A 109,975-nucleotide genomic window follows, 5' to 3' on the forward strand; every position below is an offset into this window, starting at 1 on the left:
CTTATTGCTTTTTCCCTAAAAAACCTTCCCTGAACATCGAATTTGAATTACCTTCTGTCCAGTTATCCCTTTGTGCTTAACCCGAACTCACGTTATTTATGTTGTGGGTGATGTTCTTTTTCATTTACCACCAGTGTGATAGGGTTGAGTTCTGGGAAATATGCAAACATATATGCCAGTTCTAAAGCGGTTTTGTCAACAGCGATTTACTTAGAAGTTTTCCATGGTAAAAAATCATATTGTCAACAACCTAGATGATTATACGATGCTTACTGTAAGGGTACAGACCCTTTCCCAGCAGTTGTAAAGCCATTGAACTGTCTATTTGGGTGAAAGAGTTTATTATCTGCTCGTTTCCAAGCCATAGTTGCCCCTTCTGTGTTTAGACATGATCTTCGGCTGGCTGCTAAACTTGTCCTATCTATAAATAGCCTGTATTAACGGTATTTGACAGGGAGAATTCATCCTCATACAACAAAACCGTGTAAGACGGACTTTTCGGATTTTTTTCAATTGTCGTTGAATTCCCCCCGTTTTTTTGTAAGCTTCAGGATAAAAGCCCTTTGCTTTTTGGGAGCTGAACCCTAGCCGCTTGACTATATTATAAATCCGGGCATTTTTGAATTTAACTCCTAACCTTTTACCGACCCCGTCAATGAGCAAGGGGCGGCTCGGGTTTCGGTATTGTGGCAGCAGCTGGCAGGGAAATAATTCAGGAGCAGATCCGACAACACTTTGTGCTGTGCGAATATGCATAAAAATATTCGAAGCGGTGGTGATTATAGATGATTTCAAAAAGTGAAATGACAATCATCATGGTGGAAACGCCATGACTGGCGAAGCTGATTCTACTGAATCTCTTCCAGCTGACTTTTTCCAGCTCGTTTGCCCGATAATATTGGATGTAAGCATATGCGGTGGTCAGAGCACTGGCGAAGACCAGTATGGTCATGAAGTGGCCAAGGTTACCGATAAAGGTATTGATCATGGATTTTTTATTCTAACTGCCTCGACTCACATTCCTGCTGACTGCACTTCAGTTTCTTGGTATTTTGAAGGGCATTTCATCAGGATTTTATCGGCAATAAATATTTCATCATTCTTGTAAGAACCGATTACCACCACGGATTCTGAGCGGGTGAAATCTGCAGGTACGGGTTCATTGTAAAAAACTTCCTGCTCTACGCCTTCATGGTCCACAAGCATAAATGTAAAGGAAACTTTGTCCTCCCGCACGTTTAAGCCGGTCACCTCGCCACTCGAATCCTTTTTCAGCTGGCCTACTACGTGGATTGCCTTGTCCTCACCCTTATGCTTCATCTCTTTAGCAGTGGTAAAACTTTCGTAGCTACTCGCGTCACCGATAGAAGTCATGATAATGGCTATTGCAGCTGCAATAATGCATAATCCTAAAAGATGTCCTTTTTTCATTTGTACTGAAGTTTAGGAATTAGGAATGAAGAGCTTTTTCAAGTTTGCTGATCTTACGGTCAATACTGATAAGATAAACGGTGATTCCTGCGAAAATAATCACAATGATTCCTACAACAATATAGATTTTGCCATTTGACCTCATTACATCAGCCATATCTACACTGTTATTCGAGTAATCTGATTCAGTTACAGGTATTTTATCTTGTGCCAAAGCAGAAAGACTGAAAACCAAAAGAGCAATAGTCAATAATTTTTTCATTAATCAGGAATTTAGAATTCGGTCCTCAGTAGTTCTCTTCACCCTACGCATTCTTACGCGCATAGTTGCGATCCAAGTGCCTAAAAGCATCCATCCTATAATAGCCGGATAGAAAACCAATTTTAATTTAGAATCAATATCATAGGCGTTAAAACCAGGATTGCCCCCGTTGCCAGGGTGCAAGCTGTCAGTCATTCGGGGCAAAATATAGACAAGGGGTATATAAACTGCGAAAGCAAAAATATTGTAAATGGCACCAATTCTGCCTCTTTGCTGTGTGTCAGTTAGTGAGTTGCGTAGGATGAGGTAAGCGAAATACATGAGCATAGCAATAGCTGCAGCATTTTGTTTGGGATCCCCACTCCAATAGGCTCCCCATGCAAATTTTGCCCAAAGCATTCCTGTAAATATTCCAAGTATCCCAAAAAGAATTCCTACGTTGGCAAATTCAATCGCTATGTCGTCATTCTTTAAATTATTCCCATTTAAGTACTTAATACTATAAATAACAGAAATGAGCAAGGCTATTAGCATTCCAAACCACATGGTGACATGGAAATAAAGAGCACGTATAGTTTCGTTCAGAATTGGAAGTCGAGGTACATCCATAAGCAAGCCTGCGATTAGCGTGTACAGCAGCAGGGCAATTGCAAGAATTTTCCACCAGGATTGGCGCATAGGGTGTTTTTGCTAATTCAATCGCAAAAATAAGGCATAAGTTTCTGAAAACGGCGCTTTTTGTAAGTTCTTTTAACCGCAGGAGGGTGCAGAGATTTAGCACGGAGTTCACAGAGAAAGAAATCCCTATGCTGAATATATTACAAACCTATGGGAAAAAGGGTTAGTGATAATGAAAAATGTAGATGGATGATCGTATCAGGAAAGTTAAATGGATTGATTTCAGTTACTTTTCCATCTCTCATTACTATTAAGGAACGATTTTGACCTTTAAAAATCACTATTTTTCTAAAAGCCTCTTCTATTACTATTTAAGAGTTTTTCAAAGTGAGTGTGGAGAGGTCCAGATTTTGGGTTTACCGATTTAGTCTTGTCCGAAATGAAGGTTGGTCAATTTTTTTTACAATTATCTAATAGGCTTTATTAGATCACTCTTCACCTAACATTCAAAAATACCAAGGAGCTATATCAGAAAGGATTATCCAATCTCTAGATGCTTGGTAAATGCCGAGAAGTTCAATCTTAAATTGATTTTGCCCATCAGATATTACAAAGAATAAATTTTGAACTTCTATTTCTCCAATTTTAGATGTAGTTGACTTCCTGATTTCAACATTGCCTACTTTCAGAATTTTGTTTTTTTGCAATTTCTCATAGACAAAGTCAAATGAACTAGAGATATCTATTTCTAGTATTTCAATTGTGCTAGTGACAGCCTCAAAAAAGCCCTCACACTCTCCTTTACTTATTTTTTCTGCCATTGTTCCATAGGAAAATTCTAGCAAATCCTCCTTAGTTGGGATAAACCTTTTAACAAATTCACTTTTGTTATTAGTCACAAGCAATTCACAGATTTCTTTACAAAATTTTTCATAATGAATTGTTTGTTGAGCAAGAGATAGATTTAGGCTACTAATTATTAGTATTATTCCGAAGGATAGTAGGTTTTTCATTGATATCTGTTTAGGCATGCTAACTTCTCCACAAATAAGGGAACAGAATATATCCGGTCACGGCGACAATCGCATTGATTGCCAGAAGTGTCAATAGCTTATCCATGCTTACACTCCAATCGAGCCCGTCCATGGCGTTTTTGGAAATGCGGATGGCCATCAGCAAAATCGGGATGATCACCGGGAAACTCAAAATCGCCATCAGGGTGGCGTTGTTCCCTGCTTTGGAAGCAATGCCGCTGACCATGGTCAAGCTGGCAGAAAAACCCATGGCTCCGAGAACCAGGTTGAGTAGGAACAAGCCTTGGTCTTGGACAGGATTGCCAAGAATCACAGAAAAAACCACATAGCCCAATAGTGCTAAAATCAGCGTAAGACCGGTATTGTAAATGATTTTCGATAATATGATTGCCTCAGGAGAAGCAATCATGTAATAATAGAGTTGACGTCCTTGATGCTCTTGTACAAAGCTTTTTGCCACTGCATTCACTGCCGAGAAAAGAATTATAATCCAGTATAAGGCATTCCAAGTAGGTGCGGTGATATTCCCTTGCTTGGCCCCCACACTCAAATAGGTGATAAAAACTGCAGAAACCACATAAAGCAAAATCCCATTAAGCGCGAATTTCTGTCTCCACTCCAGCGTGACTTCTTTACTGATCAGAACTGAGATTTCTTTCCACATGGGTCAAAGATAAGAGGATTGTAAAAGCTTGTCCGCCGTGGTGGATTGGAAGATTGAAAAATCCAGGTAATCACGAAAACTGATGCGAAGTCACCCTGAGGGGAGTCGAAGGGCCATAGTCAGGATCGCTTTTTTCGAATTGTTAGGAGATCTATGAGTATGGAGAATTTCAAATCTTTAATTCAAACTGCCAAAATGGCACCTAAACTGCTTTGGAACAACAGTTGCAATCCTGTGCCCGACAAACCATGTGTTTAACTAAACTAATTTATAGCCATGCAGGAAAAAGGCACGATCTCGATCCATACCGAGAACATTTTCCCGATTATCAAGAAGTTTCTCTATTCTGATAACGAGATTTTTCTAAGAGAACTTGTTTCCAATGCTGTCGATGCGACTCAAAAAATCAAGCGCTTAGCGACATTAGGTCAGTATACAGGCGAACTTGGTGACACCACTGTTGAAGTGAGCTTCGACGAGAAAAAGAAAACCATCACCATCTCTGACCGGGGACTTGGCATGACTGCTGAGGAGATCAAAAAATTCATCAATCAGGTTGCTTTTTCAGGAGCTGAGGAGTTTGTGGAGAAATTCAAGGATGCCAAAGATGCCAATGAGATCATCGGTAAGTTTGGTTTGGGTTTTTACTCAGCTTTTATGGTCGCCGATACGGTGGAGATCAATACACTTTCTTACCAAGAGGGCGCTGAGCCAGCCAAATGGACTTGTGACGGTTCTACTTCTTTCGAAATTTCCGAAGGAACACGAACAGAGCGTGGAACCGACATAATACTTCATATCAACAAGGATTCTGAAGAGTTTCTGGACAAGTGGAAGCTTCAGGGAATTCTTGACAAATACGCAAAATTCCTTCCTGTTCCGATCAAATTTGGTACTAAAACCGAATCCGCAGAAGATGGTGTGGATGACAAGGGTGAGAAGAAATGGAAGTCAATAGAAGTTGACAATTTAATCAATACTACTGCACCTATCTGGACGAAATCTCCAAGCGATCTAACAGATGAAGATTACCTGAAGTTCTACAAGGAGCTCTATCCAATGTCTGAGGATCCGCTTTTCTGGATTCATCTGAATGTGGATTATCCGTTCAACTTGACTGGAGTTTTGTATTTCCCAAAAGTGAAAAACGAATTTGAGCTTCAACGCAACAAGATCAAATTATTCAGCCGTCAGGTATTTATCACCGACGAGGTGAAGGACATCGTGCCTGAGTTCTTGATGCTGCTTCATGGGGTGATTGATTCTCCGGATATTCCTCTGAACGTGTCAAGAAGCTTCTTGCAGGCGGATGGAAATGTGAAGAAAATCAATTCTTATATCACCAAGAAAGTAGCGGACAAGCTTGCAGAGCTTTACAAAAAAGATAGAAAAGCCTACGAAGATAAATGGGATGATATCGGACTTTTCGTGAAATACGGAATGATCTCTGAGGAGAAATTCTATGAAAAAGGAAAAGACTTCGCTTTGCTGAAAAACACCAAAGGAGAGTTCTTCACCATAGAAGAATATCAGTCCAAGGTGAAACCGAATCAGACAGATAAGAATGAGCAGGCGGTCATCTTGTATGCAACAGATTTGGATAAGCAAGATGGCTTTATTCAGTCCGCCAATAAGAAGGATTACGATGTGTTGGTGATGGATTCTCCTATTGACAGCCATTTTATCCAAAATCTGGAATCCAAGTTGGAGAAAACACAACTGAAGCGGGTGGATGCTGACGTGGCTGAGAAGTTGATCCAAAAAGAGGAAACTTACGCCAACTTGCTGACTGAAGATCAAAGTAAGGAAGTGAAGGAAGTCTTCGATAAGGCGATCAACAACAAGATGTATACGGTAGAAGTAGAAGGCTTAAGCCCAGAGGAGCTTCCGGTGACGATCACCATGGAGGAATTTATGCGTCGAATGAAAGAAATGGCCGCTACAGGGGGCGGAGGAATGGGCTTCTACGGCTCACTTCCCGATGCCTATAAAGTAGCTATCAACGGAAATCACCCGGTAGTGGATAAAGTCTTGAAAGCAGAAACCGAAGAAGAAAAGACCAAGCTTGCCAAGCAGGCATTTGATCTGGCGCTTCTTTCCCAAGGCTTGCTAACAGGCAAGGATTTGACAGCCTTTGTAAAGAGAAGTGTGGAATTGCTGTAATGAGTACTTAACCCTTGAGGCGTCACTCTGAAGGATTTCGAAGGGGTACTTCGAGGGTTTCTTAAGTTAAAATCTAAGGTAACTGGTATCATTTCGGGTAATTAGAAAGTGAAAATACCTAAAGTAATTTTGAAAATAATTTGTAGTCAATTTTTATGTTTTAATATTCCAAGAGTTTAAATTAGCACATGTTTTATTTAATAATAATCTAAATCTTCTGAATGTTATTTGTTTTTATATCTTTGGCATAATGTGCATGAAATATAATCCTTTCGGTATATTTCTCACGTCAATTTCAATTTTATTGCCATCGATAATGCTGTCTTTATTGTATAATGCACCAACAACAACAGAAATTATTTCGCCAAGATGATTCTGTGAATATATTTTTATTTCTGAAGGTAGGTTTGTCTTATATCTGTGTTTAGTAGCTCCAATGTGAGCGTTTCACTTGCTGGATTTGAATAGATACTTAGCTGGCTTCCACTGGCAGATATGTAGAAGTAATAAGGTGAAGATGATGCACATGAATTGGTTGCAACAAGGGAAATTACCGCTCCAGAAGTTGTAGTGACATAACAATCGTCAATATTAGGGATCAGGGCAGTTGAACCTGAAACTAATGAATAATTGCTCGAATATCCATTGGTGCAGTATAGGATAATTGCCACATACTTGACCATTCATCAAACAACCAATAATTAGGATTACTGACAATTGCGGAACCAAGATCGAAATTTTGGGTTTTTCAAGTTGCAGAACTACTGGAACAAGGAGTTGAAACCGTGACTTGAACCCACCCCACTCCATTATTAGCCCCATTTCTCTGACCATATTTTGGTTTGTTCCGGAATCGGAAATAATAGAAAGTATGCTGCTCGTTGTCCATGTGTAGGTGGCTCCTGAAATGCTCACTGCTGAAAAAGTTCTTGAGTCTGAACACAAGGCTGAGGTAGAGCCACTAATTGCGGTAGATACAAAGTGATTTAAAATCGTGTTATCCAAGGGGGGCACTCCAGTTATATTCAACAAGAGGGCCGGCTGTCCATTTAGAAATCCACTGTCCTCGTGTGGATGTAGTTATAGCCGAATGATCTGCAAAACCCCAAGACACCTTCCCAGGATACATTTCATTACAAACTTGCACATAACTTCCGCCGGTCATATAGACATCCTCGTCTGTATTTACATCTCGCGATATCCACCTTACAGGGCCTCCTTCTGACATATTCCATAGAAATTTGGTAGGATAGGGGACGGCAGGAATAATCATGATGTCTATTTTTGCCAATGAATTCTATCAAAGTTAGTCCTTTGACTCGATGGATCCATGAGTTTGTTGCATAAAACTATTCGCCTACACTTTATTTTTTTTCCTAGTCTAATCTCTCCCAGGACGTGAGTGTACTTATATTGTTATAGGCTACTCCCCCCGATTCGAACCCTGTCCAGAGGGACATTGGTTTTCACCGATTTAGCAGGCTCTGTTTAGTCAGACTACACGATTCACGCTTGGAATTATTAACCAATTGATTTAGAGGGGTACATGAAGGAATGGATAGTTATTCAGTCTTATCTGAATGCATTGATATAAAACTACTGTGGCGCTGTGGCTGATTGTCCTCCCCAGGTTACTGCTTAGCTATCTCAATTGCCTTTTCCAAAAACTCGTCCTTTCCGGTTCTTACTCCGGCTACGGTTCGCTCCACATACACATCAGGCAGGAAACCTATGCCGTGAAGTTGGGATCCGTCATGCTTCAACACCCGCATGCCTGTAAAGGAGATGGTGTAATCCCCGGGCAGAGTAAAGCTGTTGACATTGCCGTTGGTACCGGAACTGGGCTGTCCGACTATAGTTGCCAGTTGATATCCTTCTATAAATCCCAGATAGCTTTCAGCGTAACTGACAGCCCGACCGTCGGTAATGAATATGACTTTTTTGTCGCCCAGATAGGGTTGTTTTGGTTCAAGGGACCAACCAAAGTCGGTATAGCCTACTTTCTTTTCCCGGTCGGGGTACAGGATATGATCCACCTGCATCCACTTCCGACTGTCCTTCCCGGCAATCAGGTGGTTGATCAGGTCATGGTTGTTGTTTGGGTAACCACGGACATCGGCTATTATTGCCCTGCTTTTTTCCAATTGGGGCATAAGCCGGTTGATTGTGTCCATGGGCAATGCGTCCAGATTGAGATAGACAATTCCGTCCTCTAGAAACCTATATCCATCTTGTGAAGACTTTATCGAATCTTTCTGGGCATAGTAGTTCAGTTTTCTTCTAAGCTCTACAGTCTTTCCCGCTACCGTGATATCCAGGGTAGTATTTAGCTTTCCCGTTATCATCAGAATCGGCGCAATGTAGTCAAACCATCCCTGAGTGGCAGCGGATGTCAGGGGTTTTAGGCTTTCGTATATCTGTTGTGGTGATGTTCCGTTGACCTGCTCAATCGTCTCTCCCGGTTTAAAATCCAGCGTAGGATCATATACCTCGGTGATGACCAGTTGCTGCTCTATCCAAGCTACATCGATGGGTGGTGCAAAATAAGGACTTTCAGAACTTCTGACACTGACGTGGTTGTCTTTTAAAGCAGAAGTGAGGCGCTTCAGATCATCCATATGGCCATCTAAGTCACCGGTATATGTTCTTCTTAGACTTGCATTCAGTTCTTTTTCCCATTCTATATCCATCTCGTCGAAATAAGGATAAAAATGCTGAAAGACATTCCAGGCATTGATCAGGTTGCCACAGCGGAAGGAGAGGGCAGAGGCATCCGTTGCGGTAGTTTCCTCTCCTGCTGACATGAACTCTTCAATGTCCACCCTGCTTTTAGGATAGGTCTGTCCGCCTTTGCTGTAAAGTACCAGTGGCATGGTGATCCATAACCCGTTCCCGATCTGGCTTGTCCAGAGATCGGTTTCCTTGGGCAAACCTTTGAAGAGAGGTGGTGCGGAGGTGTATTCCTTTGTGGGGTTCTTGCCGTTTTCTTTCGAGTCTTGGTTTTCGTCTACAGGATTACGGTCATCGGCAGTCAATTGGAGGGAGTTTATCCTGACACTTCGGTAGAGTGGGTTGCCTTCATTCATGTCCTTGGAAACACCTAAATGCTGCCAGTACACAGGCAGGTAATCCTGATCATCGGCTGGTTTTACTTTTATTGGATGTTCAGTGGCCGGTTTATCCAAAGAGAAGGTTACCGTCGGGGCAATCGGCTCAAAGATCCGCTGCATGGTCTGCAGCAGCTCTTCCTTGTTTTGACACTCCAGAACTTGCGCGCTTCCATAAACGGAAAACCATCCCCAGTCCACCTGATCTGCTTCTGTGCTGGGATGGAAGTATTTTACATAGCCATATGCTTTGGCAAAGGAAATCAGATTGTCTATCTCCTGATTGGTCTGAGCGTGGCAGGAGAGTATGAAGGATACCATAATGAGATAACAAAAAAGCGATTTACGGATAAAATTCATTGTGCATAAAAATTAGGTTCTATTCTAAATCTGCGATATGGACATTCAATATATCGAAAAAAGTTAGATTAGTTGATGAAAGTGGGTTAAGCTTAGATGTTTACCCTATTTTGGTCATTCTTATGGCTGGGATTTTATTCCAATCTCCGGGAGAGAATTTATTTTTCAATCCTTAATGGTAGTGATGCAGCGTGGGATAAGACTGCTTACTTCCGTACTATCCAATTTTGATACATACAGAGCGGTTATAGTAAAAGGTTTATTGATCTATAGATATTTTGATGTAGAAGACTAATTAAGAGCTAATGATTTTTTGCCCATGAATTCCTCCAAAGTTAGTCCTTGGGCTCGATGCGTCCATGAGCTTCCGGCATAAAGCCGCTTGCTGCGCTGTGCTATTTATTCCTTTTCCTCATGGCCTTATCTCTCCTAAGGCCTGTGTGGGTGTCCTAATTCATTGTTCACCAAAACGAAAAGAAATTATGGATGCTTTAGAAGGAAAAATTGATTTGTTTGAAGTGGCTGAGATCAAGCTGAGCTACAGTGCAAAAGTGAAAGCCTCGATGCGGCCATCTGTCTGTGGCTCCCGACAGGTGTATGAAGTGCTTTCCAAAACCTGGGATCGGGAGAGGCTTGAGTTTGTAGAGGATTTCAAGGTGATGCTGCTTTCCAGAGCCAATCGGGTGCTGGGGATAGTAACCATCAGTTCAGGAGGAACAGCAGGGACTGTGGTGGATGTCAAACTGGTTTTTGCGGCTGCGATCAAGTCTAACAGCCATTCCATAATTCTTTCGCATAATCATCCGTCCGGCAATCTGATGCCATCAGAACAGGATAAACGATTGACCCGTCGAATCAAGGAAGCCGGAAAGATCCTGGATATCCCGGTATTGGATCACCTGATTTTGACAGCTGAAGGGTATTATTCCTTTGCGGATGATTGGAAGCTTTAGGGCACTATTCTAATCTATAAATTAGGATTATAGATTAGAATATGATGAGGCACAAGCTGCAGTCTTTTGATAAAGATTTAAATTATGACTAAAATAATAGAGCAACTATTTAAGTTGACACCACGTGCAATCCACTTACTCAGAAATAAGTATTCATATAAGAAAATTGAATATTCCGAAGTGAAAAGGGCCTCTTTAATTAATGGGCGCTGGGATTTGTAACCAAATAGAAAATACAATGGCCACATATTTTTACCCCACGGAAAAGCCGTGTTCGGATAAATAAAGTCTCCCAACTACCGTTCAGAGTTAGTGTTGGCCGTTCGTGACGACACGAACGATGGCACATATTCAAATCCATGGGATATATATTCCCGGAGAGGATATTTATGCGCTTGGGCTGACCAACTGCGCGATTGCATTTCCCCCGCAACTCATACTCAAAATTGCTGAATTGGTTTTAATGGTTTTAAAATCCAATTCTGAATGATAGGTGTAGTGGCTTGCTGCTACATTATTTGTTCTTTCAAAAGCCTACACCAGCATCAAGAGCCTGATTATTTCAAACCCTTTCAATAGCTTCCATTGCATCACGGCTATTAAGGCGTGCAAAGCAATTAGATTCTTACTGATTTGCTGATTTTCACCGATATTCAATTCCCTGATCACTTTTCTGGCATGGTCATACCCGGCATATTCAAATGCCTTCAACACCTTAATGGCATTTTCAGCGGCTGATTTTTGTCTTTTTTTCGGTTCGAAGCCTAATTGTATTATCATTGCTTCTGCTACAGCCCAGGTGGACCATGGATTTTGGCCTGTGATCAGGTTTCCATCTGTAATGACGTTTTCCAGATACATGGCGCCTTCGGAAAACGATGCGCCATTTTCTATGAGTTTATCCTGCAACAGGAACGGGAAAACCACTCTGGCGTTTTTGATCAGGAATAGTTCTTCACGGTTTGTAAATGAACTTACTGTTCTACCTTTTAGATAGGGTGTGCCATCAGCCAATTTCACATTAACAAAAGCTGCCGGTCCATGGCAAACGGCACCGATTATCTTCCCTTGTTCATTGCTTATCCTTATCGCTTCTTGGATGTACTTGTTTTCAGGGAAATCAAACATGGTACCTTTTCCACCAACGAAATAGATGGCCACATATTCATCCATACGGACACTGTCCATGGGTAGGGTATCTTTTATTTTTCGTTGGGCCAGTGTATCGTTCAGAAAGGCGTAATCATAGACTTCCATATCTTCATCATCCCGCACCATAGGAGGTTCTCCTCCCAGTGGACTTGCCACGTCCACCTCAAATCCATTGGCAACAAATACATAATAGGCTTGTGACAGTTCGGTAAGTTCGTACCCGGTTTTCTTGCCTGTGCTTTCAAAGGATGCTGTACTCGTTACCACGGCCAAAATTCTTCCTCTTTTTGCTGCCGGATTGTCTGTTAAATAGGGCAACGATCCGGGCATTGCATTCTTGATTTCTGAAGATGGGGCTGAGGATGAAAGCTGGCTTACAAACCACCATCCGAATCCGCCCAATATTACTATGAACCCTGCCCCCACTATCAGTGACCACTTTACGAACTTCTTGATTTTTGACATCAGTATATTTTTTTGTGTAAAGAATATACTCTCATCACTTCCAATCTTCCGAAATGATCATTTCGGAAGAGCAACTGATCATTTTATCGCATGTTGCGAAATGCCAAAGGGGTTAGGCCGGTCTGTTTTTTAAAAGCGGCATTGAAACTGGAGATACTGTTGAACCCGGATTCCAAAGCAATCGAAGAAATAGTATAATGCTCAAATTTTGAATCCCGTAGGAGTTTTGTACTTTCTTCGATACGATATTGGTTAATGAAGGCATTGAAATTTTTACCACTCTTTTGGTTGATGACCATGGAAATAATCTGGGGACTTTGGTGAAATTGATCTCCCAGAAATTTGAGGTTCAATTCGGGGTTTTTATATGCCTTTTCTTCCACCATCAACCTTTGGATTTTAAGGTAGATCTCCTCGGCAAGATTTTCCGGGATTTGTGTGGACTTGTATTTTTCATGATCTACCTTATCTATAAAACGATTTTTGATCACCACAAAGCTGATGGAGTAGGCCACAACCGAATAAAGAACAGGTCCAACAATGTATGGCATGGTATCATCAAAGAGATTTAGTAGGTAAACGCACCAAATAGCCACAAGCCCGAAAAAGATTAGTCTTAGTAGCTGGAAGTTGGTAGCCTGAGGTGTGGAAGATATAGTTGCAGTCCTATAGCTGTAGATAATGTAGCTGATATAGTGACCGTAGTACAGGCCATAAGCCAATAAAAAAAACCAGATTGGAAATGACTTTGTGTGACTTTTTTCTATCCAAAAACCAAAGCTTATCGCTATAAGGGCAGGAATAAAATGTAGGAAATGGTTTCTGTTTAGAGTAAATGAACGAAGGGTTAACGATTTTGATAACAGGTAAAACAAGGGGCCAATGAGCATCATGGTCCCTAGACCTATAAAAATAACCTTAATGTGCAGCTCCTGTGCAAACTCCAGCAAAACTGATTTTCCAACTCTAAACGATAATACGATTAGAAGAAACCCGAGTAAGTGATTCGAAAGACTACTGCCTCTTCTATATAAAAAGAGAAATGCAGCGAGCAGAAGTCCATGGATCACCCCCAAACCGCTGATAATTACAAGTCCGATATGTCCTGCAGTTAGGTCTTCCATTGTTACTTTTATAAGTCTATTTGTTCATTGCCGTCCCAGCTCTCTAAGTATTTTGGCCCTTCAAAACTACAGTTTAAAATTATAGATGGATTGATCCGGATATGGAAAGACAAAAATTTATTTTTTTGCCCATGAATTCCTCCAAAGTTAGTCCTTGGGCTCGATGCGTCCATAAGCTTCCGGCATAAAGCCGCTTGCTGCGCTGCGCTATTTATTCCTTTTCCTCATGGCCTTATCTCTCCTAAGGCCTGTGTGGGTGTCCTAATTCATTGTTCACCAAAACGAAAAGAAATTATGGATGCTTTAGAAGGAAAAATTGATTTGTTTGAAGTGGCTGAGATCAAACTGAGCTACAGTGCAAAAGTGAAAGCTTCGATGCGGCCATGTGTCTGTGGCTCCCGACAGGTGTATGAAGTGCTTTCCAAAACCTGGGATCGGGAGAGGCTTGAGTTTGTAGAGGATTTCAAGGTGATGTTGCTTTCCAGAGCCAATCGGGTTCTGGGGATAGTAACCATCAGCTCAGGAGGTACGGCAGGCACTGTGGTGGATGTCAAGCTGGTTTTTGCGGCTGCGATCAAGTCAAACAGCCATTCCATAATTCTTTCGCATAATCATCCGTCCGGGAATCTGATGCCATCAGAACAGGATAAACGATTGACCAAACGTATTAAGGAAGCCGGAAAGATCCTGGATATCCTGGTACTGGATCACCTGATTTTGACAGCTGAAGGGTATTATTCCTTTGCAGATGATTGGGAGCTTTAGGGCTCTTTTTTTTGAGATCTTTACTCTTTCAGTGTACAACTTTTTCTCTTACAGAAGCTTATATTCTTCATTCAAAAATATTTTTCTTGACCTGAAAATATTTTCAAATAAAGTAAAATGGACTACATGGGATTTAATTATCTGTCTCAGTCATCTTGTAAAATCCAATTCATTTGCAATACCCTGTACAAGGTATTTTTTATGTGAAAACTATTGATTTGTATTGCGAGAAATTTGGACTCCGGGCGATTAATCATATGAAAAAAAATCTTTTGCTTCTGCCTGTCTCCGGAGTTTTTTCTTCAGTGCATTTTGCTCATTCGCCATATTATCCTTGTGCAAAAATCTATCAGGCCAACGGGCATCTGAAAAATATTCCCACGGAAAAGGAGGGGTTGGGAAATGGGGAGAACCTTTTTGAAATGACTGTTAAACTACCTGGAAAAGTCAAAGAACTGACAGCTTCTGCGGTACAACAGAAAGAACACATTAAAATTTTGAAAGCTCGGTTGGAAATTCAGCCCTAACCAAGCTCCGAAAGTATTCAATAGTTTTAAAGAAAGTATCCAACAGTTTTAATTAACATAATATGATAAAACAATCTACTATTCTAGGCTTTGCCTTTTCGGCTTTACTAATGTTTTCCAACAAGGCATCCGGACAGACCACCACATTTGATTATATGCATTCAAATGTCGGTTCCCAGAAAACAATCAGCTGGAATACCTCGAGCTTCGGTTCAGGTTTTGGGCATAGATTGATCAGTCTTGACCCTGGGGGATCCACCACATTAAACCTTCAGGCAAGGCATAATTCAGCCACATGGAAAGATGCTCTGGTGATTAATTCTCTCGGAAATGTGGGTATTAACACTAAAACCCCCACTTATACTTTGTCTGTCAACGGAGTCATTGGAGCACGTGAAGTCAACGTTACCACCACCGGTTGGGCTGATTATGTGTTCCGGTCTGAATATAAGCTGATTCCTTTATCGGAACTGGAAGCTTTTATCCGGAAGAACGGGCATCTTCCAGGCGTTCCCAAGGAAGCGGAGGTAATGGAGAACGGGATCAATTTGGCAGAGATGAATGTGAAGTTGCTTGAGAAGGTAGAGGAATTGACGCTCTACGTAATCCAATTAAAATCGGAATTGGATAAGTATGGTGATTTGCAAGAAAGACTGAAGAAGTTAGAACACAGTGTTTTGGATTGATAAATCGGTTTGTGCAAAGATCAGGAATACAATATAAAAGGTGGTTTTAATCTTAGTCAGTCAAATTTAAATAGTTGGGCTTTAACCAAATCCATTCAATGTTAACAGTGAAATTATTTATTGGAAATAGCAGATGTTCTCTTTAACAGGATGAAGACTTCCGTTTTTGTTTTACTATTTATTGTAGCTGCCTCCGGTATGGGGTTTTCACAATCTTATAATAAGCTAATTGACCATAAAATCAATGATCGGACTGCTATGGATAGTTTAGTGCCCTTTGATTCTTTATACAAGATGAAAGTTACACTAGCCGATTCTGTAAAATCCAAGTCTGATAGATTTGAGAATTTTCCGGATAGTTTGGGGGGTAAAAGTAGGATTATATTTGATTCTGTTCCATTGGCAAAAATGGATGGATTACAACGCCCTGTCATAAAACTTCCTGAGGTTGATGCCCAAGAGTTGGATAGTCAAAGTTTTCTTCAAGGCTCATTGGATGGAATACAAAGTAAATTCCTTGATATTCAATATGTTGATCAAATTAAAGCACAAATAAGCGGAATAGATTCCAAAGCCAGTACTATCTCTACACGGTTGGATTCCCTAAAATCTTTTGAGGAAATCGACACTGTACTTTTTGATTACGCGAATTCCTACATGGAAGGAATTGAGAAAAAATTAGAAGGTAAAGATGAACTTTCCGCTATCGAAGAAAACCTTGATGTCCAAAAGGGTTTTACTTCTGCTGTAACTGAAGGGGGGATAGGTTTGGACACTTCTACCTTACCGGAAATTAATCCAAAACAAATTCAGCAGGATTATTTTAAGAATTTTCAAAAGTTAGAAGAAGCTCAGGGGTCCCTTGACAGAAATAAAAGAAAGTACAGTGAATTGAAAAATTCAGAACTTAAGGAAGATGGAGTTAAACGCCACAGTTTAAAGGATACGCCATTTTTTCAGCGTTTTGAAATTGGAATGCTGGGTGATTTGACCTCATTCAAGCCATTTGACTTTCAGACATTGATTGGATATCGTATAGATGGGCGATGGACTCTGGGCCTGGGTGGATTGTGTAGTACCGGTGTGGGTAAATCGATTGATCCGAACTGGAAAGGCAATAAGGTTTATGGGCAATATTGGATAAAGAAGGCTCTTTTCCTTCAATCGGAATATCAGCGTTTTTTTGCCGGTCATTCAACGCCTGAGTTTAGCGGCTCACCCAAATCAAGAGCTTTAGCAGGCATGGGGACTGAAGTGCCGTTAGTTCTGAATACCAAATTAAGATCTACAGTATTGTACAGGATCAACAATAACGGTGATAGAGTGGCCAAGTCCTTTGACTCACCTTGGCAGGCAACAATTGGAATCGTATATATAAAAAAGTAACACCTCAATTATATGAAGAGAATTTTATTCTTAATGCAGGTCCTGTTATGGACCACAAATGCCATTGGGCAAGGTTACATAGGTCCTTCACCGAATGCTACAGCAGTGATGCGTCAGGCAAATATTGGAGTTAACCATTACACGGGATCTCTTAGTACTTCTATTCCATTAGCCACCTTATCGGGCAGGGAATTGAGTGTTTCTGCTGCACTTAGTTATAATGGTTCAGGCCATAGGGTTCAGGACATAGCCTCTTCGGAAGGGCTTGGTTGGTCTTTGGATGCTGGGGGAATGATTACCCGTGTTGTTCGTGGAATACCGGATGATTTGCAAAATGGATTTTGTACTCCCAATAAATCCGATACTGAGCCTGACTTATTTATTTTTTCATTTATGGGCAGAACAGGCAAATTTGTCCTTGACAAAAATGGGAATGCGGTACTTTATCCTTATCAGGACTTAAGGATTAAAGCGGGAATTTGCTCCAACAATAACTCCTGGGAAATAATAGATGAAAATGGTATAACTTATCATTTTGGATTGAATTCAAGTGCAAAAGAAACTACATACTATACACCTATAGTTTCGGGTGTGGGTACCAAAAACTTTATATCTACTTGGCATCTATCAAAAGTTGTTTCACAGAATAGCACAGAGGAGTTGCTTTTTAGTTATATAAACTCTATATTTAGTTACAGGAGTTTGTTGTATACCCAAAATGGAAGCTGGTGCTCAGATACAAGCATTAAGCATGAAGGCATGAATATGACAGTCCACTCTAAATTACTGTCTTCTATAACTTCTAGTGGTGGAGGGATGCATTTTACATATAATAATACCCGTGAAGATTTGTCTGGAGCGAAATCATTGGAGGAAGTAAGAGTAGTTAATACTTCCGGTGATCAGATTTCTAAATTTAGATTTGAATACGGCTATTTTAAGAGTTCAGGATGCACAGACCCCCTATGTAAAAGGCTTAAATTAGAAAGGGTTTATGATTTGTCTCCAACGCCTCTCTTTACTTTTAATTACAATGAAGTTAATAATCTTCCCTCCAGAGAATCCAAAAATTTTGATTATTTGGGGTATTTTAATGGGAATACAGTTGACTCTTGGTTTCCGGCTGTGCCAAATGCAGGACTATCAGGAGCTTCTAGATCGCCAAACGCCACTCTTACGCAAGCGAATATGTTGACAAATATTATAAATAGGGGAGGGGCGAGTACCGCTATTCTATATGAAGGAAATGTTGTCAGATATAATAATCAAAATACTTCTGTTCCAGGTTTGCGAATAAAGCAAGTAGTATATAGTGATTTGAATGCTAGCCCTAAAACCGTGACTTATAACTACCTACAAGAAGGGTCAACTACCTCTTCTAGCGGATTACTTTTTAGAACATTTTCTTCTTACATTCCATCTCCTACTAACATAAATGTTGTGATCAAAAGATTTTCACATTCTTATGTTGATCTATTAGATGTCAATGGTAGTAATTTGGGTTATTCAAGAGTTACGGAGTCTGTTTCGGGAGGAGGTAAGACAGTCTATAATTTTACTAATTATGATACCAGGCCTGATGGAGGTACCAATGGAGATCCCGATGCTGATTTGCTTTTTTTTACCTCAGTAACCTCTTTTTTTTGGGAGCGGGGAAACCCGTCAATCACTGAAGTTTTTGATGAAGGCGGTAAGCTGCTGTCAAGGGAAATTTTCGAGTATAATTATGATCATCCCGTCAAGCAAGAAGTCTCTGGAGATAAGAGGATTCCAATAGAGTGCCCGGGAGGAACATATGCACCAACTAATTTTCTTTACAAGATTATATCCAAGCCATTTACTGTTAAGGAGAAAATTTCGGAAGTATATGATCAGGAAGATTCAAATAATTTAAGGAAAACCACTAATGTAACAAAATTTGAATACGATCCGGTTACGTATCAACTGATTCGAACAACGGCATATAATCCGGTTGTTTCTAATGAAAAATATGTGGCAATTAATAAGTATGTGACAAATAGTGCTTACCAGAACACCTCACTAACGAATTGTATTACTAACTATAATCAATGCACTTCTAACTGTTCTCCAACTGATACTAATTGCCTGCAAAACTGTAACCTAACATTTAACAACTGTATCGGTCAATTTACATCTGATGCAAGAGTTATTGCAATTCAGACACTAAAGGCCAGGCATATTCAAAATGCAGTAGTGGAAGAGCAAACTTGGTTTGAGCAAGGAACTGAAAAATATCTGACTAGCGCTTCTCTCAATCTCCATAAAATGGTTGGATCGAACGGGAATTGGGTGGTGCCCGCATCAGCATGGGTGGGAGAAAAGGTAACGGGCACCTTTACAGGAAGTTCTATTAATGCATCAAGTCAGTTTATTCAACCTGCATCATATAAGCTTGCGCATACATATCAATCATATGACAATACCACCGGAAGATTAACTCAGGAAATTGGCAGAGACGGTACGGTCACAAACTTCACATGGGCTCATAACGGAACTCTTCCCGGATCTGTCATTCTCAATCAGGGCACATCCCAATTTTCTACCAGTTATACTTATAAACCTCTGGTTGGCGCGCTCAAAGTAACTGATCCCAACGGGCGGTCTACCAATACAGAATATGATTTTCAGGGACGCGTAAGATTGGTCAAGGATCACAATAATAATATAAGAACCCGCACCCGATACCATTATAAAGGTGAAAGTGCGGGAGTGAAAATTATTGCTAACCCACCTCAGATAATCAGGGGCCAGACTGCTAGTTTTTCTCTGGGTGATATAGCAAATCCTACAGGAGGTACACCTGAGTATAGCTGGGATATGGGCAATGGTACTGTATACCAAGATAATAGACTTCAGGCTAGTCAGGTTTATAATCAGCCTGGAATCTACAAGATTCAAGTGGTTATGGAAACCAATGAATTTAAACCCTATACTGCCACCTACAACCTGTTGGTGCACAATCCACTTCAGGCGAGCCTTTGCGCCAATGGACCCCAGACAATTGATGTTTGCGGTCAAAATGCACCATATTACGGTTCATGTACCACTACCAATAATCAACCGTCTAGTCCTACTGAATTTAAAGTTTCTGTTCCAACTAATGCAGGATGTGTTGGGACTTACACCTATGTTTGGCACTTTAAATTGTTTTCTTCTACAAGCTGGATTTCTATGAGTAGTAGCACTGATTCGGTTGTGTTTCCTTATCATGCGGGAGGGCAGGCAGAATATCAAATTCGATGTGTAGTAACTGACAGTTGCGGTAACTCAGTCACTGCTATGAGCTTTATGAGTTATGAAAAGAGCAATCCTAACTGTCAATAAGGAATTGCAGTTCAGCAACAAACTAACGGTAACAATTGATTTAACTTTTCACTTTCAAGTACAATGAAAAAGCTATTTTCTTTTATATTCTGTATTTTCTTTTGGATTAATGCCTGGTCTCAACAATCAACTGTGGTTGGGACTGTTCAGAAAACGCAGTATGAGAACACTTCTTATTTGACCACCGGCACAGTTACCTTAAAATCCGGGTTTCGGGTGAATGCAACGCAACACGGGAACTTCTACGTCAAAGCAATAGGCCGGCAACCTGAAGCTCCTTCAGAAGGGCAAAACTTTGTTCGTGAAGAAACAATTTACAAATCTGGGATAACTACAGATGATCAGGTTTTAGGGTTAAGTTCATCTGATAAGAGTACTGCGTTTAATTACAGCGATGGAAGGGGAAGATCTTTACAAGCTATAGCCAAGCAGGCCAGCCCTACTTTCCGGGACTTAATTAGTCCGTACTTTTACGATAGTAAAGGAAGGCACTCTAGATCCCACCTGCCTTTCCGTGCAGTTTCTGCCAACGGAGGATTCCGCCCTTCAGCATTGACAGAACAATCCACGTTCTATGCAACTCCTCCTGTAGGAATCCCTGCGGATACCAGACCCTATGGAGAGACTGTGTTTGAGGATTCCCCTTTAGAAAGGGTGGTTTCTTCTAAACAACCCGGTTCAGCCTATTCGGCTACTTCAACTTCTTCTTTGTTAAAAGTTAATCTGGCGAATAGTGTAAGAAAATGGACATTGGTCAATGGAATTCCCAGATCAACCACAACATACCCTGCAGGCACTCTTACAATCACTGAATCCATTGATGAAAAAGGTTTTACAAATAGAGTATATACTGATTTCTCAGGTAAGAAAATCCTATCACAGTCCCAGCTTACAGCCAGCACCTGGTTGGATACCTATTTTGTGTATAATGGATTTGGTGAACTGCTATATGTGATTCCTCCCGAAGCATCTACCACCTATTCTCCTACCCAGACATATGCCGATCTTTGGTGTTTTCAGTATGAGTATGACAATTTGGGAAGAAGCATTGGTAGCAAAACTCCGGGAGCTGAATGGCTGTACGTGATTTATGACCGGTGGGATAGACCTGTCCTTACACAGGATGGTGAGCAAAGAATAAAAACCACACCTGAATGGACATACCACAAGTATGATATTCATAACAGACCTGTAATTACAGGGGTGTTAAGCACAGACAGTACACGGGCAGCTCTTACAACTGCCGTTGCCAATTCTACCGTTCGTGATGAAGTTAGAAACACTACTGCCGTCGGGCATTCTTTAAACAAAACCTATCCGACCAATGCTGCGGAATCCGGTGTGCTGTCCATAGTCTACTATGACGATTATGGTTTCCTAAGCAATTCGGGATGGTCTCCCGATAATTCTTTATACAGCTACTCTGCTCAAAGTGGATATGCCGGTACTCGTTTGACTTCAGTCAAGGGAGAGGTTACAGGATCGAAAAGTAGAACCCAAGGTAATTCAGTCCAGTGGACTTATAGTGTTTCGTATTATGACACTGAGTATAGGGTTCTTCAGACAGTGAGTTCTCACCTGATGGGAGGTACCGTAAAGACAGTGAACCAGTATGCATTTTCTGGAGAGGTTCAAAAAGCAATTAATATTTATGTTCACAGTAGTGGTACTACACAGGTAGCGAGGAGATATACTTACGATCATGCCGGAAGACCACTTAAGGTTTATCATAAGGTAAACAGCAATGAGGAAGTAATGTTGGCTGATTATACCTACACAGAACTTGGCAATGTTCTGGAATCCAAGCATCATAGCAGAAATAACGGAAATAGTTGGCTCTATAGACAGTCAGGAGAATCCACTATTCAGGGACGGGCGAAAAAGGTTCAGTATTATTATTCCAACGGGACATCTGTTTTCTCTCAGGAATTGGCCTACGAAAACTCCTTGGGAACCGGAAATGTCGCTAGACATGATGGCATAATTTCAGGAGCTACCTGGAAGCATTACAGCACTGCTCCGGAACAAAGTTACAATTATACCTATGATGTTCCTAAAAGACTCACCGCCTCTGCTTATAAACAAAAGGCCAATGGAAGCTCAACATGGTCTGCCAATAACTTCTGGAATGAAAGTGGAATAATTTATGACAAGAATGGAAATATTAAGTCCCTAACTAGAAATGGTGCAAAGTCCGGATCAGCCCAGCAGATAGACAATCTGACCTATACTTATAGCGGTAATCTTTTGACATCCGTTTCTGAAGGTTCCACATCTTCTTACAAAGGCGAGGGGTTCTCGGACGGCAATCTCACGGGAGTGGATTATGAATACAACAAGAATGGGTTTCTTAAGGTGGACCGAAATAAGGGAATCACCGCTATAACTTATACAAGACATGATCTCCCCCAGCAGGTGACTATCGGAGGCAACACTATCCGCTATACTTATTCCCCTAGTGGCAATCTTTTGACAGTGCAGTATTCATCTCCTTCCAAAACCATCCAATACGTAGGGGAGCTCGTTTTTGAGAATGGTACGTTGACTGATATCAAGCACGAGTTTGGGAGGGTAAGGGCAAATGAAGGATACAGATATCAGTACTACCTTTCTGATTATTTAGGCAATACACGGGTGGTCTTGCAGGAAGATCCTGCTGTTTTTACTTCTACTGCCGGGTTTGAGACACTTGCCATGGATCAGGAGGCTCAAGAGTTTATCGGGTATGAAGAGGCAGTCAGGATTCAATCACGGGAGTTTAATCATACTTCAGGTCTGGAATCTTCTTTTGCAACCCGCCTCAGCGGAGGATATGGAGGAAATCAGGGATTGGCCAAAGCGATCAGCGTGCTACCGGGAGACACTGTCCGCATGGAGGTTTTTGGCAAATATGTAGATCTCAAAGAGGCTAAATCCAATCCTGCCATTATGACCGTACTGATGGGATTAGCCGGAGGTGCCGGTTTGGTTGAGGGTTTGGATGGAAGCATGCTCCCGCAGGCGAAGACTCTTCAGGGAAATCAGGGGCTGTCCACCTTGATGTCAGGTAAAGAGAACAGGGGAGATGCACCTCCCGCGTATCTTAATTACCTGTTTTTTGATGGTGAAATGAACTATCAATATGGCGGTTTTGTGCAAATGAGCGAAGCGGCATGGGAAGATGGTACAAACCGTGCCCACGAAAGGCTGTATCAGGAGGTGGTAGCAGAACAACCCGGATATTTCTATATTTACCTCTCCAATGACAGTCCCCAGGGGATGGAGTCTGAGGCGTTCTTTGATGATTTCAGTATTCAGACTTCAGAAAGCTATATTGTCCAGACGATAGACTACTATCCTTACGGACTCATGTCGGTAAACAATGTGAGAACTGGAGATAAGCCGACAAAAGAACTATTTCAGGGAAAGACGTATGATGAATTGACCAAGTGGTACGATTTTCATGCACGTCAATATGATCCTGCTTTAGGAAGGTGGTTTGGGCTGGATCCGAAAGCTGGAGTAATGCCTTATAATTCTCCTTTTTCGGCTATGATGAACAATCCTGGCATGTTTGCAGATCCTGATGGGGAATGTCCAATATGCGTAGGTATTTTAGTAGGGGCTTTAATTGGAGCAGGAAGTTCTGCTGCAATCTATACATCTACATATTATGCATCAGGTAATGGAGGGAGTGGTCAATTTTGGAATGGATTTGGTAAGGCAGTAGGGATGGGAGCTGTTACTGGTGCAATAGGCGGAGGTATAGGCGCTGCATTTGCGAATAGTGCTTTTGCTCAATCCGTTGGTTTTAGCGTGCTAAATAATACAGGCAGTACAATTGCCGGAAACTTAGTGATGGGCAATGATATTTCGGTTGGAACAGTATTAGGCGGGATAGGGGGTGGTTTTGCAGGGATGGGACTTCCTCAGTTTTCAGGAGTTAAAGGTGGTGTTTTGGCAAACATTGGAGCTGAAATAGGTTATGGGGCAGTTAGAGGTGCTGGTACAGGTGCTGTAACAGGCGGAATAGCCGCAGGGATTGATGGCAAAAATATTGGTAAAGGCATTGTACAGGGAGCATTTTCGGGTGCAATAGGAGGTGCGACTTTAGCAGGTTTAAACATTGCTTCAATGGGGCCTTCATTATATTCTGGTTCTAATGAAAAACATGCTCCCGTTTTTAGAAGTGGAGGGCTACTTACCCTTCATTTACAAAAAGGAGAGGGTATTACCTTGGGACGAAACCTTATCGTTAAAGAAATTGGAAATTTGGTTGTCGATGCTCCGTTACGTATTCATGAATACACTCATTTCCTTCAACAAAGAGAACTGGGATTTGGAAACTTTTACGCAAGAATTTTAGGAGAATATTACCAAGCAGGATTGGGTGATGGAAAATGGTATGGAACTTATGATACTCCTGGCCATCTGGAATATAAATCGAGCGTTGTAGAATCCTTTTTCAGATATCAGATCCAAAAACACTTGACCAGATAAAATATGTCAATAAGATTATGTTGTATTTTAATGTTTGTACTAATGTCATGTGATTCGTTTTACAATCATATTACTTTAGTCAATAAAAAATCGGATTCAGTAGTTGTTTTGAAATTGGATGATGATAATTCGTATCTATCTGTTTCCTGTAAATTGTTAGATTCAAAATCGAGTATAAGGCCAAGCCATGTGATATTTACTACACACATTGTATCTCGAGGCTCTAATATTCATTTTGAATCAAACGATTCATTGATCTATTTCTGCAACTCAAATGGTGATGCTTCTTCTGGAATAGTAACAACTAATAAGGATTTAACCAACGAAAAAACAATTGCATCAATGAAGAACAAAGTTGAAGTTATTGGAATGATTAATCATTTTAATATTAAAGTTGGAGAGAATATTAGGTTTGGACTAAAGCTGCCTCCAATTATAATCGATGGAAATAAAATAAATATTGAAATGATTGAGTTCGGGTTGCAATAGCATTTCTTAATGTGATTTAGTACTTGCATAGTGCAAGTTGAAGATGGTCGGGGATTAGAACAAATCATTTACATTCTGTTTATGTAGGGTGAACTGAACATTGGTAATATTAAGTTTAAGCAAGTCTATTAGAATTAATATGAATTTTAACCCAATTTTCAGTAAGGAAAAAGAGTTTTTGTTTTCTATTCATGAAACCCCCAGTTTTAAAATTAAGGAACTTGGTGGGGGGCTTAATTTTGATGTGTCAAATGTTTATGACTATGAAATGATTAAAAAAGTTTCCCTTACGGTTATGCGGAAAAATGCAAGGTCAGACAGGGAATTCCTACTTTGGGTGCATTTTATAGGATACCATATCAAGCTTAAATATGATGCAAAGTGGGCATTGGTTAAATTCACACTACCCAATGGGGAAAACACATTGGCTCATTTTTATCCGATTTTAATTGATAAGGAAAATACCTTATGGAAGGTTGGAGAGTTCTGTTTAGAAGCATATTATTATGGAAAGATACTTTTAGGTGATAGTTTTTTGACCTATTACAAGCTGCATATTGAAAGAGCGCTTTATAAAGCCAAATTATCTGATCTTCATCTCGAAGAAGGTAGACTGATTTTGTTAGATTAACTATGGATATTATTGTCTTTAGTCGGCTTGTATTATTTGACTTTAATTCGGCCTGTATGCTCGACAAGGAATTGAATAGAATTTTTCAATAACCTTCCTATTGATGAAGGTATTGAGCGGGTACTTAATGAAAATGGGGAAGTTCAAGATTTTGAAATTGAAAAATTGCTTTTTCAGGTATTTGAATCTGTACCGTTTTATTTTGACCTCGTCCACCACGTGCAAGCAGGATTTTTTTAATACAAGTCTTCTTCTGACCCTAAGATTTCCTCTGGGCACATCTACCTCATCGCCTTCAATTTCACACCCATATCCCGTAGCATATGCAGGATCACAGTGGCATCCTTGTCCAAATCCTGATTCATCAGCAGACGGATGGATTTGGATAAGGCGATTATTTCTTTGCCTTTCCGCAGGCGGTCATAAGGAATGGGGTAAGGAGTGGAAAACCTGATTTTATCTAGTTTCTCCTCCGCCTTTTTCTCCAGCTGTTTAAGTTCACTGCATATCTCTGCCCAGTTGTACATGCGTTTGTTGAAATGAATCAGTATGCAATATTGATTGACTTCGTGTCAGTCCAAAGCAGGAAACTTTAACAGGCCAATTTTTGAACCAAACTGTCATTATTATTTTGAAAATTGGACTGTTGTGTAAAATCGCTAATTTAAATGTATAGAGGTTTCCCGCTGGAACTGTGGTATTTGCATGGCCCCGATTCAGACCTCATTCCAATAATTTGCTAATTTTGAAGTTAACTTATCCACCCCGGTAATAATTGCCCTAATTGAAGATCACCTGACCTTTTATGAAATCGAGCCTGCCTACCGGACAGGCAGGAATTCTCCCGAAGGTCGGGACGGGCATCCCGTTTCCTTCGTCACAGGACAAGTTATGACCATTGAAAAACAATTATAATCATATGAAACTGAAGAAAGTAATAGAGAATGCCCTGAACATGCTGGAGAAAGCTGACAATGGTATAGTGCTCATGAATATGTATAATGAGGTAGTGCATCCTGCCGATGCTGCCTTCAGAGGTGAGACGGTTCACCCATACAATGCCAAGGCCTTTATAGAAGAATCTCTAAGTCAGAACGGACTGGATCTTAAGGACAAAGATCTAAGAATGAAACTGCTGAAGCTGATCCTGATTCTGGAAGAAACAGAGGCCAACAAGAGCAGAAAGAAAAAACTGGATGATGTGCTAGCCGGATATAATATGGAGAGTTTTGGTAAGATTATGTAAAGGGGAAAGAGTGATTCGGTTGATTTTTCCGTTTCCGGGAGGGTAATCGGACGCCTGAAATATTCAGAAAAGAAATGATAATTTTAGTGGTTAATTCTATATCCACTACAGAACCATATGATAGCAGACTCACTGGCCAGACAGTTTTTGGTGATGCACAGGCATTTTTTACGGATATCGGCGATAGAGGATGAGTTGGGTATAAGCGGAAAGTGTCTTTATAAGTGGATGATAGGCCAGAGGGCGCTGCCCGATCGGTGGGAACAGCCGTTATACGATTACCTATATCCCATGCTGGATCCTAGGAATGAAATCCATCTAAAGACCTATTGGATTGACAGGGTAGTGGTTCTGGAGAAGCATCATTTACTGCCCCGGTATCAACATATCAAGCCCGAGATGTTGAGAAGGTTTCATTTCTCCGGGCAGTATACTACGGGTGCGGATGTGGTTTACTTCAGGTATTCCAACAAAATGCAGAGAGAAAGTAATATTTCCATCTATTCGGTCTATATCAAGAGTTCATGGTAGAAAAGTGAAAATGGAGGAGTAGGAATGAATAGGATTATCAGGCCAAGTGATAAACAACCACAATGACTGACCGGTATGCTATGCCAGCTCTTATCTCAAGTTCCGAGACTCAGAGGATACGAGAACTACACCAACTCAGACAGCTTCCTTCCAATGCAGTGCCACCACCAAAGCCGGATCCAGATGCTCAAGGAAATCTGCTGCCTGAAGTAGTTATTGTTGGCAGCATGGGGATTAAGTTGGATTACGTAGAAGAAAAATCCAAAATACAGTAACTGTAAAATGCGATAGTAAGTATATATAAGCGACTAATGTCGGATAACTCTCAAGACAAAAGTATAGCGATAGGTTTAATGGAATATTGTCATCAAGGATATGGGGGAATAACCGCAATCGTGGTTATAACGCATTGTACATCAGTAAGAAGAGCCAGACATCAATTTTAAATAAAATTTTTACTTAATATGAACCAAATGGTAGTCTTAAAGAAAACAGATAAATTGACATTTTCTTTTAGTAAAAGCTTTGATATAAAATTTCTAGCACCTATAAGTAGCTATGTGGATTGGAAACTAAGTAATGGTTATTGGGATGATTATAATGAATTATTCCATGTTGCGAAATTAGTTGACTCGCTTCTAAATAATCCTGAATTATGGTTTGATACGCATACTATAATTAAAAATAATATTGTTGTAGGTGTGCTATTAATAGTGGGAGGAAAAATAAGTAAAATGGAAAATAAATATGAGATAATCGATGAAAAACATTCTTTATTATTGAAATATTTTCATGTGGTTGAGAAAGGTAAAGGCATAGGAAGTCATTGGATTAAAAATGTTATTATTCCATATTATAAAAACCAAGGTTACAATCAGATATATGTTAATTCAAGTCATCCAAAATCATTTTCCTTTTATCGTAACTTTGGGAAGTTAATAGCAACCTATGAACAAAATAGTGATAATAAGCTGTTTAAAAGAACAGGGGAATGTTTTAAAATTGAATTAAATACCTAAAGCAAGTATTGATTCTTCTTTTAAAGCAAGACAGAAGCAGGACAAAGAAAATATTGCCAACGCAACAGGTGTTTGGTTCAATGGCGGGTGAGTGGTTAATTGAACATTCTGTCTTTTGTGATTTGTAAACATGAAGAGCCCCCGTAAAGACAGGGCTGGCAGTGTAAAGGGAGACTTTCACGCATTGCCTGTCCCGTTTTTCGGGAGTTCTGTGGGAAGGTGAAATTGGAATTGTCTGGCCTGGCCCGATTGGCTGCAAGTGTAAGACACCGCACAACATGATATGAAAGAGATTATTGAGAGATTACTAAAAATAGAAAATGGATTCAAACCGATAGAATTTGAAGCAAAAAAAATAGTTGTTTCAAAACCAATTTCAGACTCAATGAAATTAGCGGTTGAATTATTAGAAAACGAATTTTATCAGGTTCGCAGTTTAGCAGTCTTTTTATTGGGATACATATCGTCTAAAGATCCGGTAGCATTGCAGATTCTAAGGATTAAAGTGAGCAATGATAAGAGTTGGCAAGTTCAAGAGATACTTGCAAAATCATTTGACCAATATTGCATGGATACAGGATATGAAAAATCGTTGCCTGTCATTAAGGATTGGTTAAGCGACAAAATTCCTAATGTTTGTCGTGCTGTTACAGAGGGATTGAGGATTTGGACAGGCCGTCCATTCTTTAAGACTAATCCTCAAGTAGCGATACAACTGATAAGTCAGCATAAAGCGCACGAGAGCGAGTATCTTAGAAGATCTGTTGGAAACGCTCTTCGGGACATTTCTAAAAAACATAAAGCGCTTGTTGACAAGGAAATATCAACATGGGATTTATCCAATGAACTGATTCGGTTTACATATAAATTTGTGACAAAATCTAAATAGATTATGAAGAATTATGACAATTTCTTTTTTCCGTCTGTAAACAGTCAGACGTAAGTGGCAAGTATAGCGGGCGGTACAATCGACAGAAATGGGCAACTAAAATGGCAATACCGAAGGACAAGGACGAATTACTAATAGTAATTGTTGACAACTACGAAAAGTTGACAACCGAACTTTCGAATATTCCAATTGACCAAACGGAGAAAAAAGAACTTGAAGGACATTCAAAAAATAACTTGATGAGTATCAATGATCTTGTTGGTTGGGGGCAGTTGGTTTTGAAGTGGAACGACAGAAAAGATAAAGGACTTGAAGTTGACTTTCCTGAAACGGGTTTTAAATGGAATGAACTTGGACAACTTGCGCAGAAATTTTACAGGGACTACGAAAAGGATGATTTTCAAACTCTTAATGAGAAACTTGGTAGGACAACCAACGAACTATTAAAACTAGTTGAAAGCAAGACGGACAAGGAGCTATATGAAGCGACTTGGTATGATAAATGGACTTTGGGGAAAATGATACAACTAAATACTTCTTCAGCATTTAAAAATGCAAAGAACAGAATTAGAAGATGGAAAAAAGGAAAGCAACTTAAATGACTGGAAATTATATCAATGAACTGAATTTATTACCCATAATACTTTTTTTCTTACTGATTTCATTCCAAGATAAAAAGGGGGAATGAATACTGTAGCACGCCTTGTTTTCAGTATCGTTTGAATCACTCCACCACCTCATTCGAGATCAACTTCCCTGAGCGATATACTATGAGTGCGTGCCTTGTCTCCTCATTTACCCTTACTTCCACTGTGATATTTTCACCGATTTGGTTGAGCAGCTTGAGTGAAGTGGTACAGCCTTCACAGCTGCTGAAATTGAAGAAATCCAATGTATTGATCGTCCAGGATGTGCAGGCAGAATAGTCAAATCCGCCTATGCTATTGGTCTCCACTTTCAGGTAAAAATCGACTTCAATATGTAAAATATTGCTGCGTGGAGAGCTCGGAGCTCTGCAATCCCATACAATGCTTTCTTTAAGATCCGTACTGAGGTACTGGGTGGTGTTTTTCCCATAGGCACTGACTATTCGGGTGTGTTCCAGTAGAAATCCGCCTTTCCATCTTCTGGCAAATTCCATGAGCATCCCCTCATTCTTGGGAAGGTAGGAGGTATGGCTTTTTAACTCATAGGTATTCAATAGAATTCTTAAAATGCTCTTAGAGACCGGTGCATCCGCTGCCTGATTTGATTTCTCCTGACCATGTATTTGGATCAGCTCAAAACCTGAAGCTTGGTAGCTGTGGCTTGCAGGGGTATAATAAGCAGACGGAATTACTGATTCAGGATCCAGATCCAGCAGGTATTCGGCAGTTTTTTGATTAGGAGATGCAAAGAGTCCCATCCAGAACTGTCCCCGGGTTTTGCCATAGAGATAGGTGTTTTGGGATATGCCATGCTCATAGAGCCTTAGATATTCCAGCTCCTTGGCATCTATCTGGGCACCATACACCGTCAATAAACTGTCTCTTTCCGTGATCAGCGGGTCTTTGGGTTCATCGGGCTTAGGAGATTCCGAACAGGATACCAGTGCCGGTAGGGCTAGGGAAATCAGAATAATCGCAAAAATCCTTAGAAAAATCTGCATTACACAAGATAGGCAGTAAAAATTATGGAGAAATACCCTGTATACGGTATTTTTTTTATTTCCGATAATCTCCTTTCTTGCAATAATGGTTTGGCAGGAAACAAACAGCCAACCTTTATCTTATTTTTCTGGACATACCCAAGAATCCAACACATTTCTGTATCTGATAGTGAGAGTCCATTTCCAACAAAAATAACCGGAGTCCGCTGGACGGTATTGCCGAAATCCTTAATTTGGTGTCAGCAGATCCCTGAATCATGTGGACAATAGCAATATAGACGGAATAGGGGAGGGTATGCTGTATCTAAAAGTGTTACCGTTCATTAAAGGAAAGATGAAATTTATATTGTTATTATTTCTAAGCACATTAATAGCCTGCAAATCTTCAAACAAAGGAGAGCAAATGGATTCGGAATACACAATATCAACAGCTTCCGAGAGTGAACAACGTGCAAAGAGCGTGTTGCCTCTTGAGGGAAAAGAGGATGTAAGTAAAATTCTAACTTTGGAATTCAAAAGTCCAAAGATTTCCAGTGAATCAGAAGATAAGGAATATTTTGCGAACGAGAAATTCGATTGGATATTGACTATGGAATCACAGAATGGAACTTATTTCAATCGGGATTCCGTATCAAAATATTTTGACGCTAAATGGAGAGAAAACCATCAATATCCCTGGCTTTACTGTATCCCAAGAGGTGATTCCAAGTGGACTTATCTTAGTTCAAGTGAAAATAGATCAAACGAATTTTCAAGGGTGGCGCTAGCGTGGAAACTCTATGATCCTTTGGAAGATCCACCAAGTGTTTATGAGGATAGAACTTTAAAAAAATACAAGGAGTCAGTTTCTCAGATAGCTATAAAGCTTAAATCCGATACGGTTTCCGAAAACTTCACAATTGAACAAGCCACAAGAAAGTCTAAGGAACTTTCCGATTTTATATCCAACAATAATCACTACTCTGTAATTATACTAAAAGCGGAAAGTGAATTTGAAGGAAAGGAGATTTGGGATGTTATGATGTCGTTAGGATTAAAATGGGGAGACATGGATCTTTTTCATTGGAATAATGATTTTGAATATGGAGATGATCAATTAATGAGTGTATGGACAAGCACCAGCCCCGGCTATTTTTTTCCAGAAGAAATTGCTGCTGGTAAAGTTAAAACTAATGATTTGGTATTTGGCTTTAGCATTCCACGCTCTATCTCTCCAATTCAGGTGTTGGAAGTTATGAACAAAGCAACAGAATATACTCAATCACGGCTGGGAGGGAGAATTTTGAATGAAAATGGACAACCATTTGATATTGAGGAGGAAAAAGATAAAATTAATGAAGTAGTATCAGATTTAAAAAATCACTCGATAATTCCCGGAGTAGGTGATGCTTTGTATCTATTCCAATAAATAAAAACGAAATGGTAACACTATGTATGAAATCATAGCAGCGCAAGGCGACCGCACAATCCAAAGCTGCAGATTCATACATTAAGCGTTATGCACCATTTAAGACGACCCAAAGAACAAAGTGACAGCAGGAAAACGATGTGAATTTATTAAACGCTCTGCCGACTTATGGACCAATGTATGTTCCTGTAACAGACAATGAAGAACCATTCTATTCTGAAGGAGTTGCTGTTCGCTTTTACAAGACAGATGGGACTGATTGGGTAGCTAATTTCCAACCCGGATGGACAGACTTAAAAGAAATAATTGAATTTGAAAACTCGAAAAACCTGTTAGTAGTAGCTTGTGGAACTTGTTACTTAATGAACCCGTACGACACAAAGCCAATTGAAGTTTTTGGAGTTGGCTATTCAAAAATTTTCAAAGCCAGTAAAGACAGACTTGTATTGCAAGACCAAACCGACTTGACAATTATTGAAGGTGACAGTAAACATTGGCATACAGAAAGAATTTCGTGGGACGGATTCAAAGAAATTAAGGTTGATAACAATATTATAACAGGACTTTCCTATGACCCAATGTATGACGCTGCCGAATGGGTTGACTTTACTTACGACCTTGAAACAAGAACTTTAACAGGTGGAAGTTACCACAGATATGACAATAAAAAACCTTGGTGGAAAATATGGTGACAGAAAATTTTGCCTGCCCTTGTTGTGGTCACAAGACTTTTAGTGAACAACCAAATGGGACTTATGGCATTTGCCAAGTTTGCTTTTGGGAAGATGACCCAATACAACTCAAAGACCCAGATTATGAAGGTGGAGCAAATAGAGTATCTCTAAGACAAGGACAAAAGAATTTTGAAAAATATGGGGCTTGTGAAAAGGAAATGATAAAGAATGTTAGACCTCTTAAACACAACGAAAAGCGAGACAATGAATGGAAGCTAATAGACTGACAATGAAAATAAAAATGGAGCATAACAACCAGGTATTTGTGCGGCTTGTAAAGCCAAGCACGAAACCACTGTGTGTGCCTTGAATGGTGAATAAAGATCAAAATGATGATCGTTCCAACGGGTGAAATGCCTGTGCCGATGAATGCTCGCATCCTTTAAGCACGGAAGTAGTTACCCCGAAGCTAAGCAAGTAACAAGTAAGCAGTACAGCGGTGTCTTTCTCCGAGCATATGGTTCACTTTCTGTTTTTGTCTGAAAATGTGTACAGTGGGATGCGGATAATTCTGTCGATAGCCTGAAAAACACTGCATTTATTTCACTTTTCCTCCCATTTTCCCAAAAAATACCCTGTATAGGGTATGTCCTGGTATCATTTTATTCCTTTTATTGCAGATGTCTTTTAAATATTGAAAACTATCAGTTACCACAGCTGATCACCCTCTCTCTTCAGGAGAGGGCAGGGGGTGAGGTAGACTACGCCAACTTTTAGCATCCGCCCGGGCATAAATCCGGAGAACCTTTCAATTTAGTGGAAGCACTTGCTTGAATAATACAGCTCACGATCGCCTTCTCCTAAAGGAGAAGGAGGGAATGAGGCAGAACACCCATCCGGGCTTAAATCCGGAGAACCTTTCAATCTAGTGGAAGCACTAGCTTAAAAAATACCATCTCGCAATCGCCTCCTCTTCAAGGAGGAGGATGGGAGGAGGTAGGAAAGCCAATTACAAATTGTCAAGAATATTATGGGGAACTGCAAATTCCACCCAGCGCCAAATTAAACTTCAAAGGTATAGGCCAGATATTAAACCTAGGGGGTGAGGATATGACAAGTCGTAATGAATCAGCCCTCCGCATTGGGCTGATGTTGAGCTGGGCAATTTTTGACAACTGTATTGGAGCAGGAAATCCAAAATTTATTCAAAACCAATTATAATTTGACTACTTCAAGAGGGCTGGGTACGCATTAATTAACAATAAATGATGTTTGGAAACTTTAAATCAGCAGACCAATTGGCAATTCATTTTTCAGATATTGAGGGAGATGGTAAGAATTGGACTGTAAGAATATTGGTTCCGGCAATGAGGATAATATTATAGAAATTCCTCTTCCTTTCGAATACCCGAATGAATCCGATAGCCGCATTGAAGAATTTTTGATTAAAAACAATTTATTTAGTTACTTACTTGTAAATTTTGGTTGAGGGAGGTTTTTCGTTTAATCGATTAATAAAATGAATCAAATGGTTTAAAATATTTTTTTATGAAGGTTCCTGTATCAATAAGAATCTACTTTCGAGTTGACAGAAATAAATTGTCTAGAAATAATATTGGACTTCACGTTTTGGATAAATGAGATATGTTATCATTAAAGGAACATATTAATCGAATTAGACAGGAGGAATGGGATTATTACTCTGAAATTGGCGGTAAGAACTTGCAAAACCCGTTCACAGGAAAAATCGATCATTTTGAATTTCTTAGGCAGTTTTTCAGTCGTTCGGGCAAAAGTCAGGTTTTGGAGATAATGGATTTTTTACCCAATGGAAAATTGGATAATAATCGGACAAAGCATACTAATTCAATTTTTTTTCTTGGAATTTTACTCTACGAAAGAACAAATTTAAGAAGCCCGTTTTTCGAGGAAGAAAACGCCTCCGAATATCGGAGATTTCCGTTTTTGTGGTTTTTAGCCTGTCTTTTTCATGACTTTGGATTTACAATCGAGAATGACAGGAAATCCATTTATGGGATTAAGAATATAGCGGATTTAAAACGCAAATACAATATTCAAAACTGTTTATTGGATACTAATCCCCGGAATGTTAATGAAACCTTGTTCTCTTTGATCGAGCCTTATTTTGACTTTAGACTGAAGGAGCATACTGTGATTGATCATGGTATTTTTGCAGGACTCTTCTTTTACGATAGGCTGAAAAAGATCAGGGAAAATAAGTTTAATCAAAGGGATACAGACCATTTTTGGAATCAGGAATTGGAGGAACAGTATGCCCAGGTTGCCAGTGCAATTGCAACCCATAATATGTGGTTACCGGGTGAGGAGAATTTTGATCTTTACAGAAGTTATGAACTGAACAGGTTGATTGATGATTTTAAACCCGTAAAGTTTAATGATTTTCCGCTTTTGTTTTTGTTGGGGATTGTTGACACAATTGATCCGATGAAATTATATCAGCAGAAAGGTTTCTCGCCGGATGAAATTTTGAGAAGTGTTTACATTGAATTTAATGGAGAATCCATTACTGTCATGAATGGTCAAAAATCCAGATTGGATTTTAAATTATTAATTCAGAAGGCCAATACGTTGAAAGGCTGGATAAAAGCAGATGTTGAATTCAGGGATAGTGTAATTGAAATAAAATTAATTCAATAATTTTTTTGTAAAACTTTATAGAGCTCTAGCGTTATGGATGGACATGAATCAAATGAAAATGGGTTTGTAATTGAATCCATCGGGCTGTGTTTCAGTGGCGGTGGCTACAGGGCAGCATCGTTCACTTTAGGAGTACTCTCTTATTTGGATGAAATTCAGTATAGAGGGGAAAATTTGTTGAGTAAAGTAATTATTATCAGTTCTGTAAGTGGTGGTTCGATAACAGCAGGCACCTATGCTGCCTCTGCCTCCAAGAGTGAGGATTTTTCTGAATATTATAATAGGATTTACAAATTCCTTAAGGAGGATAAACTAGCTGATAAGGCACTCGAAATTTTTGCCAGTGAGAAAGAATGGGGTAATACGGATAGGTCAAGAACATTGATTAATGCTTTCTCAAAGGTTTATGAGAAAGAACTGGTGTCTGATTCGTTTGATATTTTGAAAAAAGAAAAACTGGCTAATTCAAGCCTAAAATATCTTTGTTTAAACGCTACTGAGCTTTCACGGGGAATTGCTTTCAGATTCCAGAATTTTGGTGTTTTCGGAAACTATTATTATAAAATAAACAAGAGACTCCAGAAAAAAATTAAACTAGCTGATGCAATTGCAGCTTCATCCTGTTTTCCATTAGGGTTTGAGCCTAAAGTATTTCCCCACGATTTTTTTGATGATCATAAATTTGAAGCTTTTCAGGATTATTTATCCAAAATAAATCCTGAGATAGGCATTGGACTTATGGATGGAGGAATAGTCGATAATCAAGGGATAGGCAGTGTTATTAATGCCATTAAACCAACCTCAAAAAAAAAAACCATCGATCTTTTGATTATAAATGATGTTGGAAGTGCTATTATGGAAAAATGGGTGCCTTCAGAGATCAAAAAAACCAATTCTGTTTTTAAGTTTATCTCTTCTAGTCCGGATTTTTTCAAAATTATTCCATTTGCTTTTTTGGTTAACTTGGGTTATATCCCTGTTATTTATCTTTTTTATAAGCATTGCTCCAGTCAATTTGAATTTGGAGTAAGAACTTTTGAACATTTGTTTTATTTATCCTTAATCTCATTTGGTGTACTATTGTCTTTAAGTGTTCTTTCAGGTGTTTATCTGTATTTTTCGGTAAAACTACGAAAGTGTTTCAGGAATTTTAAAGAAAAAAATCATAAAGCGTTTCCAAAAAGTCTATGGACTTTACCGAAATCCTTGAGTCAATTTCCATTGGGTGATTTGCAAAAATCCACAATGGATAGAGTAAGTTCCTTTTCACTGATTTTAAATGAGATCTTTTTAAGACAACTGAGAAGAGTGAATTTACAGTTTGTTTACAAAGACGAAAACCTTAAGAATAAACTGATAACTTCAACTGTTTACCAGCTTTCTTCTAATCGTAAGAACATGGATTTTGACTTGGGAGAGGAGAAATATCATTTATCTGTTCCAAAAACAATAAATGATGTTTCCGATATTTCGTCTGCGATGAAAACCACATTGTGGTGGAGTGCGGAGGATGTTTCTATAAATAGGTTGGATAACTTAATTGCCTGCGGGCAATTTACAACCTGTTATAATCTGATTCAGTATTTAAACAAGATTGATGTTGAGCGCAAGAATTCCGATATTTTGAAACTTGAGAAAAATTTGCGGAATGATTGGGATCAGTTTAAGTTGAATCCGCTTTTTTGTGTGAAAAATTAAGCCTTGATGTTCATTTTTAAACCATATTAATTCAATGTGACAAAGTCTGACTTAGTTCTTTTGTTTTAATGATGACTGGGGTTGGCCGAAGGAGCTAAGGTGGTGTGATCTAAATCTTATTCCCTTATGGATATTCCAGAGCATATGGATCCCTCTAATCGGAAGTTTTGGTTTTTAGGCAGACATTTTCTATTTCGGCTAACTATGATCCCATGGCCGGGAAACCTAAGTCTAGGAGTCAGATAAAACAAACGATGCTACTTCACTGCTAGGGAAAAGAGTCAAAACAATCACCCGCATTTCAGATCTGGTACTGGACCGGATGACCCACTTTCTACTTCTAGCTGAAAAAGGGTGCAGTGAGATACAGAAAATTCTGCTGACCGACCAAAAAACACAGCATTTATTTCACTTTTTCTTTCATTTTCATGAAACATACCCTGTACAGGGTATGTTTTCCTATCTTTTTATTCACTTTCTTGCCACTGCTCTTTACCATCAGAAAGCGCAGCCAACTTTTATCATCCTTCCGGGCTTAAATCCGGAGAACCTTTCAATCTAGTGGAAGCACTAGCTTGAATTATACAGCTCACGATCGCCCTCTCTCTTTAGGAGAGGGTTGGGATGTGGTAGATAAACCAATTACAAATTGGTATGGATATCTGGCTGGAATTACAAATTCCATCCAGTCATCACGAACATTGTGACTACGCTGAGAGGGGGATAGATCGGCAAAAGGAAGTCCAATTTCAAAGAGGAAGAAACCCGAAAATATAGGTTTGAGAAAAAGAGAATGACACTATGATGAAGTTGACCGGTTACATCAAAACAAAATTCTAATTCATTAAGTGCAAGGCAAAATACTAATTGCCTTGCTGCCGAGTTCCCGTTGGAGTATGCCCTTCTATTGCTCCCCTAAAAACATTATTTATAAGCCAAAAGGTGTCGTTAACTCTCCCATCTAGCATTCCTCTATCACCTTGGCCTTCGCCTCTTTTATTACGCCACATCTCCAATCTTTTAATCAGGTCATTAAAAATAAACTTGCGATTGGTTCGTAATGTATCCGAATTGTTAAAGGTTGAGAAATGTAGTCCCCAGTAAATATATAATGGCAACGTACCATCCTCTATAGCCTCCTTACTGGCGGCATGAAAAGCGTCTATAATGTTGGAATAGAAAACTTGATCATAAAAAGTTTCAGCTAAGCGTAAAGCTTTATCATTTGGCACAGAGGTGAGAGTACCGATATATCCTCGTGCCCCACCTGAAAGAAAACTTGTTGAAACGTTCATCCACGACCAACAAGTATTGTTAAAAATCAGTGGTGGATGGTTATCACTGGCCATTTGATCGAAATTAGCCAAATAATTAAAATCGGTACATTTTATAGCGTTTGCATTTGGCACCTTATGAACTCTGTATTTATTGACAACTTTTTTTCGTTCATATGCTAATCTGATTGCATCTACTATGCCTGAGTACAATTCATGAGGATATCCCTTGTCATCTAGTTCTTGGCTGCGCCAGGTCAACCCGTCAAGTTTTTTGAAATAATAAAGACTCTCAACGGAATGCATGTCCACATAAGGCGTTAAAGCGATACTTAACACAAAGTCAAACTCTACTGAATGATTCTTATCGTCTGCGCCTCGAAAGCGGACTTCGCATCGAGTACCGCTCACATTTCCGCCGTGGCTACATATATGTAGCAAGTCAAAAGGGTAGCATTCAACTGAATTTTTGAGATTATAATTTGTAGCTGCTTTGCCTGTCAGCTTTCGTATGTAGTAGTTTTTAAACTCTAGCAGGTTTATGAGTTTTTCGGTTTCTTCATCGCGAAAGAATACCGGTGAAAAAACTACAGCTGAACCAGATCTTTTATTAAGTTCATATTTAAAAGCATTATGGATAAAAAAATCTGGCTGGTATTCCAAGTTCACATAGCACACCGGGATAGTATGGACACTTAAAGAATAAGGCAGGCCTTCCGTAAAAAAGGTGGCATATTTAAATTGATCGAAATTAATCTCGCCAATTCTTGAATTAATTTTATCTCGCAAGTTATTTAGCGCGCTTTGATCACCACCATCCCAAACCTCTAGCAACTGCAACACCAGCTCCTTTTCATTTTCAGCTAATTCCTCAACAATCACCACCTTTGCCCCGATGCTTACGGCATAATTTACAGCAATTGTTGTTTCAGCTGTAGAACTGCGCTCAATTACTACTATCCCATCAAATCCTTTTTGCTGCTCATCCAACGTTTCATTTTGAGGACCTATTTGTAATAAACAATTGCGCTGTAGGGCTAAGGTTAGTCCCTCATAACATTGTTCTGCTGAATATACCAGTGGAGCCTTCTTATCATAAGCGAAGCCTCCGAGGTAACCATCTAGTTGATCCGCAGACTCGATATGCATCACATTGTAATGCATTAGGTAATCAAGATAACTGAGTTGGTTTTCCGTAAGACCAAGCAGCACCAAATTATCACAACCACCATTATGAATAATGGCATTATTGAGTAATATCGCAAAATGTTCTGCACGATGTCGCTGGATTAAATATATGTCAGGTTCAGAAACAGGAGTATTTGCCGGTATATCTACATCAGGAAACGCAAAGATTGGCAAATACCTTCCGGGCTCAAAAAAATAGGAAATGGCAGCAGCAGCAAATTCTGATTCACTTCGATTAACAACGATAATGAAATCCTTCCGAAGTTCTGGTGCATTAAATTTGACCATAATGATTCTGTAAGTTGAATAATATGAAGAAATGATACTCTAAATCTTAATAAGAGCAATAGTGAATTTGTTTTACAAACAAAGATCATTTGATTCTTACCTGCCTCTACTTGATTATATACAAGTTTCGGTAAACTCTGTCGTTTTTTATCAACACCTACACTCGCTTCTGTCCACATAGGTCTTATTGCCATTACTGTTGATATAGTAGCATCCGCCTTGCGGGCCTAAGTGCAATGATTTGCCATTGTGGTAGCATCGGTTATTTGGGGAATAATCCTCATCGTTTCCCCCACCACAGCTGAAGAGCATAAGAATCAGCGCAAAACCCAAGATTTTAATTTTCATAGTATTTAAATTTATTTCATTTTCGCTTGAATCACTCCACCACCTCATTCGAGATCAACTTCCCTGAGCGATATACTATGAGTGCGTGCCTTGTCTCCTCATTTACCCTTACTTCCACTGTGATATTTTCACCGATTTGGTTGAGCAGCTTGAGTGAAGTGGTACAGCCTTCACAGCTGCTGAGATTGAAGAAATCCAATGTATTGATCGTCCAGGATGTGCAGGCAGAATAGTCAAACCCGCCCACGCTATTCTGCCCCACTTGCAAATAAAAATCCTCATGGAAATACAAAATATTGCTGCGTGGAGAGCTCGGAGCTCTGCAATCCCATACAATGCTTTCTTTAAGATCCGTACTGAGGTACTGGGTGGTGTTTTTCCCATAGGCACTGACTATTCCGGTGTGCTCCAGTAGAAATCCGCCTTTCCATCTTCTGGCAAATTCCATGAGCATCCCCTCATTCTTGGGAAGGTAGGAGGTATGGCTTTTTAACTCATAGGTATTCAATAGAATTCTTAAAATGCTCTTAGAGACCGGTGCATCCGCTGCCTGATTTGATTTCTCCTGACCATGTATTTGGATCAGCTCAAAACCTGAAGCTTGGTAGCTGTGGCTTGCAGGGGTATAATAAGCAGACGGAATTACTGATTCAGGATCCAGATCCAGCAGGTATTCGGCAGTTTTTTGATTAGGAGATGCAAAGAGTCCCATCCAGAACTGTCCCCGGGTTTTGCCATAGAGATAGGTGTTTTGGGATATGCCATGCTCATAGAGCCTAAGATATTCCAGCTCCTTAGCATCTATCTGGGCACCATACACCGTCAATAAACTGTCTCTTTCCGTGATCAGCGGGTCTTTGGGTTCATCGGGCTTAGGAGATTCCGAACAGGATACCAGCGAAGATAGGGCAAGGGGAATCAGAAAAATCGCAAAAAGCCTTAGAAAAATCTGCATTACACAAGATAGGTAGTAAAAATTATGGAATAATACCCTATACACGGTATTTTTTTATTATCGATAATCTCCTTTCTTGCAGTAACCTTTTAGTAATTGCACTGAGAGCAGCTTGAATAACTTCTGAAATAATGATAGATGCATTTTTGTTTTAAAAAACTGGAGGAATACAGGAAGTTGTCTTGAATCTTAAAAATTAACAAAAAGTCGTTATTCTATAAATGGAAAAGTGGGAAATGATAATTGCTTACTTGCAGCTTTCTGCGGTATGGGTTCAAGTAATCATAGCTTTTATTGCGGTTTTTGCTGGTTTGAAGTATTTAGATCAACATAAAAAAAAGGTGAGGATAGAACGAAATGCATTGTGGGTAGAAAAGATTATTCAAACCTATTTTGAAATTGAGTTACTCGGACACGATGTCATTGCGGTCAATTCTTCCTTTAATACAGTTGTAGCTAAATTATATGGAAAAGAAGCTACTGATCTACCTCCTTTACTGAGAGAATCATTTGTGAAATTCACTCTAATTAAGAACGAATATATGAACAAAAAGAACCAGTTTCGAACTATGTTTTCTAGTATTGCAGTGCCAATTGACTTTTTGAGAGACGATCAAGCTGAAGAAATTCATACACAAACTATATCTCTTTTTATTTCTATATTTACTTCCATTGATATTAACTTATCTAAGTTAAGTTCATCAACAAAGTCATCCTTGAGTCATCTGGAATCTCAAGATTTTGACGATTATATACGCAAAATTTATAACGAAACAATAAGGGAGTTGCCTAGGAACTTTACTGATATTGATAATTTGTTAATCTTGAATTATCATACAAAGACGAAAGAACTTCGGGAATATCTAATCAAAAAATACATTCCCTAATCCTGTTGGATATTCCGGAGTATGCTGACCCCTCTGATCTAGGGTCTTGGTTTTTTAGCAGACATTTTCGATCACCGCTAACTATCAATTACCTAGCTGGAAAACCCAAGCCCATGAGTCAGATAAAGAAAATGACGGGTAGGAAAAGGCCCCAAACCCATCTCCCTCATCGCAGATCAAAAACAGGATCCTATACCCCGCTTTCTACTTCTAGCTGTAAATGGGTGCAGTGAGAGGTAGATAATTCTGCTGATCAACTGAAAAACACTGCATTTATTTCACATTTTCTCTCCTTTTTATGAAAAATACCCAGTACAGGGTATGTTCTGGTAACTTTTTATTCCCTTTCTTGTCACTGTTCTTTATCCCCAGAAAGCACAACCAACTTTTATAGCACCCGCCCGGGCATAAATCCGGAAACTCACTCTTCACTTACGCTAACCCGGATGTATAAGCTCTTCCATGGCTTGCTTTTTACGATTATATTCCTGTTTGCTGTCCAACTGCAGGCACAGACAGTCTTCATCACCAAGACAGGAGCGAGGTTCCATAAGGAATCCTGCCGCTACGCCAAAACAGGCTGGGCTTCGGATCTGGCAGCTGCCAAAAAGAAAGGCTTGACTGCCTGCTTGGTATGCAAGCCTTCCAGTATAGAAACGGGCGAAGCCAAACCAATTCCGCTAGCATCAGAACCAAAAACCATAGAACCAAGCAAAGAAACCAAACCAGCTCAGGCAACTTCCACTCAATGCAGTGCCACCACCAAAGCCGGATCCAGATGCTCAAGGAAATCTGCTGCCGGGAGTAGCTATTGCTGGCAGCATGATGGGTAATGATAGTTACATTAAAGATTACAAAACTATTGAAATGAAGATTTTCCTAACTCTAGTACTGTTTTCATATTCTACATATGCCTTTTCTCAGGCTCCAATAGGGCAAATTGTTGTGAAAACATCAGGTGCCAAGCTTACCGTTGCTGAGGCTCCAAATTCTGCGGAATTACTGAAATTGACTAAGGGTGATACACTGTCTCTGTTAGGTATAGTTTTTCCTTCTGGAAGTAGTTCCCACAGAATGAAAACTGAGTTCCAAGGACAGATTGGGTTTGTTTCAGAGTATTTCCTTCAACCTACTTTTACTTCTTCTGCAGGAGTATCGACGACCAAAAGCTTATTGGATGAGACAAAGAGAATCAAAAGGCTTGAGATGGATTCAATCGCAAAAGTAAAAAAGTCAATAATGTCTCAAGAAATGGCTGAATACATGGCAAAATTTGAAATTGACGAAGAAGAGCAAATAAGGATAAATGACAGTATTGCTGACGCCATGCTGGCAAATATCAAGGCCAAAAATAGAGCTGCGGTTGAAAGCGACCAGCGTTTAAGACGGGAAAAATATATTAAAAAATATGGAACTGAAGTCGGTGAAAAAATCGCCAAACGAACCATATGGATAGGAATGACGGAAGAAATGCTAATTGATAGCTGGGGTAATCCTAAGGATATAAACAGTACAGTAACACGATATAGTCATAGAAAACAGTATGTCTATTCTTCTAACCAATATGTATATGTGGAAAATGGTGTGGTGGATGCCTGGCAAGACTAATTGGTTATTTGAATTATATGATTTGGGAAGAGTTTGGGAAGAGAGTATATTTTAATTAAATGAAATATGAGCTTTATAGGAAGTTTGGCCAAAGGCTTTGTGAGATCAGCAGTGAATCAAGTTGGCAGAGATGGGGGTAAAGTAATCAGTAATAGTGTTTACCAAAACCGTCATGCTACTCCAATTAGAATAGTAGGTTCTATAAATCAGGCGTCAATAAATTCCCCGTCATCCGAATATGCAATCAATAGCCGCCAAGATTTGGTGGAAGCAAGATTTCAGCCCGAGCTCTTAGAGTCAAGTGCAGTCTTATACGTTTTTATTGCCATCGGTAGTATAATATTGCCCATAGTTGGGCCAGTTTATTGGCTATACGTTTCTTATCGAAACTTCTTTAAGAAATACACTAAGTTCTATCGTTTTTCTCAGCAACCTGTTTATGTAAGGGATAGGCGATTTAAAACAGGTCAGCGTCATGACGGCTACACAAGGGTCAAGGAGTATTCTGCTGTGGCAGCGAAGCCTACTTCTAGTGAGCGTCGGACATTTATTATTAAAGGGATAATTGCACTATTACTGGCAGTTGTAGTCACTTCATTTCATTACTCATGGTATTTCGCGGAAAGTGAACCGACAATTGAAGCAACTGTTGACGCTCAGCCAGCCATAGGCTTGGTAAAAGCTGAGCATGGATTAAATCTACGCGCCTTAGCTTCTAGCAATGGGGAAGTATTGGCATCAATTCCCAAAGACGCTACTGTTGAAATTATCACTCAAGATGGCCCTGAAGAGACCATTGGCACCAAAACAGCCAATTGGATACAGGTCAAATACGGAGAAAAGCTAGGATGGGTATGGGGTGGATTTATAGAAATTGATTCAAGTGCAGAGAATTAGAAATGGATTTCTAATCAAGGGAATTTAAGTGTAACCAACAAAAACTACAAAATGGATTTTTTTACAACTGGAGATCTGGACTACTTTGCTTCCTTAGTAGGCACCAAATTTGAAAAAGACGAGCCGTCGGCTAAAATAATCCGCCATAATTTAAGGGAGAAGGGAGTATTTGCTAAAACTGCTCATTGGGCAAAACTATGTTCTGACCACGGAAATTCTATTGAAACTTCTTTTTACTGGCAAATGTCTGGTAAAATAAGAAGGTACTCCTGGGCTAGAGTTTTTTTAAGGGGTTATGAAGATACTAAAGTGTTCTTTACCGTAGGTGTTGGTACTGGTAAGGATGAAGATGGAAAAATCACTGCAACTATCGACTATAAATTGGATTGTAGGAGAGATAAACTAGCCAAACATCAAGTTGGCTTGTTCGATAAGTTTTTAATTGATCAACTTGGAAAGTATCCATGGATTACTATTTCCGGAGCAGAAGCTGACAATTATGATTGGGACAGACTTCTACTGGATACATTGGCTTTTATGGAGGGGCATGAGGATTGGTACAAAGCCTGTGTAAACCTAATCTGGCCAAATGGAGTAGGGATTGAACCAAAGATAGCCCGCTTATGCTGGAATACGAATAACTGGAAAAAGCCTTCTGGCCCATCTGGAAAGAGTACAAGTGTTGCAAATGCTTTTGAGAAAGAGAAGGGATATGGGTATGAAGAGTGGCTATTTGATACCGATAAACAAATTGACGGATATCACTATGGCTTCATCCAAGCATTTAATAAAGGAAAACATCAAGGCAAGTCTTACGATGTTGAGCTTTACTCTTTAAAAAATGATTCGCAAAATCGGACCATGGAATACTATTGGGTTGCTCATATACCACAACTGGAAGTTCTAAATACAGAGCAAATCCAAAGGGCAATTGATATCTACAAAGATAAAGGCTGGTATGAGGAGATGCTTGCCCAGCTGAAGGAAATAGGAGTTGATGGGTTTAACTTTGATCCGATTCCAGAAGAATATATTTTCAATGTCAGGTTTAAAGTAAAAGAAGATTCATTCAAGTTGTTTGATCCTCCCATGCGGATTTTGGATCCTGTGACAGAAATAGGGAAGAATAAGCATTATGTATTACTCAATAAGGCAAACCATACTTCAATCAAACCGGAAAAAGTAGGCAAATATGAATTTAAGGAAGGTCATAATCCAACCAAGAAAGGGTCACTAAACGTTATTCCGAGTGGGAGAGAATACACGAAGAATTTGCTTCACGAAGAAATTAAAGAAACGGTCTATCAACTATTTAAGACCAAGTTTAAGGAAACGGATGTAAAAGTAGGAACTGAAGTACCGTCTGGATTTGGAAAAGAAATTGATTTGGTTGTAAAGGATGGGTCGGATGGAGATACCTTTTATGAGATAAAAACCAGTATTAACCCACTTGGCTGCATTAGGGAAGCATTAGGTCAAGTTTTGGAATATTGCTATTACCATGAAAATAGAAATGCCAATAAATTAGTGATTATTGCTCCGGGGCCTCCCAGCGAAATGCAAAAATCCTATTTAGCTCACTTAAGGCAAGAACTGGGCATTGAACTTTACTACCAACGATTTAATGTGGAAAACCAAGTTTTGGAGAAGGAATGGTAATTGTGTGGTTGTTCTGTTTTTAAGTCTAAAAATCTGACAGTCCCAGTCCCATTTTTTACAAAAGGCAACCTACCCAATCCCCAAAATCGTATCTTTAGAGACTAGACTATGATCGCTTTCGAAAATAAACCACAGATAGGACAGGGGATATACACCCTGCGCGATGCGGCTACCATCCTGCATCTGCCTTATGCTAAAGTGCATAGATATGTGACCAAGTACTGGGATGGGCAACTGGGAGAGGAGTTTCAGTCCCAGTATTCTTGGCTGATAGATGGATCTAGAGCCGTCAGTTTCCATACTGTTGTGGAACTTTATGTCATGATCCAATTGGCCGATAAAGGAGTGAAGACAGCTGAAGTGCTCAAAGCTCACAAGAAGCTAGGTGAGTTTTATGACACCCATTTCCCCTTTGCACAGAAGCAGGTACTCCAGGAAATCAAAACTGACGGCAAACTAATCTACTGGAATAATGGGGAGGATGTAATTTCTCTAAATGGCTCAGATCAATTCAACTTAGAGATTATTTCCGTTTTCTTCAAGAAGCTTGACTTTGGTGAGGAAGACGTAGTATCCAAGCTATGGCCTATGGGAAAGGAACATGCCATCGTTATAGACCCAAGTAGGAAGTTCGGCCATCCTATTATTGATGGAAAGAATATCTATCCAGAGACTATTTTTGAGCATTTTCAGGCAGGCGATCCTATTGCCTACATTGCTCATATTTATAAAATTACGGAGAAAGAAGCGGAGGATGCCATAGCATTTTGTAAGAATGCAGCATGATAATCTTCACGGATGAAAATATCCCTCCTCATTTAGCTCCTGGATTTCAGATGATCCAAGGTCCAGAATCTTTGAAAACGGGGATCCCATTAGAAGTCCAACATCTACCGGATTATTTCGGATATGGTAGCAAAGATAAAGACTGGATTCCTGAGATGGGGAAGTTAAAATCCTGTGTAATTACCAGAGACCTCCATCTCAATCGCCGCAAACATGAAATTTCACTACTGAGAGAATATAAGCTGGGAATTTTCTTTCTGAAGGCCCAGACCAAGAAATCAGGTCTTAACGTTTGGCAAATGGTGGAAATGCTGGCCCGATCTTGGCCGGAAATAGCTAAGCTTGCTGTAGAAGAAAATCGACCATTTGGGTATGAGATATTTACTAATGGGAAATTGAAGAAGATTTTTTAGAAATTGAATCATGGAGTTAAAAGAGCTTAGACAGAAAATAAAGGATGCTCCTAGTAGTGAATTATTTGCTAGTCAAGTAGTTCAGATTAACCTTCCTAGGGTAAGTATGAATAGGAAGTTTACTGGCATATCGGCATTTTATGAGTACTTGTTGAATCAAATTGCAGGATTTCAAAGTTTAGATGGAGATCTTCCAGAGGAGTTGAATACCTCAAAAAGTTATTTCCTAGATCTAAAGCGAAAGGTAATTGCATTTATTCAAAATTATTACAACGTTGAAAAAAATGGTTTTTCTTCTGTTTGGGGGAGAGAAGTGGGGAATTTTGTGTTGGCAAGTAGATCTACATTGATTTTTGAATACGACGCACCTATTACAAAATTTTTGATTGAAATCTACCAAAACAAGCCAAATTACTATCAAGGAGCACTAGGGTATTCCATAGACCAGATTGATACCAATAGACTGAGAGAAAGGAGATATCTCAACGGAGTAATTTTAGCCTATGAGTATTTTCAGAAAGGTGAAACAGAAATTGAAAAAAGAAGAATTAAGGAAAAATCTTCTCTTACTAAACTACGAAATCAGATCGATAAATACATTTCAGAAGCAGAACAGCAATTTATTGAGCTATCGAATGGGTTTGAATCCAACGTAAAAGCTACAGCAGATGAAGTTCTTACGTACAAAGAGGAGAAATCCAGATTGTATGAAGAATGGTTTGAAAGTACTTCTGCCAATTTCTTCGAGTTTGATACCGCTTCGAAAAAAAAGGTATTAGACCTAGAGACGCTTTACAGGGAAAAGTTGAAACTCGAAGCCCCGGCCAAGTACTGGAATGATAGGGCCGCTAAGCTTCGAAAAGAAGGTAATCGTTGGCTTACAAGCCTCGTAATAATCACGTTAATTGGTATAGGGTTATTTACTCTATTACTTAATTTTCTATCGAATGGAGTTCTTGAAGATATTTTCAGCGATACTGCCACAGCGATTAAATGGTCAGTGATCTTCATCACCTTTGTCTCGTTTCTGGCATTTTTGATAAAAACCTTTTCAAAGCTTACTTTCAGTACTTTTCATCTCGTCAGGGATGCGGAAGAACGGGAGCAACTTACTTTCGTATTTTTAGCGATGCAGAAAGAGCAAGCAATTGATCCGACCGAAAGACATTTAATTATGCAGTCGCTTTTCAGTAGGGCAGATACAGGATTATTAAAAGATGAAGGATCTCCAACCATGCCAGGTAATATTTTTGATAAAGTTTTAGCAGGAGGTAGTAAATAAAATACCAAAGTAAGTAATTAAATTAAGCAGGAGTGAAAATATAATATGCTATCAAAAGAAATACAGAATAAAGTTCAAAATTTATGGGATCGTCTTTGGTCGTCTGGATTCACCAACCCAATATCTGCTATAGAGCAAATTTCCTATTTGCTTTTCATGAAGAGACTTGAAACATTTAAACCAGATATAATTAAAAAGTATAAATGGAGCATTTATAGTAGTCTAAAAAATGATAAAGAATTAGTTGATAATGTAAAGGAAGTTTTTCAATTCATCAAAACCGATTTAAGTAAAGAAGATGAACCATTTGCTCAGGCTATGTCTAATGCTTCATTTGACTTAGACAATCCCAACTTACTTAGAAATGCCATTGAATTTATTGATTCTATATACGAGGATATTGAAAGCGAAATAAAAGACAAGAATCAGCACTTTCACGATATTCAAGGAGATGTTTATGAGCACCTTTTAAAACACACTTCCGAGGCGGGCAAAAATGGGCAATTCCGAACTCCCCGACATATTATTCATATGATGGCTGCATTGCTTGATCCAGATTTGGATGGTAAAATTTTGGATTTAGCATCTGGTTCGGGAGGATTTTTGGTTGGAGCTTATCAGTACCTAATCACTAAGTATTCTAAATCTGTTAAACCAGATGATGATGGTTTGATGAAAGGAACTGACGGAGGTAAACTAACCAAAAACCAAAGAAAGAAATTAGAGGAAGAGACTTTCTACGGTTTTGATATAGATCGAACTATGGTTCGGATTGGAGTCATGAATTTAATGATGCACGGCATCTCAAAACCTCATATTGTTTACTTAGACTCTCTATCTACTGCTTACGAAAAATGGGAAGCCGAACGTCTATCCGTGACTTTAGATCTGAAAGATAAAAGATCTCTTGCAAATCCAGCTTTACAAGGACAGTTTAAGTACATAATGGCAAACCCTCCGTTTACAGGAAAAATTGATAGTCCAAGAGTAAGCGAAAATTTAGATCGTATTTATCCTCCTGTATATGATGACAGGGAAGAGACTAAACGCAAAAAGCAAACTGTTCAGTCCGAGCTACTATTCTTGGAGAGGATGGTTTATATGTTAGAGGAAGGAGGCCGAGCTGCCGTTATTGTTCCGGAAGGAGTTTTGTTCAACTCTGGAAAAGCACATCAAGCAGTACGAGAAATTTTAATGACCGACTGTAATTTGGATGGTGTAATCTCTATGCCAAGTGGTGTTTTTCAGCCTTATACAGGAGTCAAGACTTCTATCCTATTATTTACAAAACGCAAATGGAAAAACGGTTCAGATAACCCTCAAAATATAGATGTCTGGTTCTATGGAATGGACTCAGATGGTTACACTTTAGATTCTAGCAGAAAAAGATTAAAAGAATCTCCTTTGCCCAAAGTAATAGACCATTGGAAGAACAGAACACAAGAAAATCAATCAGATAGAAAATTGATTCATTTTAGCATTCCTTTCGAAGAAATTAAAGACAATGGTTTTGAATTGAATTTCAACTTGTACAAGGACTTTATTTATGAATCACAGGAGTTTGAGCCCTCTGAAAAGATTCTAAAGAAGATTACTGAATTGGAATTAGATATTAACCAAGGACTTGAAGAGTTAAGAAATTTTTAATGCTATGGAGTTTGTAGAATATACTATCGGTGAACTAGCATTAGAAGTGAAAACGGGGAAAACACCACCTACCTCCAATCCAGAATATTTTGATGGAGAGATTCCTTGGATTGGACCTTCAGACTTAAAGGGACAGAAACTTGCTGAAGATTCTGAAAGAAAAATATCTAAAATCGCCTTGGAAGACAATAAGGCATTTTTATTTCAATCAGAAACAGTTCTTATTTCTACGATAGGAGATATTGGGAAAACAGCAATTGTCAAAAAGCCTGTTGCATCAAATCAACAATTGACAGGAATACTTGTAAATGAGGACATCATTCTTCCTGAATTATTTTATTACTGGGTTCGGTTGAATAAAAGGATTTTGGAAAACAAGGCCAATACCTCTGTTTTATCTATGCTTAATAACAAACTCCTTAAACGAGTTAAAGCTGTTTTTCCTAAATATATTGAGGACCAGTACAAAATTATTGGTCGACTTAATAGAATTCAAGAGCTTATTGATAAACGAGTCGATACAAATCAATTACTAGATAAATACATCCGATCCGTTTTTTTAGAGATGTTTCTTGAAAAATCAACAAAATGGGAATACATATCTTTAAAAGAATCTAATGGTGTTAAGAATAGAATTCAAGGTATAGGAAAAAAGTCCAATTCTAGCGGAAAAGGAAAACCTATGCTTCGCATGAATAACTTAACATATTCTGGCGAAACCGATCTCAATGATTTAAAATGGATAGAGTTATCGGAAAAAGAAGAAAAAACATTTTACTTAGAGAATCGCAATGTTTTATTCAACAGAACTAATAGTCCAGAATTAGTTGGAAAAATTGCGGTTTGGAATCACGGAACTGAATACACATTCGCAGGGTATTTAGTAAAAATAGAACTAGATGAAACCATTCTTAACCCATATTATCTGACAAGCTTCTTTAATTCTGATTTCGGAAAAATGGTTTTAAGAAATAAAGCACGGTTATCAGGAAACCTTGCAAACATAAGTGGGTCAAAGTTTCTTGAACAGCTTATTCTGCTTCCTCCAATTGAACTACAAGTAAAATATGAAAAAACCTATCTGAAATTTCAAGAAATCAGATTTCAACTTGAGAATCAACAAGAATTTCTACAAATACTTTTTCAAGCCTATCTGCAGGATTCTTTTAAAAATGAAGAGATAGATGAAGATGAAGTATTTGAAACACTTTTACAAAAATTTAATAAAGAAGATTTGAAGCAAGGTAACCGTTTGAAGTATTTATTGAAATGGATTGATTGTAAAGAGCCTCAATTTTCCAAGTTTGAATCATATGATATCGCTTGGGATAGATTAAGAGAATTACTTGAGGATGGAAGCATTGAACAAGTGATGGATAAAAATGAAATAAAACTCAAAGTTGTTGAATGAAGCTTCTAAAATTACATATCAATTCAGAATATGGGAGTATTAAAGAAGGTTTCAAACTTCAATTCAGAACCCCATATGAGGATCAAATCCCTGAACAAATAGATTGGTCCGATTTTCACCCCTTTTGTTTTGCAGGCCTAAATGGAAGTGGCAAATCAAATGTATTAGAAGCTCTTGCCAGTATTTTCTATCATATTGAGAGTTGTGCAAATGTCAATCAACCCGAAAACTTTCAAAACAATTTTAAACCTGAACGCTGCAAACCCAATGCCTTTGAATTGGAGTATTATCTCTGTCAGGATCAGGAATATAAAATTGAAAACTTAATCAGGGTTTTCATTAGTAAGAAAGAAAAGAATAAAAAGGAAGATGGGTTACCTGTAATGTCTTACCAACCTTTTCCATTTGACAAAGAGCCAATTCTAGTTTCAGTTGTCGCAGAAAAGTTTGCGACAGACCCCGCACCTGCGAAACGCTACTTACCAGATTTGGTAATAGGTTACTCTTCGGGTGAAAATGAAATTTTAAGCATTCCGTTTTTAAAAACTCGCCTTCTTCACTTTGACGAGTACCGAGTTGCTCTGGAAAAGAAAGCAGAATATAAAGAACCTGAAAGCAGTTTGCTATACGTTGATTACGAAATGAGCCAAGCTGTACTTTTAGCCAATTTAATCTTTCAGAAAAAAGAAGTCTTAGAGCCCTTGCACAGAGAATTGGGAATTGCAGATATTATTCGCTTCCGAATGAATCTCAACCTGCACACCCATGAAAACAAAAAAATTCTTGAACAATACAAAGAGGTTATAGATGCATTTAAGCGTTGTGCTACCGCGTGTTACGAAGAGAAAAACAAACTGACTTTAGATTTTTGGATTAATTCGGCTAGTAAAGAAGCTTTCAAAGCTAACTTTTCAAACAACCCTTTTAAACTATTTCAATCCTTTCAAATTCTTTACACATTAAACTATCGAACTGTAAAACCTGAGATAAAATCTGATGTGTACCAATCAAAAGGTTTTTATACGGATGGAAAAGTGCCAATTCCAGAACCTCAAGAAAAAGTTTTCTTTTTCCTTGATTACTATATCAAGAAAAAATATCCTGATTCCAAAGAAGTTGTTCCATTGCTTATGAAGAACCTTTCAGATGGCGAGCAGCAGTTTTTACATACTATGGGGATTTGTCTGATGCTGAAAGACAAAAGTGCTTTGTTATTATTAGATGAGCCTGAAACGCATTTTAATCCTGATTGGCGATCAAAGTTCATCCGAACTCTAAAGAAGAGTTTAGATCACTCACAAAGCAATAATCTAATGACAGATATCCTGATTACATCTCATTCACCTTTCATTATTTCAGACTGTTATCCTGATAAGGTAATTGCTTTTGAAAAGGGAAAACAACCAATAAATGCCAGAGATATGAACTTTAGAACTTATGGCACTTCTGTTGATATCATCATGGAAAACATTTTCAAAAAACGGAATACCATTGGTGATCTTTCAAGAAAAGAAATAGAAGACATCCAAAAGGAAATTGCAAACAGGAAGAAATTATCCCCAAAAGAAGTTCAAGAATATAAATTGCGTACTAACCATCTTGGTGATTCTATGGAAAAGATACTATTGTTTGCACGATTAAATGAATTAGAAGATATAGATGCTTAAGGTATATAAGTCCATATCACATGACATTTACAAAGCTCATAACTTGATTGAGTATTTGGTTAATGAAGTATGGTGTAAGGCAGATAACAAGCAATGTAAAAGCAAACTCAATAATGAACTAAAAGCCTTGTATGAAGATCAACCCTGGTTTCAAGAACAGGTCAAGGCTATTTACAAAGTTTGTAAATCACTAACAATTCAGGAAAAAGAGGATTTTAAAACTGCATTCGCTCATAATAATAGGATTGAGGAACTCTGTGATCGAACAATTGCTCCAATTGCTCTTAGTACTTTAAATAAAGCCTTAGTCAAAGTAGTAAAACCATTCTTCAAAAAATTGTATACCAATTTTTTAGGTTGGAAAGCAATTCGGGATTCTTATGGAGAAAAGAAAACATATTATGATGAGCTGAACTTGAATAATGGCTTTATTCATTGTCCTTGCTGCGGTTACGGTGACCTAAAGACAATTTACTCAAAAGGAAGATCGGCATTTGACCATTATCTTCCGCAAAAGCACTACCCGTTTTCCTCAACGAACTTTAATAATCTGGTTCCAATCTGTACAACTTGCAATTCAGATGAAAAAGGTGAAGTTGATGTGCTTAAGGAAGGTAAGCCTATATATTATCCGTTTGCTAAAAATCATCCCAATATTGATGTTTCTGTTGATGTGGACAGAAAAGTACTAAAAAAGCTAATTGAACCAACAAACGACTTAAAGAGTAAAATCACTAAATCTGAGATTAAAGTAGACTTTAATCTGCAAGATGATAAAACCAAATCATGGAATAGAATTTTTGATATTAAGACAAGGTACTTTGGCAAAGTTGCAGACAATCGTGTTAGTTGGCTTGATGATGTTAGACAAATATATAGAGATCCAGATACAACTTTAACTACTTATGAAGCTGCCTTTGATAAAGTAATTGAAACTGATTCAAATAAGTATTTGGGTTTTTTAAAAACACCATACCTAAAAAGCATGAAATCTAATAGTCACTTGATTAAAGCAATGGATGAAGTTAGTGGTAGTTCAATCATTTCCAATTAAAGCTTTAAATTACTTGACTTTGGGGGGGGTAGTTAAAACCATTTTAGTATTTACCTCCCTTCACCTCATCACTAATCAAAAACTACTATTCAGAACTAATAAGATTTTCCAATTGATGGCTGCAAAGATATTACTTAAAATAGTAAAAAGTTACGTTGTTTTTTTGCCTGGATATAATTTTTCCATTTTTTGACAATGTGCTAATGCTTTATTATCAGGAATTTCTTGGTAAAGCTTACCAAACGTTTTTAAGTCCATATCAAAAGTGTCAAGGCAGTTTAGAATAGTTGTAAAAAGAGGAAGAGATTGACACCTCATTATTGCCGTGATCGTTGCATTTCTCATTTCTATTCCAAGAGCAAGTTCTGAGAAATTATAGATGAGACCAATAGGTTTGGGGTCACCTGCTTCCTGAAGCTCCTTTTTCCTATCGTTCAAATCAGCAATTCTAGACAAGAATATAATTGAAATTTTGCCTTTTACAATCTGCTTATTGACCTTTCCCATGGCACAATCAAAAAAATCTTAAATTTTTTCTTTTACGCTATAGCGTAAAATGAATTAATTCATTAGATTAGCATTATGTTAAAATCTGATTATTAAGGAATAACCTTTTATTAACTATAGTATTTAACGGTACTGTTTTACGAGCCTCGTCACAAAATCTGACAATTTTCCGAACGAGGGTAAGTGAGACGGGCCTTAGCCTTATATTTGTGCATAGGGCGGGCTCTCTCCTTATTTCTATTGTTCGGACCTTTGCGAAAGCAGGGGTGGCTTGTCAGAGCCATGTGGCAATAGAGTTTGGAGTTTTGCTCGCCCTTACTTTTTAGTAAGTGTTTGCTGTCCATTTCTATAAGACTCGTTTTACCATTTTTCATTTCTAATGAAAACGAGCATGATTAAGTTACTTCCTTTTCTGTCGCAGACAGTATCCTGTAGGATCCACAGGTTGGGAGCGTATGCTCTGTTGGTAAGCGGGTCAGTTAGTTCTCTGCCTATTCCGATAGCTATCGGAACCTATTACATCCTTCCAGAGGTACACGGCATCGCCGCGGTAGATCGCCTGTATCCCCTGAAGCCCAAGAATCCTATTTGAGGGATTCCGGCCATCGCCGAGAAAGGGGAGGTGCACCTCCCTGAGCAGATCGGTTACTACATATACGGTACATCATATTATTCATTTTGCTGGTTCGACGGGCTCACCACAAGTGGTTGGTCGGTTGGGACGAGGTGGAAGAACTATGTCTGGTTCGGAGACGTCATTGCGCCTGTCCGCCGAAGGAGGGAGGAAAGGCACACGACGATAGGAGTGTGGCTTGACAGCCTGTCCCGATGATGAATCGGGATGGCAGTCTCGTAAGAATGTGCTCAGCACGTTGAGATTGCTTCGTCCTTCGTCCTCGCAATGACGGTAACACTTGAGACTGCTTTTCTCGCCTGTGGCGGATCGCAGTGACGGTAACACTGACTGCTGAAAACTGCGACTGAGACTGCCTACTGTGACTGAGATTGCTTCGTCGCTCTAAGGAGCTTCTCGCAATGACGGTGCTCACTTCCGTCTCCCGTCTCCCGTCTTCCAGCTTAAACACTAAAAGCACATGAAAAAAACATTACTCATCTGCTTACTGGGATACCTATGCGTACCCACAAGCACCACGACAGCACAAGTTGCTGATTCACCCGGGGCGGATTTTCTTCATAGGTCTGTGCCCCAAGTCTCCCCTGAACAAGGAGACACCCATCGGGGCGGAGAAATCCGTCCCGATACTTTGCCGGAGAAAAATGGTTTGGTTGATCACTCCGGCCAAGGGCAGAAGGGCGAAGGCTCTTCTGCTTCGGAGGGAGCATTGATCTATGGGGAGATCATCAATCCTGATTCGCTCCACTCCTTACTAGTGGAGGTAGCTCCTCTTGGATTCAATAACTCCCATCCTCAGGAAGAGTTAGAGCTATTTACCACTCATGGAACTTTCTTTGACGGCATCCTAGATCCACGGGTACAGAAGTTCCACGCGAATATTCCTGCTCTTTCAGACGTGATGTATATCAATCTAAAGCTGGATAATAGGCCTATCCTCGAGAATTATTTGATTTCCCCCGGCGACAGCATTAAAATTTCCATAGACCTACAGCGGACGATGATCGTATTCGGAGGTCCTGCAGGTGATTGGTTGGAGACGCAATACCAAGTGACAAGGGCACAAAAGCAGGAAATTTTTGATTCTCCAAGATACCTCTATGAAAATGACAGGGAAGCACTATTGGACAGAGACAATAACCGGGAACGGCTGGAACTGGCAGAAGGGCAGTTTGGAGCCAGGCTGCATATTCTGGAGCAAGGGAAAGACGGGCTGAGGAGGGACTTGGAACTGATTAAAATAGACGAGAATAAGGTTCCTGGGTTTACCGTTCTGGAGTCTAGAAAAAATCTATTGTCGCCAAAACAATACAGTTTGCTTAAATCCCAGATGCTTGGACAGTACTATGGTTCCCAGCTAAGTGCTGCCAGAAGATATGGCTATGGCATGGCAAAAATTCAAAGTGATTCTATGGCTTTGGAACTGTTCCAGAATGAAATGCCTAAGATTCTGGCAAAAGTTAAGCCTTATTTTTCAGCACTTTCCGCATCGGTTTTGACTGAAGGGTATCTTCTATTCGCTTCTGAATGGGTACAGAATCAGGCAATCATTTCTAACTCTATGTTTCAGGAGGTGGTTAAAACGGAATTCCAGGGAGAGCTAAGCGATAGACTTCTGGTTGACTACACAGTAAAGCATCTAACACGAGAGGTAGAACCCCTGGCTTTGATCGATCAGGTATTACCTCTCCTTACTACCTCCCGGTGGAGCGACAACTTGCAGGAATATAGAAATAGATTTACTCTTCATGTTCCTTTACAGACTTTTGCGTTGACTTCATTTACCGGAGATGAGTTAAAGGAAGAGGACCTCAAAGGTTCGCCTACACTGCTATACTTTTATTTTTCCTCTTGTGCTGCCAGCGAGGGCTTTTTTAAAAATTACCTCTGGCCTCTTTATGAGGAACTGGCTGAAGAAACAGGATTTAAAATAGTGGCAGTCTCAGTAGATAATGACTCACGGCTATGGAAAGAATCCATAGACACTTACTCCGATAGTTCTCTGATCAATACTAACCTCCCATCCAGACAATGGAGCGCATGGCTTGATTATTACCTGATTACAGGTTATCCCCGCACAATGCTTCTGGATGAAGATGCAAAACTACTTTCCCTGAGTCTCAAGGGCGGAAAATATGCCGATTTCCGGGATAGATTCTTAAGCCTGCTATTGAATGGATCAACTCCAAATACCTTTTCCTATCTCAATCCGAGCAACCTCATACCATGAAAATATATATACTAACCGTACTATTCCTGCTTGTTGGAATGGACATTCAGGCCAGACAAAATAATGACTCTGCTATTAAAGGTAGAGTGTTAGACGTATCCGGTGAGGCTCCCATCCCAGGGGTTAATATCCTGATTAAAGGCTATGCCATAGGCGGAGTGACTGATAGAGAAGGCAGGTTTTCCATCGAACTTCCCGTCAACCGGGCTGAACTTGTCTTTAGTTTCATCGGATACACGTCACAGACGATAGAAGTGGATATTACCAGAAATTCAGAGATCACGGTACTATTAGAGGAGGATCAGGTGAGCTTAGCAGCTGTGGAAGTATTATCTACCGGATTTCAGGAGCTTTCGGCAGAACGGGCTACGGGTTCTTTTACACATCTGGATAAGGCACTAATTAACAGGAGAGTAAGTGCCAATATCTTAGACAGGATGGAGGATCTCACACCAGGCCTGATCTTTAGCCGGGACAGACCGGATCTCGACAAAGGGGAGAGCGTTAGTATCAGGGGTAGCAGCACCTTACTCTCAGATCGTCAGCCTTTGATTGTCGTGGACAATATGGCCTATGATGGGCCTGTTGAAAATATCAATCCTAATGATGTGGAATCTATCACCGTATTGAAAGATGCCGCCGCCGCATCCATCTGGGGAGCCAAGTCCGGGAACGGAGTAATAGTCATCACTACCAAAAGAGGTGATTTTGAAAGTCCTCTACGTGTAAATTTCACAAGCAATATCACTTCAGGAAAGGCTTTTGACCCTTTTTACGTTCCTCAGATGAGCATTTCAGATTTTGTGGAAGTGGAGCAGCGTCTGTTTGGGCAAGGGTATTTTGATGGCTTTTATCAAAGTTATAACCAGGCAAAAATATCTCCTGTAGTAGAAAGCCTCTATCAATTTAAAAACGGTGAAATCACTCAAAGTGAATTGGACAACAGGTTGGATGGTTTCAAGAGCAGAGATCTGCGGACTGAATTAAAGGAGAATCTATACAGGCCATCTCTACATCAGCAATATGCGTTGAACCTATCCGGAGGCACAAAAAATTATACCTATTTTCTGGGCTTAGGATATGATCATAACAAAAATACGGAAATCAGTAGCTCCACAGAGCGAATAACGCTGAATGCACGCCAATCCTGGAAGTTGATGGACAAGCGATTCAAATTTTCTTTGGGAACTTACCTGGTACACAGTGGAAGTACCAATGGTTCGCCAGAGTTCGGTGGTTTGGAACCTTATGATCTCTTACGTGATGAAAGAGGCGAGCCGTTACCGGTATTCAGGGATTACAGTAATAGGTTCAAACAGGATATGGAGGCTACTGAGCTTCTGGATTGGACGTATTTTCCGGTCAATGAATTTGGTAAGTCCAGAATAGATAATTCAGAAATCGAATTCAGGATCAATCCTGAAATCTCCTTTGAGATTCTTAACGGATTATCCATCCAGTCCAACTATCAGTACTGGCAGTCGTACGCCGGGAATGATAGGCTTAATTCTGCTGATTCATATTTTGCCAGAGATTTGATCAATGTCTTTTCCATAGTTGGGGAAGATGGATCAGTCATCCGGAATGTACCGTTAGGCGGAATAAATGACCTATCCGGCACCCATTCTTATAGCCATACCTGGAGATCCCAACTCAACTTTGACAGAACATGGGATGATGTTCATCAACTGACAGCTTTGGCAGGTTTTGAATTAAAAGATTTCCAAAGCAATTCTCAGTCCCAGAGAGCCTATGGAGTAGATGAGATCAGCGGAATCTCAAAACCTGTGGATTATGTGAATTATTATCCGCAGTTGCATACAGGGTTCTTTTATCAGATTCCTTTTGGACAGAATTTCTCGGGTTCTACTGATAGGTTTTTGTCTGGATTTGCAAATGCGGGTTATACTTACAAAAACAGATATATACTGACTGCTTCAGCCAGAAAGGATGCTTCCAACCTCTATGGAGTGAGCACTAATGAGAGAGCTGTACCACTTTGGTCCACAGGGGTGGGGTGGATTATTTCAGAGGAGCGCTGGATGGATACCGAACTTGTTTCCTATCTGAAATTAAAAGCCAGTTATGGATATAATGGAAATACGAATCCGGCAGCGACTGCCTATACGACGGCTCAGTATTTTGATGCATCCAGCAATCGCTGGGTAGGACAACCCTGGCTTTCTGTTTTAAATCCTCCTAATCCAGAGTTACGTTGGGAACGTATCAAGATCGTCAATGTAGGTGTTGAATATGAGCTGTGGAAACAGCGTCTTAGCGGTTCACTGGAGTATTATAGTAAACGGGGAGTTGACCTCTTTGGTGTCATGCCTACTTACCCGTCATCAGGAGTTTCTACCGTGACCAAAAATTATGCGGAGACAAATGCGCATGGTATGGATTTATCGTTAAATGTCAGGGTTTTACAAGGTGACTTATTTTGGAATTCAAGCTTGTTTTATAGTTCAGTAAAAGAAAACGTCATTTCTTATGCACAAAACCCTTCTCCGGATCAGGTGGCGGGTTACTCTTCTGGTCTTGCCGGTATAGGCCCGGCTCCAGTGGAAGGATATCCTCTTTACAGCATTTTCTCTTATCCTTTTCCAGGCCTTGACCCGACAACCGGTGATCCAATGGGAATATTGGATGGAGAGTCCAGTACAGATTATGCGGCAATAATGGATCAGACATCAGTGGAAAACCTGGAATTAGCAGGCTCTGCAATTCCTACCCATTTTGGCGCATGGCGAAATACCCTAGGCTGGAATGGATTTGAATTGTCAGCAAACATTTCCTATAGATTAGGCTACTATTTCAAAAAAGAATCTGTGGAATATGATAATCTTAACAAAGGGGAGATTGGACATTCTGATTATTCGTTAAGATGGCAAAATCCTGGTGACGAGATTGTCACATCAGTTCCATCTGATCCCCTGGGGATTGATCCTAGAAGGAGTGCTTTTGATCGGATCAGTAGCCGAAGGGTTAGGAAAGGGGATCATATCCGTTTGCAGGACGTGAGGCTGGCTTACACATTTGATAAGAATAATTTTCCTGGGCTTCCATTCCAGAATATTCAACTCTATAGCTATATCGATAACATTGGACTCATCTGGAAAGCTGCCAAAGATGTGATAGATCCTGACTTCAGGAACTTTCAGGTTCCACGGACTTATTCATTCGGTCTGTCTATCAATTTCTAAACAAGATATCCGGGATAAAGGGATATGGAGTAAGAACAGGTTGTTTCTTCTCAGGCACTAACTTTTTACCCGGGTAAATGTCATTGTGTTCCGCCTGATAATTTACTGAACTATAAATTTATCAGATTGAGCATAATGTATAATTCATACAGTTGGATGATTATTCTATGTGAAAGATTATCCTTAATCGACATGGATACAGGTTATGTAGCCTTAAACAAATTTTAAACACGTGAAATCAAGCATGATTCCATAGCTAGGGGAACACACCGTGTGACGGTTTTAATACATGCGCGATTTCATGTGATCACTAAAAATCAAATTGAAATCCTATGAGAATTTCTGCATACTATTTATTTCTATTGATCGCACTACTTCTATCCTGTGAAGGGTTTTTAGATGAGAAACCCCAAAAACAGATGGTGATCCCAAATACGTTAGATGATTTTCAGGCTTTGCTGGACGCAGAGCCCAGATCAATGAATTCTGTGCCAAAGATGGGGTTTTTAAGTTCAGATGAATTGTTCATTGACAATTCTCTCTTGGGTCAGATGACACTGGAAGAACGGGGTGCATATTTATGGCAGCCTGACTTATATCTTCCCAATGATGCAGGAGTAGACTGGGCATTTTCTTACAGAAAGGTATTCTATGCCAATTTGGTTATTGAAGGCGTTAGAGATTATTCTCCGAATTCGCAGGAAGAGAAAAATAGAGCGTTACAGCTCGATGCGGCAGCAAGGTTTTACAGGGCATTTGCTCATTTTTCACTCGTACAGGAGTTTGCAGAACCTTTTAATCCCCAAAAGCCAGAAGCCCAAGGGATTCCGTTACGCAAAAATGCAGATATAAATGCTACAAGCGAAAGGGTTTCAATTGGGGAGGTTTACAATTTTGTTATAGAGGATTTGGAAGTAGCCAGGGAACTTCTCCCGAATAAGGCTGATATTCCAACGAGGGCATCTAAATGGGCCGCAGAAGCTCTTTTGAGCAGAATATATTTGTCTATTCAAAATTACGAAAAGGCAATGGAGCATTCATCGAATGCACTTGAAATTGATGATTCCTTGATGGATTACAATGATTGGGATTCTGGGTTAAGGTACAGTTTCCCCCGCTTTAATGCAGAAGTAATACATCATGCACATATGTTTACAGGAAGGTTTACATCAAGCACTCAAACTTATGTAAATCCTGAGCTTTATGACCTATACGATTCTCTGGATCTAAGGAAGGAAGTGTTTTTCAGAGCTTCTTCAACCCCTGGATTATATAATGTTTATGGTAAATATACAGGAGAGTCTACCATGTATGGAGGGATGGCAACCGATGAAGTTTTACTGGATCGTGCGGAATCAGCTGTTCGGATGGGCCAAAGAGAAATTGCCTTGACGGATTTGAATTATTTATTGATGAACCGTTACGTAAAAGGAGCATTTGAGGCTTATCAGAATTTAAACGAAAAGGAACTGTTAAAAATCATCATGGAAGAAAGGCGAAAAGAGTTGGTTTTTAGAGGAGTACGGTGGTTGGATCTGAGAAGATATAATCAAGAGACTGAATATGCAGAAACTCTAAATAGAAAATGGAATGAAGTTGATACTGAACTTCCTCCGCATTCACCTCTTTACACATTTCCTATTCCCCCAAGGGAAAATGAACTCAATGATAAGTTATAAAAGAGGGGAGGAATATCCTCCCCAATTAATTGGACTATTCTCCATGGAATATAAATGTCCCTTCTTTTACCATTGGCGCAGAAGGATTAGCTGCAGATCTGGTACAAACCAGATTTGAATCATTACACTCATAGGTATCCTCACCTGGAGTAATATTCGTTACATTTCTCCAAGTGGATCCATCAAGCCCATATTCTGGCTGAAGATCTTTAGGACCTGTAAATGCAACTGCCGCGAAGGCAGCTACAACAAACGCGATTAGGGGCAACTTGCCCTCTAGCTTCTTCATATAGTGTCCTGTTTTTTAACAAATCAAAAACAGGTGAAACCGTTTGGGTTTTCCGGAGCAAAAGCTGCGTGCTTCTTACCGGAAGTGGTTAAAATGCCTACTCTGTTTTAAGGATTTTCGGCTTCTCCCTGTGGAGGTTCATCGGCGTTGGCTTGTCTCTTAGCCCAAGCCGGTAAGAGAAATGATCCTCCGGTAATGCTATTTTTTGGGTGGGGATCTGACCAATGTCCCTGCCCGTTTTTATTTCATGTTTGATTAGCATTTAGCGCTTAATCAGGTTTATTGGGTAAATTTGTTCCATAGAAGCACAATGTTTCTATATCAATTAAAGCTTAACAACCTGTTAAAATCCCGGGGCATCCGCCTTGGGCTTTTTTATTGGGTATTGGTAAAGGCCAGCTCGCGCAAGTCTCCTGACTTGTGCGGTGGATAATGCAGTCTCATGACTGCCTTTAGTTGATAGGTAAACTTTACAATTCAAATTCTACTTGCTGCTCGACTCCCGATAAGTGTTGCGCTGTTATCGTAGGATTTCTAATCCGATAATTCACAAACTCTGCAGATCTCCTCGGGAGAAGCCTCCGTCTTATCACTATACCTCATGTCCGAGGGAAATGGCCTTGTTTCCTTATTCAACCTAGGGTTAAAACCCTAGGCTACAAATCTGCCATGCCTACGGCATTGCTTTGTTTTTACAATGTCTGGAGATACATTAATCTAAATTCTCACCATGCTGTACAGGTTAACCTTTTAACCCTTAACCTTTAATCTCCAGCTTTCAACCGCTTAACCTGTAAGGTCTCCGTGTATCTCACATTTTCTCTGTGCATCTCTGTGACTCAATCCCCACACCGCCAATCCAATAAACCCCAGATTCAACCAGAAGTGTTCTGCCCATCCCAGACTCTCCAGAATCCCCGCACAGTTGCACGGTACTCTCGGAAAAGCTCCCACCCAGATCAAGCCTACATAAGTAGTAAAGATGGAAAGGAGGAGGATGCTTGAGAGATATCCCCACCATCTCGTGACTGAAAAGAGCAGGAGCAGGGCAATCAGCAACTCTGCCATTGGTACTGTATAAGCCAGTATTTCCGCCAGTTCCGCCGGAAAGGTCTGGTTATGGAATGCTTTGTGGCTGGTATCCCAGCGGATAAGTTTGTCCAAGCCGGTATAGGTCCACAGCAGCACCAGCAGGACGGATAAAATATTGCTCAGCTTTCCGATCATAACCAGGTTCTTTCTAGTGTTTCTTAAAACTCGGTACTAAACCGGATACCGGTTTCACAGCTGTGAAAAAAAAATATTTTGTGGGACATTGTCCCAATTTTAGCCTGGCAGTTGAATAATTCCCTGATTTTCTAGGTTTTATGGAAAACATAAACTTATCTTATAGTGCTCGGTAAGTTTCTCTTTTGCAGGGAGTGCTTATTGGGAAAGCATTTATGGCGTGGCGTCATGCTGTACATCCAGAAGATATTGAGCCGCCATTTTTTTAACTTAACTGAATTTGGTTATGAAAATTGATATGGATTGGTCTCCTGTTCATCTCAAACCTCTTTTGGATTACATAAAGAAGGTATCGGAGGAGGAGTATGCATTGCTGTCTCCCTATATTGAGCTAGAAGATTCTAAGCCAGGAGAGATTCTGCTCAAATCAGGAGCAACAGAAATCGAATCAAGATTTATCATCCAGGGAATGATAGGTAAATTTTATTTAGGAAAACTGGAAAGGCTATATGTGCAAGGGGATGTTTGTGTGGAAATGGACTCATACGCCAACCAGCTTCCTAGCAGATTTGAACTCAAAGTGCTGCAACAGGCAAAATTTACCCGCTTACCCTATAAGAATGCCAATTTAATACTGGAAAAATACCCTCAGTTTGAGGATTTATCTGAAGAATTGTATCGCCTTTTGCGCTATAGGGAGGAAGAGTGGCAGGTAGTATCCACGTTGCCTTTTGAGCAGGCCAGAACAGCACTGAACAAGCATTATCCGGGATTTGAGTCCGTACTTACCCAAAAACAGCTGGCAGATCTACTGGGTGTTGACCGCAAAACTATAACAAGGCACAATAACAAAGAGTACGCAGAAGCCAAGTTGAAAAGAATAATCAGGTACTATAAAAGTAATCTGAAGTACCCTTTTGAGTCAAAAATTCATGATGAGGTGGATAAACTGGATGCACAGACATTGGTTTGGGGTTCAATCATTCACCGGATTTTCTCGGGAACAAGAGATGAGAATAAGTATAAGAAATTAAAGTTGACTTGGCTGGCGGCAAGGCTATATCCGGATGTCCGCTGGGAGAAGTTGACTTGGATAGCCCGCTTGTACGCGCTACTGTTTGCCATGGATGATTTTACTGATCAGTTAGCGGAGGGGATCAAGGCCGAAGTATGGGGAGAAATTTCCTGTGGGTTCTATGGAGTGCTTGAGGGTGATAACTGCATGATTTTACCAAAATCCATAATGGCCTACCGGAATGCTTTTTATGAACTATGGATGAAGCTGCCCAAGCTGGTCAATCATGACCAAAGCTATTTGGACTACCTGAGGGATGAGATCCAATCGTATCTAAAATCCAATACCTGGGAGGCGGAAAATAGAGACAATCAGGTTATTCCCACGATGGAAGATTACCTTATCCAGCGACCGTTTTTCTCGGGTGGGCAGCTGTCCATATCCCTGACCCCTTTGGGAATGGATTGTGATTATAGTGAGATCAAAGATGCTTTTACAAAATCAAAAGCTATAAGGGACTTAGCTGCCAAATTGATATTCATTACAAATGACCTGTTCTCATATGAGAAAGAAAAAAGACTGGGGGATTTTCATAATCTGATGATTTTGAAAATCCATCATGAACAGCTAAAGGAAGATAGAGCCCGGGAGGAAATTGTGGGATATCACCGCCAATTGCTTATGGAATTCAATAAGGAAGCGGAGGTCTTTAGAAAAAGTAAAATTTCTACTGAGCAGGAGTTACTTAAGCAGATAGAATTTAAAATTTCCGGTGCAGCGAGCTGGTCATTATACGATACTTCACGCTATCACAAATTGTTTAACGAGGAAGAATAAAATTATGGAGTGTATTGAACTAGCAAAACGGTATTTGAATAAGCTGGATATTGAGTTGGCTAAATTTCCAATTTCGGACATTAATCCTCTGGTGATGATAGAGTCTTCCTATTTCTTGGTGGATAGAACTATCCAGGAACTGAAGGAAGGGATGAAAGAGCTGGAATTCCAGGATGAGGAAGAGGAAATTGAGTTCTTCAAGGTTTACATGACAGAGTTTCTGTCCAGATCCCAATTTCTCTCTGAGCTTTTTCAAATCGAATCAGAAAGGTCTGGAATGGTGAACCAATCGGATGACTTTTTTTACTCAGATAAGATGGAAGAGGTTAAAAAGTATTTTCAACGCTATGCCGCCCTGAATAATTACCTGATCATGGGCAAGTCCTATCTGGATAGAGTTTATTTCCTTCGCGGATCAGAAGCGCCTCTGATATATCCGGATTTATTCCGCCATACCATTGATTCCAGTTTTTGCACTGTTTATACACTGCATTTTGCACGGTTAAAAGCAATGGAAAAATTGATGAATTATTTATCAAAGAAAGTCAGAGAGGTCAAAGCTGAAGTCGGAAAAACGTCGGGGTCTATTCAGCAGGCATCCCTACTTTGGACGGGTTCAAAAGTGGACTTGGTGGAACTCATCTATGCGCTTAAAACTACTTCCGTTGTCAATCACGGAAGTGTAACTGTAGCCGATCTGGCGGCAGCGTTGGGGGATTTTTTTGGCAAAGAGCTGAAAGGGTACTATAAAACATTTGAGGAAATACGTGGCAGAAGGAACAGTAAGACCTTCTTTTTGGACAGGTGTAAGAGCAGCCTGGATTCTTTTATAGCAGAATATGAAGATAATGAATGAGCAAATGATATGAATCAATGATGAGGATGCTTCTTGATTGAGAGCAGGAGGTATCCCTAAAACTAAACCAAGGAGGATATGAAAGCATTTGTTGAAACGCTTTTTGAGGAGATGGAGTTATCGCTGAAAGAGGTGGCGGAGGGGACTTCAAACGAGATACAAAAAGCGGAGAAAAGTGGAAGGGCAGTCCATGCTATTCTGCTCAGGCTTAAAAACTTTATTTCCGGGTATAAATTCGCTGACAGTCCGGAGGAAATCAGGTTCTTCAAGGAGTACAAACCCCTGTTCTATAAGGAACTGATATTCTATTCGGAGCTTACCTACATTGAATCTAGAAGACCTATTGGCAAGAAAGAACTCATTAAGGGGTATTATCATCATGTAATGGATCAGATCCAGGATTTTTTTGCGAGAAACCATCAGCTCTACATATACCATCAGTTGGACAGAAGTGATCAGGACGAACAGTTGTTCTTAAGAAGCTCCCAACCCGTTTCCCTTATCCCTGATTATTCCTTTGATTTTGACCCGGTTTTTTCTACGATCAACAGCAGTAAGCTGGCCAAAATTATGGCTTATGAAAGTCTTATTGAGTACATGCAGGAGCAGTTAATAAAATTAGAGTTAGGCCTAGGCAATAGGGGGGACAAGAATTCAAATCACGAATGGACCGATTCCAAATCTGCATTGATCGAATTGGCCTATGCGCTTCATTCCAGAGGAGCGGTGAACCATGGTAAATGCGATGTGAAAATGATCATTTCGATTCTGGAGAAAATCTTCCATGTGAAGGTGGGAAACTTCTACCGCACGTTCCAGAGCATGCGCGGAAGAAAAAAGAACAGGACCATATTTCTGGACAGCCTTAAAGACAGTCTGGTGAAGCGGATGGACGATACGGATATGGGGGATCAATAAACTTAAAAAAGCATGACTTTACAGGATTTAGCTGTTTCTATTTTGGGAGGGATGTTAGTACTGTCGGGGTTTGCGATACGGTATTGGGTTGGGAAGCGACGTTTCTACCGGAGAGGTCCGGGTGGATTACAACATTATTCGCACTATTCCAGAGCGCTTATAGTTTCTACGATTGAACGGGTTGCAAATTTTTTGAGCCTTCCAATTATACTGGTTGGAATATTCCTACTGGTATTTTGGTGGATGTATGTCAGAGAGATCGTCTTGGATAGAAATAAAGATGATGTTAAAAATAAGACAGAATACAATGCAGATCCCAAAGCCCACTTCCTTGTTCCTGCGGAAAAGGGCTTTGGCTTAAAGCAGAACTGCCCTACAGCCAAAGAAATTCATTCCCTCGCTTCCATGAATTATTTGGTGTAAGGCAGTTTTGATTGCTAAAATATTTCTACACTGTCTGTAATTTTTTAAGCCGTTGACTAAGTTCTGTAAGCCCTGCTTTTTCTAAGCTCTCAGAGATAATGGTATTCAGTTCTTCTTCGGATTGTTTTGAGATCTGAATTACGACTTTTCCTGATTCTGATTTTTGCTCCATCCCCCGTGTGATTACTTCGGTTAAGAGCAGTACTGTTTTGCGAGGGATTTTCAGATCGATCTTTACCGGGTCATGCATTCCGGGAACTGCAAGCAATGTTTCGTAGATGGTTTCAAGTGGTGGGATGGCCATAGCTTCAATGGTTTTGATTAAGTAATATGATAGGCTAAATCTACCTTGAACGACCGAAAAGGGCCTATTTAGAAATTGATCAGGATAGGCAAGTGTCCGAAGCACTTTTTATTATTGTATCACCTGAACGACCGGGATTTTGAAATGGATCTGAGGTTTTTCCTAAGCTTTCTAAACCTTCAATAAGCTAAGGGGATTTCCTGTGTCCTCCGAAATCGGCAAGATGTACGGTTGTATCACAACCGGATCTTGATGACCCGCACTCCGAAGTCGTGCGGGTTTGAATTGGGAATGCTGTGGAACTGTGAAAATGAACTGCGATGGAGCAAGAAAACAAGAGAAGCAAATGGCTGCATGTCCGGCTAACCTTTAAAGAATATAAGAGAATCCAAAAAGCATATGGGGAAACTGTCCAGGATAGTCTGAGCGATTATGCCAGAAAATTACTGCTGAAAAAGCCTGTCATCGGTAAGTACAGGGATACCGGAATGCAGGAGCTTTTGGCTGAGTTGACAGCACTGAGAAGGGACTTGCATGGGATTGCCACCAATTATAATCAGCTGGTAAAAAAGCTCAATTCATCAGCAGGAAATGAGCTGGAAGTCCACCTGCCACTGGGAAAGAATTTGCAGCAGGAGATTGGAGTTTCATTGGAATCGGTGAACCGTTTTATCAGTCAAACGGCAGCAAAATGGTTGCAATCATAAAGACAAGCTCATCCATTAGGAGGCCGTTTCACTACAATGAAAATAAGGTGGTACAGGCCGCGGCTGAGTTACTTCTGGCTCAAAATTATCCCATCAAAAATGCGGAGCAGTCTGCTGATATGCGGCTGAAATACCTGCTTAGACTGGCAAGTTTGAATTCCAGAACGGGGGTAAATGCGGTACATATTTCATTGAATTTTGCTCCGGGAGAAGAGTTTGATAAAGAGAAATTACTGCAGATTTCTAATGAATACATGAAGGGGATTGGCTTTCAAAGCCAGCCTTATCTGGTGTATAGACATACCGATGCAGGCCACCCACATCTGCATATAGTAACCACAAATATTGCGTTGGACGGGAGGCGGATTCCATTGCATAATATAGGCAGACTCAAGTCTGAACCGACCCGAAAAGCATTGGAAAAGCAGTTTGGACTGGTGCCGGCCGAGTCGCAAAAGCAAGGGCTTTTTATAGCCAAGCCTGTTTCGGTTTCCCGACTGGACTATGGCAAATCAGAAACAAAGCGTGCCATTGGAAATGTGTTGCAGCATGTGCTAAAAGGCTATAGCTACACTTCACTTGCTGAGCTGAATGCTATTCTGCAAGGCTATAGAATAGTAGCTGACAGGGGAACGGAAGAATCAAGGATTTTCAAGAACAGGGGACTGGTTTATCGGGTGTTGGATGACCAGGGAAATAAGGTTGGCGTACCGGTGAAGGCCAGTAGTTTTTATTTCAAAGCAACGCTGAATTCCATCGAGTCCAAGTTTGAATCCAATGCGTTGGTGCGCAAAAAACACTTCCAATCCATTCGCGCAGCGATTGATCTGACACTTCTAAAGTTGAGGAAAAGCAGTTTGGATGGGGTGATAGAAAGCTTAGCGAAGCAAGGGATTGTCACGGTTAAACGAGTGAATCAAGAGGGCAGGCTCTATGGGATCACCTTTGTCGACCATCGGACCAAATGCGTGTTCAACGGGAGCGTATTGGGTAAAAAATACAGTGCCAATGGACTGATGGAAAGAATTAGAATTGATCAGAATGACACTAAAATCACTCAAGCCTCAACGGAAAAAGCGCCAAAAATGCCACGGGATATTCAGGATGTTCTCCCGTCAAAAATAACTGATACTGAAAGGAGAAGTGACAATTTAGGCAGTTCTTCAAGAGGCCTGTTGGAGACAGTGATCACTCCCGAAGAGACGTATAGCCATGTGCCGTTTGAATGGAGAAAGAAGAAAAGAAGAAAGAGAAAGAGGCTGACAAAATAGAGACGGAAACAAGAGGGGATGGGAATGCAGACAGGCGAAAATGAGCAGGGATTACGCAAGATTTTGGATATGACCCGGCTGATGGGAATCGGGGTGTTGGGATTGCATTATTATTTCTATTGCTATATCCTTTTTAAGGATTGGGGGTTGGTCTCGGATCTGACGGATGGCGTGCTGAAGAATATTTCCGGTACCGGATTGTATCGTGATTTTCATACATCCAAGCTTATTGCGTTGGCGATGCTGGTGATTTCTCTCCTGGGAATCAGGGGAAGAAAGAATGAGAGAATGAACGGCAAAACGGCTTTTGTATATGGAGCTTTGGGGCTGGTTTTTTACTTTGGGAGTTACATACTAATGAAATGGCAAAGGCCGGATGAATGGGTTTCGATTGCTTATATCTCATTGACTTCCATCGGTTTTTTATGCATACTTTCGGGTGGAACCAAGCTCTCCAGGATTATTCATGATAAACTAAGCAATGATGTTTTCAATACGGAAAATGAAACATTTCCGCAGGAAGAACGGCTGATTGAGAATGGATTTTCGGTCAATCTGCCGGCACGGTACAATCTGAAAGGAATGATCAGGGACAGTTGGATCAATATCATCAATCCCTTTCGTGGTCTGATGGTTTTGGGAACACCGGGGTCGGGGAAGAGCTATTTTGTCATCCGTCATGTGATTACACAGCACATCAAAAAAGGCTTCTCGATGTTTGTGTATGACTTCAAATTCGATGATCTATCGGTCATCGTTTACAATACCTGGCTGCAAAATAAGGCTAGCTATAAAGTCGTTCCTGAGTTCTATGTGATCAATTTTGATGATCTCACCCGGAGTCATCGATGCAACCCTTTGGCACCGGAAACCATGCTGGACATTACCGATGCAGCGGAATCAGCAAGGACGATATTGATGGGGCTGAACAGAGAATGGATCAAAAAGCAGGGAGACTTTTTTGTGGAATCACCGATCAATTTTCTGACCGCCATCATCTGGTTTCTGCGAAAATACAGTGGTGGAGAATTCTGTACACTGCCGCATGTGATTGAGCTGATGCAGGCAGATTACGATGAATTGTTTACTGTTTTGCGCACAGAAAAGGATATAGATGTCCTGATCAATCCCTTTGTGAATGCTTACCTGAATGATGTGATGGAGCAGTTGGAAGGACAGATCGCCTCTGCCAAAATATCCATAGCAAGACTTTCCTCAGCACAGTTGTACTATGTGCTTTCCGGCAATGATTTTACACTGGATATCAATAACCCCGAAGAGCCAAAGCTGGTTTGCATGGGAAACAATCCCCAGAAAATCCAGATCTACGGAGCCGTACTTTCACTGTATGTAAACCGCTTGGTGAAGCTGGTGAACAAGAAAGATAAGCTAAAAAGCAGTCTGGTGTTTGATGAATATCCGACGATCTATATAAATGGAATGGACAGCCTGATTGCCACTGCACGCAGCAATAAGGTAGCAACAACCTTGGGGGTTCAGGATCTCAGTCAGCTAAGAAAGGACTATGGGAGAGAGCTTGCAGATGTGATTATGGGCATAGTCGGGAACATTGTTTCCGGGCAGGTGACCGGGGACTCGGCAAAGCAATTATCAGACAGGATAGGGAAGATTATGCAGGACAGACAAAGCCTTTCGATCAACAGTGGGGATACCTCCATCAGCAAATCAAAACAACTGGAATCTGCTGTCCCGCCTTCCACAATTTCATCACTTTCATCAGGTGAGGTTGTAGGAACGGTGGCCGATAATCCGGACTGCAAGCTGACGCTGAAAGCTTTTCATTCTGAAATAATCAACGACCATCGGGCATTGAAAAAGGAGCAGGAAAACTACGTGCCCATCCCTGAAATCCGAAAGCTGGACAACACTATTGTACAGAGAAACTACCTGCAGATCAAGCAGGATATAAAGGATATCATTCTGGCTGAAATGGATAGGCTGGTAAATGATCCTGCATTGGATCATTTGGTGATCAGGAAGGGGTGATTAGATCTAATAACCAAAACGAAATCTAGCAAAGAGTGGGCTATTCAAGAAGAATGGTATGATCTATCGGCTTAGGGATTAAGTACTTCGGCATTGAACCCTTCAGATTGCCAATAGGAGGTAACCCCATCATCGAGATATACGAAAAGTGCTTCAACACCTTTCTGGTTTTCAATCATAAGCTTTCCCTCTTTCTCACCCATTACCATGCAGGCTGTGGCCAAGGCATCTGCGGTGAGGCAATCCCGTGCTTTTACTGTTGCACTGATCAAATGATGCTGAATGGGATAGCCGGTCCGTGGATCCAGAAGATGGGACTGCCTTTTCCCTAAGCTGTCTATCCGAAAATGCCGGTAGCTGCCAGAGCTTCCCAGAGCCTCGTCTTCTAAAGCAATGATTGCATAGAGGTGATCAGCTTTGCCTTTTTCTGAAATTGGGTTTTCTATACCGATTTTCCATGGAATTCCTTTGGGGCTTAGTCCTTTGCAAAGAACCTCCCCGCCTATTTCCACTTTGAAATCCTTAATTCCCTCTTTTTCCAAGAAATCACCAACCATGTCAATACCATACCCTTCTCCCAAGAAATTAAGATCCAGCGTCACCCCATCCTTTGAAGAGGTTAACATACTGTCGTTTTGAATTATTACGGAAAAATCCGTGAACTTCAGAAGTGAGTCAACTGCAGCGCTGTCTAGCTCTTGAGGATCCGATGAACCAAATCCCCATGCTTCAATTAGCGGCATCAGGGTGGGATTAAGTGCTCCATTTGAAAGCCCGTTAAAATGTTTCGCATTTACAATCAAATCTTTTAAATACGGGGATCGAAAAACCACTTTTCCGGTCTGGTTAAATTCAGAAAGTTCTGATTCCGGCTCATATTTGCTCACTGCTTTCCCATACACATCCAGTAGATATTCAATGGCTTCCTGATGATCTTCATTGGCTTTATAGTGAATGGAATAATAGGTTCCAAATATATCGCCTTGAATTTCAGTAAATTGGATTTCGGGGGAGTTGCAGGAAAAAAGGAGCAGGAGGAGAAAGTATTGGGTTTTCATCCGTATATCATTGATTTTTAATAGTCATAACTTGTCCCGAAAATCGGGATAGCCAGTCCCGAACCTACCTGCCGTAGGAAAGCTTGATTCGGGAGAATCTTTGACGATTAAAATAACCACCCTGTGTGTTTTAATGATGATTTTAATCGTGTCGATTTCATGTGCTAAATTTAGAACTTAATTATTCCTCCATCTAACCAAACTTCTATAAAGAGGTTCGGCTGGAAAGAAACTAGCACTTATGTGTTTAGTTGTTGTAGCGGAATGAGAGATAGGATTTGTATTGGAATATTCAAAAAAGGTACACTGACTCTACTCCACAATTAGTATATGATTTTGAGAAATTAGTAATTCCTATTCAAAACACTAATCACTAATTTCTTCACAGTGTCCATTTCCTCCGGTTTGCTGGAAGCGATAAACAAGGTTAAGCTGGCCAGTGCATCATTGCTGATGATTGAACGCCCTTCCTCATTATGCAATAGCTCATTTGACTGCAAAAAAAGAAGGAAGCATGCTGCTGCAATCCGCTTATTTCCATCCACAAAGCCATGATTTTTGACAATCAGGTATAGAAGAGTAGCTGCTTTTTCCTCTAGAGTAGGGTAGAAGTCCTCTTCACCAAAACCCTTGCTAATCTGTGCAACCGCGCTTTCAAAGCTTCCGTCTTTTTCCTTTCCAAATACACCGGATTCAAAATCTGATTTCATTGCAAAAATTACTTCTTGGTAGTCAGCTAGCTCAGGATAGTTTGCCTGTCTTTTAGTTAATCCTTTTTTATCAAGGTTCTCATGATCATAATCATCCAGTAATTCAAGGCCTTTGGCAAAGTGGTTGAGCCAGTCCAGGTTTTGATCTTGTGCTTTTTGTTCAATTGCCCTGCTTAGGATTCGAATTCCGTCTTTAAGAGTCTGGACTTCCTGCTGCTTCTGAGAAAGTCTCCTCTCATTGATGGCATAACCTTGAACGAGAAAGTCTTTCAATCTTTGAGTAGCCCAGATTCTAAATTGGGTACCTTGTTTAGAATTCACCCGATACCCTACAGATAAAATGAGGTCGAGGTTATAGTACTCCATTTCACGATGAATCCTCCGTTTTCCTTCGGTTTGAACTGTTGCATTTTTTGCAACAGTTGATTCTCTTTCAAGCTCACCTTCATTGTATATATTTCTTATATGCCTAGAAATAACTGATTTGTCACGATGATAGAGTTCTGCGATTTGTTGGAGCGAAAGCCAAAACGTTTCGCCTTCAAACTTTACTTCTATCTGGGTTTGACCATTGGGACCTTGGTATATTTCGATTTGATTTTCCATTGTTGTTGTTCAATTTAAGATTCATTTACGAGTTTCAGGTGCTTCATTTAAAAAAGAAGTCAGTCCCGATTTCATTGTAATTTTTCCCTTAGAGCCTTCATGTCAAAACTTATCTTCGTATCCAGGATTTTGGCATAATGCTGCGTTTGCTTTAGGGATTTGTGGCCGAGCATTTTTGATACCGTTTCAATAGGGACTCCATTGGCTAGAGTGATTGTTGTGGCAAATGTGTGCCGTGCGATATGGAAAGTGAGCGGTTTATTGATCTCACAGACATCTGCGATTTCTTTCAGATACGAATTCATCTTTTGATTGCTCAACACAGGCAATAAATGAGTCCCGTCCTGGCATTGAGGATGGTTCCTGTACTTTTCAACCAACTCCAAAGCTTTCGGCAATAAGGGGAGTCGGGTAGGGGAATCGGTTTTTTGCCGATGGGTATAAATCCACTGTTCCCCGTCAATCCCTGTGGATATCTGGTGTCTTCCAAGGTTTTTGACATCAATGTATGCCAGACCCGTGTAGCAGCTAAAAAGGAAAATATCCCTTACATGGTTTAGCCGTTCTGTCGCGAAATGTTTTTCGGATATCTTTTGGATTTCAAGCCATGAAAGAAAGGCACGGTTGACTTCTTTTTTGACCATCTTGAACTGAACAAACGGATTTTTGATCAGCCAGCCGTTTTTTATGCAGATCAAAACAATTTTTTTGAAATTGGATAAGTACTTCACTGTAGTGTTGTGGCTACAGTTCTGTACTGATCTTAGCCAGAAAGAATATCCTGAAATAAATTCATAATCCAAGAGTTGGATGTCCATGTCATCGGATCCGTATTTCCATTTGATAAATGCGCGTGTGTGTTCCAGCGAGGTTTTGTATCGCTGCAAGGTCCCCGGGGCAAATTCTTTCCCCAGCAATGCAGCCACCTGTTCATTGTGCTCCCGGAAAATCTCCAGAATCATTTTTTTCTTGTCACCGATTCCAAGAAGGACATTTTTCAATGCTTCCGCGGTGACTTCCCTGTCCGATTCAATCAGTTGTTTTTTTGCCTGAAGTGCTTTGTAGGAAAGTGTATCCAGAAATGTGTTTAGCGTTCTGCTGTCCTCTTTGTTTCCTTCGGCTCTTCCGGCGCCGGTGTTCCATTTCGAGGGATTCCATAATCTCTTTGTGGAAATTTCTTTGGAGATCCCGTTGACGGTGATTCTGAGATAGACATACCTCTCTTTTTTTGAGTTGTTTTTGGACTGTTTCAAAAAGAAGAGCAATCCGAAGCTTTTTTCTAACATGATTTGATTAGTTAGGTTGAAGAAAATTCGGAATACAAGCTCTAAATCACAAGATGTCCACTTATTGAACATGTTGATAATCAAAATAATACGATGTTTCCAGTGCGTCTTTTTTCCCGGGCAGGTGAACTACACGAATGACGCACTGGAATTACAGGCAATTGTGAAGATTTTGGTGGTTTTTGACCATAAAAAAAGCCTGTAAAGATTTTCTTTACAGGCTTTTTTTGAATCTGATGAGTTTGATAAAGTGAAAACACGATCTGTAATCTGGTGATTATCAGGGGTTTTCATTTTAAATCCTTCTTGAATTGATTTTTTTGCTCTTTTTTCAAGAAGCTTGCCGACTTTATCGGCAAGGTACTCAGCAGAGGAAGAGGGATTCGAACCCCCGGTACCTCACGGTACAACGGTTTTCAAGACCGCCGCATTCGACCGCTCTGCCATTCCTCTAGGTCGCCCTCAGGTTTTGTGCCCGATTAGGATTGCAAAAGTAGGATAAAAGTAAACTTTTGCAAAATGGTTCCGGGCTTTTTCTGCTAACCTTCTGATTGCTTTGGAATTAATTTTAAATTATTCTGCCGTAGATGCCCCGTTTCCCATGTTTTTACTTATCCAGAAGTCAACTTCCTCCTCCAATAGGTTCAAAGGAAGGGCTCCTTGCCCAAGTATTAAGTCATGAAAAGCTTTTAAATCAAACTTGTCGCCTAAATCCCTTTCTGCTTTCGCCCGCAGTTCTTGAATCTTCAGCATGCCAATCTTATAACCGGTAGCCTGTCCCGGCATCACCAGATATCTCCTTACTTCAGATTGAATCGCTCCCGCCGAAATGGAAGAATTTTCTTCAAAATAGGCGATGGCGTCAGCTTCTGTCCATCCTTTGGAATGAAGTCCGGTATCTGTGACCAGGCGGATAGCTCTCCAAATCTCGTTAACCAATCTTCCGAAATCATAATAGGGATTCTTGTATCCTCCCATTTCCTTAGCCAATTCTTCCGAATACAAAGCCCAGCCTTCCACATAGGCATTGAAGAAGACCTGAGTCCTGAATTTGGGGATATTTTCCAGTTCCTGCTGTATGGAGATCTGCATATGATGTCCGGGGATTCCTTCATGGTAAGCTACTCCTTCCATAGTGGATTTGGGCATAGCCGACATATCCGATAGGTGTACGTAATATGTGCCATTTCTGCTTCCGTCAGGTGTTCCCGGAGAGTAATGTTGTGGAGCGCCATCTTTTTCCCGAAAAGCTTCCACGCGTTTTACATCGAGTTTAGCCTTGGGCAATAGCCCAAAATATTCAGGAGTCTTCTTGTTCATCGTGTCTAAGAAAGCAGTAGACTCGTCTAAGTAGCCCTGCCTTCCCTCGTCCGTATTAGGGAAAAAGAATTGCGGATCACTATTGACAAATTTGAAAAATGCCTTTAAATCTCCTTCAAAACCTACTTGCTCTTTTATGGCAAGCATTTCCTTTTGTATCCTCTCCACTTCCCTGAGTCCGATTTCGCGGATTTCATCAGCGGATAAATCCGTAGTAGTGGCATTTTGCAGCCTGAAAGCATAGTACTTGTCTCCATCCTTATGACGGCTAAGCCCGGTAGGTGCCTTCTCTAGGGTCGGCAACTCCTCCCTAAGCCATGCGATCAGATTTTCATATGAAGGTTTGAAAGAGTTTTGGAGCGATTCCTTGGCTTGTGATCTTAAGGCTTCACCTTCTTCTGTAGTGATTTTCTCCTCTTTCTCCAGTGTTTGGATTTTCGAAAGTGCATCATTCCAAAGCGGAGAGTCTTTGTCAGAATTATCAAAAGGTTGGCCTTGGATCAGTGCCTCAGCTTGTTTGATTACATAATCGTAGGCGAACTGTGGAGGCTTATATCCTTCTGTTGCTTGTGTCTTGGCTCTTTCCAAGAGTTGGCCCATTGCTCTTCCCAGCTCGTCATATCGGGAGATCAAGGCTTCCATATCAGCCAAGGAATCAACAGTGTGATAATTGATCAATATATTGGGCAGCGAGGTGTGTGAACCTGTCATTTGGTTGAAGGCATACCCGGAATTCCTGAATTCGTATTCCAATTTTGCCTGTTCATACTGGTATTCCCAAAGCTTCCAGGATAATTGTGCTTCATGGTCAATTTCGTCCAAGGCAAACTTTTCTTTCATTTCCGCCACACTGGCTTCCATCCAGTCTAGTTTCTTCTTTTCGCCGCTTTCACTCATGTCGTCGATTTCAGAATAATGATCTTTTCGGCCTTGAGCGGTCAATTGGATGGGACTCATCTGAAGCAATTCTTCATATTTCTGATCAAACCAGCTGTTTATTTCAGCGGTGGAATCTTTTGATTCTTCAGAGGTTGTGCAGCTGTACAGACAGATCAAACACAATAGTAAAAGAGTGTAACGTAGCTTTAAACTTATCTTCATAAAGTTGGGTTTGGATTTCTCTTAAAGTTAAAAAAAAATCGTTCACATCTCAGCAGGTAGGTAGGACCGTATTCTTACGATGGATAGAATGGAAGAGGGAAAAAGCCTTATTCTGCCAAACTCTTTTTCTCTTCCCGTACCAATTCCTCGATTTCTGGCTTTTTCCGCTTTTTGCTTTCCTCAACCAAATCCAAACTCACATTTACCTCAAAGCACACAATGATGATGATGGATGTGATCAATAGCCAAAGCATCAATGCAATCAACGTCCCTATTGAGCCATAGAGTCTGTTGTAGCTTGCAAAATTGTTTAGGTAAAAAGTGAAGCCATAGAAACCAAGCGTGATAAGTAATCCTGCCAGTTTTGCTCCTACAGAGAAGAACTTCCACTTATCATGTACTGCCGGGGCAAATCGAAAAATAAACGCCGTGGTGATGTAAAACATGAAAAGTAGAATGAGGAATTTCAGACTGGAGAACAGGAATATCATAAAGCCTGAATTGAAGACTTGCAAATCGTCAAGCCTGCGGATAATTATTCCTCCCAGTATCATTACCAAGCTGGCAGTGATCACTGTCAATGCAAGCATACACACAATGCTGACTGCGATACCTCTGCTTTGAAGAAAACCTCTATTATCCTTAGTTTGATAAACTGAATTAAAGGAATTCATCATGGACACCACTCCTTGGGTGGAGGCAAATAAGGCAAAGAAAAAACCCAGAGAGAGTAGACTTTGTCTTGGTTTGGACACGATATCCATGATCGTTCCCTCGGATTGGGTATAGATTTCTTCAGGAAGGATTTCTTGGGTGAATTTGAGAATGTTTTGGGTGGTGATGTAGGGGAAAATATCCTGCAAGTATGGAATAAGATTCAGCAGAAATAAGATCATAGGAAAAAGCGCTATCGTATAGCTGAAAGCCATAGAACCTGCACGTTCTAATATATCGTCCTTTTGCAGCTGAATCAAAAAAATCCTCCCGACATCATAAAGATTTTTGTCCGGGTCACCTAAATGGATTTTCTTGAGCTTTCTAGCTTGCCAAAGTAGCCTGACTTCTAACCTAAGGATTTTTGTTTTGATCACTTTATCCTACTTCTTGAAAATACCCTTTCAATAAAGCTAACAAATTATGCGGAGGTCTGGTCGGCTTATGGGTGTCTTTTTTGAGGAAAGTAAGTATTGTCCAGCCTTCGGTAATAAGTTCTTCCTGCTCATTAAACACCTCATATTCAAATCGAATCCGTATACCGGGTAGGGTAGGGATGTTAGTCTTGATAGTAAGTAGTTCATCGTATTTCCCCGGTTTGATGTAGCGAAAATGACTTTCCAGCACCGGCATCATAATTCCCTCTTCCTCCATTTCCCTGTACGAAAACCCCGCACTCCGCATAGCTTCTACTCTGGCTACCTCGAAGTACATCGCGTAGTTGCCATAATAGACGTAACTCATCTGATCTGTTTCAGCATATCTCACTCTTAGCTGGGTTTCGGCTGTGTACATGATCAATAGATTTTAGCGGCGTTCAGCGCGGCCTGATATTTCCTGGCGTTAGCATTGTGCTGATCCAAGGTAGCGGCAAAAGCATGGTAGCCCGAAAAATCTTCTTTCGCACAAAAGTAAAGGTAGCTGTGGTTTTCCGCATTCAGCACCGCATCCAGGGAATTGATGTCCGGAAGGTTGATGGGGCCAGGTGGAAGACCTGCATACATATAGGTATTATAAGGACTGTCTGTTTCTTTATGGACGTTTAGGACTCTTTTGAGTTCAAAGTCCCCCAAAGCAAATACTAAGGTAGGATCTGCCTGAAGAGGCATGTTTAATCGTAATCTGTTGAGATAAACACCTGCGATTCTTGGTCGTTCATCTGCTTTTTGGCTCTCTGCCTGTACAATACTTGCCAAGGTGCTCACTTCTTTTGGAGATAGACCAAGCAAGCTGGCTTTCTCTTTTCTCGTGTCCGTCCAGAAGCTGTTGTATTCCCTGTACATCCTGTCAAAAAGCGCCTCTGCACTGGTGTTCCACCAAAGTTCATAGGTGTTTGGAACAAACATGCTCATGATCGTCTCTTCGTCAAAATCAAATTTACGGATATAGACTGAGTCCTGAACAAGTGCTAGAAACTGATCTTCCGAAATCTCCATATTGGCAGTGATTTTTTCAGCCAAATCCTTTTTCGTTCTCACATTGTTGAATGTGACCCGGATTGGAGTCTGCTTTCCTGACCGGAGTAGTTTCACCAGTTCGAGATTTGTCATCTTTGGTCTGATGGTATAAAGACCCGGTTTCACGTTTTCCTGATAGTCCAAAAGTTTGGCAAGAAATCCGAAACTCAACAGGTCATTCACAACTTTGTCGTCGTAGAGTTTGGCGGAAACCGTTTTGTAGGAATCATTGCTTCCTATCTTCAACATGTAATTTTGTTCGGATTCAAGCAGCGTATTGGGGCTGAAAAAAACCTGATAGAAATAGAAACTCAGAGAGATAGTCATTACCGAAAAAGCAATGACTAGGACGAGGTAGACGTTTTTTCTTTTATCGCTTTGCATACTGGGGTCAAAAATAGGGAAAAGAGATAAGAGAATCACCAACTGAAATGTCAATAGGATTATTCGATGAAACGTCCGCCCTAGATTATTCTCAATCTCTTTCTAGAATGATAGAAGTACTTTAGTGAAAGTATTAACCCTGGCTTACCTAAAGATTTGTGACATTTAATGAAGTTCTTATCTTGGTGTTCAAATCAACTGGAAAGAGGGTCTATGAGAATAAAATCGGTATTCATTTTAAGCTTTACGTCCTTCTTCACGGCATCCTGTTATAATCCGCAAACGCCGGAGGAGTTGTTTGACCTTGCAAAAACAAAATTGTTAGGAGCTGATGAGGTGCGATTTAACATGACTACGTACTGGGAAGACCCTAATTTGAAAGAAATTGAAATCACGGAGAGCTTAGTTAGACTTCAAAAGAAGGAAAATAAATTCTTTGATTACAATTACATCGGAGAAAAGGAATCAAGCGTCTTAGCTTATTTGGATGATGTGCTCCTGCTGGTAAACCATACAGATAGTACGGTGAAAGTCTATGAGGAGAATCCCATAGACCGATATGAACACATGGCATCCGATAATATCTATTTAAATTATTCACCAATTGGTTTGATGAGAAAGAAATCATGGACATACAGTACAGACACAGTAATTGACAACAAGACTTACCATGATTTTGTGAATGTAGAAATGGACACTTTAATCGATGATAAGCACGTATATCTGGAAAATCATTTAATGATTAATCCCGCCAATGCTTTAGTGGATTATTATTCAAGAAGACTTTTTCACAACGGTATGAGATCGCAACTGATTGAGGTGGAATTTTCAGCTTATGAGTTTCCGATAAATGAACCTGGCTTAAGCTACCTTCCCCCTCCGGGTTATACATCCCAAACCTCCGGGGATAATGAAAGAAAAGTGTTGCTTTCTAAAGGTGAGCAAGCCCCCGATTTTGAGTTGACAGACTTGGAAGGGAATAAAGTGAAGCTTTCTGATTATAGAGGGAAGAAAGTATTTCTGGATTTTTCTATGATTCGCTGCGGCTGGTGTAAAATCGCATTAGAAGAGTTCAATAAGGATGATTTCAATTTTAAAGAGAACATAGTTCCCCTTTATATCAATCCTGTTGATGAAATCAGTCTAATAAAGAAATATGCTGCAAATGTTAGGGTTTCATTTCCAATTTTGCCAAACGCAAAGCAAGTGGGAGAGGAGTATGGAGTGAGTGGCTATCCCTCTTTTTATTTGATAGATGAAGCTGGGAAAATTGAGTTGTCATTTTCTGGTTTTGATGAGAAGCAAATCAATAAAGTACGGTTGTAGCCGCTTTAAATAAGGTCTCGATAAGCCTTCAAATTAAGTGCTATCCCAATGCTAATAAGTAATGAACAAAATAATCCCTGTCAGTTGCGCTATCATCTTCTCAGATCGTAAAGTCCTTTGTGCGCAGCGATCCCATACGATGTCTCTGCCGGGGCTATGGGAATTTCCCGGCGGGAAAATTGAAGTAGGAGAAAGTCCGGAGGCTTGCCTTATCCGGGAGATTAAAGAGGAATTGGCTATTTCTATTCGCATAGGTTACGCGATGACACCCCATGAGCATTCCTATTCGGAAGGACAAATCATCCGGTTAATTCCCTTTGTATGCAGTTGGGAAAGCGGGAATATTGACTTGCTGGAACATCAAAAAGTAAAATGGCTTGCTAAGCAAGAATTAAAATTTCTGGAATGGGCACCCGCAGATTTCCCGATAGTAGAGGACTTAATTGGGAATTGGAACAATATTGAGAAACAACTAGTTGATTATAAAAGAGAACGTTAAAATATGGCTGCTGAATTGATTCGATTATACGAGGAAAACCCTGATCCTGATAAGGTAAGGCAAATTGCCGCCACACTTCGTAATGGAGGAGTAGTGATCTATCCTACAGATACTGTATATGGTATGGGCTGTGATATTATGAACTTGCGTGCAGTGGAGCGTATCTGTAAGATCAAGGGGATTAATCCCCGGAAACACAACTTTTCCATTATCTGCGCTGATCTGAGTAATATCTCTCAATTCACCCGAGTGATCAGCAAGTCTGTTTTCAAGATGATGAAAAAAGGATTGCCGGGTCCATTTACCTTTATTCTGGAAGCAAGTAACCAAGTGCCGAAGATCCTGCACAGCAATAAAAAAACACTGGGAATCAGAGTGCCGGATCATAACGTTCCCCGGATGTTGGTGGAAGAATTGGGGCATCCTATCCTCACTACTTCCATCAATGATGAGGATGAAGTCATAGAATACAGCACCGATCCCGAATTGATTTTCGAAAAATATCAGCATCTCGTTGATATAGTGATTGATGGAGGCTATGGACAAAATATTGCTTCGACTGTTCTGGATTGCACAGGAGAAGATGTGGAAGTGATCAGGCAAGGCTTGGGGAAATTGGAAGATATAGAATAGAATGGCAAAGAGCATTGCAGTGGGACTGCATTATTTCCCTAATCTTGAGTTCTTCGCGGCGATTGCGGAAGCAGATGAATTGGTCGTTTTTCCTGAAGATACATATCAAAGACAGTCTTTTTTCAATCGAACCCAAATTAGGTTGGCAAACAAGGTTGCAACGTTGAGTGTACCGATTCAAGGCAGAAGGCCGAGGCTTCCGCAGAAAGACATCAAGATAGACAATTCCCAAAATTGGTTAGCTGTCCACTTGCGGGGGATTCAGAGCGCATATGGGAAAGCACCTTTTTATGAGTATTATTTTCCGTATTTTGAACAGGTTTTCCGGCAGAACTATGATGATTTATGGAAGCTAAACCGGGAAATGCTGACAATCTGTCTTAGGTTGCTGGGCTTGCCTGTCAAGTTGCGGGTGCAGGATGAAAGTGATGATCAAACTTGGACGCAGGACATAAGAGGCCAACTGATGCCGTCAGTGCCTTTTTCGGAGCGGAATTACTACCAACCCGAACCCTATTTCCAACTTTTTGGCTTAGACTTTGATCCTAACCTCAGCATTCTGGATTTGTTGTTTTGCGAGGGACCTGCTTCTAAAAGCATAGTCTTAAAGTCTGTAAAAAAACATTGAACAATCTGTAAAAGGATTGTGTTTTTGAAACAAATTCGGTAACATACGTTCAGGATTATTAAACAATCAGATAGGAATATAATGGAAGCAAAATTTTCGAACAGAGTCAAAGAGGTGATCTCTCTTAGCCGCGAAGAAGCACTTCGCCTGGGGCATGATTACATTGGCACAGAGCACCTCTTGCTGGGGATGATTCGCGAAGGAGAAGGTGTTGCTGTTTCCATTCTTAAGAAATTGGGAGTGCCAATGGACGAATTGCGTAATGCGATCGAACGCGCTGTAAAAGGCACTGCAAATCACAACGTAAAGAATATGGCAAATATCCCTCTGACAAGACAGTCAGAGAAGGTATTGAAAATCACATATTTGGAGGCAAAAATCTTCAAAAGTCAACTGATCGGTACAGAGCATTTGCTTTTGTCCATCTTGAGAGATGAGGATAATATTGCTACTCAAATACTGAACAAATTTGAAATCAACTACGATTCGGTAAAGGAAATGCTGGAAATGTCTTCAGATACGCCTCCGCGCTCGAAAGCAGAAGCGGAAGATGGAGATGATGACGGATCCAAGCTTTTTGGTTCTTCCGGTAGTGGATCGGGTGCATCCAAGCCGGGAGCAGAGAAATCCAGAACTCCTGTATTGGATAATTTCGGGCGGGATCTGACCAAAATGGCCGAGGACGATAAGCTCGATCCTATCATCGGTCGTGAAAAAGAAATCGAACGTGTAGCTCAGATTCTTTCCAGAAGAAAGAAGAACAATCCGATTTTGATCGGTGAACCGGGTGTGGGTAAGACAGCTATAGCTGAAGGCTTGGCACTTCGGATTATTCAGAAGAAAGTTTCCCGTGTGCTATTTAACAAGCGTGTGGTGACGTTGGATCTGGCTTCCTTGGTGGCCGGTACAAAATATAGAGGACAATTTGAAGAGAGAATGAAAGCCGTTATGAATGAGCTGGAAAAGTCACCCAATGTGATCCTTTTCATCGATGAGCTACATACTATAGTAGGAGCTGGCGGAGCATCAGGATCTTTGGATGCATCCAATATGTTCAAACCGGCATTGGCTCGGGGAGAAATCCAGTGTATCGGAGCCACTACCCTGGATGAGTATCGCCAGTACATTGAGAAGGATGGAGCTTTGGCACGTCGATTCCAGATGGTGATGGTAGATGCTACTACTCCTGAGGAGACCGTTCAGATCCTGAATAATATCAAGGATAAATACGAAGATCACCATAATGTCAACTATACTGACGAGGCTATCATTGCCTGTGTGAAACTCTCTGACAGATATATTTCGGATAGATTCTTACCTGACAAGGCCATAGATATTCTGGATGAGGCAGGAGCCAGAGTCCATATCAACAATATTCATGTGCCGGAAGAAATTCTGAAACTTGAAGCTGAGGTGGAGGATATCAAGACGGAGAAAAACCGTGTGGTGAAATCCCAGAAATATGAAGAAGCTGCCCAGCTTAGAGATAAGGAGAAAAAGTTGCTTGAGCAATTGGAAACAGCCAAAAACAAGTGGGAAGAGGAGAGTAAATCCAAGCGATATACTGTGGAAGAGGATAATGTGGCTGAAGTGATCGCAATGATGACTGGGATACCCGCCAAGAGAATCGCTCAGAAAGAAGGCGCGAAGCTGTTGAATATGAGTGGGGAATTGTCCGGTAAGGTAATTGGGCAGGATGAGGCTATTAAGAAATTGACTAAGGCAATTCAAAGAACCCGCGTGGGATTGAAAGATCCTAAAAAACCGATTGGCTCTTTTATTTTCTTAGGTCCTACGGGCGTAGGTAAGACGGAGTTGGCCAAGATGCTTGCGACTTATCTTTTCGATAAAGATGATTCTCTGATCAGGATTGATATGTCGGAGTATATGGAGAAATTCTCTGTATCGAGATTGGTAGGAGCGCCTCCGGGCTATGTGGGTTATGAAGAAGGTGGGCAGTTGACTGAGAAAGTCAGAAGGAAGCCATACTCTGTAGTCTTGCTGGATGAGATAGAAAAAGCTCACCCGGATGTGTTTAACATTCTGCTTCAAGTCTTGGATGACGGTATCTTGACAGATGGTTTGGGAAGAAAAGTGGATTTCAGAAACACGATCATCATCATGACTTCGAATATTGGGGTTCGTGATCTGAAGGATTTCGGCGCCGGGATTGGTTTTGCCAGTCAGGCCAAATCTGACAATATGGATGAAGTAATGAAATCGACCATACAATCTGCTTTGAAAAAAGCATTCAGTCCTGAATTCCTAAATAGATTGGACGATGTGGTTGTGTTCAACTCTCTTACCAGAGAACACATCTTTAAGATAATTGATATCAGTTTGGGTAAGTTGTTTGCAAGAATCACTGACCTGGGATACAAAATTGAATTGACCGAAAAAGCGAAGGAATTCTTGGCCGAGAAAGGATACGATCAGCAATACGGTGCCAGACCTTTGAATAGAGCTATTCAAAAATATTTGGAAGATGCGATTGCAGAAGAGATCCTTAAAGGTGACCTTTCTGATGGCGATGTGATTACAGCCGATTATTCAGGAGAAGGTACGGAATTGACTATTGTAGTGAAGAAAAAAGAGAAAGCGGATTAATAAGTAATCTCTGATTAAAATATATGATTATCCGCAATGATGCCAGTAAGCCTTATTTTCTTTGGTATAACGGCAGGAAGACCGATGACAGAAGACCGAAGTGGTCTCGACGCTAGTGTTTTCCAAATCCTATAATGCTTTAGTCTCTTTACTGGCAGAAAAGCGGATAATCATATTAAAATAAATTAAAAGCCCTGGATGATAAATTCAGGGCTTTTTTTATGTCATTTTTTACCGCTAAAGCTTCCGTGGGTGTTTCGCTCTGGGGAAAAAGAGTTGTTTAAAGCCAGTCGTGATGACCCGAACTACGGTAGAGGGAGTTGAGCAGGTATCGATGAAAGATTGATTAGAGGATACGTAGAACGGGTCAGTCCGAGCACCCGGAAGACGGGAGTCTGAAGGAACGAGGACCGTTCGTACTTCCCGACTCTTGTCAGTCATGCGCTCAAGGTGACTACAATCACAGTTCTAAGAACAATTTCTGTCATTTACTTTTTGTGCGTTTCGCAACCAAATGTTAAGTATGGTGATCATACGGACAGCGACAGTGGGGAAGAAGCACAAATTCGTGGTTGTTTTTCATATAACCCGGATTCATTCAATAAATAAAACTCTAAGATTTTTTTGATCTACACTTGTAGATGTGGTTTATTGTTCTACATTTGTAGATGTAATTTAATGTAAATGCAATGAAACTATCTAGGGCAGAGGAAGAACTGATGAACCATTTGTGGAGACTGAAGCGGGCTTTTATGAAAGATCTGATGGATGCCTATCCAGATCCTAAGCCTGCATCGACCACAATCTCCACCTTGTTGAAACGAATGCAGGACAAGGACTTTGTGGGCTACGAGGCTACGGGGAAATTGCGGGAATATTTTCCGCTGGTTTCTAAAGAAAATTATTTTTCCAAGCACCTGAAAGGCTTGATCAAAAACTTCTTTAACGATTCACCTGCGCAGTTTGCCTCCTTCTTTACTAAAAAAACAGAACTCTCAGAAGAGGAATTATTAGCTCTTAAAAGTATAATTGAAGACCAGTTAAATCAGAAAAAATGATGGCTTACCTTCTAAAATCCATAACCTGTTTGCTTATTCTGCTTCTTGCTCATCGGTTGCTCTTGCAGCGAGAAGCAATGCACAGATTCAATAGATTTTTCCTGCTTTTTTCTGTGGTGGCATCCTTTCTTGTTCCTTTAGTGACGATTGAGGTTGCCCCGGAGCCGCTAACTCCTGTGGAAGTAATGTCTGAGCAGGTTTACTATGAGACCGTAGAAGGAGATTACATCAATGAAATGCCTGTTTACGATGCTGTGGATGAAGCTAAGTTTGACTGGGATTATCTGATTTATGGCATCTATGGTGTTATTTCGCTTATATTTTTCATTCGATTTGTAAGAAACATCAAGATTCTGGTCAACAGGATTCAGCGGAATGTCAAGATCAGTTACCGTGGTCAAACCCTTGTTTTGCTCAAGGAAGAATCGCTGCCTTTTTCTTTTCTCAACTATATATTTGTAGCGGAATCAGATCTGGAAGCAGGAAAATTTACCGATGCCGTCTTTGCACATGAGTGCACCCATGTGCAGGAGAAGCACAGCTGGGACAATCTTTTTATAGAAGCATTGCTTGTACCGCTTTGGTTTCATCCCGGACTCCACTGGGCGAAGGCAAGCATCAAACTCAATCATGAATTTATAGCAGATGAAGTGGCTTTGCGTACTACTTCGCTGGAAAAATACGAGCGCCAGCTTTTGGCAATGATGCTTTTCGGACAAAAGTATGGCTTGGTAAGCAGTTTGAATTTTTCATTAACCAAAAAACGATTTGAAATGATGAAGAGAAAATCAGTGAATCCGAAAAGTTGGATCAAGATTTTGGTTTTGATTCCTGTGGTAGGTGCACTGGTTTATTTTTTCAGTGAAAGGGTTACTGCCCAGGTAGATAAATCAACTAGTGAGTTTTTTGTAAATGCTCCAAATGAAGAAAATATAGACTTTGATTTTACTTTTGAACTAAACCCAACCGGAACAATCGGATATGAGAACAAGGAATATGATCTGGAAGGAATCGAAGACCTGATAAAAGAGAGAAAAGCGGTAAAAGCAGATTTGAAGATTAATTTGATTACATATCCTGATATATCTATGGGTGATTTGGAAGATTTTCAGACTGTATTGAGAGATCTGGATATTAGGAATGTCCATTATGTTTCCCAAGATCAAAAATCAAATGAAAACAATACAACGCAGAACACAGGAAAAGCTAAACATTTTGCAAATGTCAAATTTCTGATAGAGAATGATCAAATGTACTATAGCGTAAGGAGCTATGAAGAGCTTAGTGATCAGCAGAAATCTATGTTGAGCTTACCCCAAAAAGCACCATCAAAAAGATCGCCTGACGATTCTGTTTATCAGGTTTTTAAAAATAGCAAGACCTTTGGGTTATGGCTGGATGGAGAAGTAATTCCTACTAGAAAATTGGATGAAATTAATAAAGATGAAATAGCCTATTTTGTCACTTCGAGGGTTTATGACAATGCAAAATCTGAAAGATTTCCTCAGCCATATCAAGTGTCTTTGTTTACAGAAAAATTTTATGATAAATTCTATGGACCGGATGCTGAGATGTGGAAGCCAAGACAAGGAACGGTAATTTTTAGCGCTAGTCCTTTGGCCGTATATATGATTGATCTTTCTAAATCTCCTAATCCTACAGGTGAATACCTTGATGTATATAATAAATATGAAGAAATCAGGACGGCAGAACCTCATTTCATCGATAAACAACGGGAAGAAAAATATGAAATGCATTCTTTGTACTCACATTTGATTGGGATGTATTTTCAATTTGATTCTGAACTGAAGGCTAAGGTATTCCGTCCCACTGCTCCCCATGCTCCTTATGTAAAATTAAAAAAGGGCAGTGAAGTCTATTACAAGTTGCAAAAAGACCTGAACGAGGAGGAAAGAAATCAGCTTTCTTCACCACCTTCGACCCCAACTCAGAAAAACAATAAACAAAGTGTGATTGGATCTGACATTGTCAATAATTTGGATGCAAAATCAAATGTTTCTGCTGAATATATCATCTTAAAATACAAAATATTGAATGATAAGTATGAGAAACAAAGAAATGAGAAGCCTCATTTTATGCAAAGAAATGAAGCTGATCAAAATATATTAATGAAATTATATTCTGATTTGGGAGAGGAATATTACAGAATTCGCTTGTCTGATAAGCCAAAGGTAGACCGTCCGATCCATCCATATGATCCTTATATCAAACTGGCTTCAAATGGGAAAGTTTACTATAAATTGAAAGATGACTTGACTGATGAAGAACGAAACCAATTACCACCACCTCCTGCGCTAAAGGATATAGTATCTGCTTATCATCAGATATTCCTGAAGTACGAACTGATGCGACAAGAAGGAAGAAATTATAACAATAAATCTCTGGAAGAAAGGGAAATCATGTATCAAATGTATAATGAGCTGCAAGATAAATTTCTAGCCATGGAACCTGCTCAGAGAAGACAGGTGAAAATGGTGAATTTCCCTTATATCAGACTTGAAGAGAATGGCTTAATGGTATTCAAGGCTACTGATGAGCTCAGCCCTGAGCAGCGCGCTTTGGCTGGCTGCTAGGAAGAGTTCCCTAAATCAAAAAAACGACTGATTTAGAAGTAATCCCGGTTCAGTCATTCCTGTTTCGGGGAGAATTTGTTGGAATGTCTTGGGCCAGGTATTTACCCAATCGTGTAAAGAATTCTTAGCCGGTAATTTTGCCTGTATTACCTTCTCCAGTTTGGTAAAATCAAAATTGTCTGAGGCAATACCGGCTCCGGAATGTACTGTATCCAATGCATTGCAAGCTTGCTCATATTGACCTGCAACCGGAACCACCATCACGGGTTTGCCTAGATACATGGCTTCGCAAATTGATTCGAATCCTGCCGTGCTCACCAATCCCCTGCAGGCTGCCATATCCCGAAGGAAGTTCTTGTCATGAACTCGATGGAAACTCAGATTAGGTAAAGGGTATTCAGTCTCTGCAGCACCTTTTTTATCCCAATATGCCCGTATTTTCAGATGGGGATTTGCTTTCGCGTACGAAAGAACTTCTAGGCTGTAGCCACTATTGACTATGTAGGTAAGGAAAAAGTCGCCTGAGGTTGAATTCAATTTTTTTACTTCCTCTCTCAGTAGTGGAGGTACTACGGTGATTTCGTCCGTGGATTCCAATTCATAGAATGAAAGTGCAAGCTTTTCAGTTGCCCCCAAAGCGGTTATTCGGGTATTGAGTTTGAAAAAGAACTTATTTAACCCTTTTGCAGGAGCAAATTTGAAATCAGGATGATAGATCAAATACTGATGGCCGATAACCCAATAAGCGGCACGGGGACGAAAAAAGGTATTGTAAATACCTCCCAGTAAGTCATAGAAATTCAAAATGATATCAGGAGATTCAGCCGTGACTATTTTGTCTATTTTTTGAAGGCTTTGCCAAAAAGTACCTGACTTTGCCAGATTACTTCGGATGGTTTTCCCTATTAAGATTTTTTTATCATCCTTATCGCAGGCGAAATTCGGGCTGTCCACTAAATGGATTGGTGCTGATATTTCCTTGGAGAAAAATTCTGGAATAGTCCTGCGTTTGCTTTTTCCCAAAATAACTCCTACTAAGTCATGACCTTGTTTTCTTAGCATATGGGAGAATGCGATGGCCTGAGTCATATGCCCACGTCCCTCTCCCTGTACGATAAAGATGAATTTCATCTGTTTATAATTTGATTTTTAATGGTCAGATAGCCTGTCTCGCATAGCAGATAATCATCCCTTCTCGTGCAGGTTGTGTCATGTCTGCCTAGCCGGTAGGCTCGATTTCATTGGATGGAAGTGATTGCGGGCGGTTCCAGATCATCGGTTGGTTTGGTGAAGGAAACTTCCCTCATAGGCACCATTGTAGTTTCCTGTTTGCCGATGAAAAATTGCTGTAGACTGTCGTCATGAACTTCTTTGAAATTGATTTCATTATAGTAGATCAGCTGCCAATTCCCTTCATAATCTTCTGCCAGAGCACTCATCGTCTCCACCCAGTCACCTGAGTTCAAGTAATGGATACCGTCTATTGTCCTATTTTCAGGCTTGTGAATGTGTCCGCAGATGATTCCGTCACAGCCTTTGACTTTAGCCATTTTTGCCAGTTCTTCCTCGTACTGGTCTATGTAGGAGACGGCTGATTTAACCTTTCCTTTCACATATTGGGAAAGTGAAAAATAGGGGAGTCCGCGTTTAATTCGATAATGGTTGACCACGCTATTCAGCCAAAGCAAGAAAGTATAACCAATGTCTCCCAGATAGGCTATCCAGCGAAGATTGGTCGTAATACTGTCAAATACGTCCCCGTGCGTGATAAAGTACTTTTTACCATGGCTTTCATAGATCATGTCTTTTTGGATCGAGAGATTTCCCATTTGAAAAGGGAGAATCTGATCCAGAAAATCATCGTGGTTTCCGCGTAAATAATACACCTTGGTACTGTGATTCTCAATCATCTTCAGGATTCTGTTGAAGAAGCGGGTATGCTTTCTTTTCCAGGAACCTGATTTTTTGAGTTGCCAGCCGTCGATGATATCGCCGTTGAGAATTAGATTCTCACAGTTATACTGCTTAAGAAACCGTGCGATCTCTTTGGCTTTGGAGCCTTTTGTACCCAAATGTACATCGGATACTACTATCGTTTTGAATTGGGTTTTCACAATACTGGTTTTGATGGAAAGTTAAAATCTCCATTTGAACTCATTATCAGTGCATTATTAATAAAATAGTAAGAATACTTAAGTTTTGAGTTCTAATGTAATCCCAATGTTAAGAGGGAGTGAAATCGAGCCTGCCTACCGGTCAGACAGGCATGACCCCGTACCTGGGGGAAGAAATAGGGGGATGATTATATCCAAGCATACACCGCATCAGCAGATTTGCTTGTTGTTAGGGCGCGTTGGGGTGACGCAGCACGAGGGTGCGGCTGGTCTGAGGGCGGAAGATTGCTGGCGTCTTGGCCTTTTGGTTCTTTTGGGCCAAGCCAAAAGAACAAAGAAATCGAGTTTGCCTGTGGCCAGGCAGGCCTGCCTACCGCAGGCAGGCTTGATCCCGTACCTACGGGATCATACAGAAGGTTATTTAATAACCCATTTAAACTCACTCGACTATTTCTCTAAAAGAAAAAACTTAATTTATAATCACATGAAAAAAGGCTGTTCTATCACTTTATACTGCAGCTGAGAACCCGGCTTTTGAGCTAAAAGGGATGGGGAATACGGCATCTTATAAAATTGCTTGAAGTTCAGGAGGTAGTTTTTATCTTGTAAAATCAAGCAGTAATTTGGGTCGGGAACAGGCAACTAAAATCACATGGAAAATTCTAATTCAGTTTTTTGGACACGGTACAAAAAAGCACCTATTGTGGGGATCATTCGTGGGCAATCATTAGATAGCATTTTGAGAATAGCTCAGGCATACGAAGAGGCAGGGTTAACCACTCTTGAAATCACGATGAACACCGAAGCTGCTGCGTCGATAATTTCTACTGTGAAAAAAGAATTTCCATCTCTGAATGTAGGAGCTGGCACAGTATGTAACTTGGAGGATCTTCGGGAAGCACTTGATGCAGGAGCGGAGTTTATTGTCACTCCCATTATTGATGAGCTGGTGATCGAACATGCTGTGGATGAAAATATTCCAATCTTCCCCGGAGCATATTCTCCCACGGAAATATATAAAGCATGGTCGCTGGGAGCCTCAGCGGTCAAGGTGTTTCCGGCCACTCAATTGGGAGTTGAGTTTATCAAGGATATATTAGGCCCATTAGATCAAATCAAATTACTTCCCACCGGTGGAGTTTCTAAGTTTAATATCAGATCATTCTTTGAGGCAGGTGCATTTGGAGTAGGAATGGGCAGCTCGCTAATTGATAAAAAAATGGTAGGAGAGGGGGATTTTATTGGCTTGAAAAAGCACTTTGTCACTATTAGGGCCGAGATAGCAGGTTTTTTAAATCCTTGATCCGGCACATCGCCTTTGGGTTCTGAGGGCAAAAAAAAAGTGGCTTTTTCAAAAAGCCACCTTAGACAAACTACAAACCAATTTATTCTAATTATTGACTACCTCATTTTCATTTTCTAACTCTACCAAGGCCACCGCTCCGTGAATTGCCGTTTCATCCATTTCTGAAAGCAAAATTTCAAATCTCTCAATGACAGTGGGGTAATTGAAAGTGGAAAGTGACTTATAAAGTGATTCTTTGAAAAGAGGGTATGTTTTTCGTATTGATCCGCCCAAGATTACCGCTTCCGGAGCTAGGGCATACAAGATATGCTTAATAAGTTCACCCAAGTGGTGTCCGAATTCATCAAATGCTCTTAAAGCGGTAGGATCCCCTGCAAGTGCCAGTTTTGCCAGCGTTTTCGGCTTGCTTTGATAGTATTTTTCAAAAAACTTGCCACTGCAATAATGCTCAAAATCATGATCCAGATAGGTAGCACCACACCATTCTCCTGCAGCAGAGTTTACACCGCTATAGAGGTGTCCATTGATGACGATACCTCCTCCGATTCCTGTACCCAGAGTTAATCCAACCAAGTGATTGAATTTTCGGCCCACTCCGAATTTATGAACGCCTGATGCAAAACAATTCGCGTCGTTATTGATGAAGACAGGCTTCGAAAAGCGCTCAACAAGAAATTTCTTAAGCTCCACATGCTGAAAAGCGGGGATATTTGAAAGTCCTAAAACGATGCCTTCCCGTACGTCCACCAAACCGGGGATTCCTACGCCGATTCCCACTAAATCGTATGTCAAATAGGTTTCAATGAACTCCGCTATGGTTTCTAAAATGAACGCTTTACTTTCTTTTGCAGGTGTAGCAATGGATCGGATGTCCTCCAGATGTCCATTAATTAGCACACCACCTTTAATCCCGGTGCCTCCGATGTCTAATCCCAAAATGGCTTTTTCCATTCGCTACAATTAATAAGTTATAGGTTTAATACAAAAGCTGTGACTGATAGATCTACCCATCAGTCACAGCCGAGCTTATTCTTTTTTTAAAGCATTCCTTCAATGGACTTCTCCAGTTCCCTTGCGGTTGCCAGGAATTCTTCCACGTTCATATCCCGGAAGAAGATCAGGCCATGGCTTGATCTAACTTTGGCGCGATCATGCTGGTAAAAGTAATTCTTACCCAATAGAAGTTGAATAGCATCCAATTGATCCACCCAAATTCTCTTGGCAACGGTACTGAATTTACCGTTGTGGGAATAGCTTGGGAATGAAGCATTCACCTGGCTCATATAGCAGTTGGCAAAGGAATCTTCCATTACTGACATATCGCCTAGTGAAACAGGAACTATTACATTGGCCTCATGTGGCTCAAACTTGAACCAGACATTTCTGTACCCGATAATTCTAAGTTCGCTGATGTCTTTTTCTTCTCCCCACTTCTTGACAGCAGCTGCAGTAGCCTGAAGAACTTTGTAATGAGTATCCGGTCCAGATCCTTCGGGATCGAGTGTTAAACTAATCTTTGTAGGGTTAACTTTTCTAAACATTTCCACGATCGGTTCTACGTCACGATCTTTGTCAGGTTGCTCTGTGAAAATATCCCCTGTATAGAACCCAAGTCTCAAGTGGTGGACATTCTTCACCTGTACTCCGAAGTGTGCCCATACCAACTCTTCCTCAAACTCACGGATCATGCCCTTAAGTTTCTGAACTTTGGAGGAGTTTTTCTCTCCATCATAGCTATTCTTTAGAATGCTGATGACGTCATTGATCGTTTCTCTGAGTTGGGTTTTGTCTTTGATTTCATATATGATCACCAGTGCTCTCACTACCCGGTGGCAAAGACCCCTTACCCGCTGATCTGCATCTTCGGAGGCTACATTGGTCAGGTAATGATAGACATCCTTGTCGGTTTTCAGACTATAGCCTATTTCAAAGAAATCTTCGAAATGAACCATTTGAATCTGCCCGTTGTCCAACAGCTTCTTGGTTTGCTGTAGCGTGTCGATCACAAAGGTATTTGTGACTGCCGTAAAGCCTGAAGTCAAGACAGAGAAGTGCGCTGTGTTGGTAGGCTCATGAAGCTGATTGGTGATATGGGGCAAAATACCCAAAGAGATATCATCATGGTGTGGTCCTGTATGAAGAAGAACTTCATTACGCTCTTGTTCCAAGCCTTTAGTCAGCTTTTCTTCTATACTCTTCATCACCTGATTCACGGTGTCTTCCGACAGGTCCGGGATCAACTTGGTGTATTTGTCTGCTTTTAAGTCAGAAAGTTTGATTCTGTGTCCGTATTTTCCCAGTTTTTTACAAAGGTCGATTACAGATCTTTCTGTTTTTTCCCAAGTCCATTCCCCTTTTTGGTAATAGGCATCTACAGAGTCTGTAAGTTTTACGCCTGCACCTTTTGTGACATAGAATCTGCCGTTTTTCAGCTTCTGAAGTACGGTAGCAGGATATACGTTGTTAAGGGGAGTTTCAAGAGAATCTTTTACGATGCCTGCTTTTGCTTCTCCCGCCGCAATGATAATTGCCACCGCATCCGGATTGTATACAATTGTATCCAGTCCAATGGTAATTACCAGTCGATTGGACGAAATTTCAATTCCGCCAAGATCTCCAGCTGCCACTGCTTGAGTTTCAAAATTGGTTTCGGTCAATCGGGTAACCGAGAATAAGTGTGAGCCACGGGTGTTAAATGCAATGTGCCCATCAGGTCCAATTCCACCCAGAAAGAAACCGATTCCGCCTGCATCTCTGATTTTTTGCTCATATTCTCCACACCATTGGTCAATCATGTAGATCGACTGCTGCTGCAGTTTTTCCATTTCATTCTGAGGGTCACGGAATCTGAGCGATAGGTCTACTTTGAGGTCAGGGAAAATAGCACTGAAATGAAGCCCGTTAGCCAAAGGAATCTCGTCTGAATTGATCAGAATGGCTTTTTCTTTAGAAAGCCCGAAACCTTGGATGTAGAACTTGTTGACGTAGTCGTAGAAGCTGTTGTTTTGCTTGGAAGAAATCGGATAGAATTCATCGATCTGTACAAATGTCAGATCTTTCAGAATAGGCTTTTTGGTAGCTCCCAAGCCATATTTTTCCCGTACATCTTTCCCTTTTTTATTGTCCCAGTTTTCAAGTAGGAACTGCGTCCATTTGATGAAAAATTCAGGCGTTTTGCCTGTAGGTAAACTGATGACACCCTCAGGGTTAGCTGCTGCCCATTCCAAAAAACGGCAGGCAGTGAGCAAGCCAAGTTTAGGAAAATTGTCAACTTGAAGGTAAGGAATAAGGGTGCTGATCTTTTCTACACCAGATTCCTGAAGAAAACTTTTTTCAACTTCTGAAAGCGGATACTTACTTAGCATACTGTTTGGAAAGGTTTGTTTTTAGGGAATACTTTTATCAAGCTATTTTTAAGTGGTTAATAATCAATTTGATATGATTACCTCTGATCGGTATTGCCTAAATGGCTCCACCGATAGAACTTCTTATCATTAACTTTTTTTACTCTGGTAATTTACTTAAACAAATCTAAAAAATGTTTTTTAATAAAACGAACTTTAATAAAAATTTTATAAAAGTTTAATATTAAAAATTGAGCAGAGTGGTTTTTACAGGGATTCTAACTTTAGGACAAGCCCCAATGGAATAGAAAATTTACGTTCGGGAATTGCTCTTCCACAGGAATTGGTGGAAGCCCAAATTATTTTTTTTCTTAACTTTCGTTATGCTAATAATAGTTACTGGAGTTTCGGGAACAGGGAAAACCACCATCGGTTCTAGTTTGGCCGAAACGTTGGCCTTACCCTTTTTTGATGCGGATAATTTTCACCCGAAAGAAAACATCGCCAAGATGAGTCAGGGACAACCCTTAAATGATGAGGATAGAATGCCGTGGCTTCAGTCCTTGGCAGATCTTCTAGTCCAATCAGGGAAATCCAAGGGGGCTGTATTGGCATGTTCTGCTTTGAAAGAAAGCTATCGGCAGTTATTGAACGTGGGAGAAAACGTGCATTGGATTCACTTGAAAGGAGACCGCGATGTGATCTGGAGTCGAATGCTTGCCCGTAAGAATCATTACATGAAAGCAGCAATGCTGGATTCGCAATTTGCAACATGGGAGGAACCTGAGTATGGATTGAAACTGAGTATTTTTCAAGCTCCGGATGAAATGTTGGCAGAAGCTCTGAGCTATTTGGGCTATAAGGGTTAGTGAGTATGGGGAATTGACACTTCTATTCCAATTGCCGGGATACTTCCCGGCATCTATTTTTTGTATGGGTTGCTTTGAATTACTTAATGCACGAAATTGAAACATCCTTATACTCAGCAGCCATGACCAAATCACTATTTGCCCTTTTCTTGCTTATTCCGTTATCAACACTCTCAGGATTTTCTCAAGCCTATGTGATTTCCAATGTGAATATAGTCACCATGGAGAATGAACAGGTGCTTGAGGACCGGGCTATTTTCGTCGAAGATGGAGAAATTCTCAAAATCCTCCCTGTGCATGAGCCATTTGATCGTGATACTTTTCAAGAAATCGACGGTAACGGGGCTTTTGTGTACCCCGGTCTGGCCGAGTTTCATTCCCATATTCCTGTGACTGAGCAGGGGGATACGCAGCTTCAGGAAGAAACCATGTGGTTGTATTTGGCAAATGGAGTTTTGCGCGTGAGGGGAATGATTGGAGATCAGTCGCATTTGACTCTTAGAGATAAGGTGGACTCAGGGGAAGTAGCCGGTCCTAGGCTTTTTCTTTCCGGTCCCTCATTTAGAGGGGCTACGGTGACTTCTCCGGATCAGGCAGTACAGATGGTCAAAGCTCAAAAGGATGCCGGCTATGATCATCTAAAGTTGCATCCCGGATTATTGATGGATGAGTTTTTGGCAATTTCCAAAACCGCCAACGAGTTGAATATTCCTTTCGGAGGGCACATCTCTTTGGACGTTGGGTTGGAAGCAAGTTTGAAAAACGGGTATAAATCCATAGAGCATATGGATGGGTACATTGAGGCATTGATACCGGATTACTCCAGAGTCATGGATCCGAAAATTGCAGGGCCATTCAGCATGTTACTGGTGAATGAAGCCGATCTAAGCAAGCTTCCGGAGTTAGTAGACTTGACACTTGAGACAAAGGCTTGGATTGCTCCGACTTTGACGCTTTTTGACCGCTATTTTGGAGCGAAGCCGGCAGAAGAGTATAGGGGGATCCCAGAGATGAAATACATGTCTGCCGATCAAGTACAGGGGTGGATAGATGCCAAAACTCCTTATGAAAAATCAGGTGTATTGACAAAAGAGCATGTGCAGCCGTATCTGGAATTCCGGAATATGCTATTGATGACCTTACACCGGGCAGGAGTACCTGTGTTGATGTCTTCGGATTCTCCCCAGGTATTCAATGTACCCGGATTCTCCATTCATCATGAGATAGAATTGATGTCCAAAGCCGGCATGACCAACTACGAGATTTTGAAATCGGGTTCTGTAAATCCTGCCGCCTATTTCGGGCAAGATGGAGAATGGGGAATGATCAAAGAGGGTGCTGCAGCTGATTTTGTGTTAGTATCCAATAATCCCTTGGAAGACCTGACCACTCTTCAAAGCCCGCTTATGGTCGTGATGAAGGGAAAGATCTATGACAGTGATGAGCTTGAAGAACAGCTGAGGAGAATCGCTTCAAATCATACAAAGGAATAAAATCGTCCGTTTCTAGCATTGATTTTAATCGCATTCAGGAGATTTCCTGATTACCGAGCTTAATTTTCATTCTAATTTTTGATTTCACCCCCATGAACCTATATCGCAAACTAATAGTATTGGCATTGTTTTTTTCAGGCACTGTCTGTCTCTCTCAAACCAAGTCTACCATGATCGAAGAAAAAGCAGACCTTACTGTCAAAGCTGAAAAAGTAGCGACCTGGGAAGGTGAAGATGTCTTTCAATACGTTCTCGACAACGGTGTGATGCAGGTGGAATTGACAAATTATGGGGGAATAATAGCTAGAATAATAACTCCCGACAAAGACGGAAAGCACGACAATGTAGTGCTGGCACTGGAAGAAATTCCGGATTACTTCACTAAGAATGGACCTTATCTTGGTGCTGCTGTGGGTAGATATGCAAATAGAATTGGGACGGGTTCGTTTGAGCTTGATGGGGAATCTTTTCACCTTACCAAAAACAATGGAGAAAATACCCTCCATGGAGGATCAAAAGGATTTGGAGTGAAAGTATGGACTCCTGAAGTGTATAAGAGTGATAATGCTGTCGGAGTGAAAATGACCTATCTAAGTGTGGATGGAGAAGAAGGTTTTCCGGGGAATCTTATGACAACACTTTGGATGGAATTGACAAGCGACAATAAACTGAAACTCCGCTTTGAATCTACTACCGATAAGAAAACAGTAGTAAACCTTACCAACCATTCTTATTTCAATCTAAGCGGAATCAAGGAGGACGTGCGTAGTCATGAGCTACAGATTTTTGCCGAAGCGATTACACCTACCGGACCAGGACAGATCCCCACGGGTGAATTGCTAGAGGTGTCGGGAACTCCTTTTGATTTTACAACACCAAAGAAATTAGGTGCTCAGATGGATGCATTGGGTGAGGGTTTTGATCATAATTATGTCACCAAAAGAGAAAATTCGACGGAGCTAAAGAAAATAGCTGTGGTCAAGCATCCTAAAAGTGGGCGTACGATGGCAGTTTACTCCACAGCGCCTGGTGTGCAGCTATACACGGCTAACCATGTGAGAGACTTTGCCGGGGCTGATGGCAAAATTTACCAACCTCACTGGGCACTTTGTCTTGAACCTGAGGCTTGGCCCGATAGTCCAAACAAGTTGAACTTTCCCTCAGCTAGTTTGGCTCCGGGAGAGCAGTATGTGCATGAGATTGTCTATGAATTTGGGATAGAGAAATAAACGTCTGGATTAGTTGTGGTTGTAAAATGAATGAAGCAAAACCACATCGATTCAGTGCTCCTGAGTTTTATCGAATAATATTTTTTAAAGATGAAGTTCGGCTTTTGGGTGAGCAGTCAGTTCCTTCCGGTATGATTCAGATGGTCTTGTCGAATAACAAGCTTTTGCTGAAAGTGGTGATTAGGAGGAAAGGCCCGACTACATTCCATTTGAGATCCGGGAAATTATAGAGAAATAGGAGGGGATTTCTATCTAAAGGCGCAAAACTTTCAACAGACTGAGTAAGCATTACGCAGGAGAATTTGCAGGAATAGCTCTCAATCGCTGTAAAGGCTATGGGAATGGTACTTGTAAGACTAATGGGAGAACACTAAACCAACTAATCTCTTATGAAAACAAGTAATTTAAATCAACCCGCAGCAAGCACCTTTGGTAAAAAGGCAAGGATTACCGGAGCTGTGCTGCTGTCATCACTGTGTTTGGTAGGGATGACCTCCTGCGAGGATGATGACGATGACCCTATCGTGGATACTATCAGCCAGCAAGATAGAAATTTCGCAATGGCTTCTTCCGAATTTATTAACGCTCAAATTAGCTTAGGACAACTTGCCTTGGATAAGGGTGAGGATGATTCTGTTTTGGGGTATGCGACTATGCTTATAGAAGACAAGACTTCCAGTAAAGTGGAGCTTGAAGGGATAGTAGATGGCAAGGACGTAGATATTTCCGATGGAATGTCTGATGAAATGACAGCTGAATATGATGAACTTGCGACGCTCAGCGGGGTAGACTTTGACAAGGCTTTTATCCGTTCGCAAATTGATCTGCTAGATGATTCTATGTCAATGTTTGAAAATGAAATTGACAATGGTGAAAACTTTACTATCAAAGGTTTCGCTGATAAAACGTTGGGTCAAGTAAAAGACCATAAAGCAGAAGCTGTCTTGGTGAAATCCGAGGTGGATATAGAAGATCTGTAGGAAGTCAGAATGTACTTGTGGCTGATTAATCCAGCCGCAAATGCGTGATGATTTCTTTAGAGCCGGTATTCCGACAGGATGCCGGTTTTTTTCTTTTAACCATTACGAACACGCATAAAGGTTATCACAGCGAACGCAGTAAACCTGAAATCTTCACTAGCCTATCCCAGCCTAAGTTCTTTTTGCTAAAGAGCTTTTCCGGAAGCTGTAATTTTTTATTAGGCGAATAGCTTTGCGGCTGCCGTTTGACTTTCTTCAAATCTCTGATATCCACAGATCACCGCTTCAAAATCTTCCAATTTTCCAAGATGCCTCAGTGCCAAAGGATTGCCGAAATGAACTAGTATGCATGATTTGGCTTGAGCTAGGCTCCTGATTTCTTCCAATACCGCTATGTCCATTCCAAACCGGTTCAGCGGTTTATGGGATGGGACAAAGACTGAAATGATTACTTTTTCGGCTTTATTGATTTCTACTTTTTCCAAGTTTTGAGAGAAAAGCACTTCCAATTTATGGGCAAATGAGTTTGGCTCACGATGGAAGAACGTGCGATGAGCCAGTCTTCCTTCTGCTGCCAATTTTCGCAATTCTCCACCATCTATCTTCCCAGAGACCATAGAAACGTATTCTTCGGCAAGTTGAGATTGAAGTTCGGAGTGACTTTTCCAATCAAACTCAGGAACATCCGGTTCTTTAAAATCAAATACGCCCAGCTTTTCTTTTAAGGCCCAAACTTTCTCAAACGCAGCTTCTATTTCTTCTTCTGAGGCATTTTCGGCAATTTTATCCACGCCTTCTTTTACATGATCCGAAAAGCATAAAATATCATTTCCCGCATGAAAGGCCTCCCATTCCAATTGACCGGGTTCCGGGAATAAATCTGCCACTGCTTTCATATTAAGCGCATCTGAGATGACGATTCCACCGAATCCCATTTCAGTTTTTAGCAAATCCGTAATAATCTCCCGACTGATGCTGGCAGCTATTTCCCTTCCTCCCGATAATGCCGGAGCTGCCAGATGTCCTACCATAATCATTTCCACACCCTGATCTATTCCATATTGAAATGGAAAAAGTTCCTCTTTTCTCAGTTCTTCTTTGGTCTTTTGGATAACCGGGAGTCCCAAGTGAGAATCCGTTTGGGTATCGCCATGCCCGGGGAAATGCTTGAGACATGCTCCGATTCCTGCTTTTGTCATGCCATGATACATTGCCATGGAATTCTCGGCTACTTTTTGTGGATCTGTTCCAAAGGATCTGTAGCCGATCACGGGATTGTTTGGGTTGGTATTTATATCTGAGCATGGGGCCAGGTTTAGATGAATTCCGGCCATCTTCATGTCCAGTCCCATTCTATAGCCCACCTCTTCGATCAATACCGGTGCGTTTTCCTTGAGCGCTCCAAGCGTGATAGCAAAAGGATACTGGGGTGTCTTTTCTACCCGCATTGCCAAGCCATATTCTCCGTCAATGCTGATCAGCAGTGGGATTTTTGAAATAGCCTGATAGCGACAGATAAGCCCGATCATTTTCTCTAAGGTTCCGCTTACATCCAGTACTTCGGCACGTTTTTCGAAGTTGGCAGCAGCAGAATGGCGACTATGAAAAAATGTCAATCCGCCGATTTCCTGCTCACGGATTAACTGTTCTACGGCAAGGTAATTTTCCTCCGAATCATGTATAAATGCTGCGGGAGAGAAGCATTGGGCTATTTTTTGATCTTTGGAGAGTTTTGAATTCATTGGAAAATTGAAAGATTGGAATATTGTGAAATTAATTGAAAGTTATTTTGTAAACCGAAATGCGGAGGTTCGAAAAAGGTCGTAAATCGTAACTTCCAAATCGTAATTCAATCCGTTTTCTTCCCAAATTCCCTAGGGTACCTCACACTTGCGGCAATAGCCAGCGCCGGAATCATTGCTACACCCACCCAGATAAAAAAACCTGTGTAGCCCAGCCACTCTTGAATATAGCCGGATAGCATTCCGGGAAGCATCATACCCATGGCCATAAAACCTGTTGCCAAGGCGTAGTGTGAAGTTTTGAACAGACCTTCTGCCAAGTAAATCAAGAAGATCATGTATGCAGCGAAGCCGAATCCATAGCCGAATTGCTCGACGACTACCACTGTACCGGCAAAGAAGAGATTCTCGGGTTGGAAGTGAGCTAGACCTATGTAAAGCAAATTAGGGAGGTTCAGCGAAAGTGCCATCGGGATCATCCACTTGCCCAGTCCATGACGGGAGATGGCTATTCCGCCCAAGATCCCACCCAAGAGTAATGCAATTACCCCAATAGTGCCATAGAGAAATCCTACCTGAGAGGTACTTAATCCCAATCCGCCAGTTTGTCTTCCTTCCAATAAAAAAGGAGAGGCCATCTTCACCAACTGGGATTCTCCCAACCGATAGAGCAATACGAAAGCCAGTGAAATTCCAATGTTTTTCTTGGTGAAGAAGTTAATGAAAACTTTCCCGAAGCTCGCTTCCCGGGCAGTGCGATCAGTTGCTTCTTCTTCTACATTTGGTGTAGACAAATAATTGACGGCAGTCAGAATCAGCATCAAGAGCGCCACGGCAATCATGGTGTATGACCAGGCTTTGCTGTTGTCACCCAGAGTTGTTTCCAGATAACCTGCGATCATCACGATCAAACCCTGGCCGGTGATCATTCCTATTCTGTAGAAGGTGCCTCGCAATCCCACAAAAAAGGATTGCTGCTCGGGTTTCAAAGCGATAAGATACATGCCGTCTGATGCAATATCATTGGTGGCAGAGGCAAAAGCTCCCATCCAGAAAAATGCCAGAGTCATAAAGAAAAAGCTGCTACCGGCAGTGGTCAGTCCGACTCCCAGAAAAACCAGGGAGAGTATTAATTGCATTGTCAGAAACCATTTTCTCTTTGTTCCAAAAAGATCTACAACTGGGCTCCAAATGGGCTTGATCACCCAGGGGAGGTATAACAAGCTTGTATATAAGCCAATATCGGAATTGGAAACACCCAGCTTTTTGTACATAATCACCGACACGGTAATGATGACTATGTATGGAATTCCCTCGGTCAAATACAACGAGGGAATCCAGATCCAAGGATTTCTATTGGAAGAGTTGCCCATCACTTCCTGATCAGATTTTCGTAGACACTTACTTCAGATCCGTCGATGATTTTTGCGTTTACTGCTTTTTCGTAGAATTTGGCAGGGCCAACTCCGCCGATAATGGCGTATGCATAACCCATTTCCCGCATGGATTCCAGAGATTTGACCAGAAGTATTTTACCTATTCCTTTTCCCCGTTCGGATTCCAGTGTGCCTGTGGGACCAAAGAAATTTCGGGCGGTACTTTCGTAGCATGCAAACCCCAGAATGTCGTTTCCCCGTTGTGCGAGCCAGCAAGCTACCGGCTGTCTGCTGAAACCTACTTCCAATTCTGACTGCCAATACTCACCAAAATGCTCCAAAACCCACTTGCTTATAAGGTGCTTTTCCGGTGCGATTGCTCTTCGGAATGAGATTTTTTCCTTTTTCAACAGGCGTGCTTCTTCTTGAGAAACATCCGGCAAACCGATCAATCGCACAAGCATGTCTTTCATAGTTTTAGGTTTATGGGATTTGGTAAACTTGCGTTTGTACGATTCTGCCGTAATGATCAATCCAGCGTATGGCAAGGTATTTAGTGTTAAGACTCTTTACTTCCAAGGTTCTGGCTCTCATTCCACCTACCCATACCGGGTGTATTTCAGCTGTGGACAAGTGATTCAACTCATTTGCCCCCTGTATAAGTGCGTAGCGAATGGCCGGGTCAAGTGGATTTGCCATCCGTATAGAGGTCAATTCCGAATTGGCTTCCACGCTGAATACTACAGGCGTATCTATGATAGAAGGGCTTTTAGGCTGAAATGACGGAGGTAAAGTAGGCTCATTATACAATTCGCTTTTGAGTAACTGAGCAACATCCTGGTTTTTGATTTTTATGGACTTTGCAGAGAAAAAAGCATTTCCCTGAATTGTAGGAAGTGTACGTGTATAAGAAATCTGTGTATTGATTTCCCTTGGATTATTCCAGGCAGCGTCAGAGTCATCACGGATTTTATAGGGACCATTTCCGATGTAGATGTTCGTGTTGAAGTGGTTTTTTGCCCACCAGTCATTCAGTATTCGATGCGATGCAAGTCTATGATCCATACTCCAATAGAGTTGGGGGATCATGTAATCCACCCAGCCATTTTTCATCCAAAGCAAAACATCCGCATAGAGATCGTCATAGTTCGTTTGTCCTGCCCGGGTAGGGGATCCTTTTGGATCTTTGTCCTGATTTCTCCATACACCAAAGGGTGATATCCCAAACTGTACCCAAGGTTTACTTTGCTTGATCGTCCGGTTAAGCTCCAGAATCAATTGGTTTACATTCTCCCTTCTCCAGTCGTCTTGGGATTGACCGGGCTTCTTGTACCTATCATAGGTGCTTTTATCGGGGAAGTCTAATTTTGCGACTTTATAAGGATAGAAATAATCGTCAAAGTGGACAGCGTCAATGTCGTAATTGTCCACGATTTCCTTGATCACAGCCAGTAAATGGGCTTTTACTTCGGGTAACCCCGGATTGTAATAATATTTTGTGTCGTATTTCAGCATCCAGTCCCTATGCAGGTTATAATCATGATTGGGACTGAGGTCGGAGGTGTTTAGATTCATGGTGGCACGATATGGGTTCAGCCAGGCATGAAATTCCATACCACGGGCATGGGATTCCCTGATCATCCAAGTAAGGGGATTCTCGTTTGTATTTGGAGCTTTACCCTGCTTTCCTGTCAGGTACTTGGACCAGGGGGCGAGGTTGCTTGGATAGAAAGCATCTCCGGCAGTTCTTACCTGAACGATTACCGCATTGAAATTGAGGTTTTTGTAATAGTCCAACAGATTAAGAAAATCGCGCTTTTGCTTTTCGTACGTGTCATCCGGAGAAATAGGCCAATCGATGTTTGCTACCGTAGCTATCCATACCCCACGGAATTCCCTTGGCATTTCCGGCATTTGAAAAGTTAATGGCTGTAAAGCCACAGGAGCCATCGGCAAGTTTTTTACAGGAAGATTGGCTCCGGGATTTGGATTGGTGGTCGTGTTGACGGTGCCGGAAGGCCGCTTTCCGGGCGTTGTGTTTTTTTGGGATTTACAGGCAGAAAACAGTAGGCCGATGGCCAAAATAATAAATAGATACCTAGAAAGGGATTTCATATGTTTATAAATTTTTCTTAAAGGCCATATGGAATCTCGCATGCATTATAATCGTTCCATTGTGTGTTCCCGTAGGTACGGATCATGCTCGATTTCATAAATGGGTAATCAGAGCGTTGGTATGGGTTTCAAATCTAAATCTGCCAGATTTTTTCGGAGTTTCTTCATAAAGGCATCTCCGGGGTCGGTTTTAATAGTGCGATAGTCAGGATCGATTTCTTTCCACAGGTTTGTTGACTGGAAGTTTTGGTATTCATGATGGCCGATGACATAGTCTATTGCATATTTCCTTTCCAGATATCTGATCAGCTTTTCGTTTGCCTTTAATTGTTCTTTTGTCAAAGGCATCTTATCGCTGCCGATATTTTCGATACCAATTGCCAGATAATTCAAGCCAATCGTATGTCTGGCAAATGTAGTGTCCGGCAATAGTCTAAAAATCGTGCCGTCCCGATCAATTAAAAACTGGCTGGACACATTTAGGTTGCCGGCACCGGTCAAATCTGCCCTTCCATTCAAAGTAGCCGGATTGAAAACATCAAAGGTCACTTCTATATTGTCAATTGCAGTCCAGTGGACCACTACCATTTTGGGGTCAATAGATGCAGTTTTCTGTTCCAGCCCATGACGTTCTTTGAGGTATTTGAGAGATAGTTCTTCTCTTTCCTGATTCCAAATGATGGGCTTGTCTATTATCCTAAAAGTAGATTTTGGGCTGCAGGAGCTTTGAATAAGTGAAATGCAACAGATTCCTAATAGAAATATAGGATACAGGGAATTGGACTTCATGGTTTTTCAGTCTACTTTAACGTCAAATTCAATGGGGTAAGAATTGCTTTCCACAGCTAAACTAGCCAGAAAAATGCAGGATAGACAAGGTGACCGGGCAATTCTTTGCAGGTAGTTTCATTTGATGATTGTTTTTGCAAGTTTTTGCTGTTATTGTTAGCTTCCCGAATCCAACAATTTTATCCCATGCTGAAAGAAGAAAGACAGAAGTATATTTTGGATCAGGTACACCTGCATCACCGGGTTTTGCTTAATGATTTGTCAGATTCTTTGAATGTGTCAATCGATACCGTGAGACGGGATGTAAAGGAGTTGGACAAAGAAAAAAAGCTTAAGAAGGTGCATGGTGGAGCGACGTCCTTTGGATTTATGACTTTCACCAAAGACGATGGGAATATCTACCTGAAGTCAAAGAAAATTTCCATTGCCGAAAAGACTGTTTCTCTACTTTCTGATGGGCAGGTGATCTTAATGAGCGGAGGTACTACGAATATGGAAGTTGCCAATCTCATCCCAAAGAAATTGGTTTTGACTGTCTTCACACCAAGTTTGCATGTGGCGATGGCCTTGCTTGAGCATGAAAATGTTGAGGTGATTTTTCTGGGAGGCAAACTGCTGCATGAGGCCAAATTCGCAGTGGGAGGAACGGTGGTAAATGCGCTTTCCCAGCTTCGGGTGGATTTATGCATACTGGGAACAGGTTATTTGGATGCGCAGTTTGGTTTGACAGAATTTGACTGGGAAGTGATCCAGGTGAAGCAGGCGATGATCCGAGCTGCCAAGAAAACTATAATTCTGACTGTTTCGGACAAACTTCATTCCGTCCAAAAATATAAAACCTGTGATATGACGTCCGTTCATACCTTGGTTACCGAGCTGGATCCGTCGGATCCGCTTTTGGATGCGTTTAGACCTTTTGAGTTGGTTCTGGTCTGATTTTAAGATTTGGGTTATCCGTCATCGCGATCCGCCTGAGGCGGAGAAGCGATCTCGTAGAAATGAGCAATCTCATTGTATTTACGAAATACGAATGGCGATTTACGGGATCAACGGAAAGTGAAGATTTATTCTAAGAAGTTGACTCACCTAGTTATTTAAAGAATACTGAAGGATCAGATCAACGTACCTAGATTCAATAATGCCGTAAATCGTACTTCGGAAATCCAGAATCAGAAAGGATTGCCGCGTCAAAAGCAATTCCCTTCGGTCATTGTTTTTTCCTCGCAATGACGGACAAAGCAATGGATTCCAAGAGTAAAAAAAGCTTCCCATTTCTGAGAAGCTTCCTGTGATTAATTATCCTTTTTTTTGTGAAGGTCGTTATCGTGCGCACCGTCTTTACAGCATTCATCAAGTTTCTCATAGGCTTTCGGATCACGTTTCAGTGAATCTGCATGATAGCCCACCATAGTTACACGTTTTCGGAGTTTGTCCGGATTGGTCTTGGAGTCCAGATAGGCAATGTTTAATACTTTGGTTTCCAAGTCCAGATTTACAGATTTCACGCCTTTTTCGAAGGTGAGATCCTTTTCCAAAGTAGCCTTGCACATCTCGCAGATTGCTGATGTTTGGATGCCGATCGTTTTTACCTGTGCCTGCACCGCAAATGCAAACACTGCAATAATTAAGGTTAATATTAGCTTTTTCATATGTTTATAATTTTTCTGTCACTTCATTTTTATATTTTTAGGTAAGGGTAAGAAAACGCTAAGAAGTTAAATTTTCATATTCAT

94 protein-coding genes and 1 tRNA gene are annotated in these 109,975 nt (G+C 40.6%); 57 read left to right on the plus strand and 38 right to left on the minus strand.

All coding sequences use genetic code 11. From position 1 onward, the window contains the following. Window positions 1-712: 712 nt before the first annotated feature. The 6 genes from J2X69_RS18995 to J2X69_RS19020 all read right to left on the minus strand — a co-directional run bounded on the left by J2X69_RS18995 (window position 713) and on the right by J2X69_RS19020 (window position 4,009). The gene (locus tag J2X69_RS18995; RefSeq protein ID WP_310106923.1) at window positions 713-988 is read right to left on the minus strand and encodes a hypothetical protein; all 276 of its coding nucleotides are present in this window, start codon (window positions 986-988) and stop codon (window positions 713-715) included. 26 nt (window positions 989-1,014) lie between these two features. Continuing rightward, complete coding sequence (locus J2X69_RS19000) at window positions 1,015-1,431, minus strand: cytochrome c maturation protein CcmE (RefSeq protein WP_310106925.1); 417 nt, start codon at window positions 1,429-1,431, stop codon at window positions 1,015-1,017. 19 nt (window positions 1,432-1,450) lie between these two features. Then, the gene (locus tag J2X69_RS19005; RefSeq protein ID WP_310106926.1) at window positions 1,451-1,693 is read right to left on the minus strand and encodes a CcmD family protein; all 243 of its coding nucleotides are present in this window, start codon (window positions 1,691-1,693) and stop codon (window positions 1,451-1,453) included. Window positions 1,694-1,696: 3 nt separating this feature from the next. After that, on the minus strand, window positions 1,697-2,371 hold the full coding sequence (ccsA, locus tag J2X69_RS19010; protein WP_310106928.1) for a cytochrome c biogenesis protein CcsA: 675 nt from the start codon (window positions 2,369-2,371) through the stop codon (window positions 1,697-1,699). 446 nt (window positions 2,372-2,817) lie between these two features. Next, window positions 2,818-3,324, minus strand: coding sequence for a hypothetical protein (locus J2X69_RS19015; RefSeq protein WP_310106930.1), 507 nt, complete (start codon window positions 3,322-3,324; stop codon window positions 2,818-2,820). Between the two features lie 19 nt (window positions 3,325-3,343). Further along, window positions 3,344-4,009 (minus strand): heme exporter protein CcmB, encoded by a 666-nt coding sequence (locus J2X69_RS19020; RefSeq protein ID WP_310106933.1) that lies wholly within the window; start codon window positions 4,007-4,009, stop codon window positions 3,344-3,346. 276 nt (window positions 4,010-4,285) lie between these two features. Here J2X69_RS19020 and htpG point away from each other — a divergent pair, with 276 nt between their 5' ends. Beyond that, the gene (gene htpG / locus J2X69_RS19025; protein WP_310106935.1) at window positions 4,286-6,172 is read left to right on the plus strand and encodes a molecular chaperone HtpG; all 1,887 of its coding nucleotides are present in this window, start codon (window positions 4,286-4,288) and stop codon (window positions 6,170-6,172) included. Window positions 6,173-7,169: 997 nt separating this feature from the next. Here htpG and J2X69_RS19030 read toward each other — a convergent pair. Next, window positions 7,170-7,445: a hypothetical protein gene (locus J2X69_RS19030; protein WP_310106937.1), complete on the minus strand. Its 276-nt coding sequence runs from the start codon at window positions 7,443-7,445 to the stop codon at window positions 7,170-7,172. Between the two features lie 358 nt (window positions 7,446-7,803). Continuing rightward, complete coding sequence (locus J2X69_RS19035) at window positions 7,804-9,600, minus strand: S41 family peptidase (RefSeq protein ID WP_310106939.1); 1,797 nt, start codon at window positions 9,598-9,600, stop codon at window positions 7,804-7,806. A gap of 521 nt (window positions 9,601-10,121) precedes the next feature. Here J2X69_RS19035 and J2X69_RS19040 point away from each other — a divergent pair. Further along, window positions 10,122-10,592 carry a JAB domain-containing protein gene (locus J2X69_RS19040; protein WP_310106941.1) on the plus strand — a complete coding sequence of 157 codons (471 nt, stop codon included), beginning with the start codon at window positions 10,122-10,124 and terminating at the stop codon, window positions 10,590-10,592. A gap of 534 nt (window positions 10,593-11,126) precedes the next feature. Here the strand turns inward: J2X69_RS19040 and J2X69_RS19045 are convergent. Beyond that, window positions 11,127-12,209 (minus strand): type 1 glutamine amidotransferase domain-containing protein, encoded by a 1,083-nt coding sequence (locus tag J2X69_RS19045; protein WP_310106943.1) that lies wholly within the window; start codon window positions 12,207-12,209, stop codon window positions 11,127-11,129. An 83-nt stretch (window positions 12,210-12,292) separates the two neighbouring features. Continuing rightward, on the minus strand, window positions 12,293-13,333 hold the full coding sequence (locus J2X69_RS19050; protein ID WP_310106947.1) for an AraC family transcriptional regulator: 1,041 nt from the start codon (window positions 13,331-13,333) through the stop codon (window positions 12,293-12,295). Window positions 13,334-13,627: 294 nt separating this feature from the next. On the opposite strand from J2X69_RS19050, the gene J2X69_RS19055 reads away from it, so the two are divergent. The 8 genes from J2X69_RS19055 (at window position 13,628) to J2X69_RS19090 (ending at window position 25,641) form a co-directional block, all read left to right on the plus strand. Next, window positions 13,628-14,098 carry a JAB domain-containing protein gene (locus tag J2X69_RS19055; RefSeq protein WP_310106949.1) on the plus strand — a complete coding sequence of 157 codons (471 nt, stop codon included), beginning with the start codon at window positions 13,628-13,630 and terminating at the stop codon, window positions 14,096-14,098. Between the two features lie 257 nt (window positions 14,099-14,355). Further along, the gene (locus J2X69_RS19060) at window positions 14,356-14,625 is read left to right on the plus strand and encodes a hypothetical protein (protein WP_310106951.1); all 270 of its coding nucleotides are present in this window, start codon (window positions 14,356-14,358) and stop codon (window positions 14,623-14,625) included. Between the two features lie 62 nt (window positions 14,626-14,687). Continuing rightward, complete coding sequence (locus tag J2X69_RS19065; RefSeq protein WP_310106954.1) at window positions 14,688-15,311, plus strand: hypothetical protein; 624 nt, start codon at window positions 14,688-14,690, stop codon at window positions 15,309-15,311. 294 nt (window positions 15,312-15,605) lie between these two features. Continuing rightward, entirely contained in the window at window positions 15,606-16,697 is a 1,092-nt protein-coding gene (locus J2X69_RS19070; protein WP_310106955.1) for a hypothetical protein, read from the plus strand. A 12-nt stretch (window positions 16,698-16,709) separates the two neighbouring features. Next, window positions 16,710-20,042 carry a PKD domain-containing protein gene (locus J2X69_RS19075; protein WP_310106956.1) on the plus strand — a complete coding sequence of 1,111 codons (3,333 nt, stop codon included), beginning with the start codon at window positions 16,710-16,712 and terminating at the stop codon, window positions 20,040-20,042. Window positions 20,043-20,105: 63 nt separating this feature from the next. After that, entirely contained in the window at window positions 20,106-24,521 is a 4,416-nt protein-coding gene (locus J2X69_RS19080; protein ID WP_310106958.1) for a DUF6443 domain-containing protein, read from the plus strand. Window positions 24,522-24,524: 3 nt separating this feature from the next. Further along, a complete protein-coding gene (locus tag J2X69_RS19085) occupies window positions 24,525-25,010 on the plus strand; it encodes a hypothetical protein (RefSeq protein ID WP_310106960.1) in 486 nt (161 codons plus the stop codon). Window positions 25,011-25,149: 139 nt separating this feature from the next. After that, window positions 25,150-25,641, plus strand: coding sequence for a hypothetical protein (locus tag J2X69_RS19090; protein WP_310106962.1), 492 nt, complete (start codon window positions 25,150-25,152; stop codon window positions 25,639-25,641). A 281-nt stretch (window positions 25,642-25,922) separates the two neighbouring features. Here J2X69_RS19090 and J2X69_RS19095 read toward each other — a convergent pair whose 3' ends face one another. Continuing rightward, window positions 25,923-26,168 (minus strand): hypothetical protein, encoded by a 246-nt coding sequence (locus J2X69_RS19095; RefSeq protein ID WP_310106964.1) that lies wholly within the window; start codon window positions 26,166-26,168, stop codon window positions 25,923-25,925. A 392-nt stretch (window positions 26,169-26,560) separates the two neighbouring features. Between J2X69_RS19095 and J2X69_RS19100 the strand changes: the two genes are divergently transcribed. From J2X69_RS19100 to J2X69_RS19125, 6 genes are all read left to right on the plus strand, one after another. Then, the gene (locus J2X69_RS19100; RefSeq protein WP_310106966.1) at window positions 26,561-26,887 is read left to right on the plus strand and encodes a hypothetical protein; all 327 of its coding nucleotides are present in this window, start codon (window positions 26,561-26,563) and stop codon (window positions 26,885-26,887) included. Between the two features lie 117 nt (window positions 26,888-27,004). Beyond that, entirely contained in the window at window positions 27,005-27,418 is a 414-nt protein-coding gene (locus J2X69_RS19105; protein WP_310106968.1) for a hypothetical protein, read from the plus strand. An 80-nt stretch (window positions 27,419-27,498) separates the two neighbouring features. Continuing rightward, window positions 27,499-27,693: a hypothetical protein gene (locus J2X69_RS19110; RefSeq protein ID WP_310106970.1), complete on the plus strand. Its 195-nt coding sequence runs from the start codon at window positions 27,499-27,501 to the stop codon at window positions 27,691-27,693. A 189-nt stretch (window positions 27,694-27,882) separates the two neighbouring features. Next, the gene (locus J2X69_RS19115) at window positions 27,883-28,437 is read left to right on the plus strand and encodes a hypothetical protein (RefSeq protein ID WP_310106973.1); all 555 of its coding nucleotides are present in this window, start codon (window positions 27,883-27,885) and stop codon (window positions 28,435-28,437) included. Window positions 28,438-28,720: 283 nt separating this feature from the next. After that, window positions 28,721-29,326, plus strand: a complete 606-nt coding sequence (locus J2X69_RS19120) for a DNA alkylation repair protein (RefSeq protein ID WP_310106975.1) — start codon at window positions 28,721-28,723, stop codon at window positions 29,324-29,326. A gap of 101 nt (window positions 29,327-29,427) precedes the next feature. Then, window positions 29,428-29,928: a ClbS/DfsB family four-helix bundle protein gene (locus tag J2X69_RS19125; protein ID WP_310106977.1), complete on the plus strand. Its 501-nt coding sequence runs from the start codon at window positions 29,428-29,430 to the stop codon at window positions 29,926-29,928. Between the two features lie 122 nt (window positions 29,929-30,050). Here the strand turns inward: J2X69_RS19125 and J2X69_RS19130 are convergent, their stop codons facing one another. Further along, window positions 30,051-30,974 carry a hypothetical protein gene (locus tag J2X69_RS19130; protein ID WP_310106979.1) on the minus strand — a complete coding sequence of 308 codons (924 nt, stop codon included), beginning with the start codon at window positions 30,972-30,974 and terminating at the stop codon, window positions 30,051-30,053. A gap of 334 nt (window positions 30,975-31,308) precedes the next feature. On the opposite strand from J2X69_RS19130, the gene J2X69_RS19135 reads away from it, so the two are divergent. The 5 genes from J2X69_RS19135 to J2X69_RS19155 all read left to right on the plus strand — a co-directional run bounded on the left by J2X69_RS19135 (window position 31,309) and on the right by J2X69_RS19155 (window position 37,433). Beyond that, the gene (locus J2X69_RS19135) at window positions 31,309-32,382 is read left to right on the plus strand and encodes a cell division protein ZipA C-terminal FtsZ-binding domain-containing protein (protein ID WP_310106982.1); all 1,074 of its coding nucleotides are present in this window, start codon (window positions 31,309-31,311) and stop codon (window positions 32,380-32,382) included. 140 nt (window positions 32,383-32,522) lie between these two features. Next, complete coding sequence (locus J2X69_RS19140; RefSeq protein WP_310106985.1) at window positions 32,523-33,074, plus strand: hypothetical protein; 552 nt, start codon at window positions 32,523-32,525, stop codon at window positions 33,072-33,074. Next, window positions 33,068-33,343, plus strand: coding sequence for a CPCC family cysteine-rich protein (locus tag J2X69_RS19145; RefSeq protein ID WP_310106987.1), 276 nt, complete (start codon window positions 33,068-33,070; stop codon window positions 33,341-33,343). Before J2X69_RS19140 ends, J2X69_RS19145 begins: the two co-directional genes overlap by 7 nt. A 1,357-nt stretch (window positions 33,344-34,700) precedes the next feature. Then, complete coding sequence (locus tag J2X69_RS19150) at window positions 34,701-35,735, plus strand: hypothetical protein (RefSeq protein WP_310106990.1); 1,035 nt, start codon at window positions 34,701-34,703, stop codon at window positions 35,733-35,735. Window positions 35,736-35,768: 33 nt separating this feature from the next. Next, window positions 35,769-37,433 carry a patatin-like phospholipase family protein gene (locus J2X69_RS19155; RefSeq protein ID WP_310106991.1) on the plus strand — a complete coding sequence of 555 codons (1,665 nt, stop codon included), beginning with the start codon at window positions 35,769-35,771 and terminating at the stop codon, window positions 37,431-37,433. Window positions 37,434-38,296: 863 nt separating this feature from the next. Here the strand turns inward: J2X69_RS19155 and J2X69_RS19160 are convergent. The 3 genes from J2X69_RS19160 to J2X69_RS19170 form a co-directional block, all read right to left on the minus strand. Next, a complete protein-coding gene (locus tag J2X69_RS19160) occupies window positions 38,297-40,183 on the minus strand; it encodes a hypothetical protein (RefSeq protein ID WP_310106992.1) in 1,887 nt (628 codons plus the stop codon). A 150-nt stretch (window positions 40,184-40,333) separates the two neighbouring features. Beyond that, window positions 40,334-40,531 (minus strand): hypothetical protein, encoded by a 198-nt coding sequence (locus J2X69_RS19165; protein WP_310106993.1) that lies wholly within the window; start codon window positions 40,529-40,531, stop codon window positions 40,334-40,336. A 31-nt stretch (window positions 40,532-40,562) separates the two neighbouring features. Beyond that, a complete protein-coding gene (locus J2X69_RS19170) occupies window positions 40,563-41,486 on the minus strand; it encodes a hypothetical protein (protein ID WP_310106995.1) in 924 nt (307 codons plus the stop codon). A gap of 221 nt (window positions 41,487-41,707) precedes the next feature. Between J2X69_RS19170 and J2X69_RS19175 the strand changes: the two genes are divergently transcribed. The 12 genes from J2X69_RS19175 to J2X69_RS19230 all read left to right on the plus strand — a co-directional run bounded on the left by J2X69_RS19175 (window position 41,708) and on the right by J2X69_RS19230 (window position 54,797). Continuing rightward, window positions 41,708-42,373, plus strand: coding sequence for a hypothetical protein (locus J2X69_RS19175; RefSeq protein WP_310106997.1), 666 nt, complete (start codon window positions 41,708-41,710; stop codon window positions 42,371-42,373). A 446-nt stretch (window positions 42,374-42,819) separates the two neighbouring features. Continuing rightward, entirely contained in the window at window positions 42,820-43,206 is a 387-nt protein-coding gene (locus tag J2X69_RS19180) for a hypothetical protein (RefSeq protein ID WP_310106999.1), read from the plus strand. Between the two features lie 34 nt (window positions 43,207-43,240). After that, window positions 43,241-43,981, plus strand: a complete 741-nt coding sequence (locus tag J2X69_RS19185) for a hypothetical protein (protein WP_310107000.1) — start codon at window positions 43,241-43,243, stop codon at window positions 43,979-43,981. 66 nt (window positions 43,982-44,047) lie between these two features. Further along, entirely contained in the window at window positions 44,048-44,878 is an 831-nt protein-coding gene (locus J2X69_RS19190) for an SH3 domain-containing protein (protein ID WP_310107002.1), read from the plus strand. A 51-nt stretch (window positions 44,879-44,929) separates the two neighbouring features. Continuing rightward, window positions 44,930-46,537, plus strand: a complete 1,608-nt coding sequence (locus tag J2X69_RS19195; RefSeq protein ID WP_310107005.1) for a hypothetical protein — start codon at window positions 44,930-44,932, stop codon at window positions 46,535-46,537. Window positions 46,538-46,645: 108 nt separating this feature from the next. After that, complete coding sequence (locus J2X69_RS19200; protein WP_310107008.1) at window positions 46,646-47,323, plus strand: DUF433 domain-containing protein; 678 nt, start codon at window positions 46,646-46,648, stop codon at window positions 47,321-47,323. After that, window positions 47,320-47,736, plus strand: coding sequence for a hypothetical protein (locus J2X69_RS19205; RefSeq protein ID WP_310107011.1), 417 nt, complete (start codon window positions 47,320-47,322; stop codon window positions 47,734-47,736). The genes J2X69_RS19200 and J2X69_RS19205 overlap by 4 nt, the downstream gene beginning before the upstream one ends. Before the next feature lie 106 nt (window positions 47,737-47,842). Continuing rightward, the gene (locus J2X69_RS19210; RefSeq protein WP_310107014.1) at window positions 47,843-49,018 is read left to right on the plus strand and encodes a DUF6161 domain-containing protein; all 1,176 of its coding nucleotides are present in this window, start codon (window positions 47,843-47,845) and stop codon (window positions 49,016-49,018) included. A gap of 45 nt (window positions 49,019-49,063) precedes the next feature. After that, window positions 49,064-50,665, plus strand: a complete 1,602-nt coding sequence (locus J2X69_RS19215) for an N-6 DNA methylase (RefSeq protein ID WP_310107017.1) — start codon at window positions 49,064-49,066, stop codon at window positions 50,663-50,665. Window positions 50,666-50,669: 4 nt separating this feature from the next. Then, on the plus strand, window positions 50,670-52,076 hold the full coding sequence (locus J2X69_RS19220; protein ID WP_310107018.1) for a restriction endonuclease subunit S: 1,407 nt from the start codon (window positions 50,670-50,672) through the stop codon (window positions 52,074-52,076). Continuing rightward, window positions 52,073-53,743 (plus strand): restriction system-associated AAA family ATPase, encoded by a 1,671-nt coding sequence (locus J2X69_RS19225; RefSeq protein ID WP_310107020.1) that lies wholly within the window; start codon window positions 52,073-52,075, stop codon window positions 53,741-53,743. Before J2X69_RS19220 ends, J2X69_RS19225 begins: the two co-directional genes overlap by 4 nt. Window positions 53,744-53,786: 43 nt before the next feature. After that, window positions 53,787-54,797, plus strand: coding sequence for a hypothetical protein (locus tag J2X69_RS19230; RefSeq protein WP_310107021.1), 1,011 nt, complete (start codon window positions 53,787-53,789; stop codon window positions 54,795-54,797). A gap of 150 nt (window positions 54,798-54,947) precedes the next feature. Here the strand turns inward: J2X69_RS19230 and J2X69_RS19235 are convergent, their stop codons facing one another. Next, the gene (locus J2X69_RS19235; RefSeq protein WP_310107022.1) at window positions 54,948-55,304 is read right to left on the minus strand and encodes a hypothetical protein; all 357 of its coding nucleotides are present in this window, start codon (window positions 55,302-55,304) and stop codon (window positions 54,948-54,950) included. 391 nt (window positions 55,305-55,695) lie between these two features. Here J2X69_RS19235 and J2X69_RS19240 point away from each other — a divergent pair, with 391 nt between their 5' ends. The 4 genes from J2X69_RS19240 to J2X69_RS19255 all read left to right on the plus strand — a co-directional run bounded on the left by J2X69_RS19240 (window position 55,696) and on the right by J2X69_RS19255 (window position 63,050). Continuing rightward, window positions 55,696-55,896, plus strand: a complete 201-nt coding sequence (locus tag J2X69_RS19240; RefSeq protein ID WP_310107023.1) for a hypothetical protein — start codon at window positions 55,696-55,698, stop codon at window positions 55,894-55,896. Between the two features lie 502 nt (window positions 55,897-56,398). Further along, complete coding sequence (locus J2X69_RS19245) at window positions 56,399-58,168, plus strand: thioredoxin-like domain-containing protein (RefSeq protein ID WP_310107024.1); 1,770 nt, start codon at window positions 56,399-56,401, stop codon at window positions 58,166-58,168. Beyond that, complete coding sequence (locus tag J2X69_RS19250; protein WP_310107027.1) at window positions 58,165-61,371, plus strand: SusC/RagA family TonB-linked outer membrane protein; 3,207 nt, start codon at window positions 58,165-58,167, stop codon at window positions 61,369-61,371. Before J2X69_RS19245 ends, J2X69_RS19250 begins: the two co-directional genes overlap by 4 nt. A gap of 332 nt (window positions 61,372-61,703) precedes the next feature. Further along, the gene (locus tag J2X69_RS19255) at window positions 61,704-63,050 is read left to right on the plus strand and encodes a RagB/SusD family nutrient uptake outer membrane protein (protein ID WP_310107030.1); all 1,347 of its coding nucleotides are present in this window, start codon (window positions 61,704-61,706) and stop codon (window positions 63,048-63,050) included. A 34-nt stretch (window positions 63,051-63,084) separates the two neighbouring features. On the opposite strand, the gene J2X69_RS19260 is transcribed toward J2X69_RS19255, so the two are convergent. The 3 genes from J2X69_RS19260 to J2X69_RS19270 all read right to left on the minus strand — a co-directional run bounded on the left by J2X69_RS19260 (window position 63,085) and on the right by J2X69_RS19270 (window position 64,566). Then, a complete protein-coding gene (locus J2X69_RS19260; protein ID WP_310107032.1) occupies window positions 63,085-63,339 on the minus strand; it encodes a hypothetical protein in 255 nt (84 codons plus the stop codon). Window positions 63,340-63,436: 97 nt separating this feature from the next. Beyond that, complete coding sequence (locus J2X69_RS19265; protein WP_310107035.1) at window positions 63,437-63,601, minus strand: hypothetical protein; 165 nt, start codon at window positions 63,599-63,601, stop codon at window positions 63,437-63,439. Between the two features lie 524 nt (window positions 63,602-64,125). Further along, entirely contained in the window at window positions 64,126-64,566 is a 441-nt protein-coding gene (locus J2X69_RS19270) for a MauE/DoxX family redox-associated membrane protein (protein ID WP_310107037.1), read from the minus strand. Window positions 64,567-64,852: 286 nt separating this feature from the next. Here J2X69_RS19270 and J2X69_RS19275 point away from each other — a divergent pair, with 286 nt between their 5' ends. From J2X69_RS19275 to J2X69_RS19290, 4 genes are all read left to right on the plus strand, one after another. Further along, complete coding sequence (locus J2X69_RS19275; RefSeq protein WP_310107039.1) at window positions 64,853-66,418, plus strand: terpene synthase family protein; 1,566 nt, start codon at window positions 64,853-64,855, stop codon at window positions 66,416-66,418. Window positions 66,419-66,422: 4 nt separating this feature from the next. Then, a complete protein-coding gene (locus J2X69_RS19280; protein ID WP_310107041.1) occupies window positions 66,423-67,274 on the plus strand; it encodes an RteC domain-containing protein in 852 nt (283 codons plus the stop codon). A 78-nt stretch (window positions 67,275-67,352) separates the two neighbouring features. Further along, window positions 67,353-68,192, plus strand: coding sequence for an RteC domain-containing protein (locus J2X69_RS19285; RefSeq protein ID WP_310107043.1), 840 nt, complete (start codon window positions 67,353-67,355; stop codon window positions 68,190-68,192). 12 nt (window positions 68,193-68,204) lie between these two features. After that, entirely contained in the window at window positions 68,205-68,615 is a 411-nt protein-coding gene (locus tag J2X69_RS19290; RefSeq protein ID WP_310107045.1) for a hypothetical protein, read from the plus strand. 25 nt (window positions 68,616-68,640) lie between these two features. Here J2X69_RS19290 and J2X69_RS19295 read toward each other — a convergent pair whose 3' ends face one another. Next, window positions 68,641-68,919, minus strand: coding sequence for a hypothetical protein (locus J2X69_RS19295; protein WP_310107046.1), 279 nt, complete (start codon window positions 68,917-68,919; stop codon window positions 68,641-68,643). Window positions 68,920-69,239: 320 nt separating this feature from the next. Between J2X69_RS19295 and J2X69_RS19300 the strand changes: the two genes are divergently transcribed. The 3 genes from J2X69_RS19300 to mobC are packed head-to-tail and all read left to right on the plus strand — an operon-like array spanning window position 69,240 to window position 72,904. Next, complete coding sequence (locus J2X69_RS19300) at window positions 69,240-69,626, plus strand: plasmid mobilization protein (protein WP_310107049.1); 387 nt, start codon at window positions 69,240-69,242, stop codon at window positions 69,624-69,626. Continuing rightward, a complete protein-coding gene (locus tag J2X69_RS19305) occupies window positions 69,611-70,897 on the plus strand; it encodes a relaxase/mobilization nuclease domain-containing protein (protein WP_310107051.1) in 1,287 nt (428 codons plus the stop codon). The genes J2X69_RS19300 and J2X69_RS19305 overlap by 16 nt, the downstream gene beginning before the upstream one ends. 18 nt (window positions 70,898-70,915) lie before the next feature. Beyond that, window positions 70,916-72,904, plus strand: coding sequence for a conjugal transfer protein MobC (gene mobC, locus J2X69_RS19310; protein WP_310107053.1), 1,989 nt, complete (start codon window positions 70,916-70,918; stop codon window positions 72,902-72,904). 71 nt (window positions 72,905-72,975) lie between these two features. Here mobC and J2X69_RS19315 read toward each other — a convergent pair whose 3' ends face one another. The 8 genes from J2X69_RS19315 to mltG form a co-directional block, all read right to left on the minus strand. Further along, window positions 72,976-73,962, minus strand: a complete 987-nt coding sequence (locus J2X69_RS19315) for an FAD:protein FMN transferase (RefSeq protein ID WP_310107055.1) — start codon at window positions 73,960-73,962, stop codon at window positions 72,976-72,978. 344 nt (window positions 73,963-74,306) lie between these two features. Beyond that, window positions 74,307-75,278, minus strand: a complete 972-nt coding sequence (gene rhuM / locus J2X69_RS19320) for a RhuM family protein (RefSeq protein ID WP_310107056.1) — start codon at window positions 75,276-75,278, stop codon at window positions 74,307-74,309. A 71-nt stretch (window positions 75,279-75,349) separates the two neighbouring features. Then, a complete protein-coding gene (locus J2X69_RS19325) occupies window positions 75,350-76,564 on the minus strand; it encodes a site-specific integrase (RefSeq protein ID WP_310107061.1) in 1,215 nt (404 codons plus the stop codon). A gap of 368 nt (window positions 76,565-76,932) precedes the next feature. Then, window positions 76,933-77,017, minus strand: a tRNA-Ser gene (locus J2X69_RS19330). A gap of 120 nt (window positions 77,018-77,137) precedes the next feature. Next, on the minus strand, window positions 77,138-78,985 hold the full coding sequence (locus J2X69_RS19335; RefSeq protein ID WP_310107063.1) for a DUF885 domain-containing protein: 1,848 nt from the start codon (window positions 78,983-78,985) through the stop codon (window positions 77,138-77,140). A gap of 107 nt (window positions 78,986-79,092) precedes the next feature. Further along, on the minus strand, window positions 79,093-80,073 hold the full coding sequence (locus J2X69_RS19340; RefSeq protein ID WP_310107121.1) for a YihY/virulence factor BrkB family protein: 981 nt from the start codon (window positions 80,071-80,073) through the stop codon (window positions 79,093-79,095). Window positions 80,074-80,077: 4 nt separating this feature from the next. Continuing rightward, window positions 80,078-80,494, minus strand: a complete 417-nt coding sequence (locus J2X69_RS19345; RefSeq protein ID WP_310107064.1) for a thioesterase family protein — start codon at window positions 80,492-80,494, stop codon at window positions 80,078-80,080. A 2-nt stretch (window positions 80,495-80,496) separates the two neighbouring features. Beyond that, window positions 80,497-81,540 (minus strand): endolytic transglycosylase MltG, encoded by a 1,044-nt coding sequence (gene mltG, locus J2X69_RS19350; RefSeq protein ID WP_310107065.1) that lies wholly within the window; start codon window positions 81,538-81,540, stop codon window positions 80,497-80,499. 213 nt (window positions 81,541-81,753) lie between these two features. On the opposite strand from mltG, the gene J2X69_RS19355 reads away from it, so the two are divergent. From J2X69_RS19355 to J2X69_RS19385, 7 genes are all read left to right on the plus strand, one after another. Beyond that, on the plus strand, window positions 81,754-82,866 hold the full coding sequence (locus tag J2X69_RS19355; protein WP_310107067.1) for a redoxin domain-containing protein: 1,113 nt from the start codon (window positions 81,754-81,756) through the stop codon (window positions 82,864-82,866). A gap of 61 nt (window positions 82,867-82,927) precedes the next feature. After that, entirely contained in the window at window positions 82,928-83,365 is a 438-nt protein-coding gene (locus J2X69_RS19360; protein ID WP_310107070.1) for a (deoxy)nucleoside triphosphate pyrophosphohydrolase, read from the plus strand. A gap of 3 nt (window positions 83,366-83,368) precedes the next feature. Further along, window positions 83,369-83,998 carry an L-threonylcarbamoyladenylate synthase gene (locus J2X69_RS19365; RefSeq protein ID WP_310107073.1) on the plus strand — a complete coding sequence of 210 codons (630 nt, stop codon included), beginning with the start codon at window positions 83,369-83,371 and terminating at the stop codon, window positions 83,996-83,998. 1 nt (window position 83,999) lies between these two features. After that, window positions 84,000-84,626: a WbqC family protein gene (locus tag J2X69_RS19370; RefSeq protein WP_310107075.1), complete on the plus strand. Its 627-nt coding sequence runs from the start codon at window positions 84,000-84,002 to the stop codon at window positions 84,624-84,626. An 81-nt stretch (window positions 84,627-84,707) separates the two neighbouring features. Further along, window positions 84,708-87,233 (plus strand): ATP-dependent Clp protease ATP-binding subunit, encoded by a 2,526-nt coding sequence (locus tag J2X69_RS19375; protein WP_310107077.1) that lies wholly within the window; start codon window positions 84,708-84,710, stop codon window positions 87,231-87,233. A 689-nt stretch (window positions 87,234-87,922) separates the two neighbouring features. Next, the gene (locus J2X69_RS19380) at window positions 87,923-88,291 is read left to right on the plus strand and encodes a BlaI/MecI/CopY family transcriptional regulator (RefSeq protein WP_310107079.1); all 369 of its coding nucleotides are present in this window, start codon (window positions 87,923-87,925) and stop codon (window positions 88,289-88,291) included. Then, complete coding sequence (locus J2X69_RS19385; RefSeq protein ID WP_310107081.1) at window positions 88,288-90,885, plus strand: M56 family metallopeptidase; 2,598 nt, start codon at window positions 88,288-88,290, stop codon at window positions 90,883-90,885. Before J2X69_RS19380 ends, J2X69_RS19385 begins: the two co-directional genes overlap by 4 nt. A gap of 15 nt (window positions 90,886-90,900) precedes the next feature. Here the strand turns inward: J2X69_RS19385 and J2X69_RS19390 are convergent, their stop codons facing one another. Both J2X69_RS19390 and J2X69_RS19395 read right to left on the minus strand, forming a co-directional pair. After that, entirely contained in the window at window positions 90,901-92,016 is a 1,116-nt protein-coding gene (locus J2X69_RS19390; protein WP_310107083.1) for a glycosyltransferase family protein, read from the minus strand. 107 nt (window positions 92,017-92,123) lie between these two features. Next, window positions 92,124-92,999 carry a UDP-2,3-diacylglucosamine diphosphatase gene (locus J2X69_RS19395; RefSeq protein WP_310107085.1) on the minus strand — a complete coding sequence of 292 codons (876 nt, stop codon included), beginning with the start codon at window positions 92,997-92,999 and terminating at the stop codon, window positions 92,124-92,126. Between the two features lie 652 nt (window positions 93,000-93,651). On the opposite strand from J2X69_RS19395, the gene J2X69_RS19400 reads away from it, so the two are divergent. After that, window positions 93,652-94,302, plus strand: a complete 651-nt coding sequence (locus tag J2X69_RS19400) for a bifunctional 4-hydroxy-2-oxoglutarate aldolase/2-dehydro-3-deoxy-phosphogluconate aldolase (RefSeq protein WP_310107087.1) — start codon at window positions 93,652-93,654, stop codon at window positions 94,300-94,302. A gap of 87 nt (window positions 94,303-94,389) precedes the next feature. Here J2X69_RS19400 and J2X69_RS19405 read toward each other — a convergent pair whose 3' ends face one another. Both J2X69_RS19405 and J2X69_RS19410 read right to left on the minus strand, forming a co-directional pair. Next, window positions 94,390-95,256, minus strand: a complete 867-nt coding sequence (locus J2X69_RS19405; RefSeq protein WP_310107090.1) for an ROK family protein — start codon at window positions 95,254-95,256, stop codon at window positions 94,390-94,392. 86 nt (window positions 95,257-95,342) lie between these two features. Next, window positions 95,343-97,670 (minus strand): glucosamine-6-phosphate isomerase, encoded by a 2,328-nt coding sequence (locus J2X69_RS19410; protein ID WP_310107092.1) that lies wholly within the window; start codon window positions 97,668-97,670, stop codon window positions 95,343-95,345. 362 nt (window positions 97,671-98,032) lie between these two features. Here J2X69_RS19410 and J2X69_RS19415 point away from each other — a divergent pair, with 362 nt between their 5' ends. The 4 genes from J2X69_RS19415 to J2X69_RS19430 all read left to right on the plus strand — a co-directional run bounded on the left by J2X69_RS19415 (window position 98,033) and on the right by J2X69_RS19430 (window position 102,220). Beyond that, entirely contained in the window at window positions 98,033-98,518 is a 486-nt protein-coding gene (locus J2X69_RS19415; protein ID WP_310107094.1) for a gluconokinase, read from the plus strand. 122 nt (window positions 98,519-98,640) lie between these two features. Further along, the gene (locus tag J2X69_RS19420) at window positions 98,641-100,011 is read left to right on the plus strand and encodes an amidohydrolase family protein (RefSeq protein ID WP_310107096.1); all 1,371 of its coding nucleotides are present in this window, start codon (window positions 98,641-98,643) and stop codon (window positions 100,009-100,011) included. Between the two features lie 170 nt (window positions 100,012-100,181). Further along, window positions 100,182-101,240 carry an aldose epimerase family protein gene (locus J2X69_RS19425; RefSeq protein ID WP_310107099.1) on the plus strand — a complete coding sequence of 353 codons (1,059 nt, stop codon included), beginning with the start codon at window positions 100,182-100,184 and terminating at the stop codon, window positions 101,238-101,240. A gap of 389 nt (window positions 101,241-101,629) precedes the next feature. After that, a complete protein-coding gene (locus J2X69_RS19430; RefSeq protein ID WP_310107103.1) occupies window positions 101,630-102,220 on the plus strand; it encodes a DUF4142 domain-containing protein in 591 nt (196 codons plus the stop codon). Between the two features lie 218 nt (window positions 102,221-102,438). Here J2X69_RS19430 and J2X69_RS19435 read toward each other — a convergent pair whose 3' ends face one another. The 5 genes from J2X69_RS19435 to J2X69_RS19455 all read right to left on the minus strand — a co-directional run bounded on the left by J2X69_RS19435 (window position 102,439) and on the right by J2X69_RS19455 (window position 108,242). Next, window positions 102,439-103,962, minus strand: a complete 1,524-nt coding sequence (locus J2X69_RS19435; protein ID WP_310107105.1) for a glycoside hydrolase family 3 N-terminal domain-containing protein — start codon at window positions 103,960-103,962, stop codon at window positions 102,439-102,441. Between the two features lie 107 nt (window positions 103,963-104,069). Further along, window positions 104,070-105,335 carry an MFS transporter gene (locus tag J2X69_RS19440; RefSeq protein WP_310107107.1) on the minus strand — a complete coding sequence of 422 codons (1,266 nt, stop codon included), beginning with the start codon at window positions 105,333-105,335 and terminating at the stop codon, window positions 104,070-104,072. Beyond that, window positions 105,335-105,811 (minus strand): GNAT family N-acetyltransferase, encoded by a 477-nt coding sequence (locus tag J2X69_RS19445; RefSeq protein WP_310107109.1) that lies wholly within the window; start codon window positions 105,809-105,811, stop codon window positions 105,335-105,337. Before J2X69_RS19445 ends, J2X69_RS19440 begins: the two co-directional genes overlap by 1 nt. A 10-nt stretch (window positions 105,812-105,821) precedes the next feature. Beyond that, complete coding sequence (locus tag J2X69_RS19450; RefSeq protein ID WP_310107112.1) at window positions 105,822-107,453, minus strand: family 10 glycosylhydrolase; 1,632 nt, start codon at window positions 107,451-107,453, stop codon at window positions 105,822-105,824. A gap of 108 nt (window positions 107,454-107,561) precedes the next feature. Next, window positions 107,562-108,242 carry a peptidoglycan recognition family protein gene (locus tag J2X69_RS19455; protein WP_310107115.1) on the minus strand — a complete coding sequence of 227 codons (681 nt, stop codon included), beginning with the start codon at window positions 108,240-108,242 and terminating at the stop codon, window positions 107,562-107,564. 186 nt (window positions 108,243-108,428) lie between these two features. Between J2X69_RS19455 and J2X69_RS19460 the strand changes: the two genes are divergently transcribed. Then, window positions 108,429-109,178 (plus strand): DeoR/GlpR family DNA-binding transcription regulator, encoded by a 750-nt coding sequence (locus J2X69_RS19460; RefSeq protein WP_310107117.1) that lies wholly within the window; start codon window positions 108,429-108,431, stop codon window positions 109,176-109,178. 356 nt (window positions 109,179-109,534) lie between these two features. On the opposite strand, the gene J2X69_RS19465 is transcribed toward J2X69_RS19460, so the two are convergent. Beyond that, complete coding sequence (locus tag J2X69_RS19465; RefSeq protein ID WP_310107119.1) at window positions 109,535-109,891, minus strand: heavy metal-associated domain-containing protein; 357 nt, start codon at window positions 109,889-109,891, stop codon at window positions 109,535-109,537. Window positions 109,892-109,975 lie beyond the last annotated feature (84 nt).

Origin of the sequence: Algoriphagus sp. 4150 (assembly GCF_031457395.1) — a bacterium.
Taxonomy (GTDB): domain Bacteria; phylum Bacteroidota; class Bacteroidia; order Cytophagales; family Cyclobacteriaceae; genus Algoriphagus.

Coding starts and splice junctions, on each gene's coding strand:
- J2X69_RS19445 (WP_310107109.1), bottom strand. CDS start 105,811: ATGAAAGACATGCTTGTGCGATTGATCGGTTTGCCGGATGTTTCTCAA.
- J2X69_RS19035 (WP_310106939.1), bottom strand. CDS start 9,600: ATGGTATCCTTCATACTCTCCTGCCACGCTCAGACCAATCAGGAGATA.
- J2X69_RS19085 (WP_310106960.1), top strand. CDS start 24,525: ATGTCAATAAGATTATGTTGTATTTTAATGTTTGTACTAATGTCATGT.
- J2X69_RS19240 (WP_310107023.1), top strand. CDS start 55,696: ATGATTAAGTTACTTCCTTTTCTGTCGCAGACAGTATCCTGTAGGATC.
- J2X69_RS19040 (WP_310106941.1), top strand. CDS start 10,122: ATGGATGCTTTAGAAGGAAAAATTGATTTGTTTGAAGTGGCTGAGATC.
- J2X69_RS19130 (WP_310106979.1), bottom strand. CDS start 30,974: ATGCAGATTTTTCTAAGGATTTTTGCGATTATTCTGATTTCCCTAGCC.
- J2X69_RS19410 (WP_310107092.1), bottom strand. CDS start 97,670: ATGCTAAGTAAGTATCCGCTTTCAGAAGTTGAAAAAAGTTTTCTTCAG.
- J2X69_RS19045 (WP_310106943.1), bottom strand. CDS start 12,209: ATGTCAAAAATCAAGAAGTTCGTAAAGTGGTCACTGATAGTGGGGGCA.
- J2X69_RS19205 (WP_310107011.1), top strand. CDS start 47,320: ATGATAATCTTCACGGATGAAAATATCCCTCCTCATTTAGCTCCTGGA.
- J2X69_RS18995 (WP_310106923.1), bottom strand. CDS start 988: ATGATCAATACCTTTATCGGTAACCTTGGCCACTTCATGACCATACTG.
- J2X69_RS19315 (WP_310107055.1), bottom strand. CDS start 73,962: ATGAAAACCCAATACTTTCTCCTCCTGCTCCTTTTTTCCTGCAACTCC.
- J2X69_RS19355 (WP_310107067.1), top strand. CDS start 81,754: ATGAGAATAAAATCGGTATTCATTTTAAGCTTTACGTCCTTCTTCACG.
- J2X69_RS19145 (WP_310106987.1), top strand. CDS start 33,068: ATGGTGACAGAAAATTTTGCCTGCCCTTGTTGTGGTCACAAGACTTTT.
- J2X69_RS19295 (WP_310107046.1), bottom strand. CDS start 68,919: ATGGCCATCCCACCACTTGAAACCATCTACGAAACATTGCTTGCAGTT.
- J2X69_RS19420 (WP_310107096.1), top strand. CDS start 98,641: ATGACCAAATCACTATTTGCCCTTTTCTTGCTTATTCCGTTATCAACA.
- J2X69_RS19285 (WP_310107043.1), top strand. CDS start 67,353: ATGAAAGCATTTGTTGAAACGCTTTTTGAGGAGATGGAGTTATCGCTG.
- J2X69_RS19325 (WP_310107061.1), bottom strand. CDS start 76,564: ATGTTAGAAAAAAGCTTCGGATTGCTCTTCTTTTTGAAACAGTCCAAA.
- J2X69_RS19265 (WP_310107035.1), bottom strand. CDS start 63,601: ATGCTAATCAAACATGAAATAAAAACGGGCAGGGACATTGGTCAGATC.
- J2X69_RS19465 (WP_310107119.1), bottom strand. CDS start 109,891: ATGAAAAAGCTAATATTAACCTTAATTATTGCAGTGTTTGCATTTGCG.
- mobC (WP_310107053.1), top strand. CDS start 70,916: ATGGGAATGCAGACAGGCGAAAATGAGCAGGGATTACGCAAGATTTTG.
- ccsA (WP_310106928.1), bottom strand. CDS start 2,371: ATGCGCCAATCCTGGTGGAAAATTCTTGCAATTGCCCTGCTGCTGTAC.
- J2X69_RS19305 (WP_310107051.1), top strand. CDS start 69,611: ATGGTTGCAATCATAAAGACAAGCTCATCCATTAGGAGGCCGTTTCAC.
- J2X69_RS19125 (WP_310106977.1), top strand. CDS start 29,428: ATGGCAATACCGAAGGACAAGGACGAATTACTAATAGTAATTGTTGAC.
- J2X69_RS19455 (WP_310107115.1), bottom strand. CDS start 108,242: ATGAAGTCCAATTCCCTGTATCCTATATTTCTATTAGGAATCTGTTGC.
- J2X69_RS19160 (WP_310106992.1), bottom strand. CDS start 40,183: ATGGTCAAATTTAATGCACCAGAACTTCGGAAGGATTTCATTATCGTT.
- J2X69_RS19190 (WP_310107002.1), top strand. CDS start 44,048: ATGAGCTTTATAGGAAGTTTGGCCAAAGGCTTTGTGAGATCAGCAGTG.
- J2X69_RS19405 (WP_310107090.1), bottom strand. CDS start 95,256: ATGGAAAAAGCCATTTTGGGATTAGACATCGGAGGCACCGGGATTAAA.
- J2X69_RS19065 (WP_310106954.1), top strand. CDS start 14,688: ATGATAAAACAATCTACTATTCTAGGCTTTGCCTTTTCGGCTTTACTA.
- J2X69_RS19385 (WP_310107081.1), top strand. CDS start 88,288: ATGATGGCTTACCTTCTAAAATCCATAACCTGTTTGCTTATTCTGCTT.
- J2X69_RS19150 (WP_310106990.1), top strand. CDS start 34,701: ATGTTATCATTAAAGGAACATATTAATCGAATTAGACAGGAGGAATGG.
- J2X69_RS19390 (WP_310107083.1), bottom strand. CDS start 92,016: ATGAAATTCATCTTTATCGTACAGGGAGAGGGACGTGGGCATATGACT.
- J2X69_RS19100 (WP_310106966.1), top strand. CDS start 26,561: ATGAAACTGAAGAAAGTAATAGAGAATGCCCTGAACATGCTGGAGAAA.
- J2X69_RS19195 (WP_310107005.1), top strand. CDS start 44,930: ATGGATTTTTTTACAACTGGAGATCTGGACTACTTTGCTTCCTTAGTA.
- rhuM (WP_310107056.1), bottom strand. CDS start 75,278: ATGGAAAATCAAATCGAAATATACCAAGGTCCCAATGGTCAAACCCAG.
- J2X69_RS19050 (WP_310106947.1), bottom strand. CDS start 13,333: ATGGAAGACCTAACTGCAGGACATATCGGACTTGTAATTATCAGCGGT.
- J2X69_RS19015 (WP_310106930.1), bottom strand. CDS start 3,324: ATGAAAAACCTACTATCCTTCGGAATAATACTAATAATTAGTAGCCTA.
- J2X69_RS19070 (WP_310106955.1), top strand. CDS start 15,606: ATGAAAGTTACACTAGCCGATTCTGTAAAATCCAAGTCTGATAGATTT.
- J2X69_RS19095 (WP_310106964.1), bottom strand. CDS start 26,168: ATGTACAACTGGGCAGAGATATGCAGTGAACTTAAACAGCTGGAGAAA.
- mltG (WP_310107065.1), bottom strand. CDS start 81,540: ATGCAAAGCGATAAAAGAAAAAACGTCTACCTCGTCCTAGTCATTGCT.
- J2X69_RS19430 (WP_310107103.1), top strand. CDS start 101,630: ATGAAAACAAGTAATTTAAATCAACCCGCAGCAAGCACCTTTGGTAAA.
- J2X69_RS19440 (WP_310107107.1), bottom strand. CDS start 105,335: ATGGGCAACTCTTCCAATAGAAATCCTTGGATCTGGATTCCCTCGTTG.
- J2X69_RS19225 (WP_310107020.1), top strand. CDS start 52,073: ATGAAGCTTCTAAAATTACATATCAATTCAGAATATGGGAGTATTAAA.
- J2X69_RS19335 (WP_310107063.1), bottom strand. CDS start 78,985: ATGAAGATAAGTTTAAAGCTACGTTACACTCTTTTACTATTGTGTTTG.
- J2X69_RS19400 (WP_310107087.1), top strand. CDS start 93,652: ATGGAAAATTCTAATTCAGTTTTTTGGACACGGTACAAAAAAGCACCT.
- J2X69_RS19000 (WP_310106925.1), bottom strand. CDS start 1,431: ATGAAAAAAGGACATCTTTTAGGATTATGCATTATTGCAGCTGCAATA.
- J2X69_RS19170 (WP_310106995.1), bottom strand. CDS start 41,486: ATGCAGATTTTTCTAAGGCTTTTTGCGATTTTTCTGATTCCCCTTGCC.
- J2X69_RS19005 (WP_310106926.1), bottom strand. CDS start 1,693: ATGAAAAAATTATTGACTATTGCTCTTTTGGTTTTCAGTCTTTCTGCT.
- J2X69_RS19210 (WP_310107014.1), top strand. CDS start 47,843: ATGAATAGGAAGTTTACTGGCATATCGGCATTTTATGAGTACTTGTTG.
- J2X69_RS19135 (WP_310106982.1), top strand. CDS start 31,309: ATGAAATTTATATTGTTATTATTTCTAAGCACATTAATAGCCTGCAAA.
- J2X69_RS19215 (WP_310107017.1), top strand. CDS start 49,064: ATGCTATCAAAAGAAATACAGAATAAAGTTCAAAATTTATGGGATCGT.
- J2X69_RS19370 (WP_310107075.1), top strand. CDS start 84,000: ATGGCAAAGAGCATTGCAGTGGGACTGCATTATTTCCCTAATCTTGAG.
- J2X69_RS19425 (WP_310107099.1), top strand. CDS start 100,182: ATGATCGAAGAAAAAGCAGACCTTACTGTCAAAGCTGAAAAAGTAGCG.
- J2X69_RS19110 (WP_310106970.1), top strand. CDS start 27,499: ATGCCAGCTCTTATCTCAAGTTCCGAGACTCAGAGGATACGAGAACTA.
- J2X69_RS19380 (WP_310107079.1), top strand. CDS start 87,923: ATGAAACTATCTAGGGCAGAGGAAGAACTGATGAACCATTTGTGGAGA.
- J2X69_RS19345 (WP_310107064.1), bottom strand. CDS start 80,494: ATGTACACAGCCGAAACCCAGCTAAGAGTGAGATATGCTGAAACAGAT.
- J2X69_RS19365 (WP_310107073.1), top strand. CDS start 83,369: ATGGCTGCTGAATTGATTCGATTATACGAGGAAAACCCTGATCCTGAT.
- J2X69_RS19415 (WP_310107094.1), top strand. CDS start 98,033: ATGCTAATAATAGTTACTGGAGTTTCGGGAACAGGGAAAACCACCATC.
- J2X69_RS19090 (WP_310106962.1), top strand. CDS start 25,150: ATGAATTTTAACCCAATTTTCAGTAAGGAAAAAGAGTTTTTGTTTTCT.
- J2X69_RS19060 (WP_310106951.1), top strand. CDS start 14,356: ATGAAAAAAAATCTTTTGCTTCTGCCTGTCTCCGGAGTTTTTTCTTCA.
- J2X69_RS19270 (WP_310107037.1), bottom strand. CDS start 64,566: ATGATCGGAAAGCTGAGCAATATTTTATCCGTCCTGCTGGTGCTGCTG.
- J2X69_RS19075 (WP_310106956.1), top strand. CDS start 16,710: ATGAAGAGAATTTTATTCTTAATGCAGGTCCTGTTATGGACCACAAAT.
- J2X69_RS19435 (WP_310107105.1), bottom strand. CDS start 103,962: ATGAATTCAAAACTCTCCAAAGATCAAAAAATAGCCCAATGCTTCTCT.
- J2X69_RS19450 (WP_310107112.1), bottom strand. CDS start 107,453: ATGAAATCCCTTTCTAGGTATCTATTTATTATTTTGGCCATCGGCCTA.
- J2X69_RS19250 (WP_310107027.1), top strand. CDS start 58,165: ATGAAAATATATATACTAACCGTACTATTCCTGCTTGTTGGAATGGAC.
- J2X69_RS19460 (WP_310107117.1), top strand. CDS start 108,429: ATGCTGAAAGAAGAAAGACAGAAGTATATTTTGGATCAGGTACACCTG.
- J2X69_RS19030 (WP_310106937.1), bottom strand. CDS start 7,445: ATGATTATTCCTGCCGTCCCCTATCCTACCAAATTTCTATGGAATATG.
- J2X69_RS19280 (WP_310107041.1), top strand. CDS start 66,423: ATGGAGTGTATTGAACTAGCAAAACGGTATTTGAATAAGCTGGATATT.
- J2X69_RS19080 (WP_310106958.1), top strand. CDS start 20,106: ATGAAAAAGCTATTTTCTTTTATATTCTGTATTTTCTTTTGGATTAAT.
- J2X69_RS19360 (WP_310107070.1), top strand. CDS start 82,928: ATGAACAAAATAATCCCTGTCAGTTGCGCTATCATCTTCTCAGATCGT.
- J2X69_RS19165 (WP_310106993.1), bottom strand. CDS start 40,531: ATGAAAATTAAAATCTTGGGTTTTGCGCTGATTCTTATGCTCTTCAGC.
- J2X69_RS19105 (WP_310106968.1), top strand. CDS start 27,005: ATGATAGCAGACTCACTGGCCAGACAGTTTTTGGTGATGCACAGGCAT.
- J2X69_RS19260 (WP_310107032.1), bottom strand. CDS start 63,339: ATGAAGAAGCTAGAGGGCAAGTTGCCCCTAATCGCGTTTGTTGTAGCT.
- J2X69_RS19220 (WP_310107018.1), top strand. CDS start 50,670: ATGGAGTTTGTAGAATATACTATCGGTGAACTAGCATTAGAAGTGAAA.
- J2X69_RS19235 (WP_310107022.1), bottom strand. CDS start 55,304: ATGGGAAAGGTCAATAAGCAGATTGTAAAAGGCAAAATTTCAATTATA.
- J2X69_RS19185 (WP_310107000.1), top strand. CDS start 43,241: ATGAAGATTTTCCTAACTCTAGTACTGTTTTCATATTCTACATATGCC.
- J2X69_RS19245 (WP_310107024.1), top strand. CDS start 56,399: ATGAAAAAAACATTACTCATCTGCTTACTGGGATACCTATGCGTACCC.
- J2X69_RS19020 (WP_310106933.1), bottom strand. CDS start 4,009: ATGTGGAAAGAAATCTCAGTTCTGATCAGTAAAGAAGTCACGCTGGAG.
- J2X69_RS19290 (WP_310107045.1), top strand. CDS start 68,205: ATGACTTTACAGGATTTAGCTGTTTCTATTTTGGGAGGGATGTTAGTA.
- htpG (WP_310106935.1), top strand. CDS start 4,286: ATGCAGGAAAAAGGCACGATCTCGATCCATACCGAGAACATTTTCCCG.
- J2X69_RS19255 (WP_310107030.1), top strand. CDS start 61,704: ATGAGAATTTCTGCATACTATTTATTTCTATTGATCGCACTACTTCTA.
- J2X69_RS19180 (WP_310106999.1), top strand. CDS start 42,820: ATGTATAAGCTCTTCCATGGCTTGCTTTTTACGATTATATTCCTGTTT.
- J2X69_RS19300 (WP_310107049.1), top strand. CDS start 69,240: ATGGAGCAAGAAAACAAGAGAAGCAAATGGCTGCATGTCCGGCTAACC.
- J2X69_RS19375 (WP_310107077.1), top strand. CDS start 84,708: ATGGAAGCAAAATTTTCGAACAGAGTCAAAGAGGTGATCTCTCTTAGC.
- J2X69_RS19175 (WP_310106997.1), top strand. CDS start 41,708: ATGGAAAAGTGGGAAATGATAATTGCTTACTTGCAGCTTTCTGCGGTA.
- J2X69_RS19275 (WP_310107039.1), top strand. CDS start 64,853: ATGAAAATTGATATGGATTGGTCTCCTGTTCATCTCAAACCTCTTTTG.
- J2X69_RS19115 (WP_310106973.1), top strand. CDS start 27,883: ATGAACCAAATGGTAGTCTTAAAGAAAACAGATAAATTGACATTTTCT.
- J2X69_RS19055 (WP_310106949.1), top strand. CDS start 13,628: ATGGATGCTTTAGAAGGAAAAATTGATTTGTTTGAAGTGGCTGAGATC.
- J2X69_RS19155 (WP_310106991.1), top strand. CDS start 35,769: ATGGATGGACATGAATCAAATGAAAATGGGTTTGTAATTGAATCCATC.
- J2X69_RS19200 (WP_310107008.1), top strand. CDS start 46,646: ATGATCGCTTTCGAAAATAAACCACAGATAGGACAGGGGATATACACC.
- J2X69_RS19120 (WP_310106975.1), top strand. CDS start 28,721: ATGAAAGAGATTATTGAGAGATTACTAAAAATAGAAAATGGATTCAAA.